This window comes from uncultured Aquimarina sp. (genome assembly GCF_947496855.1).
In the GTDB taxonomy this organism is placed as follows: Bacteria; Bacteroidota; Bacteroidia; order Flavobacteriales; family Flavobacteriaceae; genus Aquimarina.
Genome location: NZ_CANMED010000001.1, coordinates 1 through 115343, shown reverse-complemented (window position 1 = coordinate 115343; position 115343 = coordinate 1). Strand labels below are relative to the sequence as shown.

The following is a 115343-nucleotide window of genomic DNA, read 5'->3' as shown; positions in this document are numbered from 1 at the left end:
TAGAATGTGATAAAACTTTTCGAGTTTTGGTATTTCCTGAAAAAGTAAATCATAATTAGCCTTAGATATATATAATAATCCTGAATGCTTTGTAGCACTACTAAAATAACGTGTTGGTTCTTTGGTCATAAAACTAACTATATCACCAGTACAATAATTCTTTACTTTAAACATGGATATGTGAGGTACACCACCTTCATCCAATTTCTCTAATATTGCTAACGGTTCGGATATAAGTAGTTGTGTATTTTAGTACTTAACTTTACAAGAATACACCAATTTGAAAATTCCACAAGAATTTCCAAAGTAGGTTAGAACAAGTAATTATTTATAGCCATTGTGCCTGTTACATAAGTTAAGAAAAAATGTTAATTATCATAATAAACAAGGCAAGAAGTAATATCAAGAAAAGCTCTTCACTAGTTTTCGATTAAGTGATCGAGTTGCTCAACATAATTTTTATCGTCGTTCAAAAGAATGTTTGGAATTAGATTTTCTACGTTCTGTTACAAAATGTTATTATGGAGAAAGTGGTCATACGCAGGCTATCAATTCCGCTCCTGTGAAGGCCAATGCTTCGATGGATAGTCTAGAGTTAAAGGTTCCCGCAGAGGAACTCGAAGATCATTTACGCAAAATCCGTCATATCAGTGTTAGGGATAAAGAAGAACCACTACGAAAAGCCAAAGAGGACAAAGCAAGATCATTCCTTTTACCAAAGTTTTTATAGAGAAGAAAAGCAATACGGAAAAGAAAGAATAATAGGCTTCTAAGAAGATCTATATAGACTGTCCATTACGCAGTAGTTCTTTAGGTAAACCTGCTCAGGAAAAGAAGTTTAATGTTACGTATTATAGAAAGGAGTATTAGCGAAACATCGCTAGAGTAAACAGTAAACAAGGACGCTATATGAAAGACAAAGTACCGTAGAACCAGCATTCAGTACTTTAAAAAAATTTATGGCTTTACGAAAAGTCAATACATTAGGAATCCGAAATGCAAATAAGTGTATGCTTATGGCCGCTATTGCTTATAACCTGAAGAAATACTTGAAATCATAAAGAAAACTCCAGTAAGTCAAACTAAAGTATGTTTTACCTTTGTTTTTTGATTAAAACCCATTCTAAACCATCAAATAAGCTGTTTAGAGCATATGTATTTACTTAAGATATTACAATATTAGTACCAAAAAGAAGAGCTTAGAACATTGGTTTTTTAATCAATTTTCATTTTTTAGAGGCTTGTGCAAGGGTTACCGTTGTTATCTTTTATGGCGGCACACTCAGGTAAACAGGTATAACTAGTCTATTCTACATTCCAACCAAGCAAAAAGGCCTGTTTGCATTACTTTTTTAGAATACGTTTTTCGATATGTCCTAAATGTCCACCACTACTATTGAATTTATGAAAGTTTTTAAAAGTATATCGTAAAACTGTAACCTCTTCAGGTTTGTGATAGTCATATACCTATACTTTATAAAATATTTAATAATATGAAAAACAATTTGTTATGAAATATACAGAGCGAAATACTAAAATGAAAATTAGAACTAATTACTTTAAAATCATCCTTTTGGTAATGCTGACGATGTTACTACCATCAGTAAAGGGAACTGCCCAAATAACTGCAAAACAAATTGACAGTTTAGTTACTGTAGCAGTCAATACCGTGGATAATACTGTTGGTTTTGCAATAGGTGTCGTCAAAGACGGGAAAATTTTACACGTAAAAGGCTATGGTGTAAACTCCGTAGATTTAAATGAAAAGGTAACTGCCGACACCCCATTTGGCATTGCCTCTAATTCTAAAGCATTTACGTCTGCTGCACTAACGATATTGGTTGAGCAAGGAAAAATTAATTGGGAGGATAAAGTCATCCGTCACATACCCGAATTTAAAATGTACAATGATTATGTCACAAACAACTTTACCATTCAAGATCTTCTAACCCATCGCAGTGGTTTAGGCCTCGGCGCTGGCGACCTTATGATTTTTCCAGACGATTCAAATTTTACAATTAATGATGTACTTACCGCTTTTCAACACTTTGTACCATCTACTGCCTTTAGGACAAAGTTTGATTATGATAATTTGTTATACTTAATCGCAGGAGAAATTACTGCTCGAGTAAGCGGGAAATCTTGGGAAACATTTGTCGATGAAGAGATTCTTAAACCTTTAAAAATGAATCATTCTTATGCCAGTTATGAGGATGCCTTACAGAATGATACTGTTGCCGTGGCACATTACTTTGACGGTACCGCATTAAAAGCAATTGAGAAATCTAAAACAGATTTGAGTGGAAGCGTAAAGCAAAAAATGAACGGTGCAGCAGGTGGAATATGGTCTAGTGCTAATGATATGTGTAAATGGATGTTAGCACAATTAAATAAGGGGAGGTATGGTGCTAATATGGATAAAACTTTATTTTCAGAACAACAGCATCAGGAAATGTGGCGCGTACACACGCCCATAAATAAGCTGTCGGATCCGATGTTACCTTTTAAATCTCACTTTTCAGGATATGGATTAGGCTGGTTTTTATCAGATGTAAATGGATTTTTCAAAGTTGATCATTCCGGCTTAATCGCCGGAATGTCTTCAGAGGTTACTTTGATTCCAGAATTGAGTCTCGGCATAGTTGTCATGAATAATTCAGAAGGAGCTAGTCTCCTTGATGGTTTGATAGGCTTTACACTGCTAGAAGAATTTTTAAAATTAGAAACAGGCATCAATTGGCTAGAAATGACAAAGAGACTGCAGCAACAACGCGGAAAAATGGGCGATCCTGATTCAGAAAAAGTTTGGACTGAAGTTCAAGCGAATAAAAATGTAAAAATCAACAGAGATAATTACTTAGGAATATACCAAGATAATTGGTTTGGAAAAGTTGAAGTACTAGAGAAAAATGGAGATTTATGGTTTAAATCAGAAAAGTCACCAAGGTTAAATGGCAAAATGGCATTTTATAACGGCAATACTTTTGCGATAAAATGGGAATATCAAGATATGAAAGCGGATGCCTTTGCCATTTTTTCCCTAGATGAAAACGGCAAAGCTCAAAATATTAAAATGAAAGGGATTTCTCGTTTTATTGATTTCAGTTTTGATTTCCAAGATTTAGATTTAAAAAGAGTTTTGGAAAATACCTCAGTTTCTGATAGAAAAATGTAAACACTTTATTAGCAACAACTTAACTCTTTAACCTTTTTCTGTTTTTCCTTTTCCCAAGCCATTTATAAATGACCAATTTTCCTTGATTCCTATCATTCTATCTTTATATGAAACTCAGGTTAATATAAACATCCCCTAAATTAAAAAATAAAGAGGATGTTTATATTTTAAAGATTCAACTGCTGATATAAAAAAACAAGTTTAAGTTCTTAAAATGTTCATAGCCATTGCTTAATTTCTAATTAACCCCTGTCCTTCTATCCAAGGTGCTCCAGCACTTTTAAGCTCATTTTCCAGCGTTGGTAATGTAGAATCCACAATGGGCTGTAATTTAGCTTTCACTTTCTTTAGCTGGCTTTGCACCGTTTTCAAGAAAGTCTTATGCTCCTCTGTTGGACCATATGTATTACCTAAAAACCTTCCTAACGAACTGCCATTACTAGCTGTAGGATTAGATCTTTCCCCAATTTGATCCTTTACTTTATCTCCGTTAAGTTCTTTGTCAATGTCTAATAAAGCTATTTTAGTTTCATTAAGTCGCTTATACAAATCATCAGATGAAGCGGTTGATTTATTGAAAGCTCGTAACATCGCATCAACAGTTTGTTGACTCCTTGATAAAGAAATATTAGTAGCTGTTAAGTCTTGTTGGAACGCAAAGGTAGCTTCTCTAAATTTATCCATTTCTTCATATGGTTGTCTAGGTAAAGACCCTTCAAATAAAGGAGTTACATTAAACGATTCTGGGCCTTGCAATACTGTAGTAATACCATCAATTCGTTTTAATAATGTCACGGTATAATTTCCCGGTGTAACCATGATTCCTCCTCTACGAAATCCACCACGAGTATTTCGTGGAGCCCTTAAACGTTCTCCACTTTTACGTGGATAGGTTAAATTCCAGTTAACACGGTTAAAACCTTTTTTGTTCGTGCCTTTTACAGTATTTACTATCTTCCCATTTTCATCTTTGATAATTAATTGTAACAAAGGACCATCTTGCCTTTCTTCATCTTCAAGAGTTTTCCATCCAGGAAATTTAGCATCTCCCTTTTTTTCTTTTTCTTTTCTTATCTCTTTTTTAGATTTGATTTTGGCAGGCATATAATACGTGAAATTAGCACCAAACGCTGGATTTTTTGCAACCCATTCGGCATCACCTTGACTACCAACTCTATTTGCTTGTCGATACCAATCTACTTTTTTAACAGGAAATAAAGTAGCTTCTGTAGTATTCATATTTTTATTAAAATTACGTAAAGGTGTAATATCATCCAAAATGAATATTCCTCTACCAAAAGAACCTGCTACCAAATCGTTTTCACGTCTTTGGATCGTAATATCTCTAATTGGAATTGTTGGCATTCCTCCTTCTAATTTAGTCCAGTTTACACCGCCATTAGCAGTAAAGTATACTCCAAACTCAGTGGCAGCAAACAATAAGTCTTTCTTAACGTGATCCTGCACTAATCGCCAGATCAATAGTTTTTTTGGCAAGTCTCCATTAATTAATGTCCAAGTCTTTCCTTTATCACTACTTTTTATAATATAAGGTTTGTAGTCACCATACTTATGATTATCTAACGCAGCATAAACTACATTAGCATCAAAAAGATCTGCACGTACATCATTCACAAAAGGAGTAGTAGGTAATCCTTTAATTGTATTCAACGTAATTTTTCTCCAAGAATTACCTCCATCTTCGGTTACCTGAATTAAACCATCATCTGTACCTGCATACAACAACCCTTCTTGTTTTGGAGATTCTGCTAATGAAGTAATTGTATTATAATTAGACATTGCATAAACATCCCAGGCATTATCCCAACTCTGTGGTTTGTCATAATACGGGAAAGTTACGCGTTCTTGATTAAGTGTTAAATCTTTGGATATAGGTTCCCATCCATCTCCCCTATTTTCTGATTTCCAGACACGTTGAGAAGCAAAATAAAGTTTTTTCGGGTTATGTGTACTTACTACAATCGGAGCATCCCAATTAAAACGTTCAAATGAATCTCCTTCTCTTGCTTGAGGTTGAATAAAGACAGTCTCTCTTGTCTTACTATCTATTCTCCATAAAGCACCTTGTTGAAACTCTCCATATGTAATATTTGGATTTCCAGGTTCTGTAGCGGTTTGCGCTCCATCTGCACCTAATGTTTTCCACCAATCTGCACTTGCGATACCATTAGAAATAATCGTTCTAGAGGGACCTCCATGGGAGCCATTATCCTGAGTACCGCCATACACATTATAAAAAGGTAAGGCATCATCCACTGCTATTTTAAAATATTGAGTAATCGGTAAGTTTCTAACATATTTCCAACTTATGGTATTATCAAAACTTTCATATAAACCACCATCAGTTCCGATTAGTAAATAATTAGGATCAGATTTTTTAAAAACCAATGCATGGCTATCGCTATGCTGATTAGACCTAGGCATGTTTGTGAATGTTTTTCCGTGATCTGTTGAAATCAAAGCACTATTATTCATCATAAAAAGTGTTCCTTCCTGATGAGGAGATGCAATTAATTCTTGGTAATAATGGGGTCCAGTACCTCCCGAAACAGCATCTGATTGTTTAGTCCAATTAGCACCTCCATTTCTTGACATATACACCCCTCCTTTTCTTCTATCTAATTCGATAGCAGCATAAATAACTTCAGCATTAAATGGAGACATTGCTAATCCTATTTTACCAAGATTTGATTTAGGAATTCCATTCTTTAGTGGTTGCCAAGTTTCTCCTCCATCAGTACTTTTATGAAGTCCTGATCCAGGACCACCTCCTAAATAACCAGCAACTGTTCTATGTCTTTGCCAAGTTGCAGCATACAAAATATCTGGATTATTTGGATCCATGAGCATATCAGTAGCACCAACCCATTCTTGATCTCCAAGTGTACGCTTCCAAGTTTTTCCACCATCAATAGTTTTAAAAACACCTCGATCACCACCCTTACTCCAAAGAGGCCCCTGAGAAGCGACCCATATCACATCAGAATTTCCAGGATGAATAATAATTTTAGAAATATGCTCTGAGTTTTCTAACCCCACGTTTTTCCAAGTTTTACCATCATTATGACTTACATAAATCCCGTCACCAAAACCTACGTGACGTCCACCAACATTTTCTCCGGTACCAACCCAGATTGTATGAGGATTATTAGCATCAATAGTAACACAACCTATAGAGTATACCTTTTGTTTATCAAATAAGGGAGTCCAAGTTGTTCCTGAGTTAGAAGTCTTCCAGACACCTCCTGATCCTACAGCGACATACCATATGTTTTCATTTTCGGGATGAATAGCTATATCTGCTATTCTTCCTGAAGTCATTGCTGGGCCAATATTTCTAAATGCTAATCCACTAAATGGATTTTTGGATTTCTCTTTAGGTTTTTCTTGAGAATGTACATTGAAAGTTATGCTAAATGTCACTACAAAAAGCATAATGAATTTGAAAAAAAGATTCATTTGTGTGAGTTGTTTTTGGTTTTATTAGTTGAACAAAATACGCTACTGAAGAGAAGCGGTTCTGAAATTACAAAATAAGTATTAGGGATCTGTTCGATAGCTTAAAATTTAAGAATACTTTCACTACCTATCTTTATACCAAAATGTGCTCCTTCTCTATTTTTAACTACTTATGAAAAAACAGGGTAAAAGTACTCTGCTCGTAGGCTTGTTCTTTACTTAGTAAAGCTATTTTTATTCAACTACTAAAATTATATAATCAATGATCGAGTAATTTCGGTATTACTTTAGAAACAAGTATTACGATTTCATCCATACACAACCTACTGATTATAAAAAACTTGAAGTTTTAATTAAAATTATTGTATTTGATTTAAAAAATTAAACTAGATAATTGATGAGAATAAATTTCTTCAATTTTAGAATACATCTGTAAATATTCTTAGAAAAGAAAAATGCGTAGCTAAAAGCTACGCATTTACAATTAAATGTATCAAAATCGTTTATATTACAAATAATGGCTTATCCGCCATCATTGTGTTAACATCATTAGCGATATTATGTAATTCCTCTTCGTTTTCTATGTTATTGATTACTCTATCAATAAGCTCTACAATTTCGAGCATATCATTTTCTTTTAATCCACGTGTTGTTACAGCTGCAACACCAATACGGATACCAGAGGTTACAAATGGTGATTTATCATCAAAGGGCACCATATTTTTATTTACCGTAATTTCGGCAACGCCAAGTGCTTCTTCTGCTTGTTTACCAGTAACTTCTTTATTACGTAAATCAATCAGCATCATATGATTATCAGTACCTGCAGAAATAACTTCATACCTTTTTTGTACAAAAGCTTCCGCCATTGTTGCTGCATTTTTCTTTACTTGTATGATATAATGCAAAAACTCATCTGTCAACGCCTCACCAAAAGCAATTGCTTTTGCTGCAATGATATGTTCTAATGGACCTCCTTGGTTTCCAGGAAAAACAGCGCTGTCCATTAAAGAAGACATCATTCGCTTCTTTCCACTCTTTAGCGTAATACCAAAAGGATTTTCAAAATCTTTACCCATTAAGATGAGTCCTCCTCTTGGTCCTCTTAATGTTTTATGCGTCGTAGTCGTCACAACATGACAATGAGGAATAGGATCTGCAATAACTCCTTTTGCAATCATACCTGCTGGATGTGCAATATCTGCTAAAAGAATCGCCCCTACACTATCTGCAATCTCTCTAAATCTTTTGTAATCAATCTCTCTAGAATATGCAGAAGCTCCAGCAATAATTAAATGCGGTTTTTCTGCAGTAGCAATTTCCTGAATTTTATCATAATTCAATCTCCCAGTCTCCTTCTCTACCCCATAAAAAACGGGATTGTATAATTTACCTGAAAAGTTTACTGGAGAACCATGAGTAAGATGTCCTCCGTGAGAAAGGTCAAAACCTAATATTTTATCTCCTGGTTTCAAACACGCGTGATACACCGCAGTATTCGCTTGAGATCCAGAATGAGGTTGTACATTAGCATATGCTGCTCCGAACAATTCTTTAGCACGATCTATAGCAATTTGTTCTACCACATCTACTACAGAGCAACCTCCATAATAACGTTTTCCAGGATAACCCTCTGCATATTTATTTGTTAATACAGAGCCAGCTGCTTCCATTACTTGTTCACTTACAAAATTTTCTGAAGCGATCAATTCTAATCCATTAATCTGACGTTCTTTTTCGTCCTGAATTAAATCAAAAATCTGTTCGTCGCGTTGCATGTTTTTTTATTTATAAAATAGATGCCCAAAAATAGGAACATTCCTTAAAATAAGCTGATGGAATATTAATAAATATGAACATTTTCTTCACAATTAGAAATATCACATTTTTTAATTAACTTTCACATAAATAAAATATGTAAAACGTTCTAAAATTATATATTTGATGATGAGAAGTACCAACAACTTATTAAAAAAACGACGATGCCCATAACTGCAAATAATCCAAATAGAAAAACGTGGATCAAAACTCCTACCAATACTGATTTTCCAATTCAAAATATTCCTTTTGGGGTCTTTCTTACCAGAGATGATGTCATTACTATCGGAACTAGGATCGGAGATACTGCTATTGATCTAGGAGCACTTCATCAACTTGGTTACTTTGATGGAATTCCATTAACCGATGATATATTTTTACAAGATTCTCTTAACGACTTTATATCTGATGGAAAAAAAACATGGAGATTAGTACGTAATCGTATTGCTGATATTTTTGATGCGGAAAACGATGCTTTAAAAAGTAATAAAGAGCATTCCAAAATAGTCCTATTTACATTGGATGAAATAGAAATGCAATTACCCGTAACTGTGGGAGATTACACAGACTTTTATAGTAGTATTGAGCATGCAACAAATGTAGGTACCATGTTTAGAGATCCTGACAATGCTCTACTTCCTAATTGGTTACACATACCAGTTGGATATCACGGACGCAGTAGCTCTATAATTCCGTCAGGAATTCCAGTGCATCGTCCACAAGGTCAAAAATTAATCAATGGTACCGAAAAACCAATTTTCGGACCTTCTAGGTTAGTAGACTTCGAATTAGAGATGGCTTTTATTACTACAGATGCTAATCAACTTGGAGAACCTATTCCTATAGACGAAGCTGAGGATTATATCTTTGGGTTGGTATTATTTAATGACTGGAGTGCACGAGACATTCAGAAATGGGAATATGTCCCTTTAGGTCCTTTCCTTGCTAAAAACTTTGCTTCATCCATATCACCTTGGATAGTTACGCTCGATGCCTTAGAACCTTATCGGGTTACTGGACCAAAACCTTTAAAAGAACAACTTCCATATCTTCAATACAAAGGAGATAAAAGTTTTGATATCAATCTGGAGGTTGCCATACAACCAGAAAAAGCAAAAGAGACTATCGTTTCTAAAAGTAATTTTAAACATATGTATTGGAATATGTCGCAACAATTAACACATCATACAGTAAATGGATGTCCTGTTAACTCTGGAGACATGATGGGTAGTGGAACTATTTCGGGACCCACTCCTGATTCTTACGGTTCTATGTTAGAATTAAGCTGGAGAGGTGAGAAACCAGTCCAACTTAAAGAAGGTGGTAGTCGTAAATTTATAGAAGATAACGATACTGTGATTATAAGAGGACATTGCAAAAAAAATGGTGTTAGAATCGGTTTTGGTGAGGTATCTACTAAACTACTTCCTGTATTTAAAAAATAAAATCAATTATCATTCATAGGAAAACCTCAAAAAGATACTTTGAGGTTTTTTTGTTACCTTTTGGCATTAAAATTGAATAGATGTCCCCCAAACGTATTTCATTATGAAAAGAATGCTACTTTTATTTTTAATTACTACTCTTACATTCTCTTGTGGAGGAAAAAAAAAGACATTAACGGCTCTTAATACAGGAAACTATGATCAAGCGATTAATACTTCTGTTAATAAATTAAAGGCAAATAAAAACAAGAAAGGGAAACAAGATTATATTCTAATCTTAGAAGAAGCCTTTTTAAAAGCGGTTGATCGTGATATAAATGCTATTGCTTTTCTTGAAAAAGAAGGAAACCTAGCCAATTTAGAAAGAATTTATAACTCTTATAATACCTTAAAAAACAGACAAGAACGTATTCGCCCATTATTACCACTTTATCATGTGGAGCAAGGACGTAACGCTAATTTTTCTTTTAATAATTATGATCAAAGAATTCTAGATACTAAAGAACAATTATCTACTTATTTATATAACAACGCCAATAATTTACTCTCTAACGCAAAAAGAAAAACAGATTATCGTAGTGTTTATAATGATTTGGTATACCTAGAAAAAATTAGCCCTAACTATAAAAATACAAACGATCTTATTGAGGAGGCACATTTTAAGGGAACTGATTTTGTTAAAGTTACCATGAAAAATAATACGAACGTAATTATACCAAGAAGATTAGAAGACGATTTACTAAATTTTAGTACATATGGTTTGAATGATCTTTGGACAGTTTATCATAATGAATCTCAGCGTTCAGTAAAATATGATTACCTGATGGAAGTGTCTTTTAGAGAAATAAATATCTCTCCAGAACAAATAAGAGAAAGACAACTAGAAAGAGAAAAATTAGTTAAAGATGGTTGGGAATATTTATTAGATGAAAATGATGAATTTGTTCGTGATGAAGAAGGTGATAAAATCAAAGTTGATAAAATGGTAACTGTGCGATGTGAGTATTATGAATTCATACAATTTAAAGAGGCACAAGTTGTTGGCAATGTTCAGTATAAAAATCTCAACACCAAACAACTACTAGATGCTTTTCCTCTTTCAAGTATCAATGTATTCGAACACGTGTATGCAAATTACAATGGTGATAAACGTGCACTAGATGATGATTTAATTCGTTATTTGGGATTACAGGCAGTCCAATTTCCAACAAATGAGCAAATGGTTTATGATTCTGGAGAAGATTTAAAGAATAAGCTGAAAGGTATTATCACAAGATATCGTTTTAAATAACCCACACCCTAATTAAAAAAGGATCGCTAATGATTGATCAAAACATCTTAAAAGATGCTGGGGCAATCCTAAAAGAATACAAGCGTAATGAACAGCTTTTTGAAGAAGGTGATATTGCTCGCTATTACTATCAAATAGAAATCGGTGAGGTTAAAATGAATAATTTTAATGAAGATGGTAAAGAATATATTCAGGGTATTTTTGATGCTGGAAAAAGCTTTGGAGAACCTCCTCTTTTTGCTGATTTCAAATATCCTGCTAATGCAGAAGCCATTACTGATGTAAAAGTATGGCTACTTCCCAAAAACAAATTCCTAAAAGTATTAGAAGAAAACCCTTCAATCCATTATAAATTTACAAGCACACTTGCTTTACGGTTGTATTATAAAGCCATGATGGTTTCTGAAATATCTACTCAAGAACCAGAACATCGCATCCTTAGAATATTAGATTATTTTAAGAAAAGTAAACAAACGAATATTACCGATGTTATACCTTATAAAATAGAACTTACTCGTCAGCAATTAGCTGATTTGACTGGTCTACGAGTTGAAACTGTGATCAGAGCAGTAAAAAAATTAGAACAAAAAGGAGCCTTATCGATAAAAGACAGAAAAATATATCGGTAAACTTATTTTACCTTTATGATTAAGGTCATAAACTGAACACCACTTCCCGAAATATCTTTGAACATAACTTTAAAACAATATGTTATGTATTCAAAACTATTAAAAGATTTCAAAGAAATGTATATGGCTTATATCCCATTAATGATAATTCTTTCTAGTTGTTTAGGATCCGTAGCTGCCATGTATATCTTAATGCAAGAGCGATCTTCGATGCAAGTAATTCAACTAACTGTATGTGTTATTGTCTGTATGATATTTAACGGCTCAATTTTAGCACAAATGAAACCGAAATTTGTTTTTAATTTACTGATTGTTAGTCTTACGATTAACACACTCCTAGTACTATTGAACTTTGGATATTATTCTTAATAAAGAATTATGAAACAGCTAAATGAAAGAGACATTGAAACTAGGGAAGATATTTTCAATCTAGTATCTCGATTCTATACTAAAATAAAACAAGAAAAAGTACTTGGGCCAATTTTCAATCAAGTAATAAGCAATTGGGATGAACACCTTAACAGATTAACAGATTTCTGGGCGACCAACCTGTTATTTGTTGCCAGTTATAAAGGGAGTCCTATACAAATTCATCAAAAAGTAGATGCAACTTTTCAGGGTAATATCACCGAAAATCATTTTGGTATTTGGTTAAATCTATGGTTTTCAACGATCGATGAATTGCATACAGGAGAAAAAGCGAACACTGCTAAAAGAAGAGCCCGAAAAATGTCTACTCATTTATATATAAAAATGTATGAATCCAGAGTGCCACAAAAAACTACGTGTCCATTTCCTAATGAAAACAACAGTGATGTTTTTTAATCCTCTTTACGTAATAGAAAATCTATATTAAACAAACTGATGTAAAACTTGTGGTGTAATCGCGCTATGAGAAGCATGATGCACAGCTACGCCATTACGAATCACAATAAATTGTGGAGATTCATGATACACCTGAAACTTTGCAGATATTTCTGAGGATATATCTCTATAATTTAATAAATCTAGATAATAAAGATCTACCTGATTCTCAGAAAGATCAAAACTACTTTCAAAATTTTTGATCACCATTCTACTTATTCCACATCTCGTAGAATGTTTAAATATTGCCTGTGTTTTTGTTCCTGATGCTTCTGCAATTTGATTTAACTGTTCTAAAGATTTTAGCTCTTGCCATGGCAATGCTTGTTTTTCTTCTTTAGGCTCTTTGTCTTCTGATCCAAATATTTTTCCAAATAATCCCATGTTTTCTTCTTCTTAAAATCACTGCAAACTTAACTAAATGATTTTTATTAACTGATATATATCAGATTTAGTCGCAATAGAATCTGTAACTTTACAATAAGTCAAAAAGTCAGCTAAAACAAGCCTTTGTACGACATTTTGACATTAATATAGTATAGGAATACTATTTGTTATATAGTCTACGAATACAAAATAAAATGAAATATGAACTTTAATAATTTCACTATAAAATCGCAGGAGACCATCCAGCAAGCCCAGCAGCTAACTCAAGAGTATGGTCACCAGCAAATAGAAAATGAACATATTTTTAAAGCTATATTTAATGTAGATGAGAATGTGCTTCCTTTTCTATTAAAAAAGCTTAATGTAAATATTAACATCTTACAACAAGTACTTGATAGTACTTTAGAAAGTTTTCCTAAAGTAAGCGGTGGAGACATTCAATTATCTCGTGAAGCTGGAAAAGCATTAAATGAAGCGAGCATTATTGCAAAAAAAATGGATGACGAATATGTATCCATTGAACATCTTGTAATCGCTATTTTTAAATCTAAAAGTAAAATTGGTCAAATCCTAAAAGATCAAGGAGTTACTGAAAAACATCTTAAAGAGGTTATTAATGAAATACGCAAAGGAGAAAGAGTAACTTCTCAAAGTGCAGAAGAAACTTATCAATCTCTAAGTAAATATGCCAAAAATCTTAATGAACTTGCAGAAAATGGCAAACTGGATCCGGTAATTGGTCGTGACGAAGAGATTCGTAGAATTTTACAAATATTATCGCGTCGTACCAAAAATAACCCTATGCTAGTTGGGGAGCCAGGTACTGGTAAAACTGCCATTGCAGAAGGATTAGCTCACCGTATCATTGCAGGAGATATTCCAGATAATTTAAAAGACAAACAGATCTATTCTTTAGATATGGGTTCCTTAATTGCTGGTGCAAAGTTTAAAGGTGAATTCGAAGAGCGATTGAAGGCAGTCGTAAAAGAAGTAACTTCTAGTGATGGAAATATCATTTTATTTATAGACGAAATCCACACATTAGTCGGAGCAGGTGGTGGTCAAGGTGCTATGGATGCTGCGAACATACTAAAACCTGCATTGGCACGCGGAGAATTACGAGCAATTGGGGCAACTACTCTGGATGAGTATCAGAAATACTTTGAAAAAGATAAAGCATTAGAAAGAAGGTTTCAGAAAGTAATCGTAAATGAACCAGATACAGAAAGTGCCATTTCTATCCTTAGAGGAATTAAAGAGAAATATGAAGCACATCATAAAGTAAGAATCAAAGATGAAGCTATTATTGCTGCAGTGACACTTTCCCAACGATATATCACAAATAGGTTTTTGCCAGACAAAGCTATTGATTTAATGGATGAAGCCGCTTCTAAACTTAGAATGGAGATTAATTCTAAACCTGAAGAACTGGATGTGTTAGATCGTAAAGTGATGCAATTAGAAATCGAAATTGAAGCCATCAAACGTGAAAATGATGCCTCTAAATTGAAATCATTAAATGCAGATCTTGCAAATTTTAAAGAAGAACGAAAGGAAATATTTTCTAAATGGCAAAGTGAGAAAGAAGTTGTAGACGCTATCCAGAGTTCTAAAACGGATATTGAAGAATATAAACTAGATGCGGAACGTGCCGAGAGAAACGGTGATTACGGAAAAGTAGCCGAATTACGTTACGGAAAAATTAAAGATGCCCAAGAGAAATTAGAGGTATTACAAGAACAACTGAGCCAAAAACAAAGTAAGTCTTCATTAATTAAAGAAGAAGTTACTAATGAAGATATTGCTGAAGTTGTTGCTAAATGGACAGGCATTCCCCTAACTAAAATGTTACAAAGTGATCGCGAAAAACTTTTGGTTTTAGAAAAAGAACTACAAAAGCGTGTTGTAGGACAAACAGAAGCAATACAAGCCGTAAGTGACGCGGTTAGAAGAAGTCGTGCGGGATTACAGGATCAGAAAAAACCAATTGGATCTTTTCTTTTTCTGGGAACAACCGGCGTTGGTAAAACTGAATTAGCAAAAGCACTAGCAGAATATCTTTTTGATGATGAGAGTTCAATGACTAGAATTGATATGAGTGAATATCAAGAACGTCACGCAGTGAGCAGATTAATCGGTGCTCCTCCGGGATATGTCGGATATGATGAAGGTGGCCAACTAACAGAAGCGGTAAGAAGAAAACCATACTCTGTAGTATTGTTAGATGAAATTGAAAAAGCACACCCTGATACATTTAATATCTTATTACAAATATTAGATGAAGGTCGATTAACTGATAATAAAGGAAGAACTGCAGATTTCAGAAATACGATCATTATTATGACGAGTAATATGGGTGCTCATATTATTCAAGAAAAATTCGAAGCAGTAAAAGATATAGATACTGCTATGGAAAGCGCAAAAATTGAAGTGTTGGGATTATTAAAACAATCTGTTCGACCAGAATTTTTGAACCGAATTGATGATATCATTATGTTTACGCCGTTAACAAAATCAAATATTAATGAAATTGTAAAGCTACAATTGAAAAATGTTTCTCATATGTTAGCACAACAAAACATAACGCTTGATGCCACTGATGAAGCTATTAATTTTCTAGCGGAAAAAGGTTTTCAACCTGAATTTGGCGCAAGACCGGTAAAACGTACTATTCAAAAAGAGGTATTAAATTCTCTGTCAAAAGAGATTCTTGCTGGTAAGATATCTACAGAAAGTATCATTTTGTTAGATGAGTTTGATAGTAACTTAGTATTCAGAAATCAAGCCGATCTAGTCCTCTAATTGACAAAAACGTTAATTAAATCTTAAAGAAAAAGGGTGGTTTTCTACTGAAAACGAACCCTTTTTTACATTTATTAATAAAAAATTAACATTCAATAATCTTTCCTAGAATCATATTTTTTACGGTTTTACCGTAGTTATCAACAGATTTATTCTTACGTGGTTGATAAGTAATTCTTACAAGAGATAAAGTTTTAAGTAAATTGCTACTCAATGAAACCAACTTTAATATTATCTCTTTGTATACTTACATCGGTGATTTCCCTTGCACAAGAAAATAGGGAAATTTTGGCCGATATTAAAAGTAAATATTTACTTATCCGAGAGCTTGTAGACAACAATACACTTCGACAATATTATTCGGATTATACCTGCGAAGAATCTCTTGAAAAGGGTACGCTAACATTTTATTATAACAGCCGCGAACTAAAGCATATAATTCATCAATATACCCAAGGATATGTGTCTTACAAAGATGAATATTACATTTGGGATGATCAGTTATTCTTTGAATTCTCTACACATAAAGTAAAATATCAAGATTATGAAAAAAATAAGAAGAAAAGAATTCAAAAAGTAAACGTAACATTAACTTTAGAAGAACGATTCTATTTCCATGATTTCGAACCTATAAAATGTCAATTTAAAGATTTTGAAACCAGAAGCAACCGAGTTAAAAATCCAAAAACTAACTATGTAAAAAACCAGATTACTGATTGTAATCAAGCGAATAGAATTATAGAAAAATATAATGTTCTTTTGGGATATCAAAATATAACTATTGACGATTCCTGTATACTTCCCAGAAGCATAGCAAGAATCATATCAGATAATGTGATATACAGTAATCTTGGTAAGAACTAATAATATTTTACTTAATAATGATTGTTTTCATAACAGAAGTATCATCGTGAGATATTCGCATTAAATATAATCCTGCAGATAAATTAAGACTTATCCTTGTTATCTCATTAAAGGATTGAGTAATTACCCCATTTCCTAAGGCATCAAAAACTTCCACATCTCCTCGCTTTCCTTTTGCTAACAAAGTAATATAATCACTCGCAGGGTTTGGGTAAACAGAAAACTCTAGTCTCTCATTATCATCCACAGATAATGTATTAGACCATGGTTGCCCTACATTATTACCCCAAATGTATTCTACAAGGTCTGGTTGATCAATAAACGGATTACGATTAAATTGCCAATTATAAATAATATTATTTCGATTCATTTCGAAATCATCTGGAGGGTCATTTCTGTGCCAATCTAAAAGCGTCGCTAAATCTCCAAGTTCAGATATAGCACTATCTGTATCTTCTGGGAAACCATTTACAACTTGCAGCGCTTGATACCTTGTTACAAGAAAGAAAACACCACGAGCTACATCTCCTTTCCAACTACCTTGGCTCCCTGAAGGACCATTATATTCTCCATAATGCTGATTTCCTCTGGAGCTATTCTCATTAGAATCTGAAGCTCTTAAACCATGTGCATCGGAATTAGCGTGACGTAATGAATCCACATTTGTTGTAATAAAACCAGAAATACCATCTGCTATATCATCAAACTCTCTGAAATCTCCAAACTCTCCTCTGGATCTAGGATAAGTATGTTCTCTATTCCAAGTTTCATTTATATCAGTGAATCCCGCAAAGTCTAATTTAGGGCGCTGTTGTTCAGTATATAGCAACCAAACCTGATTACTATTTTCTGGACTTTGATCTGCCCTACTTAAAATCTCTACAATATCTGCATACGAATGTGTTCTTACTTTAGCAGGATCAGCTACTATATCCTGAATAGCTTTTGCCAAAGTAGCATCCGCCAATCCCTCTAAAGGAATGTAATAATCTACCGGTGCTGTACTAAGTACATTACCAAAGGTTGGCTTTAAAGGTGTTCCCCATGAAGCTACAGTGAAATCGTTGTCTACAATTCTTAACTCCTTGTTATCATTAAGACGTATAAATCCAGATGGAATTGATCCAAAAGTAATTTTCATCACCTCATCACCCTCATCATCCGAATCATCAACAACCTGAATCGTATTAGTAACAGTATTCATTCCTGTTGGAATAGTTACAGATGTACTACCAGAATAATCTGAGGTTACGAAGCTTTCATTAGTAATTGTAACATCAAAAGTAAGGTCACTTGTCACATTCATATCTGTGGTAAAAACAATATCAATACTGTCTCCTTCATTATATTCGTCTAATGTAGTAGTAATCAAAATTCCATTGAACTGAACACCGCTTCCATCATTAAGAGCTCCTGGCGTGGGAGTTTTCACCTCATACGTACGATCTTCCTTTCGTTGAATGGATTCTGTAGTTTTATTATTATTTTCATCTTCATTGATTTGCTCCATTAACCCTAATAAAGACATAAGACCTGTATCATCCGCATCATCAGTATCATGCATTAATGCATCTAATAAGTTAGTAGTCGTTGCTATTGTTCCCTCTGGAAAATCAACATCATTGCCCAAATAAATTGCTACTGCATCAGCTCCATTCTGTATCGTGTTTTCGAATAATAAAAAATCTGGTACTGGCGAAACCTCAGGGCCGCCGATTAAAAAAATTCCATTAGTATCCGTAGTATAACCGTCAAGATCGAGTGCGAAGTAACTGGAATCACCTCCACTATCAGAACCATTAAACAATACCAAAACTAACCCATCTAAGAGGAAATTAGGAATATCTGATTTTAATTCTATGAACTCTTGTGTATCCGTACTAGGTGTATCAGAATCTAATTCATTAATTACAACCTGGCCAAAAGAAAAGTGAGAAAATAATATAGTAAAAACTAAAAGGTAGATATTTTTCAAAACAATAAAATTAGCATCACAAGATAGTTATAATATGTAGTTTATGAAGTTATCTTAAAATTAAAATCTGGACTAATAAAAAGTACATATTCTCACTTAGTAATGTTAAAATTTAACTCATGAAATATACCGAATGGTATATTTTAATTATATTTGACTTATTAAGTTTAAATAAATGCATACGAAAGCCGAACAAACTGCTGAATTTATTATCACTACAGTTGCACCTATTTTTAATAAAAATGGATATGCTGCTACCAGCTTAAGTGATATAACCAAAGCTACTGGATTGACAAAGGGTGCTGTTTATGGAAATTTTAAAAACAAAGAAGAATTAGCCATTGCGGCTTTTACGATGACTGTAAAAAACATGTTAAGACGTATTACAGAACATCAAACTCTTAGTAATTCTTCAATCGAAAAATTATTTCTGGTTACCGATTTTTATCGTAATTATTATGATTATACTGAAGAACTTGGAGGTTGTCCTGTACTCAATATGGGAGTAGATGCTAAACACCAAAACATTGCCCTTTTTAAATATGTACAGTATACCATAAATAAAATACAGAATAACCTGGCACTACTTATAGATACTGGAAAAAAAAACGGTGAAATACAATATGAAATTGATTCTATTCTCTATTCAAAAAGATTATACACGATGATTGTTGGTGCAATTTTTATGACACATACCATGGAAGATACTAGTTATCTTCTGCAAACGATGGATCAAATAGATATCATTATTATAAACGAATTAAAGCTTTAAAACATTTTTTTAAACCAAAATATACCGATTGGTATAAAAATAACATAATACTTATGACAACATTACCGAAAACTCTAGAAAGCAAAGCCAAAATCAGATTCCAACATTGTGATCCTTTTAATCATCTCAACAATGCAGAATATATTAATTATATGATTAATGCCAGAGAAGATCAAATAATTGATTATTACAATCTAGACCTTTTTAAAATGGCACAAACACAAGGCATAAGTTGGGTTGTTGGCACTAATCAAATTGCTTACTTACGACCAGCATTCTTGATGGAAGATATCATTATTGATTCTCAACTTTTCTCCTACACAGAAAACGAACTACACGTAGAGATACGCATGTGGAATCACGATAAAACAGAGTTAAAAGCAGTAATGTGGAGTTCTTTTGTGCATTTTAATTTACTTAAACAAAAACGTTGGAATCATACTCCAGAACTGATGGAATTGTTTAATTCTGTATTAAATCCTTTAGAGGCAAATACGTTTAACGAAAGAATTTTACAATTAAAACCACAAAAGGTGTAACATTTACCTTTCTGCAGAGTCTTATAAATACATCAATCAACAAAACCTAACCAGTATGAAGTCTTCTGGAGATCTTGGCTCCTCTCAAAAGAAGAGAAGCTCATATTTTTTTATTGGATTTTTTATCATTGCTATCCTTTCTATGACCATAGTTGCCTGGCAATTGGGTGTATTAGGATAACATACTAAAACATTTACAAATTCCATTAAAATAACTGAACCTCAATACATTTTTTTAATAATGTATTGAGGCTATTGTTGTTTGTTATCTTTATTTGTTTCTTTATATAGTTGTTTAAAGAAAATTCTTTTTTAAATATTTCAGCAAATAATTAATAATCTCCATACTAAAAATAAAAAGAACTCGTTAACCAAAAATCTGATTACCCAATATATTTGATTAATTCAACTCTAAAAACTTAACAATGAAACCTAAATTTATTCTTTTAGAAAAAAACTTTTTTGAAAAACAGAATTTAAAATTAATAGCTATTCTTTTACTTACCCTAGTAACTAGTCAGGCAATTTACTCCCAAACAGTAGTAGAAAGATACGGAAGACTACAAGTCAACGGAAGTCATGTGACAGCAGAGAATGGAGAAAAAATAAGCCTTGCTGGAATGAGTCTTTTTTGGAGCAACGCAGGAGATGGAGGTGATTTTTATAACTCGCAAACCGTAAATCATTTAGCAGATGACTGGAATAACCATATAATCAGAGCGGCACTCGGAGTCAAAGAAACTTGGGATGGAGGAACTGGCTATATTGATAATACTGCAGTTCAAAAAGCAAAAATTAGAACAGTTATCGATGCTGCTATTGCTAAAGGTGTTTATGTAATTATAGATTGGCATACACATGCAGCAGAGGTACACAAAGATGAAGCTGTAGCATTCTTTACTGAAATGGCAGAACTATATGGTGATAAGGATAATGTTATTTATGAAATATATAATGAACCCATAAACCAATCTTGGAATGATGTTAAAAGTTATGCCACTGATGTAATTGCTGGTATACGATCTAAAGATTCGGATAATCTAATTATAGTAGGAAGTCCGACTTGGTCACAAGATGTTGATAAAGCAGCTGCGGACCCAATAATTGGTGATCCAAATCTTGCATATACCTTACATTTCTATGCAAATACTCATAAACAGTTTTTACGAGATCGCGCATTAGCTGCTATGAATAGTGGAATCGCATTATTTGTTACTGAATGGGGAACTACAGATGCAAGTGGTGATGGTGGATATAATCAACAAGAATCAGAAACATGGTTAAACTTCATGATTGATAATCATATTAGCTATGTAAACTGGACAGTTGCTCACAAAAATGAAGATTCATGTGTTGTGAGTCCAGGTATGGGGCTACAAGGACTTACAAACGGAAATCTTACAGCATCGGGTATTTTTATAAGAAACCATTTAATCAATCGTGCAGAAGCATTGGGTATAGATGATTTTACCATTGATAATGTAAAACTTTCATTAGTTCAAAATCCAGTAAAAGACATTCTTTCAGTAAATTCTACTATCGTAATTGATAATCTTACTGTTTTTGATATGAACGGGAGATCCGTTTTTCATAAAAACATAAATCAGAACAATCCACAGGTCAATATTGGAGGCTTACAATCAGGTAATTATATTTTAAAAGTAAGTTCTAACAATACATCAACTACTACAAAATTTGTAAAATTATAGATTCATAAAAATTGTATAACATAAAAGCCCTTCAAATATATTTGAAGGGCTTTTACTTATTATCTTTAACCTATAGAAAATAGGACTTAGAACCTAATTTCCAGCATCCGCACAATCTAACGGTAGTAATAATAACTCATCAGCATAGGCTAGTGCACTGGTACATTCCAGATCTCTATACTCTTCTACTGTATCTTTTATTGCTTGACACGTAGTTTCATTTTCATCCGCCTCATAAGCTTCTATGGCAGCTTCAACCGACAATTGAAGTGCATCTTCTGCTATATCGCAAGCTGCATCTTCGACATCATCTCCATCGCAAGAAACAAATAAAGCTCCTGCAGAAAATAGTAAGGTAAAAATTGTTCTTTTCATCATTATTGCTTTTAAATTATAATGCAAATTTGATATTATAATTTCCTTTCAGATATCTCAAAAACTATAATTTTTGACTCTATCCATATTGAAATATTAAAAGTAGCTCATTTGTTTACTGATAAAATATTACTTTTAGAGACTTTGATAATTTAACTATGTCCTCAACAATAGTACGTATTATATTATTTTCCTTTTTATGCGATTTTATGGTTTCTTGTGGAAGCACTATAAATCTTCCTAAAAAAAGTACCATCCAAATAAATTACCTAGATGAATATATAATCTATAATGATTCCATTTTCGAAGGCTCAAAAATTGGAGGGCTTTCCGGTATTGAATATCATAAAGAACAGGATGCATATTATGTTGTATGTGATGATGCTAAAAATCCAAGATTTTACAAAACATCAATTTCTTTAGAAAATGACAAATTCAGTGCAGTAACGGTTGATCAGCTTATAAAAATTAAAGATCAACATCATCAGTTTTTAAATAAAAACATAGCTGATCTAGAAGCTATAAGAACTTTTGGGATAAACAAATTCATATTTACAAGTGAAGGATCTATAAAACATAACTATAATCCTGCTATTTTTATTACAGATGCTACTGGAAATTATGAAACTAAATTTCAACTTCCCTCCTATTTCTTAACGGATAGCAATTCGGTAAACAAACCAAGGCATAATGGAGTATTCGAAGGATTAGTAAAGGACATAAGAAACAATGGTTACTGGGCTGCTATGGAACTGCCTTTAGAACTAGATGGACAGGAGCCAACGGTTGATAATTCCGGAGCTCCCGTAAGAATTACACATTTTAATATAAATACGAATCAAGCTGATTTTCAATTTACCTATCCCCTTGATAAACTTGCAAAAGATCCCAAAGAAAAATTTGGCGTAAATGGTATAACAGCACTACAACAACTTACAGAAAATCAATTCCTAATTGTGGAACGTGGATATGCTGCAGGTTATGGAACGCAAGGAAATACTGTGAGAATTTATTTAACTAATACGCAAGATGTAACAAATACGGTAGATTTTGAATCTTTAAAAAGTAAAGAGTATCAATCAGCTACCAAACAATTACTTTTTGATTTTGAATCTATTAGAAGTCAACTCACGAATCATATTGTTGATAATATTGAGGGAATCACTTTTGGTCCTATATTGGCCAATGGAAATCAATCATTACTTTTGATTTCTGACAACAATTTTAATCCCATTTCGGAACAAATCAATCAATTAATATTACTCGAACTCATTAAAAATCCATAATCATGAAAATTAAATATATCTCAACTACTTTTTTATTATTACTTCTGGTTTCATTTTCAAGTTGCGCTCAGGAAGCAGTAGAGAATAAAAATACTACTACTTATATTTTAGTTAGACATTCAGAAAAAGATCTTAGCGATAAAAGCAACAGAAATCCTAACTTAACTGAACAAGGTAAAGAACGTTCAGAAAATCTAGTAAAAATACTTGCCGATATAAAAATAGATCAAGTATATAGCACAAATTATACAAGAACTCTTCAAACTGCTGCACCTATAGCAAAAGATAGAAATATTGAGATATCTTTTTATGATCCCCGAAAATTATTCGATCAAGAATTTCAAAAAGAAACAACCGGAAAAACCTCTTTAATAGTTGGACATAGTAACTCCACACCGGCATTTGTAAATAAGATAATCGGTCAAAAAAAATATAATGATATTGACGAAAAAAACTACAGCAAACTGTTTATTATCAAAATCGTAGGAGATATAATTACGGATACTGTTCTTAATATTAATTAACAACAATCCTCCTCAACATAAACATGGATGTCTTCTAGTTCTATTTTGGATAGTAGTTTTAATTCTTCATTTTCGAACATTACATCTAACTTAAATAAAGATGTAGAAAGATTATCGGTTTTATAATTCTTATAGTCTACAAAACGAATGCCATTAATTACTCTTGGATTATAAGCTTCTCTAAAGCGAACACCGCCTCCATCCACAGCGTATTTATATGCTAGATAATCAATCGTAAAATCTTCCTTATGAATCCAATACATAAACTCATCTTCAAAATCTGTTCCACCTCCTTCTTGATCGAACGTTACCTTAATTTTATAATACGATATATTTTTAATTTTAGATTCACCTATTAATTCTTTACGCACAGCTGGTGCATTCAATCCATAAGGCAAATTCGCAAAATAATGAACCGAATTTACACCGTCACTAATTTTGGTTACCATAGAATCTAAAACTTTTACGCTACAGCTTTCAATAGATCTGGATAAACCACTATTATTTAAAATATCATGAATTATACCATCAGTACCTGATGTGAATCTTTCTAATTGATAATCTCCATTACTCCTTACACTTCTATATTCTTTTCCTCTAAATATAAAACGAATACTAGCTTTATCGAATTTTGATCCTCCAGCATTTTCAATAGTCTTCTTAATAATCTGTTCGGCTGTAAACTGAACAGTAACAGTTGTAAAAGATGCTAAAAATAATAGTACTACTAAAAATAAAAACTTTCTCATAAACTCATTATTAACTTGTGAACTAAAATAGTTGTTACTCTGTGAATAGTTGTAATAGTTTTGTTAAACTAAAATATCATACTCGCCAACCTAGGTTTTTCAAGGTTATCTGCATACTTAAGACACTTATTTAGGCAAAAACTTTCATAAGATTCATTAATTTTAAGTTTATTTTTTTTTGAAATCTGAAAAAGATAATTATTTTGCAATCCCTAAATCTTATTCATATTATGAAAAACATACTACTATTTTTAGTCTGCATAGCTGCACAATCATTGTTAGCACAAGACGCTGCTGTCTACGAAAAAACTACAAAAGCTTTTCAGGAAAACTTTAATACCCAAAACATTGATGCCGTTTTTGATTTATATGCTACTGAAATGCAAGAAGAAATGACAAAAGAAGGTGTTTCTCGCTTTATCAAAGGATGTCATTCACAATTCGGAAACTTAAAAACATTGACTTTTATAGAATCGGCAGAAGGAATTAATAGCTATACTGCTACTTTTGACAATATTAGTTTGGTAATGGAGCTAAAATTAAATACTGATGGTAAAATTGCTACTATACAATTTCAGGAACCTTAAAAAGTTTTATAACAATACTTATTACAAAGCTTTCTTTAGGGAAAGCTTTTTGTATTTTTGTACTCTCTGCAAACTTTTTGCATACACAAATTATGAGTCAGAATAGGATCAACATACTTAATAGAAAAGCCAAATTCGAATACGAATTTCTGGACAAATATACGGCAGGAATTCAACTCGCGGGAACCGAGATAAAAGCCATTAGAGAAGGAAAAGCAGGTATTGCAGAAAGTTTTTGTGAGTTTCATAATAATGGGGAACTCTTTGTGATTAACATGAATATTGAAGAGTATTCTCATGCCACCTATTTTAATCATAATCCTAAAAGTGAGCGAAAACTATTACTGAACAAACAAGAACTAAAGAAACTCGAAAAAGAAGTTAAAAATTCTGGACTCACAATTATACCAACTCGATTGTTTGTAAATGATCGTGGTTTAGCCAAATTAGATATCGCCCTTGCCAGAGGAAAGAAACTATATGACAAAAGGGAAGCAATAAAAGACAGAGATAACAAACGTACGCTAGATCGAATTAAAAAGGATTATAAATAGATTCATTTAATCGAGATTATTCTAGCATTATTTTCTTATACGCTTTCGGCTCTTCTTTTTTCAACTTGGGATTTTCCGGATCTTGATCTAATCTTTTGACTGCTTCAATACGGTCTAAACAGTGGCAAAACAATTAGTTCTGTCCCGTAAGCTAATGCGAAAAATATATTGCTATTCCTAATAAAAAATAACAGGAAATAAATAAAGCTCTAATTTTCTAATCATAAACCTATCTAATTTTTGTCTTCCAATAAAGGCACAAAACGAAATTCTCCGAACTCGTGTTTTTCGAATTTAGTTTCACTTTTGCGAATAAACAAAGTCATTACTTGCGGATCATTACCGACAGGAATCACTAATCTACCTCCTATTTCTAATTGAGCAAGTAATGGTTTTGGAACATATGGAGCTCCTGCGGTGACAATAATACCCTTGTATGGTGCATACTCAGGTAACCCTTTATAACCATCTCCGAAAGATAAATGTTTAGGGCGGTATCCTAATTTAGGTAAAAACAATTTTGTTTTTTTAAAAAGTTCCTGTTGTCTTTCTATACTATACACCTTACAGCCTAATTCACATAAAACAGCTGTTTGGTAACCAGAACCCGTTCCTATTTCTAATACGCTATCGCCGCGCTCTACTTCTAATAACTCTGACTGAAAAGCAACCGTATAAGGCTGTGAAATGGTTTGATCGGCACCAATAGGAAAAGCTTTATCCTGATATGCGTGATCACCGAAACCAGAATCCATAAATAAGTGTCTCGGAATTTTATTGATAGCAGTAAGAACAGAACTGTCCTTAATCCCCTTATCAACTAATACATTGACTAACTGTTTTCTTTTTCCGGCGTGTTTTAAAGTATCTTTAGAATTCATTAGGGTAGATTAACAGGCTAAAATTACATAAAGATTTTAAAGAATAAAGAACAATTTTAGCATTAAACTGATTATTTTACATTTTAGATAGAATTAAGATTTAGAATTTATAAATAATACTATTTTTGTGTAAAATCTTGAATTATGCTCAAAGCCGGAGTACTTGGCGCAGGACACCTTGGAAAAATTCACCTACGTCTCCTGGAACAATCCGAAAAATACGAACTCATTGGTTTCTATGATGCCAGTGATAAACAAGCAAAAGTTATTGCAGAAGAGTTTGGCTATCAATTATTTAATTCTGTTGAAGAGTTAATTAATGCGGTAGATGTTGTAGACATTGTAACACCTACTTTCGCACATTTCGAAGTTGCAAAACAAGCTATACAAGCTGGAAAACACGTTTTTATAGAAAAACCAATCACCAATACGGTTGAAGAAGCAGAAATGCTTATAGAATTGGCCAATGCTAATAACGTAAAAGGTCAGGTTGGTCATGTAGAACGTTTTAACCCTGCATATACTGCGGTTGCGAATAAAATCGATAATCCAATGTTTATCGAAGCACATAGACTTGCAGAATTTAATCCTCGTGGAACCGATGTTCCTGTGGTATTAGATCTAATGATTCATGATATAGATGCAATTCTTAGTGTTGTACATTCTGATGTAAAACATATTAGTGCCAGTGGGGTTTCTGTAATTAGTGAAACACCGGACATTGCAAATGCTAGAATTGAATTCGAAAATGGATGTGTCGCAAATCTTACCGCTAGTCGTATTTCATTAAAAAATATGCGAAAAGCACGGTTTTTTCAAAAAGACGCTTATATCTCTATAGATTTCTTTGAGAAAAAATGTGAGGTCGTAAAGATGAAAGATGCTCCAGAACAACCAGGTGATTTTGATATGATTTTGCAAAATGCAGAAGGTGTAAAAAAACAGATCTATTTTGATAACCCTGAAGTTCCATCTAATAATGCAATATTAGATGAATTAGACACCTTTGCGGATGCTATTAATAATAACACTACTCCTATCGTATCCCTGTCACAAGGTAAAAAAGCATTAGAAGTAGCATTACAGATTATAGCCTGTTTTCGTAAAGCATAATTAAATAGTGATCGTCTTCTCGAGCGGAATCGGGGGGAAACCCACACTATATGTCTAATTCATTTAGATTCCGCTGAATGTCACATTTTCACAATAATTTTTCAAAAAAAACACACATACACACATGAAAAACGTAGCAGTAATCGGAGCAGGAACTATGGGAAATGGTATTGCCCATACTTTTGCACAAAAAGGATTTAAAGTTCAACTAATTGATATCTCTCAGCAATCTCTGGACAAAGGATTAGCAACCATTACCAAGAACCTTGACAGGATGATTGCCAAAGAGAAAATTTCTGAGTCTGATAAAGAAACAACTCTTGGAAATATCTCAACTTATACTAACATCAAAGAAGGTGTTGAATATGCAGGTCTTGTCGTAGAAGCAGCTACTGAAAACATTGATTTAAAACTAAAAATATTTAAGGACTTAAGTGAAGCTTGTCCAGAAGATACAATTCTTGCCACTAATACATCTTCTATTTCCATTACTCAGATTGCTGCGGTTACCAAAAGACCAGATATGGTGATTGGTATGCATTTTATGAACCCCGTTCCAATTATGAAATTAGTAGAAATCATTAGAGGATACAACACCTCTGATGAAGTTACTAATACGATCATGGAAATGTCTAAAACTTTAGGAAAAGTTCCTGTGGAAGTAAATGACTATCCTGGATTTGTAGCTAACAGAATCCTAATGCCAATGATCAATGAATCTATTGAAACTTTATACAATGGAGTTGCTGGAGTTTCTGAGATTGATACTGTAATGAAATTGGGTATGGCTCATCCTATGGGACCATTACAATTAGCAGATTTTATTGGATTAGACGTATGTCTTTCGATACTGAATGTAATGTATGATGGTTTCAAAAATCCTAAGTACGCACCTTGCCCATTATTAGTCAATATGGTAATGGCTGGAAAGCTTGGCGTAAAAAGTGGTGAAGGTTTTTATGACTACTCAGAAAGCAGAAAAGCAGAAAAAGTGGCGAAACAGTTTGTGTAGAATGGTTCATTGTTAGAAAAGTAGTTTATTTATGAAAATACTTTGGGGTATCATAATTATTTTTTTGACTTCTTTTTCAAGCAGAAAACAACTTGTGCCAAATAACAAAACTAATTATCTACAGGAATCAATAGAAACTCAGGATAAGTACACAAAATATGATTCTCTCTTTAATAAATACAAAGAGTTTATTGTAACGGATTTTGGCTTTCCTGTAGGTAAACCAAATGCCAAAGGATATTACAATGCTCAAAAATTCAAAGAAAACAATCACTTAGGTGATGACTGGAATGGAGTTAGCGGTGGCAACTCTGATCTTGGAGATACTATTTATTCAATTGCTAATGGTTATGTGTCTTTTGCAGAAAATATTGGTGGCGGTTGGGGGAATGTGATACGTGTCATTCATAAATATGAAGGTAACTATTATGAATCTGTATATGCACATTGTCGGACTATAAAAGTAAAGGAAGGAGACCTTGTCAAAAAAGGAATTTCTATAGGAACTATAGGAACTGCTAACGGACAATATCTCGCGCATTTGCATCTGGAACTTAGAGATGATATCTTTATGGATATTGGTGGCGGATATTCCAAAAACACAAAAGGATATTTAGATCCTACTAAATTTATAAATGAGAATTAATGGCAAAAATAAATCCATTCAGAGCAGTTCGTCCTACAAGAGATAAAGTAAGTTTAATTGCTTCACGTTCTTACCAAAGTTATACTCCTGTAGAAAGAGATTCTAGAATGGATTATAACCCCTATTCTTTTTTACATATTGTCAATCCGGGGTATAAGTATCATAAAGAAATTTCGGGAGAAGATCGTTATAAATTGGTTCGTAATCGATATCTGGAGTTTAAAGAAGATGAGATTTTTATGCAAGATGAAACTCCTTGTTTCTATATATATAAAATCGTGAATCGTGAAAAAGAATCCTTCTCTGGTATTATTGCAGCGGCAAGTGCGGAGGACTATGAAAACGATATCATCAAAAAGCATGAAGACACTTTAGCAGATCGAGAGACCACTTTCAAACAATATCTAAAAACTGTAGGATTCAATGCAGAACCCGTACTTCTTACTTATCCAGATAATGACGTAATTGCTCAAATAATTGAAAAAGTTATTCAGGAAAGAGCGGAGTATGAATTTACGACCACCTATCGTGATACACATTATCTATGGAAAGTGGATGATAAAAAAAGTATTGAACAAATACAATCAGCTTTTGATGCAATGAAAACTATCTATATTGCAGATGGGCATCATAGATCTGCCTCGTCTTATTTATTGTCGAAGGATCTAGCATCAAATAACTCAGAACATAAAGGAACAGAACCGTACAACTTTTTTATGAGTTATCTGATCCCTGAATCAGACCTTAGGATATATGAATTTAATAGGCTAATTAAAGATCTAAATGGTTTATCAAAAGAAGAGTTCTTAATCCAATTAGATGAATGGTTTAGAATAGAAAATCGAGGGATCGAAGTATACAAACCCTCACAACCACATCATTTTAGTATGTATCTTGATGGTGAATTTTACTCTTTATACCTTAGAAAAACAATCTATGAATTTACGGATGCATTAGAAGAATTAGATGCTCAGATTTTATTTAAAACAGTATTAGACCCTATTTTGGGAATAAAAGATCTCAGAACCGACAATCGCATCGAGTATTCTCATGGTAAAAATGACATTGTATACGTAAAAAGCAGGATCGATCAAGAAGATTTTCAGGTTGGTTTTGGATTATTTCCCGCGGCTGTAGAGCAAATAAAAAAGATAGCAGACCAAGGATTGAAAATGCCACCTAAAAGTACATATATTGAACCAAAATTGAGAAGTGGTATCACCATTTATGAATTCTGAAATTAAAGCGGAAACGATATAAGTTTTAACCCTGAAGAATCGAATTAAAAAATTTCTGATATTATTTTAGATTCTAGCATACACTATAATACATTCTCACTACCCTTTTGAAGTTCCAATTTATAAGAATAAGTTATTTTAGGGAGCTAATTGTCTCGTTGATTTTTTTAAATACGATTCCCTTAATATAGAAGAATATTACAATTCAGTTTTTGTAAATTTCGGTATCTTTGCACCTTATGAATTCTATAGAGGAAAACCTAAAACACATACTCAAAACAGTTCCTAAAGAGGTAACTCTTGTAGCTGTATCCAAAACTAAACCTGTTTCGGATTTATTAGAAGCTTATCAAGCCGGACAAAGAATTTTTGGAGAAAATAAGATTCAGGAAATGACCCAAAAATGGGAAGAAATGCCTAAGGATATTTCTTGGCATATGATAGGTCATGTGCAGACAAACAAAGTTAAATTCATGGCGCCATATGTAGATACTATCCATGCTATTGACAGTTTTAAGCTTCTAAAAGAAGTCAATAAACAAGCTATCAAAAACGATAGAACAATCAATTGCCTATTACAGATCAAAATAGCTCAGGAAGAAAGCAAATTTGGTCTCAATAATGAAGAAGTCATTGATTTATTAAATTCCCAAGAGGTTAAATCACTTACCAATATTAACATTACAGGGTTAATGGGAATGGCTACCTTTACTGATAATAAAGAGCAAATTAAAAACGAATTTAACAACATAAAGTCACTGTTTGAAATACTTAAAACTGATCATCCTACGTTAAAAACACTATCAATTGGAATGAGCGGAGACTACCAATTTGCAATAGAATCTGGTAGCACTATGGTACGTATAGGAAGTTCTATTTTTGGTGAAAGAAATTATAGTCATTAAAAAATGTTACTTTAGGTCGAGAAATAAACTAATACATAAAGGCTACCCCACCAGAAAAGAATGATGTACGCAATTTTAGATATAGAAACTACAGGAGGAAAATATAATGAAGAAGGAATAACGGAAATTGCGATCTACAAATTTGACGGTCATAAAGTAGTTGATCAATTCATTAGTTTGGTTAATCCGGAAAAGCCTATACAACCCTTTGTTGTTAACTTAACAGGAATAAACAATAAAATGCTTCGTAATGCTCCTAAATTTTACGAAGTAGCTAAAAGAATTGTAGAAATCACTACAGATTGTATTATCGTGGCACATAATGCATCTTTCGATTATAGAATATTAAGAACTGAATTTAATAGACTTGGCTTTGATTTTGAACGTCAGTCACTCTGTACCGTAGAACTTTCTCAAAAACTAATTCCTGATCAAAAATCATATAGTCTCGGGAAATTAGTTCGTAGTTTAGGAATTGCTATTTCGGATAGACATAGAGCTACTGGGGATGCACAAGCTACCGTCAAACTTTTTAAATTATTATTATCTAAGGATGTAGAAAAAAATATCCTTAAAGAAACGGTTCGATTAGATATTAAGAAAAAAGTAGATGATAAACTACTTAAACTTATCGAGAATGTTCCATCAACAACAGGAGTCTATTATATGCATCGAGAAGATGGCACCATAATATATATTGGAAAAAGTAAAAACATTAAAAAACGAGTTACCCAACACTTCACTAATGATAATAGAAAATCAAAAAATATTCAGGAAGAAGTAGCAAACGTAACTTACGAAATTACTGGTAGTGAATTATTAGCGCTGCTAAAAGAGAATGAAGAGATAAAACTTAATAGACCTAAATATAATCGATCGCTTAAAAGAACAAAATTTGATCAGGCATTATATCAATTTATTGATGACAATGGTTATATGAATCTACAAGTTGACAAAGTTGATAAACTTAAATCTAGTATCACAACATTTACGAATAGACAGCAGGCTAAATCTTTTATGTATCGATGGACTGAAGAATATAATCTATGTCTAAAGTTAATGGGCTTAGATAAAGGAAAAGAAAATTGTTTTAATCACACTATTAAACAGTGTAATGGCGCCTGTATTCAAAATGAATCTATTGAGGATTACAATAAACGTGTGCAAGAATTTATTTCTGATCATTCCTTTGATAATAAAGACATGATGGTGATTGATCGTGGCCGTGATATCGATGAACAAAGTGTGATACTAATAGAAGATGGTGAGTTTAAAGGAATCGGATATTTTAATCTTAACCATCAGATTAATAATATTGATATATTAAGATCTATTATCACTCCTATGGGTCACAATCCCAATGCGCAACACATTATTCAAAGTTATGTACGACAGCACAAAAAGCTAAAATTAGTCACATTAGACAAAAATAAAATCGATTTAAAGGAGTAACATTCCTACTTTAAAAGCTACTAAACATTATATACTAAAAATACATTTAATGCATCGGTCCTTTTTTTCTGTTTTTTTTCTTTTACTTTACTTTTCTAGCATCTCTCAGGAAAACTATAACTACAAAAGCTTGGTCGTAAGTCAAACTGATTTAAAAGGAACTCGCTACGAAAAAGACACCACAGCTAATGCCTTTTATATATATGAAAAAGGGTTTAGTAGAATAGAAAATGGAGGGAACTATAACCTACTAACAGATTATAGTGGAAAAATTAAAATTCTAAATAAAGAAGGGTTTGAGAAGAGCACAATTGAAGTGCTTTTATACCGAAACAAGAATAGAAAAGAAATTTTCAGAAATCTTATAGCATATACTCACAACCTGGAAAATGGTAAAATCATAAAAACGAAACTTGGAGAAGACAATATATATAAAGAAAAATATGATGAGCATTATACATTAGTAAAATTCACTTTCCCTAATGTAAAGCCTGGTTCAGTTATTACGTATTCATATCAAACAGAATCTCCCTTTATATTTAATTTTAAAGGATGGGAATTTCAGGATGACATTCCCAAAATGTATAGTGAATGTATTGCAGATCTTCCGGGAAATTATGTCTACAACATTAGATTAGTTGGTTCACTAAAGCTTGATGTAGAAGAAAGTTCCATAAAAAAAGAATGTATAGAACTAAGCAATAGCGCTTCAGCAGATTGTTCTCATAATCAATATATTATGAAAGACATTCCCGCCTTTAAAAAAGAAAAGTTCATGACCGCCAAAAAAAACTACTTTTCTCGTGTAGAATATGAACTTAAAGAGTATAAAGGTTTTGATGGAGTTAATAAGAAATATACTGAAACTTGGAAAAACGTAGACAAAGAGCTTAGAACTGAAAAAACAATAGGAATACAACTTAAAAAAGTAAATGCCACTAAAAACATACTTCCTGAGACAATAAAAACAATGCCTATTAGCTTAGACAAAGCAAAAGCAATTTATAAACACGTTACCGATAATTATACCTGGAACGAAAAATATCATATTTTCAGAGATGTAGAAATAAAAGAAATAATAAAGTCTAAAGTCGGAAATGTAGCAGAAATGAATATTCTTCTGCATAACATATATAAGGAACAAGGGTTTGCTGTAAAACCTGTTTTATTATCAACTAGAAATAATGGATACGCCACTAAAATTCATCCTGTACTTACCGATTTTAATTATCTAATTATTCAATTAGCTATCGATAAAGAAACTTATTTGCTAGATGCTACAGAAAAAACCTTAGCGTTTGGTCAAATTCCTTTTAGATGTTTAAATCAATATGCTAGACTTTTAGATTTCAAAAATGGAAGTTCTTGGATTGATGTAAAACCCAAAAATCATTCATCCTATTATTACAGAGAAAAATTTACTTTAACTGATGAGTTGATACTTGAGGGTGTAGCAAAATATATGTATAATGGATATCATGCAAATTCTAAAAGAAAGGCATTTGATAAAGTATCAGAAGAAAAATTTTTAGACAGAATCCTAAGTCCAGATGAACATCTTGTTACATCGGGAGCAGGTGTACAAAATCAAAATAATGCAGAAAAACCATTTATAGAAGAAATTAGTTTCACGAAATCAACAGAAAAGATTGAAGATATCATTTACTTAAAACCGTTTACAAAACCGTTTTTCGAAGAAAACCCTTTTAAACTAAACGAAAGAACCTATCCTGTGGACTTCGGATACAAAGACTCTTATTCTTATATTGTTTTAATTGAAATTCCTGATAACTATCAGTTTCTAGATATTCCTAAAAATCAAAATTATACACTTCCTGGGAAATCAGGAAAACTAAGTTTAAACTTTCAAGTACAGGGCTACCAACTTCAGGTTTTTCATACTATTAAATTTTTATCGTCTTATTATCCTGTAGAATACTATAATTCTTTAAAAGAATTCTTCAATTTAATAGTCGATTTAGAAAACAACACAGTAATCACGATAAAAAAAGACTAGCTAATTTTTTAGTATTTTCGTTAAAATAATCAATTTTGAATCACAAACTACATACAAGAAACTGGAAAGAGAAATTACATGAGATTATTTATGAGGCGGATACTCCATTAGGTAAAATCTTTGATGTAATTCTTTTAATACTCATTCTTTTAAGTATCATTTTTGTCATGATAGAGAGTGTAAAAGGTCTTTCTGAAAGAACTTATAACTTGCTATATTATGCGGAATGGGTTATTACTATATTCTTCACATTTGAGTATATAGCAAGAATTATATCGATAAAAAAACCCTTTAAATATATATTTAGTTTTTATGGAATCATTGATTTCTTATCAACTATACCTCTTTACCTTTCATTTTTTATTGTAGGATCAAGTGCACTTTTAACAGTAAGGGCGTTAAGATTACTTCGAGTATTTAGAATATTAAAAATCTCGAGATATCTAGGTGCATCAAACAACTTAGCGAAAGCTATTAGAGACAGTAGAGCCAAGATATTCGTATTTTTATTCGCTGTAGTTGTTGTTTGTATCATTGCTGGTACATTAATGTATATTATAGAAGGAGAAGAAAGTGGTTTTAAAAGCATCCCTATAAGTGTTTACTGGTGTATTGTAACGTTAACTACTGTAGGTTATGGAGATATTGCACCTGTTACCCCCATCGGGCAATTACTTGCTGCTCTTATTATGATTATGGGATATGGGATTATTGCGGTACCCACAGGGATTGTAAGTGCAGAGTATGCTGCGGGACAAAAATCTGCAATTATCAATATAAATTCTCAAGTTTGCTCCAACTGTAACGCAAGTAAACATCAGGACAGAGCTAAATTCTGCCATAATTGCGGACATACTTTATTTAATGAATAATACGCTAATCGTAATTGTAGGTCCTACAGCAATAGGAAAAACTAGCTTAAGTATCCAACTAGCTAAGCATCTAAAATGTGAAATTGTTTCTGCAGATAGTAGACAATTTTATAAAGAAATGTCCATTGGCACCGCTGTTCCAAGCTCTAATGAACTAGAACAAGCCAAACATCATTTTATTCAGCATAAAAGTATAGAAGAATATTATTCTGTAGGTGATTTTGAAAAAGATGCTTTAGATACAATGAACAAGCTTTTTACGAAAAATGAATTTGTGATCTTAGTAGGTGGTTCTGGGTTATATGTAGATGCTATAACCAAAGGATTGGATAGTTTTCCTGAAATATCCGAAGATGTCAGAAATGCTCTAAAGAAACAATATGATACTGAGGGATTAGAAAGCTTACAACAGCAATTGAAAATAGCAGACCCTGTATATTTCGAAAAAGTAGACATCCAGAATACACATCGGGTTATGAGAGCTTTAGAAGTCTGTATCAGTAGTGGTAAACCTTATTCTTCATTTATTACTAAAACTCCAAAAAAGCGTCCGTTTCATATTATTAAAATAGGCATTACTGCAGAAAGGTCAATTATATATGACAGAATAAATGAAAGGGTCGACATAATGATTAAAGGAGGGCTACTGGATGAAGTAAAGGGTTTATACCCATATAAATCCTTAAACGCATTAAACACCGTAGGATATAAAGAAATATTCCATTTCATAGAAGATACTTGGGATCTAGACTTTGCTATTTCTGAAATCAAAAAAAACACCAGACGTTTTGCTAAGAGACAACTTACTTGGTTTAAAAAAGATTTGGAGATACAATGGTTTGATTATCAATACAGTATTAAATCAATACTATCATATATTACAAAAAAATCGCTATGAGCAACTCGTAGCGATTTTATATATAATTAGTTACCGTTTGTTACCTAAGATTCGTCATTTCTTACCACAAGTCTAAATCCTTCTCCGTGGATATTTAGAATTTCCACATTTTCATCTTTCTTTAAATACTTCCTAAGTTTAGCAATATACACATCCATACTTCGAGAAGTAAAATAATTATCATCTCTCCATATTTTGGTTAATGCTAGTTCTCTTGGCATAAGATCATTAAGATGTAATGCTAATAGACGCAATAATTCGTTCTCCTTAGGAGATAATTTTATAGGATCTTCTTCTCTAAATGTTAGAAATCTAAGTTTAGAATTAAGATGGAATCCTCCTATTTTAAATTCAAATTGTTTGCTATCTGCAACAGATTCTGTACTCTTACGTTGCATGATTGCCTGTATTTTCATCAATAAGACTTCGCTATCAAATGGCTTGTTAAGATAATCATCTGCTCCTACCTTATACCCTTTAAGCACATCTTCCTTCATAGCTTTTGCCGTTAAGAATATGATAGGAACTTCCTCATTCTTATCCCTAATTTCTTTTGCTAACGTAAATCCATCCTTGTAAGGCATCATTACATCTAGGATACACATATCGTAATCATCCTTTTTGAATTTTTCGAAGCCTTCCATCCCATTTTTAGCATGCACAACATCATAATCATTCATAATAAGATAATCCTTTAGTACTGTTCCAAAATTGGGATCATCTTCAACAAGCAAAATCTTTTTGTTCTCTGTTTCCATATTTTAAGATATTAACGGTAATTTAGTAATAAATGTGGAGCCTTTTCCCCGTTCGCTCTCCACCCATATTTGACCATGATGGTCGTCTATAATTCTTTTTACGTATGTTAACCCCAGTCCGTGACCTTTTACATTATGTAAATCTCCGGTATGTTCTCTAAAGAACTTCTCGAAAATCTTTTTCTGAGCTACTTTGCTCATTCCAACCCCTTGGTCACGTATTTTTAAAACAATACTATTTTTTACATTTTCTGTATATATATCAATTTTAGGTTCACCTTCCGAGTATTTTATTGCGTTGTCCAATACATTAACTATTACATTAGTCATATGACTATCATTGGCCAATACACTAGATTTAAGTGCTCCTAAATGCGTCTTTACATAACCTTTTCTATCTTCTACAATTAACGAAATATGTGTTATTGCATCTTCTACTATATCATGTAATTCTAAACGCTCTTTCTTGATATTTAACTCATTTTTTTCAAGTTGAGATATCCTCAAAACATTTTCTACCTGTATAAGCATTCTCTTATTCTCTTCCCGAATCATAGTCAAATAGCGATTCACTTTTTCTTGATCATCTGCTATTTTAGGATTTTTAACAGCATCTAACGCAAGATTAATTGTTGCAATTGGTGTTTTAAGCTCATGGGTCATATTATTGATGAAATCCGTCTTTATTTGCGATATCTGTCTTTGTTGTAATAATTGAGACAAAGCACTTGAATACGCCACCACAATAACCAACGTAAAAATTATCGACAAAATTGCCATTCCCTTTATAGTCGATAATATGTATCTATTCTTACCTGTAAAGTTCACATATAACTGATACAGACTCGATCCATCTTCGTTATTAACAAAAAGAGGTACAGCAAAAGTATTCCCATCACTTTCATTTGCACTAAAATCATCAGAACGTACTCGAGTAGACAAAGCATTACTGTATATTGCATACTCGAAATCAACCTTCATATCTCGCTCAGCTAATTCTTTTTTGAGTAATCTCTCAACTTCTTCTTTTTTCACCCTACGATGTATAGGGATAAAATTCGCAAGTTGATCAATAACAATTTCATAATCACGCCTATGCAAATCAGTAAGAGCACTCAATCTATCTAACTTTGACTTAGATCTTTGTCTTGTTTGATAACTTTCTTCCTTGTCTTCTACTAATTCTGCATTCCGATTTAGTATATCCTTTAACCTAACAGTATCAATATTAAAGTCTATAAAAGAAGAAAACAATTTAGAATCTTCTTCCAGAACACCATCTCCAAAAGCAAATGATCCTTTATCAAAACCTATATCTAAAAGCTGCTGTATTGTTTTATTATCAGGTTCTTTAATACTATCTAAAATCTCCTGTAATGGATAATACATTTCTTCAAACTCCCTATACTCAATCTTATTAGATACAGAAATCAATATTTGCTTTGCATTAAAAGAAAACTGTTCCCTGTTATTCTCTACTGTATTCTGAATCCAATATCCCTGAACAAAAATAATACCGATTAATGATAAACTCATCAGAAGGATCAGCAATGCGAATAACCTTTTATTCATAGGTCAAAAGTAAGACTTTAACATTTAGCTACTTTAGGGTTTAACCAAATGTTAACAAAATGAAAGATCGAAAAAATAATACAATTAAAGGGTGAGTTTATTATGGATTTTTTCAATTTGAAGCCAAGTTTCTTCTAAATTCGTATTAATAACAACATAATCTGCTAATGGAATCTTTTCGGAGTCCTTCCATTGGTTATTTAGTCTGGCAATAACTGCTGATTTTGTAGTATTATCCCTTTTTAAAACTCTATCAATTCTTGTTTTTTCAGGAGCAGTTACTAGAACCGTATAATCACATTGTTTGTAACCTCCATTTTCAAATAATATGGCTGCTTCTTTTATTACGTACACAGACTTTTGGTCATTCTTCCACTTAGTAAAATGAGCAGCCACTGCTGGATGTACTATAGCATTGAGTTTTTCTAGAAGTTCTTTATTATTAAAAACTTTATCTGCAATAAAGGAGCGATTTAATCCTTCTTCAGTATATGAATTCAAGCCTAACAGATCTATAATCTGCTTCTTCACACCAACATCTTCATTCATCAATTTTTTGGCTTCATCATCTGCAATATAAATAGGTGCTCCGAACTTCGCAAACATCTTTGCCACAGTCGATTTTCCGCTTCCTATTCCTCCTGTAAGTCCTATTACTTTCACCTTCAATTTAGAATTACAAATTGTACTTGCTTGTCTTGTAACCGCACATCATGAATTGATAGTGGCATATCCATTAATTCTAAAATTAGGAAGGAACTATCCTCTGCCAATTTATTATAATCTGCCATGACCTTAAAATCCCTCTGATTGATTTCATTATACTTATCTAGCCCAACTCTATAGACTACTCTTACTTCTTTAGGAAAGATCTTAACCTCCTTACCATCCGGAACATTCATTAATGTTATTGGGATTTCCTGACTTCCTTCTGTGAATTTACTAACTACAATATTTGCTTCTACTTCTTTTGGAATTACTTGAATTCTTGGAGGTAGACCATCAATTTTAATTGACAATATTTTCTTATAATCTGTATTTACCCCATCAAGCTTAAGGTTTTCGGTCGTGACTTGATATATTGTATCTATAATTCTTTTAGGACCACTAATCATAATTGAATCCGGAGAAAGAACAACTCCTTCATCACTACCATATCCAGGAGCGTATTCAATTTCTTTTGTTAATCGTATTGGAATTTTCTTCTTTAAATTAATATCCAATGTCACTTTTAAGGTATCCTTTTGAACAGAAAGCACTCTACCTTTAAAATTTAATTTATCTTTTAAAGATTGATTTGCTTCTCCTAAATAAAAATAATAATCGTTTTCTTCATTAGCCTCTATAGCATTTGTAATATCAAATTTTAATGAAGGCTTCCTCCAAGTATAGTTTATCAATCTAAAACCATTACCATTGAGTGTTAGTTTCAGATTTTGATCACTATTCTCATCTAAAATTCTATCATCTGGTAAATTGGTATACTGAACATCAAACGCTACTTCTTGGGTATAGTTTTTAGAAAATTGTATAAAAACCCATAAAACAGAGGTAAATGCCAAAAAAAACAGAAATGTTTTGACATTATTCCTTTTTAAAGAAAATCTACTCAATTTATTTTTAGACATAGGCATTACTTTGAAAAAAACAACTTCTTAAATTGTTGTTCTGGAACTTTTTTCAATAGATGAATATAATAATAAGATTTTAGGAATCCTTTCCCATATCCATAAAATTGAACAAATACAGCTATAACAGACTGAATACCAATATTTAAACTATTGTAATTTATTGAAGCACTTAGAAAAACAACAATAAAATACAACATACATAACGCTAGAAAATACCAATATCCAACAAAAGTAGCAACAATGGAAAACAATGTATATACCATAAACAAAGTAGGAAACCAATACGTAATTTTAGATGTCTCAGGATGCCATAAATTAAGAATCGGTCTTACTAATCCAAATTTGTTAACTTGTATATAAAATTTATTCCAAGAAATTCTTCGTTTATGAAAAACTTTAGCATTGGGTATCAATGCCGTTTTATAACCAAGTTTCCAAAGTCTAATAGTAAGATCAGGATCTTCACCAGGATGAATATTCCCAAAACCTTTAGATGTCTCAAAAGCTTCTTTAGATATCCCCATATTAAAACTTCGAGGTTGAAATTTACCTAACGTATTCTTTCTTCCTCTAATACCACCAGTGGTGAGATATGAAGTCATACTAAAACTTATAGCTTTCTGCAAATCAGAAAAATCCTTATGCGCATCATCTGGACCTCCAAAACAATGAACAAAGTTTATTGATAAGAAATCTTCTACCTTATTCAGATAATCTGGAGGCAATAACACATCACTATCCAAAATCAGAAAGTAATTTCCTTTTGCCTTACCCATACCGTAGTTACGAGAATCTCCAGGACCTGTATTAAGCTTTTTATAATAACTAATATTCAGTCTACTCCTATACTCTTTAATAACATCTTCCGATGTTTCAGATGAACCGTCTTCTATAATTACTATCTCATAAGTCTTATCATAATCCAGCGAGATCATACTATTTAATAACTCCTGTATTTCGTTAGGTCTATTAAATACGGGAATGATAAAAGAAAAATAAACATTCATAGAGCAAAGGTAAATAAACGAAAGAACCCTAACATCGATTGACGATAGGATTTTAATTCCTTCTAAAGAAATAGTCGCATTAAAATGATAAAAGCTCAACTCTGCGAGAATTGAGCTTTTATAAGATATATTTATGTTTAATATTATTGTTCGTCCACAAACTTTTCCATAACCATCTGACTAACTCCCATATTAGAGAATCCTCCATCGTGATATAAATTTTGTAGTGTTACTTTTTTGGTTAAATCCGAAAACAATGTGATGGTATAATCTGCACAATCGTCTGCCGAAGCATTACCCAATGGAGACATTTTATCCGCATATTCGATAAATCCATCAAATCCTTTTACTCCCTTTCCTGCAGTTGTAGCTGTCGGAGATTGAGAAATAGTATTCACTCTAACTTTCTTATCACGCCCAAAGAAATAGCCAAAACTACGAGCTATGGATTCGAGATATGCCTTATTATCCGCCATATCATTATAATCAGGAAATACTCGCTGAGCAGCCATATAAGTAAGAGCAACAATACTACCCCACTCATTCATTGCTTCTTTTTTAAATAAGGTCTGCATTGTTTTATGAAAAGAAAGTGCAGAAACATCCCACCCCTTTTCACTCCAATCATAATTTAAGTCCGTATAATGACGACCTTTTCTAACATTAACTGACATTCCTATAGAATGCAGAACAAAATCGAGCTTTCCACCTAATATCTCCACTGATTTCTCAACAAGATTTTCTAGATCTTCTAAAGAGGTTGCATCAGCTGGTATGATTTGAGAATTTGTTTTTTCTGCTAGCTCCTTAATAGTTCCCATACGCATTGCTACGGGAGCGTTAGTAAGCACAAAAGTACCTCCTTCTTCAAAAACACGTTCTGCTGTTTTCCAAGCTATTGAATTTTCATCAAGTGCACCGAAAATTATACCTCTTTTACCTTTTAATAAATTGTATGACATTTAATAGTAAATTATAAATGATTTAATGAATTGTAAAGATAACAAAACGACCTAAACCTATACCATAACAGCTTTAGTTTCGATCATATAATAAGGATTTTGCGTGAGTCAAAGCTGAATCAGAAATATTTTTACCTCCTATCATTTCTGCAATTTCTCGAATTCTATCCTCTTCACTTAACAACTTCAATCTTGTAACCGTAGTATTGTTTATGTCTTCTTTAAAAACTTTGTACTGACTCTGCCCGTTAGCAGCTATCTGTGGTAGATGGGTGATACTAAAAACCTGTAAGTTTTTACTCATAGTCATCATCAAATCTGCCATCTTATGCGCTACCTCACCAGAAACTCCGGTGTCTATTTCATCAAAAATAATTGTCGGTAATTGCGTATATCTTGAAAGTATAGCTTTTATACCTATCATGATTCTAGAAAGTTCTCCACCAGAAGCCACTTTCTTTAATTCTCCAAAAGATCCTCCTTTATTTGCCGAGAACAAAAACTCTAATACTTCTTTCCCATTAGAAAAATACTTTTCTTGCAATGTCAATGACGTTTTAAAACTGGCATTAACCATGCCTAATGCTTTTAGAATATCTTCTAATTCTGTTACTAATTTTGGTAACGCTTTCGTCCTTTTCTTATGAATTTTGATAGCAACCTCATCTAATTGTGCTTTTGTTGTCTCTATCTCTTTTCTTGCATTTTCAATATCTCCTGTAAGAGATTCTGTTTTTGATACTTTTTCCTGAAGCTCTTCTTTAATTTTTATAAGTTCCTCTACCGATGACACGGTATGTTTAGTCTGAAGGTTATGAATCATCTGTAATCTTTGACCAACTTCTTCTAATTGTTTAGGATCCGCTTCTAATCGCTCCAACTCATTCTGTAATGAATCATTAATATCTTCTAACTCGATGTATACACTCTGAATTCTATCTGATAGCTCTTTTAATGCTCCAGAATATGGAGCTACTTTAGAAATATTAGTTTTTATAGTATTCAGAAGATCGGAAACTCCAACCTCTTCGGAAGAAACTAAAGATACAGAACCGGATAATCGTTCCTGTATTTCTTCAATATTAATAAGTGTCTCATAACGTTCTTCTAGTTCCAATAACTCTCCAGGTTTAAGCTTTGCTTCTTCTAGCTCATTCAGTAGAAAAGAATTATAATCATGTTCTTTAGTCAATTCTTGTTGACTATCCAGTAGGACTTTTTCTTCTTTTTCTTTTTGCTTTAATAATGATAAACCACGCTTATAAGATTGTATCTCTCTATTAGATTCTGACAGCGCATCTAATACATTAAATTGAAAATCATTAGTAGTCACCTCTAATGTTTGATGTTGACTATGAATATCAATTAAATGAAGCCCTAATCTATTTAGAGAATGTAAGGTAACTGGTGTATCATTAATGAATGCTCTGGATTTTCCAGAAGGTAAGATTTCTCTTCTAATGATCGTCTCTGTTTCATAATCTAAATCCTCTTCTTCGAAAAGTGATTTTAGATCATATTTTTTTATATCAAAAACACCTTCAATACTACATTTTACAGAATTATCTTTTACACTACTAAGATCCGCTCTTTTACCTAGTAAAAGACCCAAAGCACCTAATAGCAAGGATTTACCCGCTCCTGTTTCTCCAGTAATTGTAATCAAACCGGCATCAAATGAAACCTGTAGCTGTTCAATTAAGGCGAAGTTTTTTATTGAAAGACTTCTAAGCAAAAGATAATGATATTTTATTGTTATTAAAGGAAGTAAATATACTACAGTTTTTAAAAATATCTAATAAAAGAAAACCTTAAAACTTTATCTCAGCCCAGTTAGTTGTATAGGTTGGAGCTATCCTTCCGAGTATCGCCATTGTCTCTGCAATATTAAGCGAAGGACCTCCAGAAAGAATTCTAGATACTTCGTCAGCTTTAGCATCAAAAAACACTCTCATCATGTAAGAATTAGGCCTAGTTCTATGCATACTTTCTAGTGTTTTCATTGATTCTAGAATAGACTCTTTTCCTTTTTTCAAGTCGTTATTCATAATATCAAGACCTTCTCTGTGATAAGTATACAATGCGGATCTATATCCATCAAAAGTACCTGATAATAGATCATCATTAAGTCTGAATCGTGTCTGCGCACCATCTTGCCCGTTCCATCCTAATGTATTACTTCCTTGTGCATTATTTACTATACCTTTAGCTTCTTGATAATAATCAGTTCCTGAATTCAATTCGAAAGTATCTGCGTCTACTCCTAAAATAGTATATAAATAAAAAGCGATTACAGAAATAAGATTAGATTCATAACTATTAGGGTTATAATTCAAAGGTTGAAATTCCAGATAATTAAAATTAAACTGTTTATCGTTAATATTTAAAATCGTTGTCTTATAATTGGCACCATAAACAGGTCTTGACGCTTGCACTTGGAAAGTAGCAGAGAAACTATCGTTGGTATTACCAAGAATATTAATAAAAAAACTGCAATCTATTCTTTCTTCTGTTCGGTATTCTAATTCGGTCCACTTAGTATTATTAATAAACTCTGTTACCGATCTCTCTAAAGTTTTAAAAACTTGTAAATTAGGGTTTCCCGTTTGCTCTGCATTTACCACTACAGTAGCATTAAATTCCTGGGCACTAAGTCCAATACCACATAAAATTGTAACAAAAAGAAAAAGTTTATGCATTACGTAGTTCATTAATTTCATTAAAAATATCCAGCGCAACCTCTGTTTTGGTTTTTAATTCAAACGCTTTAATTTCTAATTTATGATTAATCAGTGTTACTTTATTAGTTTGTCCTTTGAAACCTGCTCCTTTATCGTTGAGTGAATTAAGAACAATTAGATCTAAATTCTTCTTTTCTAGCTTGTTTTTTGCATTTTCTTCTTCATTTTCTGTTTCCAAAGCAAATCCAACTAAAAACTGATTTTTTTTCACAGATCCCATCCATTTAAGAATATCTGTGGTACGCTCTAATTCTATAGAAAAATTAGTGTCCGATTTTTTTATTTTCTGATTTGATATAACCTTAGGCCTATAATCTGCAACTGCTGCTGATCCTATTGCAATATCACAACTATCAAATTCTCTCATAACAGCTTCATACATGGATGCCGCACTTACAACAGGCACAACTGTAATAAAATCGTGTGTTACTTTTAGTGAAGATGGTCCTAAAACTAATGTTACTTGTGCTCCCAGATTAGCCGCAGATGTAGCCAACTCTATTCCCATTCTTCCGCTAGAATGATTTCCAATAAACCTTACAGGATCAATCGCTTCATATGTAGGACCTGCAGTTATTAATACCTTTTGGCCTTTTAAAGGAAGTTTTCCTAGAATATCTTTTTCTATAAAATTAACAATGGTAGAAGGTTCGGCCATTCTTCCCTGTCCCACTAACCCACTTGCCAGTTCACCAGATTCCGCAGGGATCATTATATTTCCGAACTCTTGAAGTTTACTAAAAGTTTCGTGAGTAGATGGATGATTATACATATCCAAATCCATTGCAGGCGCGAAATAAACTGGACATTTAGCCGACAAATACGTCGCCAACAACAAGTTATCACTATTACCCGTTGACATTTTGGATAACGTATTGGCTGTAGCTGGAGCTATTACCATTAAATCTGCCCAAAGTCCAAGTTCTACGTGATTATTCCATTCTGCATTCTCATCTTCTTCATTATAAAAAGAAGAATGAACTGGGTTCTTGGATAAAGTAGAAAGTGTAAGTGGCGTTACAAAATCTTTTGCCGTAGGAGTCATTACCACCTTTACTTCTGCACCAGTTTTAATAAAAAGGCGCACCAAGGGAGCTGTTTTATACGCAGCAATACCAGCGGTAACACCTATTAAAATCTTTTTACCGCCTAAGATCGATGACATACTTATAGAGATTCCGTATCTGTCTTAGTATTTCTGTAGTATATTTTACCATCTAACCACTCTTGTGCAGCTAGAGAATGAGGTTTAGGTAATCTTTCATAGAACTTAGAAACCTCAATTTGTTCTTTGTTTTCAAAGATTTCTTCTAGACTATCGTTATATGTTGCGAATTCATCTAGTTTCTCTAAAAGCTCTTTTTTGATATCAGTATTAATTTGATTAGCTCTCTTAGATATTACAGAAATAGCCTCATAAATATTATCTGTAGGTTGATCTACTAAATTCTTATCGATAGTAGTTGTATTTACTGGGGCATTACTTTTTTTCAAATCCATCTTCTCCTATATTTTCTATTTATATTTTTCTAATCTTGTTTTTATATCTTCTGATATTTCTTCAGCATCAGTAGTAAACTCACCTTCTTTAAAATATTTTTTATAATTATTATAATAACCATTAGCTACTTCTAACCTTGATTTTACAAAAACTTCATAACTACCAATAGCCAATAAGTATTGCGATTCTAGCTTGTAATATAATGCTTTTTCTCTAAAAGCAGATCCAGGATAATCGATTAAGTAATTATCAAAAGCGTTAATAGCTACTTTATAATCTTCTCTATGATGAAATTGCTTTGCAATCTCGAAAGCTTTCCTTTCTTTTTTATTTCTTAGTTCGGCAACTAATTTATTTGCTTCCTCAAGGTTTTCACTTTCTGGAAAGGCATTAATATATGTCTGAAGTTTCTCTAAAGCTTCATCTGTCTCTTTTTGATCTAAACTATATCTAGGTGACAAATAATAATAGCTTTTCGCTCCTTTATAGGATGCTTCTTCTCTTTTTTCACTATTAGGGTAAGATTTAGCAAATCTTTCAAACTGATATCCCGCTAGATAATAATCCTCTAAATTATAGTATGTATCAGAATAGTAATACATTACCCTTTCTGCCTGAGGCTTACCTCTGAACTGAGGAACAATCTGTTCAAAAAGACGCAATGCCTTTTTATATTTCCCCTCTTTATATAACTCTTCTGCTAACTTATATTTAGGGCCAACTTCTTCTTCTTTTAGCACTCTTTGGTATTCACTACAAGAACCAAGGGTTAACACAATAATCAGCAAAAACAATAATCTCTTCATATCTTAAAAAAACATCTGGCAAAAATAGATATTTCTACCGTATTACAAAAACTTTAATTCATCTATTAAATAACTAAATAAAAGTCCGCTTGTTGCAAAAGAAAAAAGAAAAACGAACAAAGCTTAACTATTTGATTTGTAATCTTTTGTTTCACCAATTCTATCATGATCCAAAATAGTGAACCCGTCTTCATCATAATGAAATGCCGGAACAAACACTTCATCTAATCTTAAATCACGCAATACATATGAATGGACCTGATGTAGTTCCTGTGCAAAAGACTCATCATAATACGTCACCAATATTAAAATCTCTCCATGTAACCTGCATAGATCTTCTCTACGAAACTCACTCAGAGGACTGGATTCATTAATTGGATGAACTACTGTCCATGTTGTTGGCAAATATGTAATTTCATTTCTTTCTAATTTTAGATTATAGAAGTTATTGACATACTTTTCGTCTTTAGACTTCCGAGATAATGATAATGTAACCTCAACTTTAGGGCGAATCATCACATTCGTGCTTCTACTCATTAATCTAAACATAACACAATCCACTCCTTTATGTTCTTTTACAACCATAACATCGCTAAATCTGATACTCGATTTAGGCTTAGAAAATCTTCCATACAATAGACCAGTGATAAAGGAAAAACTTAATAACCCGATTAAAGCTTCAAAAGAAGAAATTACACCAAAAATAACTCCTTTAGGTGCCATAGCTCCATACCCAACAGTAGTCACCGTTTGGGCCGAAAAAAAGAAAGCCTTTAAGAAATCTCTAAATAAGTTTTCTGTAGGCTCTGCGATCGCAGAGATACCTATTGTCGTGTATATTATTGCAAAAAAAGAATTTATCAATACATACCCTAATAGAACCCAACAAAAAAACTCTGTCCAAGTAATACTGATTAAATAATTATAACTTCTGGAAATAGAAGTACGTCTATTGACATGCTTAATATTAAAAGAGCCATCTGAATTAATAAACCGTTTGGCTTGTTTATCAGAAGATAAACCAATTCCAGGATCTTTAATTCTTTTAGCCATAAAAGCCTTTTAATTATTATTTACGAATTCTTCTATTTTTTTAGCTAGATTCTTAGAAACTGAAATTAAAGGCAATCGCAAATAATCTTGGCAAATTCCTTTTACCTTTAGAATATTCTTGATTCCAGCCGGATTACCTTCTTCAAAAGCATAGTCCAGAATTGGTAACATCTCATATAGTACATCAAATGCCTTTTTTGTTTCTCCAGAAAGCCCTAAACGAATCATTTCTGAAAATTCTTGAGGAAAGCCTTGACCGATAACGCTAATCACTCCATCTCCTCCAGCTGCAACAGCAGGTAATGCCAAGGCATCATCTCCAGAAATAACAAGAAAGTCTTTTGGTCGATCTCTAAGGATTTTAAGTACTTGGTTAAAATCTCCTGTTGCCTCTTTGATCCCTACAATTTTATCTAATTGAGCTAATCTAAGTGTAGTTTCGGCAGTCATATTGGTACCAGTCCTAGACGGAACATTATATAATAAAATTGGCAATGAAGCTTCATCATTAATAGTCTTGTAATGCTGATAAATACCTTCTTGACTTGGTCTATTGTACATAGGAACTACAGACAGTATAGCATCAAAATCAGACAAATCAGTATCCTTCATTTCTTGAAGAATAGCCGCCGTATTATTACCACCTATACCAATCATAAGTGGTAGCCTTTTGTTATTTATTTTTACAATATGTATTACTAAGTTCTTTTTTTCTTCTTTTGTAAGCGTTACAGACTCAGCAGTAGTTCCCAAGACTACTAGATACTCTACCCCACCATCAATACAAAATTCAACTAACGATTCAACTCCTTCAAAATCAATTGAACCATCACTATTAAAAGGCGTTGCCAATGCTACACCAGTTCCTCTCAGAAAAGCACTCATATTATATTATCTCTAAAATTTTTAAATATTTTTTTAATTCGGAAATAAAAAGATTTATGTTTTGATTAGTATCACCTATTACTAAATCATTGATGCGATTATCAATTTCGGCAAAGCCTACTTTAAACTTAGATTTTGATGCCGCAGCAACATAATCCAGCTCCAACTTGCTTTCTGAATAGAAGTTTATCAAAACATCATAATCATTATTTATAAAGTCATTTAGCGAATTACTCTTAACCGATCCATTTACACCAAAACTCTTATCATTATAATATGCAGCATCTTTATCATCAGAAATTTCTTTCTGATCTTCTTTATACCCCATTACTTTTAGCCGTTCTGATTTAACGCCTAACTCATTAGCAAGCTTAACTACTGATAGTACATTCACTGATTGTGAAGCATCTATCAGAACGGCTAAACTCTTTATACCAGAAACCTCTTTTGCCAGAGATTTTCTTTTTTTGATATGAGATTCAATGCTTTTTTTTAGCGCATTTTTTTTAAGACCCTTTAAAATCATTTATAAATAAAGATTAAGACACAAATGTAGCTATTTTACATTTTAAAAGTATGTTGTATGTGACAAGAAAAACAGAAAACAATAAAGTATTTAACTTTTAGTTATTTAAATAACAATACAAGCACAATGTGTTTTATTATGCGATAAACTTATAATCTAAGCTCTAAAAGTACTTGTCTTTTTCGTATTCCAAATTAATTGGTTTTGCCTCCATCAAAAATCTAAGAAAAAAGTATAACCCAGCAATTTCTGCAATATTAATGAGTATCGTAAACACTCTGGTATGAAAATAAAAATAATTGATTAATAATAACGCATTAACAAAAAGACAACAGCTTGCTGAAATAAAAAGTCGAAAATTACCTTCATACTTATCGGTAATATAAACAAAGAAACAAGCTGCTACAAAAAGTAGAAGTACAATTAGAATCATAAAAAATAAAAAAAAGGAATCCATTAGACTAGGAAGTACTAATTGAGATATTGAAAAAATCAAATACGATATAAGAGCTAAACTGATCACAATAGGAAAAGTTATAAATTTCTTTATTTGTAGATCCGCAAGAGCTATATATTTTTTCAGCAAAAAAATACATAGTAAATAAAATGTTACGATAATTATAGCAACTAGATCAAAATACGTAGCAAAATCTAGATAAATCAATGTATCATTAACCAAAATAACTAACATGCTCGCTACATAATATAGATTTATCGATTTAACATTAGAAATATGAACGAGTATCAAAGAGATCGGAACCAAAGGTTTTGTAAAAATCAAATACTCTTCGTCTAAAAATATAGCAACTAAGATAACAATCAAAAAAGAAAAATAAAACAGTATGTAGGCTCCCCCAATACTTCTTGATGTTAATAAAAGTTTTCTCATAAATCTTAATACCCGTTTAAGATATTAAAAATCAACAATTAAACTAAAAAAACTCTACATTATTAGGTTTCAAATCTTTTTGCTCAATAAAGAATTTAATTAAAAAGTAATGTCCAAAAACTTGTAGAACGTTGGTAATAACTACAAAAACATCCAAATAAACATACAATTTATTGAGTACAGTAAGAATATTTACGATAAGAAAACAAGATGCAGCAATCATCAAAGATGAACTAACCACAGTCTTACTATTAAGATAGATATAATAACAAAAACCAATAAAGAATATAAATAATACAATCAAAACATTTAAATACACCTGATCATTACTAATATTTAAAGAAATCATATCAGCCACAGAGTAAACAACATATACAATCAATCCCATTGTTATTGCCAATTGAAGCGTAAAAATTTTCTTAAGCTGTATTTTAACTTTCTGCATACTCTTCCATAATAAAATCATATTTAAAATATAGTATAATGATCCAAGAACATTTATTACCCTAAAATACTTTTTAAAACCTATAACAGATAGTATTTCTGCAGACAAAATTAGTAGCAATGCCACTAATACTAAATAATTTATTTTATCTACCCCAACAACATAAAAAAAGGAAACCGAACAAATAACCAAAGGCTTAGCATATATCAACCATTCTTCCTTAAAGATAGACGTTAACAACAGTAAAACTCCTGAAATAAACAATAATTGATATGCTAGTTTTGTCTTACTCAACAATATTTTAATTTATAATTTAAAATCCTTCAAACTCTTCAGATTTAAGGTATTTATATTTAGTAATCATATAGTTCACTAAAAAAATCAGCGCAATAGGTAAACAAATCAACCTAATCATCTTTAACTCATTTGACTCAAGATAAAAATTGTCTATCAATAAAATAAAATCACTAAAAGTAAAATTTAGCATTGCCAAAAAAAACCATAATGACTTTTCTGATCTAATATTTATGTAGTGCATTGCTCCGACAATTAGCAAAACATAAAGCAATGACAAATGAAGAAATCCTATTAGATTTAAATCCCCCATCGGCTCTCTTATAACCGAATATGTAATAAAAAATATAACTGTATACAAAGAACTTCCTAATACTAATGTAAAAACATCTCTTCGGTTATATCTAAAAGACTTATGATTATTATACAAAAAATAAAACAACAATGTATAACCAATTATACTAATCAACATCCTATGTTCTATGGTAATTACATCATCAATTAAATGAATCAATTCTGAAATAAAAAATACGCAAAGAATAATAATATGGAGTGTTTTTATTTTTTTACTACTCCACACATAACGTAATATGATTAATATAAACAATATTGGCTTACCATAAGTGCTTAAAAAAGGAATTCCAAATACAAATCCTAGCACCTGTAATACAATCAAAAAAGAAATTAAAAATTTTAGTAGCTTCCCCTCATTCATTAAATTTAAATTGCATAAAAAAAAGGAATATTCCTATCAAAATGCTGTATTAAACAATTTTTCCTTTTGTTAATATACTAAATTTCAGTCAAATAAACGAGAACACAATAGCCAACTACTTCTTACCTCCTTATTTTTAAAGGATCTGCACTTGAAATTTTAAACTTTACTAAGAAAAACACTGCTAATAATTGATATATAGAATTTATAATCTTTAACTCTAACGAAGGAACATAAAATCGATCTAATGCAAAACAGGCATCACTGATAACAAAATTTAAAATAGCAATAGCAAACCAGAGAGACCTAGGAGACCTTATGTTTATATATTGAAAAATGGCTCCAATTAACAAAGAATAAAGAATTACAAAATAAGCTATCCCGAAAGGCCTTATATCTCCCATATTTTGATTGGTAACTACAAATATTGCGTAAACGATACTAGTCCAAAACACAAAGAAAACCACCATATAAATAACATCTATATTACTATATTCTATAGGTTTTCGATTTTTATACAAAAAATAAAACAGAATAAAATAACACAAAGTATAACTAAGTAAAACATACCTAAAACCATTCTCAATTCCAGTTAACAGGAATATGTCCCCTAGAAAACAAAGTGATAAGACCACTATAAATAAAGAGTCGACTTTATCAACGTTAAACCAATACAACATGAAAAACAAAGGCACAGTCATTGGTTTCGCATACAATTCAATTATTGGATTTTGTAAAATTGTACTTAGAACACACAAGCCTCCAGTGATCAATAATAGTATTTTTATAAGCGTTCTTACTTTCATCAACCAATCAAGTTAAGAAAATCATCTTCACTTATAATTGTAATTCCTAATTTATTTGCTTTTTCTAATTTACTAGGCCCCATATTAGCTCCAGCTACAACGTATGTCGTTTTAGAAGAAATAGAACTAGACACTTTACCGGAATTATCTTCTATCAATTTCTTGAGCTCATTACGAGATACTTTTTCAAAAACACCAGAAACCACAAAGGTTTGACCTTTTAATGTGTCTGTTTGATCAGCAAGTTTATCTGCAGAAATTTGCAACTGAACACCATATTGCAAAAGCCTGTTTACTAACCTCCTATTATCTTCTGTATCAAAAAATTCTCGTACACTTTGCGCAATTTTAATCCCTATTTCGTCTACATTAACTAGTTCTTCTTCTGTAGCAGCAATAATCGATTCGATAGATTTATAATGTTTGACAAGTTTTTTTGCTACAGTTTCTCCCACATATCTTATTCCTAAACCAAACAAAACTCTTTCGAAAGGAATTTCCTTAGACTTAGCAATTCCTTCGATTAAATTATCCGCGCTTTTTTCTGCCATTCGTTCTAACGGAATTACTTGCTCTTTTTTTAGGTCATATAAATCTGCATAATTAGTAATTAACCCTTCTTTCACTAATAAAGCAACGGTTTCGCCCCCTAAACCTTCTATATCTAAAGCTTTACGAGAAATATAATGTTGTATTCTACCAATAATCTGAGGGGGACAACCATTAACATTAGGACAATAATGTTGCGCTTCACCTTCTTTTCTTACTAATTCGGTATTACATTCAGGGCAGGATGTTATATATTCAGTAGGAATAGAACTTTTATCTCTTTTAGTAAAGTCTACACTTACTATTTTCGGTATTATCTCACCACCTTTTTCAACAAAAACTGTATCCTCTTCCCTAATATCTAGTTTAGCAATCTGATCTGCATTATGCAGTGATGCTCTCTTTACGGTTGTTCCTGCTAATTGTACAGGTTCTAGATTCGCTACAGGTGTTATAGCTCCAGTTCTACCAACCTGATACGTAATTTCATTTAATGTAGTAATGGCTTGTTCCGCTTTAAATTTGTATGCCATTGCCCATCTTGGCGCTTTGGAAGTAAAGCCTAACTCTTCTTGTTGTTGCAGATCATTAACTTTAATAACTACTCCATCCGTTTCATAAGGTAACTCTCTTCTTTTCTCATCCCACATATTAATAAACTCTAGAACTCCATCTATAGAAGTAACTAATCGTGATTCTTTCGGAACTTTAAAACCCCATTCTCTGGCTTTCTCTAAACTATCATGTTGAGAAGAAATCCCTAACCGATCTCCTGCAAGATTATACAATAAACAATCCAAAGGGCGCTTAGCTGTCTCACTACTATCCTGAAGTTTTAGACTTCCGGAAGCTGTATTTCTAGGATTTGCATATGGCTCTTCTCCAGCTGCAATTCGTTCCTGATTCATCTTTGCAAAACCTTCATACGGTAATACAATCTCACCTCTTATATCAAACTTTGAAGGATAATCTCCTTTCAATTTTAACGGAACAGACTTAATAGTTTTTACGTTAGTAGTTACATCATCTCCCTGAATTCCATCCCCTCTTGTAACAGCACGAATTAACTCTCCATTTTCATAAGTAAGACTTATAGAAGCTCCATCATATTTAAGTTCACACGTATAGCTTACATCACCATCAACCAATTTTTTAATTCTGATTTCCCAGTCTAGTAAATCTTCTTTAGAATAGGAGTTATCTAATGAATACATACGTTGCTCATGAACCACAGTATTAAAATTCTTAGTAACCTCTCCTCCAACTCTTAGGGTAGGTGAATTTGCATCATAAAATTCAGGATGTTTCTCTTCTAATACCTGAAGGTCTTTGAGTTTCATATCAAACTCATAATCACTTATAGTAGCTGCATCAAGTACGTAGTAACTATAATTATGTTGTCTTAATTCCTCTCTTAATTGATTGATTTGTTGTTCTACACTCATTGTTCTGGTATCAGTTTTCCGGTATCAGTATTTTTATTTATGACTTATACCTATGTTCTATCGGTTTTTAACCATTTTGGCACTTGAGCAGGTTTAAATTCTCGCATTTTTTGTAATAAACGATCAATATCATCATCAACTAACAGTAATTCATAATTATCCATTTTTAAAAAACCATTGCGTACCATATTCTCCAACAACTGTAACAAATGGTCATAAAAACCATTAATATTTAGCAGACCTATAGGTTTTTGATGTAATCCTAATTGTGACCAAGTAATAATCTCGAACAACTCCTCTAGCGTTCCAAAACCTCCGGGCAATGTAATAAACCCATTACTAAGTTCTTGCATTTTCATTTTACGTTCATGCATATTATCCGTAGTGATTAATTCTGTCAGTCCTAAATGAACTACTTCTTTTAGTTTTAGAAAATCAGGGATCACTCCTATCACTTTCCCTTTTTGAGTAAGCGCCCCTTCTGCTACTTTACCCATGACTCCAATTTTTGCCGCTCCATACACAAGAGTTATATCTTGCTGAGCCATTTTTTCTCCCAATAGTAATGCTTCATCAATCACTTTGACATCATTACCTTCACTGCTTCCGCAAAAGACACAAATAGAAGTTAAGTTATTCATAAGCTATGCATATTTAAATTAAAACTGCTCGTATCATACGATCATTGTTATACAAATCTTTACATAAAGTTACATACTGGAACCCATATCTCTCAATCATATTTTTGGTTTCGATTCCAAGATATTGATTAATTTCAAAATATAACAAACCTCCTGCAACCAGATTCTTTTTTGCTAATGAAGTAATTGTTCTGTAAAAAATTAATGGATCTTGATCTGAAACAAAAAGTGCCAAATGGGGTTCATTTTCTAACACATTAGGCTTTATTTCTTGTTTTTCGAGCTCTCGAACATATGGCGGGTTAGAAACTATTATGTCAAAAACATCTTCTAGCGCATCCAATCTAAGTATATCTTCTCTTAGAAAATTTATTTCAACATTATTATGAACGGCATTTGCATTAGCAATTTTAAGCGCTTCTTCTGAAACATCAATTGCATATACTTCTGCTTCTGGTAAATTTTTAGCTAATGAAATTGCAATACATCCACTACCGGTTCCGATATCTAAAATCTTTATTTTCCTACTTCCCTCTTTACTTTTACAATCCTTTATAATCCAATCCACTAATTCTTCAGTTTCTGGCCTTGGAATTAATACGTTTTTATCAACTTTAAACAATAGTCCATAAAACTCTGTATCTCCTACAATGTATTGAATTGGATCCTGGTTTTCTAGTCGGTTTCTAGCATGAATAAAGTGTAATATTTCGTTTTCTTTAACCACTTTATCCAAAGCCATGGCTACACCAACACGTTTCAACCCTAAAATTTTTTCAGTAAGTATGTAAAAAAAAGATAATATTTCGTCAGCTTCATACAAACTGGACAAAGAATCTATAAAATCTTTTCTGAGATCTTTGATTTTCAAACTTATAATTCTTTTATCATCCAAGCTTGACAACTATAATGACCAGTATCACCCATTGGGGCATCGAGAGATGCAAATCCTACTTTACCATATAGTTTTCTGGCATCTTTCATATAAGGCATTGTTTCTAAGTAACATTTAGTAAACCCCTGTTCTTTAGCAAATTCCAAACACTTATTCATCATTTTAGAACCTATCCCTTTTCCTCTAGCTTCTGGAAGAAAATACATTTTCTGTAACTCACAGATTTCTGAACTTTCATTTTCTAATTGAGCAATCCCAGCTCCTCCAATAATCCTCCCGTTATCTTCTACTACATAATATATTTTTCTAGGAGTCGCATAAGTTTCATACATAATATCTAAAGCCTCATCTTCATATGCAGTCCCCACTTTAGGGACTCCCATCTCTATTAAAACATCCCTAATGACTTGAGCTAAAGCCTTATTATCTCCCGGAGCAACTGAACGAATTTTTATGGTACTCATTATAATATAAATACTACTTTTGTTAATCTAAAAACTAATGATCTTTTATCTTTTTAATCAGATGAAATATACATGAAATCTACATAGTAATCAATGAAGAAGCTTTTATTATTATCAACAATATTCGCAGTAATAATAGGCTGCTCTATATCTAAAAAACCTGAGTTTAAATATATAACGAATATTGATGTTAAAAATATCAGTATGCGCAATATAACTATCAAGGCTGATGCTGTTTTTAACAATCCAAATAACCTAAACGGAAAACTTTCTGTCGATGACATTCATGTTTTTGTTGATAACATAGATGTGGGTACTATATCTTCTCAAGAATTTGATATTCCTTTAAGAAAAGAATTTACAATTCCATTAGAAGGCACATTTTCTTTATCTAAAATTTATGAAGAAAACAAAAACAATCTTTTGAGCAGTGTAATTAAAATGGTACAAACCGATTCACTTCTAATTCAGTATAAAGGCAGTATCAGGTATCATTTTGGAAATTTTTCTTATCCATACAAAATTGATAAAGAACAAAAAATATCTCTAAATCAATAAGGTGAATATACACGAAAAATATATAAGTCGTTGCCTACAAATTGCAACAAATGCGTTGGGCAACGCAAGACCAAATCCAATGGTTGGTTGTGTTATTGTTCATAACCAAATTATTATTGGTGAAGGGTACACAAGTGCTTATGGTTATAATCACGCCGAAGTAAATGCCATAAACTCTGTAAAAGACAAGTCAATTTTAAAAGAAGCCACTATATATGTGACTTTAGAACCTTGTTCACATTTTGGAAAAACACCTCCCTGTAGCGACCTTATTATCCAACACAAAATACCCAATGTAGTAATCGGAACTATCGACACGCATAGTAAAGTTGCAGGAAGAGGTATCAAAAAACTAAAAAATGCTGGATGTGAAGTTATTGTTGGAATTTTAGAAAACGAATGTCAAGCACATCACAAACGCTTTTTTACTTTTCACAATAAAAAACGCCCTTATATTATCCTAAAATGGGCGCAAACATCTGATGGCTTTATTAGCCCAGAAAAGACTGCAAAAAGAGCACCCGTATGGATTACGAATCCCTATTCAAGACAGCTAGTTCATAAATGGCGAGCAGAAGAACACGCTATTTTAGCAGGAAATAAAACGGTTATAGAAGATAACCCAAAACTCACTACACGAGATTGGTCTGGAAAAGATCCTATTAGAATCCTGATCGACCTTTCTGGTAAAATCCCTGAAGACTCTGCTATTATTGACAAAACTGTAAAAACAATTGTAATTACCTCTGAAAATCACAAAAAACAGAGCAGTGACACCTTAGTATATGAAACTATTAATTCTAGAAGTGATGTAGTTCAGAAGATTTGTAATATTCTCCATAAAAAGGAAATTCAATCTGTAATTATTGAAGGTGGAAGTTACACTATTCAATCTTTTATCGATGCGAATCTCTGGGATGAAGCACGTGTATTTACTGGAATAAATACTTTTTCAAAAGGAACAAAAGCTCCAATACTTAAAGCCAAATCTATTTTTCAAAAAAAAATTATAACAGATACTTTAAAGATATATCAAAATGATTAAGACTATTATTTTTGATTTTGGAGATGTTTTTATCAATCTTGATAAACTAGCAACAGAAAAAGAACTCTCTAAATTAGGCTTAACTTCGATTACCAAAGAATTAGAATTCATTAATGAATCCTATGAGACTGGTAATATCACTACAACAGAATTTATAAATTATTACCGAAAACTATTACCAAACACTTCCGAAAAGCAATTAATAGATGTATGGAATGCTATTCTAAAAGATTTTCCTAAACATCGCTTAGAGTTCATTCAAAAACTAGCAATTGAAAAGAAGTACCAATTAATTTTACTAAGCAATACGAATGAATTACACATTGATTGGATTAAAGAAAATATATCATTTTATTACGATTTTAAATCTTGTTTTGACGCTTTTTATCTATCACATGAAATTAACCTAAGAAAGCCAAATCAAGATATTTTTAAGTTTGTATTAGACAATCATAGGATAACCCCTTCAGAAACTATTTTTATTGATGATACATTTGCAAATACAAACGCTGCAAAACAATTAGGTATCAACGTATGGAATAACAATCCAAAAATCGAGGATATCACAAAGCTGTTCTCCATAAAATCTAATTTATTTTGACATATCTTTTATTAAGCATATTAGCTTCAAGCTGCATTCTAATTACTTTCAAACTATTTGCAAAATATAATGTAGACACCTTACAAGCAATTATTGTTAATTATGTGGTTGCCTGCGTTTCTGGATTAATTGCTTATACTAAACCTATCAGGGTCGATATCATCATTCAATCTAACTGGTTTTACGGAACTATTATTTTAGGATTCATCTTTATTTTAGTGTTTAACTTCATGGCTATTACCACTCAAAAAAATGGCCTTTCTGTAGCAGCTGTAGCAAGTAAAATGAGTGTTGCGATACCTGTTATATTCGGAATCATTGCATATAACGAAAGTACCGGAATCATAAAACTTATCGGGATTGCAATAGCTTTGATTGCAGTTTATATGACTTCTATGAAAACCGTTGGAGGAATTTCAATAAAAAAAGAGAATCTAATTTATCCTTTATTAGTGTTCATTGGTGGTGGTATAATAGATACTAGTCTAAAGTTTATGGAAACTAATTATGTAGCAAAAATGGATATCCCAGTTTTTTCTGCCACTATTTTTGGTTTTGCTGCTATATTAGGAATCCTTATACTAATATATCAAGCAATAAAAGGGACTCTTAAGATAACAACTAAAAACATCATTGCAGGAATCTGTTTAGGCATCCCTAATTACTTTTCTATATACTTTCTAATTCAAGCATTACGAAATGAAAACATGGATAGCTCCACTGTATTCATTATTAATAACGTTGCTATACTATTAGTTTCTACATTTGTTGGAATTCTTTTTTTCAAAGAAAGGTTGATTCTAAAAAACTGGATTGGAATTATACTAGCAATATTCAGTATCTTGCTGGTTACTTTTTCTATTTAACTGTAAAAAAAATTGGATACTACAGATACTTATAAAACTATTGATATTCCGGGAGAAGAAGCACTGTTTAAAGATAAAAACAGTAAATTCTTTGGATACTCGTTTCCAATTACTTCAGAAGAAGAGGTGAAACCAATTATTGATTCACTGAAAAAACAACATCATGCTGCAAGGCATTGGTGTTATGCCTGGCAATTAGGAACAGAAAACATACGATATCGTAGTAATGATGATGGAGAACCATCTAATTCTGCAGGCCAACCAATTTATGGTCAGATTCAATCTTCTAAGACAACTAACATTCTAGTGATAGTGGTTCGCTATTTTGGAGGTGTTAAACTTGGTGTTGGCGGATTGATCAATGCCTACAGAACTGCAGCACAATTGGCACTAGAAGCATCTGAAATTAAAGAAAAGACCATTAATATTAATTTCTGTATCACTTTTGAATATAAAAACATGAATAAAGTGATGCGAATTATCAAAGAACGTCAGCTTATTATAACTAATCAAAAACTAGAATTAGATTGCCAATTATTTATTTCCGTAAGAAAAAACATTGCGAATGAAATAAATGATCTTTTCTCAACGTTGTACGAAGTAGAAATAAACAGATTAGGCGATTAATGCTTTTTCAATAATTTCTAGCAAATAAGTGGGGCATAAAATCGGTTTTCTTGTTTTAGTATTAACAAATACTAAGGTAGTAGAGGCAATTGTTAATAAATCTTGGTTTTGATTATAAATTTCGTAATCGAAAACGATTCGAGCTGTAGGAATTTTCTTCAGTAAAGTTTTAACAGTTAATTCATCGTCAAAGAAAGCAGATTTCTTAAATTTAAAATCTATTGTAAATACAGGAAGCATAATACCGCTTTCTTCCATAGATTTATAAGAAACACCTAATCTGGATAACCAGTCAATTCGGGCTAATTCTAAGTATTGCGCGTAATTACCGTGATGGACAACCCCCATTTGATCGGTTTCAGAATATCTAACTTTTAATAAAGTTTCAGAAATGATTGACATATTTTTAACAAAGAAAAGATGAATTATGCAAAATTGCAGATATTAAAGTATGCGAAAAAAATAATTAAAATTCAACCCCTAAATCGTTTTTTTTTTACATTTTTTGTTCACATATTTGTCAAGCAAAAAAAGAAGGAACTTTTTCAACAATTTTCCGTTAATAACCTAATAAAAGTAATCTAACCACTCTAATGAATATAACTGCGCAATCAGTTTGGGATAATTGCCTGTCTTTTATAGAGGACAACATTACTCCCCAAGCTTTTAAAACCTGGTTTGAACCTATTAAAGCTGTAAAGCTTACGGATAGCGCTTTAAGTATTCAAGTACCTAGTAAATTTTTCTATGAATGGCTAGAAGAACATTATGTAAATCTTCTTAAGGTATCTCTTACTAGAGAATTAGGAGAAACTGCTAAGTTGGTATATATTATTAAAATGGAAAACACTTATGGTAACAAAAAACCATTTACTGAGAAAATACCAAGTTCTAACAGAACAGCTGTAAGTTCTCAGGAAGTTGATGTACCTATTAAAAGTAAAAATCCTGAACTTAAAAATCCATTTGTAATTCCTGGAATCAGAAATGTAAAAATCGAGTCTCAGTTAAATCCAAGCTATAATTTTGATAACTTCTTAGAAGGAGATTCTAACAGACTGGCAAGATCAGCTGGAATGGCTGTAGCCAACAAACCTGGAGGAACTTCTTTTAACCCTTTATTAATATTTGGAGGTGTAGGATTAGGAAAAACACATCTTGCTCACGCAATTGGTGTGAACATAAAAGATAATTATCCAGAAAAAACAGTGCTATATATTTCAGCTGAGAAATTCACACAGCAATATATCGAATCTGTAAAAAAGAATAATAGAAATGATTTTATACATTTCTACCAGATTATTGATGTATTAATTGTTGACGATATTCAGTTGTTATCTGGAAAAGCAGGAACACAAGATGTATTCTTCCATATATTCAATCATTTACATCAAAACGGAAAACAAGTAATACTCACTAGTGATAAAGCTCCTGTAGATATGCAGGATATAGAACAACGATTGCTTTCTCGTTTTAAGTGGGGATTATCCGCCGAATTGCACCAACCAGATTTTGAAACTAGAATTTCTATCATAAAAAACAAGTTATATCGTGACGGTGTTGAGATGCCAGAAGATATTGTAGAGTTTTTAGCAAATAACATCAAAACTAATATTCGCGAATTAGAAGGAGCCATTATTTCGTTAATTGCCCATTCCTCTTTCAATAAAAAAGATATTACGATTGATCTTGCTAAGGCGATTGTAGATAATTATGTTAAAAACACCAAAAGAGAAGTATCGATTGATTACATACAAAAAGTAGTTAGTGATTATTTCCAGATGGATGTAGAAACTTTACAGTCCAAAACACGTAAACGTCATATCGTGCAAGCTCGTCAGTTAGCTATGTTTTTTGCTAAAAAACTAACCAAAGCTTCATTAGCGAGTATTGGTACACAAATTGGAAAAAGAGATCATGCAACAGTACTTCATGCTTGTAAAACTGTAGACAACTTATCCTCTACGGACAAACAATTTCGCAAGTACGTGGAAGATCTAGGTAAAAAACTTACTCTTTAATTTTTAATTTACATGAAGATTAAAATTTTAATGGTGTGCCTTGGAAATATCTGTAGGTCACCATTAGCAGAAGGAATTTTAGCTTCCAAACTTGATCCTAGAAAATTCCAAGTAGACTCCTGCGGCACTAGTAACTATCATATCGGAGGCAAACCTGATATAAGATCTATAGAAACTGCTCGAAAACATGGAATTGATATTACCAATCAAAGAGCTGCGCAGTTTAAAGTAAGTGATTTTGATACTTATGATTTCATATATCCAATGGATCATTCTAATTATAGTGATATTATAAAACTTGCTCGCAATAATAATGATAAAGAAAAGGTAACACTTATTCTAAAGGAATTAGAACCTAACGAAAATTTAGACGTTCCAGATCCATATTACGGAGGAGAGCAAGGTTTTGAAGACGTATTCGATATGTTAAACGAAGCCTGTGACCACATAATTAAAAAGCTATAAGAGAAATTAAGCATAAAAAAACAAAGTTTTTGTATATTTAATAACAGTTAATCTAGCTTAAATATATTATTAATTGAAAAAGACTTTAACTTTTTATCCAAATTTGACTCTTCTTAAAAACAAATCTAAATCAATTTGGACCAAGCTATTTGAAATCACAATTAGCAATATTAGAATAGGCGCAAAACAAAGTTCATCTAATCAAAACTAGTTATTTTATAAACTATGGAATCAAAACCCCTAGATCCAAAAGGAAAATTATATTTAATACCAACAAGACTAGGTGATGATGTACCTCTTGAAGTATTACCTATTTCTATAAAGAAAGTTTTAGAACAGGTTAATCACTATATAGTTGAAAACGAAAAACCAGCAAGACGTTTTATAAAAAAAGTTAGCCCAAGTAAATCCCAACGCTCTCTTATTATTCATTCAGTAAACAAATATACGGATACCTCAGAAATACCCAATTATCTAGCGCCTTGCCTTAACGGGGAGTCCATAGGACTGCTATCTGATGCTGGATGTCCTGGAATTGCCGACCCAGGTGCAGAAGTAGTAAGACTAGCCCACGAAAAAGGAATTCAGGTAACTCCACTAGTAGGACCATCTTCCATATTTCTGGCAATGATGAGTAGCGGTATGAATGGACAGAATTTCTGTTTTAACGGATATCTTCCTATCGACAAAAGCGAAAGAAAAACTACGATAAAATCTCTTGAAAAAAATTCTTTAGAAAAAGATCAAGCACAAATTTTTATTGAAACTCCTTACAGAAATGACAAAATGCTTGCAGATCTTGTTTCCTTTCTTAATCCCAATACCAGATTATGTATTGCTAGTGACATCACACTAACTACAGAATACATTGTTACCAAAACTGTTGGAGAATGGAAAAATGAAGATATAGAGCTACATAAAAAACCAACTATCTTTATTATTCAAAGAGATCTTTAGGATAAAGAACAAAATTAAGCTTTTGCTTTTCTATTAGGAATAACAAAAGATGTATCAAATCCAGAAAAACGCTTCATATAATAACGAATTGTTGTACCAAATGCATCTGCAAAGCCATCTACCCCACCGCTACGTAAATATTTTTTTACAGCACCTGGCCCTGAAAGATGTGCAGCAGCTAATACTCCTGACTCAGTAACAAGTACACCATTCATTCGTTTACCCACAAACCATTTTAAATCTCTGCGTAAAATCCATTTGTTCCTAGAAAGATTCGCGTAGAACGCTCTTTCTTGAAGTTCAGGATTATTAAGAAAAGTGTTTTTGTTTTTTATTCCGATCATCGCAAGGGTCCCAATACCAAATTGATATTTCCCCATATACCCAAATTGATTTACAACTCCATAATCTCCACGTGATTCTTTAAAAGCTAAAGCTTCCTTAAAACCAACATAAGACTTACCTAATTCTGGGTAAATAAAATTGTCTAACAAATCATCCTCTATCTCGTTAAAGTTAGGAGCGATATAATAAAGATCTAAACCAGCAGTGCTGTATGAGCTTAAATCTGTGCGATTTTTTGGTGTAAAACTTACTAAAACGATTCCCCCGATTGTAAGAATTACAAAAAGTCCAATTATCCTTTTTATCATATAAAAATTTTCTAAGTAGACATCAAAAAGACGTTCCCCTCTACTTAAATTTTTGCGGTGCAAATATACGGCTTTATTTTAAAGAACACATAATCACATGTTAAATTTATTATAACACTGAAAAACAGTATTTTACACTAAAAAAAACGTTAAAAAATGACAGATAACAACACAAAAAGCATTAAAACTTGTATTTAAACGTCAAATAGTTAATTTTAATCGATAAAAAATAAAAGACAAGAATACTGAGTAATCCACAGTGTTTCAAACGATATTGTTAATAAATTAATGGAAATTACTTCTTAAATGAGAAAAAACTTATTTTTTTCCTACAAAAATACAAGGCAAATCCTAGCGTTTTACACCTTGTTTATTGATCCAATTTACATACTGTTTTTTATTCCTAGCATGCTGCGCTAAGGTCTTAGCAAATTTGTGATAGCCGAAATTTTCTACATTAGCCACAAAGAAGTAATAGTCGTGTTTTTCATGATTTAAAACAGCATCAATAGAAGAAATATCTGGCATAGCAATTGGCCCAGGAGGCAAAGCTTTGTACTTATAGGTATTATAAGGGCTATCCAACTCCAAGTCTTTATATAACACCCTTTTTATTACAATATCCCAATTGTTTTTATGTTTTTTAAGTGCATAAATAACGGTAGGATCTGCATCCAACTTCCATCCATTTTTATAGCGGTTCATATATACCCCTGCTACTCTTGGACGTTCATCCACCTTAGCCGTTTCTTTTTGAACAATCGAAGCGACCGTAGTCACTTCATTATAAGTTAAACCAATATTCTTTGCTTTTTCTTTTCTTTTGTCATTCCAAAAAAGTGCATACTCCTTTAACATACGATTTCTAAACTGTTCTGCCGATGTGTTCCAAAAAAACTCATATTTATTAGGAATATACATTGCTAAAGCATTATCAATCGTAAAACCTTTCTCTTTAATAAAAGCTTCATCCTTAAAAGCATTCATAAGTGATATACTATCCGCTTCTATTTGTTGCGCAACTCTACCAGCTAGGTTCTCTAACCTTTCTTGATTATTAAAACTCAATTGGATAGGTGTATTTTTGCTTCTCAAAAGATCAACAAGCTCGTTATTATTTAAACCTTTTTTCAAAATATATCTTCCTGCTTTCACTTTACTAGTGTATCCTTTTTTATTAGCGATTTTATCAAAGCTCGAAGTATTCTTAAGTAAAGGATATATAATTTTTCTAAATTCGGGATAAGTTGTTCCTGAAGGGATATATACTGTAGTTGTTTCTGTTTCAAAACTTGTATTAGGAGAAAAAACTGCTTGATATACATAATACGCAAACAATCCACCTACAATTAAACCTATTACGGCTATTAACAATAATAATTTCTTAATGTACATATATGAGTTGATATAAAAGTTCATCCTTATAGACACCATCAACAAGGTTCCATTCTTTTTTTATTCCTATTTTTTCAAAACCCTCTTCTTCAAACAATTTGATACTTGCTACATTATCATCCGCAATATTAGCATATAATTGATGCAGGCGAAGATGGGTTTTACCATAATTTTTAATAAGATTCAAAGCTTCTTTTCCATAACCTTTACCTCGATATTCCTTTTCTGCAATAAGAATACCAACACCTGCCCTATTATGAGTTGGATTAAAATCAAATAAATCAATAAGCCCTAACGCAGCTTCATCGTAAGAACATATTACAAGTCGTAACTGTTTAACATCATAAATATCTTGATGCGCATTCTCTAAATATTGCTTTATCAAAAATCTAGAATAGGGTGTCTGCGTAGTACTCATCTCCCATATTCGTTCATCATTTTCTATCAGATAAACAAAATCAAGATCTTCTGGCTCTAATGCCCTTAAATAAATATGCTCACCCTTAAGTGTTAACATGTAATCTCTCCTTTAAAAACTTGTTCTGCTGGACCAATAAGAAATATATCTTCGTATCCATTAGCAGTTTCCCTAAAAGTAACTTTTAATTTTCCTCCAGGAGTTTTAATATTAACCTCTTCTTTATCTGTCATCTTTGTTGTATACATAGATAATGCTACCGCAGTAACTCCAGTTCCACAAGATAAAGTTTCATCTTCTACTCCCCTTTCATAAGTTCTTACTGTAAATAAATTCTCTCCTGCTTTCTCCACAAAATTAACATTACTCCCCGTATCGAAATAAGGTGCTCCATTTCTAATTTCACGCCCAATATTTGCAACATCATAGTCTATTAAATTATCCACCATAGTAACGTGATGAGGAGAACCGGTATCCAAGAAAAGATGTGATTCATACTGCTTTATCTCTAAAACATCTTGCATTTGTAAATAAACCAATCCATCTTTAATTTCTGCTTTATGTTTTCCATCTATAGCGGTAAATGTAGCTTTATCATCTATAACACCCAGAAACGCTGCAAATGCCACAAGACATCTTCCGCCATTACCACACATAGAACTCTGATTACCATCTGCATTAAAATACACCATCGTAAAATCGTCTTCATCATTTTCAGGAAGTTCCAATAACATTAATCCATCTGCTCCTATCCCAAATTTTCTGTCACAAAGTCTTGCGAAAATTTTGGTATTATTTTTGGTTAAAATTGATTGTCTATTATCGATGATTACAAAATCATTACCAGTTCCTTGGTATTTATAAAAAGTAAGATTCATTATTCTTGTTCAATTATAAAGGACAAAGGTACAAAGAAAGTAACCATATTATCGTTGTTAATAGAGCGTTAAATATCAAAAAAAAATATACGATAGTTGTAATTTTAATAGTTATTAAGAGTCTATACTATAGTACTAGTCAAATTAAATAAAAAAAGAAAAGAAGATGAAAAGATTTTTGAACTTATTGGTTGTCGCTATTTTAGCAGGTGTAATCACATTAGGAGCCTACAAAACTTTTTTAGAACCTGAAGCTGTTGTTTCTACTAAAAATGAAACTGCACCAAGCACATCATTAATTCCGGCATCATATACCACTACCAATTTAAATGCAGCAAACACAAATACTGATTTTACAATAGCTGCAGAAAAAACAGTAAATGCAGTGGTTCACGTCAAACAATATGGAACTACTAAGAACCCCAGAAATCTTATGGAGTATTTTAGGAATGGAGGAACTAAAGAAAGAAGAATTCAGGGAGCAGGCTCTGGCGTAATTATCACCGAAGATGGATATATAGTAACTAATAATCACGTTATAGATGGCGCTACTGATCTAGAGGTAACCTTAAACAATAACAAATCTTACAAAGCAGAAATAATAGGTACTGCTCCACAATCAGACATTGCTTTAATTAAAATTAATACTAACGAAAAGTTAACCTATATACCTTTTGGGGATTCTAATAATGCTAAAATAGGTGAATGGGTATTAGCTGTAGGTAATCCCTTTAACTTAACCTCTACAGTGACAGCTGGTATTATAAGTGCAAAATCCAGGGATCTAAATGAATATGACACTAACTTTCAATCATTTATACAAACAGATGCGGCTATAAACCCTGGTAATAGTGGTGGTGCATTAGTAAACATTAATGGAGAACTAATTGGAATTAATACCGCTATCACCTCTCAAACCGGTAGTTACGTAGGCTATGCTTTTGCCGTACCTTCCAACAACACTCGTAAAATCGTAGAAGATATTTTAGAATTCGGAGATGTACAAAAAGGAATACTTGGAATAAATGGAGATAATCTAACTTCGGAAATTAAAGCAAAATACAATTTAAAAGAAACTCAAGGTGTGTTTATCACGAATGTAGGAGAAGATAGTGGTGCAAAAAAAGCTGGACTTAAAGTTGGAGATATCATTAAAGAAATAGATGGTATAAGAATTAAAAAATTCTCTGATTTAACCGGTTATGTAAACACAAAAAATCCCGATGATGTAATTAATGTAAAAATTAAACGCGAAAACGATGAACTAAATTTGCCTGTAACATTATCCAAATATGTAATCCAAAGATATAATATTGAAGATGTTGGTGTAGAAGTAGCTAATCCAAACCCAGAATATCTGAAAAAATTCAACTTGGATCATGGTGTGATAATAAGTAAAGCTTTGAGCCAAAAAATGCAACGTTACAATCTAGAGGGATTGATTATTAGTGAAATTGACGGAAAAAAAGTTAAAAATGTTTTACAAGTAAAACAGATTCTAGAAAGTAAATACCCTGAAGAAGACATCACTATTAGCTTAATAGATCGAGATGGAGAAAAACGTGAATTTGTTTTTCAAAATTAAACATAATACCTTATAAAATCAACAATCCCGTTGCTCGCAAAAAGTAATGGGATTTTTTTATTTAAAAAGCTTTACGAAAACGTTTGAAATTTATACTTTTGCGCGAAATTTTAAGATTGTAAAACACAACACATTATGAGTTCTAACGAAGTTTATGAGAAAGAACTTGCCTTTCAGGCAGACAGACGCCGCGCTACAGTGGCTTTTATTAAAACCGTAAGCGATTTATGGTACGACAATTCTATCGAATTAGTACTGTTTCGTAACCAGTTAATTGATAAAAATGTAAGTGAAATTCTTAATTTACACGAATACGCCGGTGAGTTTGTACAAAAACCAATTTCGATTTTTGACTCTGTAGAAATTGCCCAAGCTATTAAATTAATGGATTTACCTCCTGCCAAATTAGATATTGGCAAACTTACATACGAGTATCATCTTGCTAGTAATGAATTTGATTCTGCAACTAGTTTTGTTATGAACAAACTAAAAGACGCTAAAGAATTTAAAAACATTTCTCCTAAAGATGTAGTTCTTTATGGTTTTGGACGTATTGGCCGTTTAGTTGCAAGAGAACTTATGACTATTACCGGAAAAGGAAGTCAATTAAGATTAAGAGCTATTGTAACCAGAGGATCTATTACAGAAGAAATTTTAGAAAAAAGAGCTTCTCTATTAAGAAATGACTCTGTTCATGGGGAATTTGCTGGGTTAGTAGAACCGGATATAGCAAATAGTTCTTTAATCATAAACGGAACTACTGTAAAAATTATAAGTGCCAATAACCCTGAAGATATAGATTACACTTCTTTTGGAATTGATAACGCACTATTAATAGATAATACTGGAGCCTTTAGAGACAAAGAGGCTTTAAGCCGACATTTGATAGCCAAAGGAATTGATAAAGTTTTACTTACTGCTCCAGGAAAAGGAATTCCTAACATTGTACATGGTGTAAACCATAAAGAGCATAGTCCAGATAAAGTAGATATCTTTTCCGCAGCATCTTGCACTACCAATGCAATTACTCCTATTTTACAAGCTATAGATGAAAGTTTTGGAGTCGTAAATGGACACCTAGAAACCATACATGCATATACCAATGATCAAAATTTAGTTGATAATATGCATAGTAAATACCGAAGAGGCCGCGCCGCTGCTTTAAATATGGTAATCACTGAAACAGGTGCCGGAAAAGCTGTTTCTAAAGCATTACCAAGTTTTGAAGGAAAACTAACCTCTAATGCCATAAGGGTACCTGTACCTAACGGATCTCTAGCAATTCTTAATCTTAATTTAGATAAAAAAACCTCTAAAGAGAGTATAAATGCTATCATCAAAAAATATGCTTTAGAAGGTAATCTGGTAGAACAAATCAAATATTCTTTGGATAATGAATTAGTTTCAAGTGATATTGTAGGTTCATCTGCACCATCCATATATGACAGCAATGCAACCATCGTAGATGCTAAGGGTAAAAATGCAATACTATATGTATGGTACGATAATGAATATGGATATAGCCATCAGGTCATTAGATTATCAAAATATATTGCCAAAGTAAGACGTTATACGTATTATTAAAAAATATAATTATTTACAAAAAATTAAAGAGGGTGCCTGAAAAGACACCCTCTTTAATTTTAATCCAACAAACTTGCTAATCAATTTCCAATGTTAGATCTTTAGAAAACTAGGATATCACTCATCAAATTATTTATATCAAAAATGACGTGTAGAATTATTAATCGACCACCCTATCATTCATAAAAAGTATATCATCTTTTTATTTAAATCTGAAACCTGGAGAACGCAACCATAATTTATACATATTAAATCTTTTAAATTATTCACAATATCGTATCTTTATTAACGTTAAAATTAATTAAAGACTAACTCAAAAGAGAATAAGACTTTTAGAACAATGGACAACTTTATCAAGCAAGTAAAATGAAGTTTATTTCATCAAACCTAAGGTTTTAATCAACCATTAAAAACAATTAAAATTCACACATGAAATTATCAAAGTACCTATTAGTTTTAATAACTCTATTCCCCATTTTTGAAACCATTCAGGCACAAGAAGAGAACCTAACAGCAGAACAAGCGTTACAACAAGAAAACATTCAGACGCAATTTGATGTTGTAATCAAAAAATCCGGAAGGTATCAAGAATACAAAGTAGTTAAACGTGTTTGGATAGATAAGCTAAAAGATAATACCATTGATTCTCTTAAGACATTAGAAGCTAAATTAAATAGCTCTAATCAAAAAATCACCGAACAACAAACCTCTATATCTAATCTGGAAAGCTCTCTAGCAAAAACAAATGGAGACCTCTCTTCTGTTACTGAAGAAAAAGACAGTATGACTTTTCTTGGAATCTCATTTACTAAGGGTAGCTATAAAACGATGATGTGGACTATTGTTGGGGGACTTTTAGCACTACTAGCCTTCTTTGTTTTTAAATTTAAAAATAGTAACTCCGTTACAATTCAAGCCAAAAAAGCTTTAGCAGAAACAGAAGCAGAATTCGAAGATCACAGACGTAGAGCCTTAGAAAGAGAGCAAAAAGTAATGCGTAAACTTCAGGATGAAATCAATAAGCAACGTAAAACCGGGGCTAAGTAATACTAATTTTCTGGATTATTAATGTATTGTTTTGCATCTTTGCAAATCTTAATCAAAAAAGATGCGAATAGACATAGTTACGGTAGTTCCTGATATTTTAAAAAGTCCTTTTGAAGCTTCTATAATGAAGCGTTCTATAGAAAAAGGACTAGTAGAAGTTCATTTTCATAATCTTAGAGATTACACCACTGACAACTACAAACAAGTAGATGACTATCAATTTGGTGGTGGTGCGGGCATGGTAATGATGGTGGAACCAATTGATAAATGCATCTCAGGTTTAAAGGCTGCAAGGACATACGACGAGATAATTTATATGACACCAGATGGAGAAACCTTAAATCAAGGGATCGCAAATCAACTATCATTAAAAGGGAATTTAATTATTCTATGTGGTCACTATAAAGGTGTAGATCAACGAGTTCGGGATCACTTTATCACAAAAGAAATATCGGTTGGAGATTACGTTCTTTCTGGAGGAGAATTAGGCGCTCTTATTCTGTGTGATGCAATTATCAGGCTAATTCCAGGTGTCCTAGGTAATGAAACTTCTGCTTTAACGGACTCTTTTCAAGATGATCTGTTAGCGCCTCCAATATATACAAGACCAGCTGATTACAAAGGATGGAAAGTTCCGGAAGTACTAACATCTGGGAATTTTCCAAAAATTGAAGCTTGGAGAGAGGAACAAGCGTATCAAAGAACCGAAGAACGTAGACCCGATTTATTGGATGATTAAAATTATACTTTTTACTTGATTACATTTTGATGTTATTGAGCTTAAAATAAATTATATTTAACTGAAATTCAAAAATGTAGATCACTCCATTTATTAAAAGTAATAATCTCAAAAAACACTTGCTAATTATCAAAAAATACTTATTTTTGCACCCTGATTAGAACAACCTCTGGCGAGAATCGTGAATGTTGCTTTAATAAAACATAAGTAAACTATCTCAAAAATGGAAGATTTAGTAAAATTCGTACAAGACGAATTTGTTACAAGAAAGGAATTACCTGAATTTTCAGCAGGTGACACAATCACAGTATATTACGAAATTAAAGAAGGAAACAAGACACGTACACAGTTCTTCAGAGGAGTTGTAATCCAAAGAAGAGGTTCTAGTTCTACTGAAACTTTTACAATTAGAAAAATGTCTGGAACTGTAGGTGTAGAGCGTATTTTTCCGGTTAATCTACCTGCACTTCAGAAAATTGAAGTTAATAAAAGAGGTAAAGTTCGTAGAGCACGTATATTCTACTTTAGAGAACTTACTGGTAAAAAAGCACGTATCAGAGAAAAAAGAAGCTAAATATTACTTCTTATACAATAAAAAAGGTTGCCAAAAAGCAACCTTTTTTTTATGAACAAAAGTTAACAACTTACGTTCATAACCAGTTGATAACTAAAGTTATACAAAAAATAGATCCATTAATTGATTTTACCTACTTTTATAAAAGAAATGATATCATAATATCAAGATGACACAAGGATTCCTGATATATATTCTTTCTAAACACGTTCTTTGAACATTTACATAAACCATCTTAAGATTAGGATAAATATAAAATGAAAGTTATTTTTTTGAATACATCGTTGAAATAAATTTAAGGGTTCTCTTTAAAATCATTTCAGAATGAAATTCAAAAGAAAAAATTAAGTTTTGACACCTTTTTAATTTTAAGTGGCATTGGGCTATTCGGATAAAAAAACAAAAAATTACATTAGTAATTTAGACACATAAGTGTTCGCAATAGTCTCTTGAGTAGTATTTAGGTTAACATCGTATTTTCTTTTACAAATTTAAATCTACTCAAAAACAGGAATGAAAATATTGGTATAAACTAACGAAAGTTATTATTTCATAGCGGGTAAAACAGCTAACAATCTTATTATTTCTGGACAAAAGCCATATCAAGGTATTCGTATTATGATATGGCTTTTTATTTTTTACAACTATTCCTAAATTAATGCCCTTTTTTTAAGACTACCTTTTTTTTATCCTCTCTTTTTTAAAGATTTATAATTCAATTCCTTTAACGCAAAACTAACAATATACAGGTTGCATTTGCTCCCCTATATTTGTATCTTCGCGCTCGGAAAATCTTACAGCAAATAATATTAGATAACACAATGTGTTCCACTAGTATAAAAAAAGAAGGGTTAATATTGTTTGTCCAAGAAAAGTTAAACGACTAACTATTTCCTTAACAGATAGTATAATACATAAGATATTAATCTTTTCAGTCTAAAAAATATCTTATAAAAAATCAAAAAATATGGGAATTGAATCCTCAAAAATTGTTTACACAAAAACTGATGAAGCACCTGCATTAGCTACCTATTCTTTTTTACCAATTGTAAAAAAATTTACTAAAGCTGCCAATATAGAAATAGAGACCAAGGACATATCTCTAGCATCAAGAATTCTAGCAGTTTTCCCAGAGAATCTTTCGGATAAACAAAATCAGGCTAATGCTTTAGCTGAACTTGGTGAACTTGCACTGAAACCAGAAGCTAATATTATCAAACTCCCTAATATTAGTGCTTCAGTTCCTCAATTAAAAGCCGCAATAGCGGAGTTACAATTACAAGGTTTTGATATTCCTCATTACCCAGAAGAACCTGAGAATGATTATGAAAAGGAAATCAAAGTTAGATATGATAAAATAAAAGGTAGTGCAGTAAACCCTGTTTTAAGAGAAGGTAACTCTGATCGTAGAGCTCCTAAGCCTGTAAAACAATATGCAAGAAAGAATCCACACTCTATGGGTGCTTGGAGTAGTGATTCTAAAACACATGTCTCTACCATGGCAAGTGGTGATTTTCGTTCTAACGAAAAGTCTGTTACTGTCACTGAAACTGGTAATGTAAAAATAGAATTTATTGATAATAATGGAAACACTACAGTTTTAAAAGAAGAGACTTCATTACTTGATAGTGAGATCATTGATGCTTCTGTAATGAGTAAAAAAGCATTAATCTCCTTTCTGGAAGAGCAAATTGCAGATGCTAAGGAGAAAAACGTACTGTTTTCATTACACATGAAAGCAACCATGATGAAAGTGTCTGACCCTATTATCTTTGGTCACGCTGTAGAAGTGTTTTTTAAGGATGTTTTCAAAAAACATAATGAAACACTTGAAGAAATTGGTGTAGAGGTAAATAATGGTTTTGGAGACCTTATAAACAAACTAAAGAAAATACCGAACCCTGCTAAAAGAGCTGAAATTGAAGCTGATATAAAAGCTTGCTATGAGAACGGTCCTGAATTGGCTATGGTAAATTCTGATCAAGGAATTACCAATCTCCATGTTCCTAGTGATGTGATTATCGATGCTTCTATGCCAGCTATGATTCGTACTTCTGGTCAGATGTGGGATGCTAATGGTAATACACAAGATACTAAAGCTGTTATTCCAGATAGCAGTTATGCTGGTATATATCAAGAAACTATAGATTTTTGTAAAAAACACGGTGCTTTTGATCCAACTACTATGGGAACTGTTCCTAATGTAGGCTTAATGGCTAAAAAGGCTGAAGAATATGGATCTCACGATAAAACTTTTGAGATCAAAGGAAACGGATCAGTACGTGTGGTAGATGCAACAGGTACTGTTTTAATTGAACATGCTGTAGAAGAAGGTGATATCTGGAGAATGTGTCAAACCAAAGATGCTCCAGTAAAAGACTGGGTAAAACTTGCTGTAAGTAGAGCTAGAGCCACTGGTACTCCAGCAATATTCTGGTTAGATAAAAACAGAGCGCACGATGCTAGTTTAATTGAAAAAGTAAACAAATATTTGCCTGAACACGACACTACAGGACTTGATATTAGAATCATGTCTCCTGTAGAAGCCACTAGGTTCTCTTTAGAAAGAATAAAAGATGGAGAAGATACAATTTCAGTAACAGGAAATGTATTGCGTGATTATAACACGGATCTATTCCCTATTCTAGAACTCGGAACTAGTGCAAAAATGCTTTCTATTGTTCCGTTAATGAATGGTGGAGGTTTATTCGAAACTGGTGCTGGTGGATCTGCTCCTAAGCACGTGCAGCAATTTAATAAAGAAGGACATTTACGTTGGGATTCTTTAGGAGAGTTTCTAGCGCTAGCTGTTTCTTTAGAACATTTAGGAGAAACTAACGATAATAAGAAAGCTTTAATCATAGCAGAAGCATTAGACCAAGCTACAGAAGAGTTTTTAGAGAATAAAAAATCTCCTTCCAGAAAAGTGAATGAACTGGATAATAGAGGTAGTCACTTCTATCTGGCTTTGTATTGGGCTCAAGCACTTGCAGAACAAAATAAAGATGGAGATCTTCAAGCAGAATTTAGTTCAATCGCAAAGCAATTAGCTGATAATGAAACTACAATAATCCAGGAGTTAAACGATGCTCAAGGAACTGCTGTGGATATGGGTGGTTATTACTGGCCAGATGTTACTAAAGTAGCTAATGCAATGCGTCCTAGTGAAACATTGAATAAGATTATAGAATAAACGAATCCTTTTACATAAAAAAAGCGCCATATAAAAATTTTTTATATGGCGCTTTTTCTATAAGATTCTATGTTAAAAACATTAAAAAACATTCTCTTTAGGAAACAAAATATTTAAATTGTTCAAATAAAAATTGTTTAGTTTTACCAAAGAAAGTAATACCAGTCTTTAACACAGACCTAAACTTTTATAGACCAGAAAACCCATGTTACGATTTGTTAAACCATTCAGCCTTTTTAGTTTCATCTTTTTAGTAATCTTAGCGTCCTGTAATGAAAAGAAAACAGACGCAATTGACAAGACTAACACAGTAGCAGAAATAAAACAAGAAAAAGCATTATTCACATTAACAGATCCTAAAGAAACTGGTTTACATTTCACCAACAAGCTTAAAGAAAATGAAACATTTAATATTATAACTTACGAATATATCTATGGCGGTGGTGGTGTCGCCGTTGGTGATATTAATAATGATGGATTACCAGATATTTTTCTTTCAGGAAATCTATCTCATGGAGGGCTGTTCTTAAATAAAGGGGATCTAAAATTTCAACAAATTACTAAAACTGCAGGGGTATTACACTCTGGTTTTGGCACCGGTACTTCTATGATTGATATCAATAATGATGGTTATCAAGATATATACATCTGTCGTTCCTTAGCTGGAGAACCTGAATTACGAGAAAACATTTTACTAATTAATAACCAAGACCTCACTTTCACAAATAAAGCAGCAGAATATGGCCTAAATGATCAAAGTTTTTCTAACCAAGCTTCTTTTTTTGATTATGATAACGATGGAGATCTAGACATGTACTTGCTTAACCATCGTGTAGATTTTATCGATGCACAAAATATAAAAACTACAAAAGATAAAAAAGGTAATACGATATCGTATAAAAATACTAACTATGAAGATGTTAGTGATCGGTTATATAGAAATAATGGAAATGGTACATTTTCGGATGTTACTAAAAAAGCAAACTTACTTAATAGAGCATTTGGCTTAAGTGTTACCCCCACTGATATCAATAAAGATGGATGGATAGATCTGTATATAGCAAATGATTATTTAGACAAAGATCATTTTTATATCAATAATGGAGATGGAACATTTACAGATGCTATAGATAATATGTTTTTTCATATGAGTAGGAATTCTATGGGATCGGATATCGCAGATTTTAATAATGACGGACATTTAGATGTAATCAATTTAGATATGATGGCTGAAGATAACTATCGCCAAAAACAACTAAAAGGACAAAGTCCTTACGATCTATATCATATTGCTGTAAAGTTCGGTCTAGGCCATCAAGTGATGCGCAATACATTACAACTAAACAATGGTAATGGTACCTTTAGCGAGATTGGTCAGTTATCAGGGATATCACATACGGATTGGAGCTGGACACCTTTACTAGCTGATTACGATAATGATGGGTATAAAGATCTCTTTATCTCAAATGGATTTTATAGGAATATAACTGATATGGATTTTTTAAAATATGATTCTAATACAGCTATTGCATCTGGAGGGGGGGCTAAAAAAATCAACTATATGGAGTTATTAAACCTAATATCTTCAACTCCGGTTACAAATTATATTTATAAAAATAACGGCGATCTTTCATTTTCAAAAAAAACTGTTTCTTGGGGATTTGACAAACCTTCGTTTTCTAATGGTGCTGTATACGCAGATTTAGATCATGACGGTGACTTAGATCTGATTACTAACAATTTAAATCAAGAGGCTTTTTTATACAGAAACAATAGTAGAGAGCTAAAATCTAATCATAATTATTTATCTATTCAGCTAAAGGGTAAAAAAAATAATGCTTCAGGTATAGGGTCTAAAGTAACAGTTACTACTAGTGGTGGCATACAATATCAAGAATGTTCCCCTTATCGAGGATACCTTAGCTCGGGAGAATCTATTTTACATTTTGGAGTAGGATTAAGTAAAAATATTACTACAGTATCGGTAGTATGGCCAAATGGTAAATATCAACAACTGAATAACGTTACCCCAAATCAACGCATACAAGTAAATATTGAAGATGCAATTGATAAACCTCCTTTAGAGAAGATTGAAAAAACTTTACTAACCGAAGTCAAAAACATTTTTTCTCCTGAATTCCAACATCGGGAAAATGATTATATAGATTTTAAGCAAGAACCTTTGCTAGAACACAAATTATCTAATAAAGGACCGTTTATGTCCAAAGGAGATATCAATAATGATGGATTAGAAGATATATACATAGGCGGTGCGAATGGATACTCCGGAACATTATATCTTCAAAACAATCTTGGGAAGTTCACACAAAAGAAGATTGCTGTATTTGAAGCAGATAAAATCTATGAAGACGCAGAAGCCCTCTTTTTTGATGCCGATGGCGATCAAGATCTTGATTTGTTTGTAGTAAGTGGTGGCTATGCCTCAAAATCAGGTTCTTCTTTATATCAAGACCGATTATATTTAAATGACGGAAAAGGTAATTTCAGTAAAGCTGAAAAAGCAATACCAAAAAAATTCCAAAACGGAACCTGTCTTGCAGCACACGATATTGATGGCGATGGCGATCTAGATCTTTTTATAGGTGGCGGAACCAAACCCCTATCCTACCCGCTTGGAGAGCAAAGTCAATTACTTATCAATAATAAAGGTCATTTTACCAATGCGACAGATCTTCTGCCTAATAACGGGAATTTAGGGATGATAAATGATGCACTTTGGATGGATTATGATAATGATGGAAATAAAGATTTAATTCTGGCAGGAGAATGGATGCCAATCACTGTTTTAAAGAATAATAATTCTAAATTCACGGAGGTTACAAATCAAACTGGCCTTTTCAAAACAGCTGGATGGTGGAATACAATTACCACAGCAGATATAGATAAGGATGGTGATCTTGATTTGATAGCTGGAAACCGCGGTGAAAACTCATTTTATAAAGCTTCAGAAGATCAACCAGCTATTATTTATGCCAAAGATTTTGACCGTAATGGTCGAATCGATGCATTTCCTTTTTATTATTTCAGTGATGGAAAAAGCTATCCTAAACATGTACTAGATGCAATAGCCACGCAGTATCCGGATATTAAAAAGAAATTTAGAAGATATCAACAATATTCACAAGCAACACTGGATTCAATATTTTCAAAAAAAGAAATGGAAGGTGCTCTAAAACTATCAGCACACACATTTAGTAGTGCTTATTTTGAAAATAAAGGTGACGGAACATTTGTAGCTCACAACTTGCCTAAATCAACACAATTCTCTGAAGTTCACGGAATTTTACCTATAGATATTAATAAAGATGGAAATCTAGACCTCATTTTAACCGGAAACAATTACCATACTGATGTGGAAATGGGGCGCAGTGATGCAAGTATCGGTACCGTATTATTAGGTGATGGAACAGGCAATTTTGAAACTATTTCAGCAGATAAAAGTGGTTTTTCGATAATTGGAGATGCTCGTGGCATATATATGTTACAGAAAAAACATGAGACTATGGTATTGACTGTATGCAACGAAGGAAACCTACAATATTTTACTCTTCAGTAAATCATAAAGTATATCTTCAAAATAAATACAAGCCTATAAAACATCATATTTATAGGCTTTTTTTTATTATCCAAAAAAAAATACAACTATGATGCAACCCTTTACTTTTTGTTTTGTCAATAGTAATAACTAGAAAAGAAAAGTAACTTTAAAGAAACTTACAATCAATCATAAATAATTGAAAACTAACATTCTTTATACACATAAGGATCTTATAGAGAAAAGCAAATCTGGTGACCGGAATTCGCAATATAAGCTATATGAACTTTATATAGATGCCATGTATAATGTAAGCATGAGGATATTAGGTGTCAGAGAAGATGCGGAGGATATTATTCAAGATAGTTTTGTAGATGCTTTTAAAAACTTAACCTCTTTTAGATATGAAAGTACGTTTGGTTCCTGGTTAAAAAGGATAGTAATTAATAAAAGTATCAATTTTTTAAAATTAAAAAAAATACCAGTAACCCCACTAGAGCAACATGAATATTATATAAGTGAAGAGATTGATGAACCTGTTAAAACAATGGATATACCTAAAATAAAAAAAGGTATCGCACAATTACCAGATGGATACAAACAGATTATTAACCTATACTTAATTGAAGGATACGATCATATTGAGATTTCGGAGATACTAGAGATTTCTAGTTCTACATCCAAATCACAATATCATAGAGCAAAGAAAAAACTAATTCAGATTATAAACACATTAGAATAAGATGGATAATTTTGAAAAATATATCAAAGAAAACAAACTTCTTTTTGATGAGCATAAGCCAGATAAAGCAAAGCTTTGGCAACATATCGACATAGAACTTAATGCTACTTCTAAAGAAAAAATCGTACCGTTTTGGAGATCTCCAATGATTAAAATAGCTGCAACTATAATTATTTTAATAGGAGTATTTTCTTTGACTACTATTTTTACAGCTTCAAATGAGTCAAGTAATTTCGCAAATCAAGAATTAAGTGATATTGATACCTATTACAAAGGTCTTGTTTCTTTTCAGGTAGAATTAGTAAAAAACAATGCTAAACTTTCTTTAGAAGATAAAGAAGAGTTTCTCTCTTTTATGAAAGAATTAGATAAAGAACATCTTTTGTTAAAAGAAGAAATGACAGCTAATCTAAATAATGAGTACATACTAGAAGCCATAGTTCAGAACTACAAAAAAAGAATTGAATTAATAGAGAATCTTTTAGAGCAAATTAAAGATTCGAAAAAATCCGATGATAATGAAGGATATATTTTATAAGAAATTAATACTCTCCCTTTTGATAATCTTTACTGGACATTATATAAATGGTCAGGAAGAGCAATCTAAATCAATTGAAAAGATTTATGATTTTACCAATGCCGGAGAACTACAATTAGAAAATAAATATGGTAACATTATTGTTAGCGGATGGAGTCAGAACAAAATAAAGATTACCATGGACATTGTTGTAAACAAAAAAGACAAAGATGATGCTAAAGATCTTTTGGCAAGAATAAAACCATCTATAACAACTACTGATGATTTTATTACCATATTTTCTAACATTGAAGAAAAAAATGACAGCTTTTTCTCTAAAGTATTCAATCGTGTAAATCCTTTTGATTTTGACAAAGGAAGTATACAAATAGATTATCAAATCAGTCTACCCATTAACGCAGAAATTCAAGTAACGAACAAATTTGGAGATATTGTTATCAATGGTTGGAATGGAAAGCTAAAAGCAAATTTACAACACGGCGACATGTGGGTTAACAATGACATCATTAATGCTAATATCGAAATGAAATTTGGAAAACTTCAAACCAAGTCTATAACATATGGAAAGATAACATTAAAAAATAGTGAATTTGATCATCAAACTTCTAAAAATCTCCGAATCAAAAGTAGTGGATCTACAATTATGATTGACCAAGTTACTAATCTTGAAATTTATTCTAGTAAAGATAAAATATCCATAGAAAATATCGAAGAGATAAAAGGAGAACTTAAGTTTTCAAATATTGTACTAGAAAACCTAAGAAATGAAATAGATCTCATAATGGATGTAGCAGATTTTAAGATTAAAAACATTCTAAAACCGAATGCGAATATTAATATCAACCAAAAATCTTCTGAGCTAAGCATCAACATATCTGATCTTAATTTTGATTTCAGTGCCTCGTTAGAACAAGGACTATTGAGAATCCCTAAGGCATTCAAAAATATTGAAAACAATGTAATAGATAGTAATAAAAGATTAAGAGAGATCAAAGCAAATTACGGAATAGACGCTAATAAAGGAACTTTTCATATTACTGGTATCAAAGGAGTTATTATCCTGAAAGAAGAATAAACAACAATTATAACTAAAACCATTTATCAATTCAATAATCAAAACAAATCAATACTCATGAAAAAATCAATCAAATTATTAATTACTTTTCTATTAATTAGTATAAATCAAATAAATGCTCAAGAATCAAAAGATGAAGATTATATAGAATTTAATGACCGTAAAAACATTGTGCACGGAGTCTATATGGGATTTAGTGCTAGTTATGGAGAAATTGAAGGAGAAGACACAGCATTAATCGGCTTTAAACTAGCATATGTGGCCAACAGACAATTCGAAGTAGGTTTTGGCATGAAAGGTTTTTACTCTCAGCAAAATCTACCAGGAATATCTATTTCAAATGATGAAGATTTAATTGGAGGATACGCAGGAATACACTTAGAACCGATACTATTCAGTAAATCAAGAGTAAATCTATCATTTCCTTTACTAATTGGATTTGGAGGAGTTGGTTACATAGATGGCCAGTTCGATGATGACGATGAATTTAACGAGAATGATTATGACTGGGATGCAGTGTTTGTTGCTGAACCTGGAATAAACCTACTATTTAATGTGTCTAGATTTCTACAACTAGAAGCAGGTGTAAAGTATAGATTCTCGAGTAAATTTAATATCCATCCTAGTGGTATAGATCGAATCAATGGATTCTCCGCAGGAATAGGAGTAAAAGTTGGAGTCTTTAATCTCGGAAAAAATCGATATAAGAAAAAAGCTCCGAAAAAATAATAAAACAAAAACCACAAACCCTTTAATCATTTATTTTCAGAAGATTACATCATGAAATAATCATTTTTGAGTATCGGAAAATCAAATTAAATATAATTAGGCATAAAAATTGATACCATGAATTTGTATAAAAAAGAAATGTTACCAAAGCCCCAAATGAAAAATAAAGTTATTGTAAAAACCGAAAAAATCGATACTAACTATGTATTTTCAGAAAACAGCCAAGTATATCTTAAACGCAAATCAAGTATTAAATCCGCAAATAGTATTCCTTTATACTCCGAAGAATGGTATCCCATTAATTTTTGCTGGAAATCTTAATTAATAAACACAGCGCACTCTTTGGTTTTCAAAATATTTATTTTTAATAATTAAATAACATTTGTATACCCAAATTGTCTGTAGATTTATAAAATAAAAAATGCTGTAACAAGTCGCGTACATTACAGTCTCCTTTATACACCTATCTGAAAAACATATCTTTTGAAAAAACATATCTTTATTAATATACTGCTAGTAATGCTATGCACTCTAGTTCATTATTCCGCTATAAGCCAAGAAAAATTCACGATCAACGGGACTATTTCCGAACAATCCAGTAATGAGACCTTGATTGGTGTGAATGTACTTTTTCCTGAAATTGGTAAAGGAGTCGTCACCAACGAATATGGGTTTTACTCTATTACCCTTCCTGAAGGGACTTATAAACTACAAATTAGTTATTTAGGATTTAAAGACATTATTCAAGAAATTACACTTAATGAAGATAAAAAACTGAATTTTCAATTATCGGAAGCTTCAGAAATGTTAGACGAAATTGTAATTACCGAGAATGTAGAAAAAGTGAATATTAAGAATCCACAAATGAGTCTTAATAAGCTTACCTCAGGAACTATTAAACAAATCCCGGTTGTACTCGGTGAAGCAGATGTTATTAAATCCATCATATTACTACCAGGAGTAACAAGTGGTGGCGAAGGTGCTTCAGGGTTTAATGTTCGTGGTGGTGCAGCGGATCAAAACTTAATTCTATTAGATGAAGCGACCATATTTAATTCTTCGCACCTTTTTGGATTCTTTTCGGTTTTTAATCCGGACGCTATCAAAGATATCAAACTTTATAAAGGAGGCATCCCCGCAAAATATGGAGGCCGTGTATCCTCTGTACTCGATATTTACCAAAAGGAAGGAAACAGTAAAGAGTATCATCTTAGCGGAGGACTTGGACTCGTATCCAGTAGACTACTTGCAGAAGGCCCAATTGTAAAAAATAAAGGAGCATTTCTGGTTGGAGGTCGTGCATCTTATGCACATCTTTTCTTACCATTATTAGATGATGGTAATGACAACGTAGCATATTTTTATGATCTTAACGCAAAATTGAACTATAAGATTAATGAGAATAACAACATTTTTGTGTCCGGATATTTTGGGCGTGATGTATTCTCCATTAGCGAAAGTTTTAGGAACACGTATGGCAATACGGTCTTAAACCTGAGATGGAATCACCTGTTCTCAGACAAACTATTCTCTAACTTATCCCTGATATATTCAGATTATTTTTATGGATTAGAACTAGACTTTGTCGGTTTCGAATGGGACTCTGGTATTAGGAATTTTAATGTAAAATATGACTTAAAGCATTACTTAAGTGATAATTTTCAGCTTAATTATGGTGTTAATAATATATACTATCGTTTCAATCCAGGTGAGATCAAACCAAATAGTGAGGATTCTGGAATTATAAGAGATAAACTTATTGATAAATATGCCAATGAATTAGGGGTTTATATAGATGCTGAGCATAAAATTTCAAATAATTTATCCTTACAATACGGAGTGAGGCTTAGTAACTTTACCAGATTAGGGCAAGATGAATTGAATATCTACGAAAATGACAATCCACTATTATTTAATGAGGAATTACAGATTTATGAAGCCGCGGATCCAATCGGAACCGAGAGAATAAGCAGAAGTGATCAGATAGAAAACTTCACAAATCTCGAGCCTAGAGTAGCATTAGCTTATGCTTTTAATGATAACACTTCTATAAAAGCAAGTTATAACAGAATGGCTCAATACCTCCATCTATTATCAAACACCAATTCTCCTACTCCATTAGATGTTTGGACACCAAGTGGAAAATATGTAAAGCCTCAATTATTAAACCAGTATGCGTTAGGATACTTCAAAAGTATTAAAGATGATGCCTATTCTTTAGAAGCAGAAGTGTTTTTTAAAGATATAGAGAACAGGATTGATTATATTGATGGAGCAGAACTTATTGCTAATAATGCTATTGAACGAGAGATACTCAATGGCGAAGCCAGAGCGTATGGCTTAGAGTTATTAATTCGTAAAAACAAAGGAAAATTTAAAGGATGGTTAGCCTACACCTTATCTAAATCAGAACAAAGAACACCAGGAAGAACGGCTACAGAAATCGGCATTAACAATGGAGAGTGGTATAATACTCCTTATGACAAAACCCATGATATCTCTTTTACTGGAAGTTATGAATTGAATGAAAAATGGAAATTTAATACTAATTTCCTTTTTCAAACAGGACAGCCAACTAATTACCCATCAGGACAGTTTGAATATCAGGGGCTAATAGTACCGGTTTTTGATGGTTTGCGTAATGATCAACGTTTACCAGCTTATCACCGTATGGATATTTCTGCAACATTAACGCCAAGAAAAAATAAAAACAGAAAATGGCAAGGAGAATGGGTTTTTAGCATTTATAATTTATATAACCGTAGAAATGCAGCCTCAATAACCTTTAGTCAAAATACAGAAACTCGAGTTAACGAAGCCGTAAGAACTTCTATTTTCGGCATAGTACCTGCAGTAACTTATAATTTTAAATTTTAAAAAGATGAAAAAACTACTATATATCATAATCGGACTTACCATTTTTACGAGTTGTGAAGATGTTATTGATGTGGATGTTCCTAATGGAGAACCAAGATTAGTTATTGATGCTTCTTTTGAAATTTATTTAGACGAAGATCCAGTTGATGCTTTGGGTGGTGTGCGACTTACATTATCCGCTCCTTTTTTCGATGATAATGTCCCTACGGTAAGCGATGCTACTGTATTTGTGACTAACCTTTCTGATAACACTATCTTGAATTTTGTAGAATCGTTAACAGAGTCTGGATTTTTTATTCCAGAAGATGCTTCTGTTATTCCAGAATTTAATACAGATTATGAACTTACAGTAATCTATAATGAAGAAACATATAAAGCTACGACCCACCTTATTCCTACTACTACTATAGATAATATAGAACAAGGAGACGGAACTTTATTTGAGGGTGATGAAACTGAAATTATAGTTTTCTTTACAGATGACGGTACCCAAGAAAACTTTTACTTATTTGATTTTGATTTTAATTTATACCTCCCTAGTGAAGATAGATTCTACCAAGGTGAGGCTTTTAACTTCTCCTATTTTTATGAAGATATGATAGGAGGTGAAGAAGTGACTATTAAAATTCTAGGGATAGACGAACGATACTATAATTATTCTAATATACTAATAGAACAAAGCGAACAAGAAGGTGGGAATCCTTTTCAAACACCTCCAGTACAAATACGAGGAAATATTATTAATACTACGAATCCTGATAATTTTGCTTTAGGATACTTTAATCTATCCGAAGCAAATCGTTTTCAATTTACTATTGAAGAGTGATCAGGAAAATCAGTATTTTTGAAGCATGACGTTTACCAAAATAACAGAACAAACTTCAAAATATGATCATCTAGAAAAGATGAACATTTCTGAATTATTATCTAATATCAACAGGGAAGATAAAACAGTTCCAGAAGCTGTAGAAAAATCAATTCCCCAAATCGAAACATTAATTTCTCAAATTGTTGAAAAATTAAAAGATGGAGGCAGACTTTTCTATATGGGAGCGGGAACTAGTGGCCGATTAGGAGTAGTCGATGCCAGTGAATGCCCTCCTACCTTTGGAGTTCCTCATGAGTTAGTTATTGGTTTAATTGCTGGTGGTGATCCTGCCATTAGGAAAGCAGTAGAGTTCGCAGAAGATAGCACAGAACAAGGATGGAAAGACTTGGAAACTTATAAGGTTTCTGAAAACGATGTTGTTATCGGTATTGCTGCTTCTGGGACAACACCTTACGTTATTGAAGCTTTAAAAAAGTGTAATGAATCTAACATAATTACTGGTTGTATTACTTGTAACGAAGGAAGTCCATTAGCAACAACCGCACAATATCCAATTGTAGTGACAGTCGGACCTGAATTTGTTACTGGGAGTTCACGCATGAAAGCAGGTACTGCTCAAAAACTAGTGCTAAATATGATATCAACTACTACTATGATCCAGTTAGGAAAGGTAAAAGGCAATAAAATGGTAGATATGCAACTCAGCAATAGTAAACTAGTTGATCGTGGTACACGGATGATTATGGAAGAATTGAAAATTGAAAGAGCATTAGCTGCTGAGTTATTAGAAAAATACGGTAGTGTTCGTAACGCAATAAACAATTATGGAACCTAAAAGAACGGATAAAGAGTTGCTGGGTAAAGGAGTGCAACGCATGGCAATTGCGCTGATATTTATGTTTATTAGCCCTGTTGTTATACACTCGGCGTTTAAGAATCAAGATCATTCTTACTATATTCCAATTTTGATTTTGGGATTGATAGGGGCTGCTTTTGCCATATTCATGGCTTTTAGAGGAATTAAAACAATTATGGATTCAATATTTGGCAAGAAATAGATTTTACTTTTAATATAATATTAATTAAAAACAGAAAAAGAGTGATTTTATCCAAACCACTCTTTTTCCTTGAAATATTTAAAACAAAAGTACTTTCATATTCCTATATATATAATAAGCACTTTTAGATATTATAAACTTATCTATTAATTACCTGCATCTGCACAATCAGTTGGCAAAGCATCGTACTCAGTAGAAAATACATCGTCAGCAATACACTCAAAACCTCTATAAGTTTCAATAGCTTCTCTTAGTATTACACAAGTAGTCTGATTTTCAGTAGCATTGTAAGATGTTATTGCCGTTTCAACAGCTAATTTAGACGCTAAAGTCTGATTTTCGCAAGCTACATCATTTACTAGATCTTGAGCATCATCACTACCACAAGAGGTTACAAATAGAACAGATGCTACTAATGCAACCTTTCCTAAATTTCTCAAAAAATTGTTTTGGTTTTTCATTACTTTTTTTGTTTAAAATGAATTGTTAAATTATTCATAAGCTAAACGTTACAGTTAATATTTATTGTGCAACACCGAATTTTTATCTGGTTTTTTTGCTAGCCATAAATTTTAAGACATCTAATATTCTTATATAAAAAATTATATTAAACCACTTACCTCCTCTGAATATTTAATTTTCAGCTTTGTTGAAAATTATTCTAATACTACAAATTTAATTTTCATTAACTATATTTTGATTCTCTATCCTTTCCTTTAAGTCGTCAATATACCGTAAGGCATTTTTATTTTCATAATCTGTATATGCTTTTGTTGCCCATTCTATAGCTTTGGTATAATCACCTTTAATTTCATTATAAAAAGCCATATTAAAACAAGCTTGACCAGCAATCTCAGGATCTGCATTGGATGTTTCTCTCTCCCATAATGCGGCGGCTCCCTCCCATTGACCCGTTTCTACTTTTCGTTTAGCAATTTTAAAATTAGGTGTAGCTTTCACATAATAATCTCTATACACATTAGCTTTATAAGGCAATAACCTCAATGCATAATCGCTACCAATTTTTTGACTAATCTGTAAGACTGACTGTTTTCTGTTTGTAGCAGCTTCAATTGCTTTTATTGGATTAATACCCTTACCATTGGATCTTGTTTTCTCATTAACAGATAGTTGATCACATACTTTTTTATGAATTGGATCATAAATTCGCCATCCAGTCTTAATTCTTGTATCTATATTCACTATATGCTCAATAGCCGGAATTTCTATCCCTAGTGGACCTTTTATCTTAGTGTTTTCGACATTGTATGTCGCTTTAGCATTTGTATCATATATAGCTAAACTAAAAATAGCATCTACATTATTCTTCTTACATAACTCTTCTATTTGATCCCAACTTAAAGATGAAGGAAAAACACCTCCGCCGGGATTTTGGTCTAAGTTTACAGGTAATATGACAACTTGAGTGAATCTAGGATTTTGTTCCAATGCATTTTTCAAAGCGATTATGGCCTGCTCTGCTCCTTCTCTATCTAATTTCTCACCTTCCATAGATAATATTTTATCTACCTGATCTAGTCCTATATTTTCTTTGGATGGTATGCTTCTATTAATGATTCCAACTCTTTTTATGTCTGTATCCAGAGTAACTATGGGAGGTTTAATGACTTCAGTTTTTAGTGATTTCTTACTACCACATCCGATCATTATGATACAGAACAATGGCAAGACGAATATTTTATATGTGAGTAGATGTTTCATGTTTTTTTGAATTATGGCATTTTAAAAAGATAAAATACTTCTATTAATAAGTAGAAAGGGTGGTTTTCCCCAAAACCACCCTTCCTTAAATATACTATAATAAAAATATTAATTAGGTACAAACCCCCAAGAATCACTTCCTACTCTTGCACCAATTCTTAATTCATCACTCTCAATAGAAATCCCTGCAGAAGATCCATCGGTAGCTACCGATGCATATGATCCATTTCCATTTCCTATAAAACGCAATCCAGTTAAAGATGGTACTCCATCACTAAAACTAATAGTATAAGTGCTTCCAGAACCAGAAATTGTAGCTGTCCCGTCTACTCCTGCTACGATCCCCATACCATCTCCAGGAGTATAGGTTAATTCTCCATTATAGGTCGTAAGTAAATCAGTTGGAAGAGTAACAAAAGCATCAGCCACCACTCCATCATCATCACTACCACAAGATGTTATAAATAAAACGGATAATACTAATACTACTTTACTTAAGTTTTTTAAAAAATTGTTTCGAGTTTTCATTGCTTTTTAATTTTAAAATAAATTATTAAATCGACTGTAAACTTAAAAGACATATTATCAAACAGAGTTTAACTGAGGACATTCGAAGCAATTTTGTTGACCAATAGCTAATTTGAAAGGAGTAATGAAATTCTCTTATGTTTTTTTAGACTGTAATTGAACAACTATCCCATAAGAAATCACTTATATTATTGCAAATTATCCCTTTAAGTATTTATTTTATTTAAGACCACAAAATCTACTACAAACATCCTTCGATAACTACCATTCGTCCTCACCCCTTACTTTATAATACTATTTAATGTTAATTTAAATCAGCAAATAGAATATTCTCTATGTCAATACAAAATTAATATGGCAACAGATACACAAGTACAAATATTTATAGACGGAGAACGAATTCCGGCATTTCAAAATTTATCGCTTCATCAAGAAATAGATTCTCATCACAGTTTTGAGTTAACATGTAGAAAAGATGTACTAGAAGAAGTTACGGATGATATTACCGGAGAAAGTGCTAATTTTTTAGGAGCTGTTTTTCTATTGAAAATTCAATCTGTTAATAGTTTTACTAATGAAGAAATACTAGAATTTAAAGGTATTGTAACTACCATCAATACCGTTAAAGGTTTCTATCAAAAAACAGGAGACCTTGTTCATATCTTAGGTAAAAGCTGTAGCATTATTGCTGATGATGGACCACATTACACTTCTCATCAAGATATTGGAATATCAGAGATTTTGGAAAAAACATTCTCTGGATATGATAAAGGAATTTTACAATGTAATATTTCTCCAAAAAAAGCAACTCCTATTCATTATAGTGTACAACAAGAAGAAAGTGCGTTTCAATACGCTAGTAGACTTGCAGCACAATATGGAGAATGGTTTTATTACAATGGCACTAAACTAGTGTTTGGTAAACCGGAGAGTAAAGATCCTGTAAAATTACGATATGGTTATGACCTGCTTGAATTATCTATGAAAATGGAAGCGATTCCTAATAATTTCAAATATTTCACCAATGATTATCTAACAGATGGTTTTCATCAAGTTAAGACCAAAGAATTAAATTCTAACACAAAAGGATTTATATCAACCATTAGTCAAAAAAGTGATAAACTGTTTCAAAAAGAAACCCAAGTTTTTGTAAGTGCTCATGATGATCCACAGATGAAATCCAGAATTGATGATCAGATATTACATCAAAAACAAGCTAATGAAATTAATCAGGTAAAGGTAACAGGAAAGAGCAGCAATCCAAGTATTACAGTAGGCAGTACTATATTAATAGATGGAGAAACCTCATCATACGGTGGTTACAGAATTATAAAAATAAAGCATAGTTGTAGTGAAAATGGCAGGTATGAGAACACTTTTGAGGCCGTTACCGCAGAAACTGATGCCTATCCTAAAACTTCTATTAAAGCATTTCCAAAAGGAAAATCTCAAACTGCAGTGGTTGTAGATAATGCAGACCCAGAAGGCATGGGACGTGTAAAAATACAATATGCTTGGCAAAAAGAAACAGGAGAAACATCTCCGTGGATCAGACAAGCAAGTCTGGCAGGTGGACCGGGGCAAGGAATGTATTTTGTACCTGAAAAAGGAGATGAAGTTATTGTTGATCATGAAGGAGGCAATGCAGAATCACCTATTGTAAAAGGCAGTGTGACCAATGCTTCATCAGTACCCGGAAGTTTTAAGAGTGGTAACAATCACCTTAAAGCTATCAAAACAAGAAGTGGTAATCAGGTAACCCTTAATGATGCAGATGGTAGTGTTACCATTGCTGATCCTAGTGGTAATACGATTGTGATGGGTGGTAACGGTGAGATTACTATCAATGCACCTAATAAAATCACCTTCTCCTCTACTGATATTGCGATAGAAGCAAGTAACAATCTAACAATGAATGCAGCTAGTAATATTGCTGCTAGTGCTGGTAGTAATTTTAGTGCAAGTGCGTCTAGTAATATGAGCTTGGATGGTGGTAGTAATTTTAGTGCCAGTGGAGGTTCCAAAGCTTCTCTAAAAGGAAAAACTACCTCTGTAAGCGGGAAGCGAGTATCTATCACAGCTTCAGTAATGGCAAATATCCAGGCTGGGGCGGCTTTAACATTAGCTTCATTAACAGTAGGAATTGCAGCCGCAGCGGCAGCTAAGATTTTAGGAGGCAAAATATTTATGAACGGAGATCGGGTAGAAATTAACAAATAATAAGTTTTTAGTCATGAAAACTTCTCAGAAGATATTAATGAATCAAAATAAGGAAACTATATTTTATGATGTAGAAACTTATACGTCAGTTCAAACTCTTGAAGAAACAAGAGAAAATACTGTAGAATCAACAATATCAAAACGATTTATTGAAAAAAACAAATTCGGGAACCTTTATGTGGTAAATTTCCTTCAAAGAAATCAATCGTATAATGAAGGAATTAGTAAAGTTGAGGATTATCTTATGAGGTTTCAAAAAAAGCTTTTGATTTATACGAATGATATAGGATCGATTATTTCTATTCCCAATATTAGGGAAATAAGAGAACTTTGGGATGATTCTAAAATAGAATTTAGAAAAAGATTTAAAAACATACACGGTCTTCAAAATATCATAGAAAGAATAGATTATCTATTTATCTCTGAAAAAGGTTTTTTACAAGTTTTCGCTCAATCTGAGATAGGGACCCTTTTGTTTCCAGGAATTTATTCCGATAAGCTTCAAGAAGATAAAGCACTAATTCAACATAAGTTTTTTCAAAATTTTTTAGGACCATATCCTTTACCAATTTTGCTTGAAACCAAAATCATTGACTCAAGTGATAATAAAAATAAGATTGCTAGGACAGGGTCGATACAGTGGCAATTTTTTGAAGAAGATAAAATAAAATCCTTTTTTAGAGAAATTCTTAAGGATTATCCTTACATCAATGAATTTGATGCTTTCTATTCAGAATTGTATGATTTAGATTCAGAATATTGTATGACAAACGCACTTCAACTTTTATATGTAAAAGTAGGTAATGTTTATTCCGTCGATTCGAAGACGACAATTGCAATCCAAAAAAAATAGACATGGGAGTAAAGAATACTGTTCCAAAAAATATTAGTCTTAAATGTCCATATGGTAAAATCAAAGGATCATTAATAGTTAATAATCTAAAAACAACTATAAAAGGTCTTGATCTTGGCACTGAAGCAGATATGGATGTAACTAGTTTTGGTACCTGTAGTCGTCCTGGTATGATTCCTTGTCCTTGTGTACCAGAACCAAAAGCTTGGGTTAATTTATCTGACCCTAGTATCATTTGTTCAGGTAAACGATTGTTGACTCATGAAAGTGAACTTTTTTGTGCCAAAGGGCCAATTTTTATAAGTATTGATCTTGATCCTCCCGATGAATCTTATGATAAACCGAATGTAGCAGATAATTTAAAAAGTAAATGGAATAATTTCACCAGTAAACTTACTGCTCCTATAGAAAATGCAGGTAAAGCGGTATCTGATAAGATGTCAGGGGCATTAGAAACGGTTACCAAAAAAGGTGGAGAATTACTCGATTCCGCTCGTGCAGCAACTACTGATCTAATAGAAGATACTGCAGAACTTGCCGATATCGTTTCTGATGCATATGTGGAAAACGTACATATTCCTCTGGGAGATCACATGGGTAAAATGGGTGAAGGTGGAAAAGCAATGGCTCAGGATTTTGTAAATTTTGCAGATAGTAATGACTGGGGAAATGGAGCTCAAGCAATAGTAGATATTGGAGCCAATGCAAGAACGGTAGGGTACTATTTCGCTGAAAGTGCAGCGGATACTGTAATAGGAGTTAAAGATTTAGCAGTAGGAGCTGTAAAAACAACCGTACATTATGGGCTTAATCCAGGTGATATCATAACCGATGCAAAATCAGGGGCACAGTTTGTAATGCATAATGGCAAGAAGGTAATGGTGGAAACCTATAGAAGATCTGCCATGAATGCAGTCATAAACAATGAAGATTTTATGGCAGCAATGAACCATGATGCTGAGCTTTTAGGATTGGCAAAGGATGGTGTTGTTAATTGGTTTAAAAATGCTACCGCAGAGGATTATCAGAAATTAGCAGGTAAAGGTGCATTTACCTTATTAACAATGTTTGGAGGAGCTGGTGGCGCCAAAATAGCACAAACCAAACAAAAATATGATGCAGCAAAAGGAACAATGGCTAGTGTTGATCAAACTGCGGATATTGGATCTAATGCGCTAAATGCAGCAAAAAATGTTGGACAAAAAAATGGTAAGGGAGATACGGTATTAAAGGGAAGTGGAAAAACTCCAGAACAAATTAAAGCTGAAAAACAGGACATACAGGATAAATATAAAAAGGAACAAAAAGAAAAAGCTACGGCTGTAAAACGGATTAAAGAAATAAAATCTAAACCTTTCATACGCAATCCTGAACATGATAAAGCAGAATTTGACAAACAGCTTAAGGGTCAAGAAGAAGGTATTAATGAGCTAACCGTTGATGATTTTATTAAGAACAGGGATGAGTACCTCAAGAATAAAAGATCAAAAGAAGGTAGTAAAGCTCAAAAAGAATATCGAGAACAATTTAGAGAAGATATGGTAGAAGATCTAATGGAAAATCAAGGTAGATCATATAATGAAGCTGAAAAATTAGCAGATGATTTCATGAGTAATAAAGCCGCTTTACATGATCCTGATCAAGTTGCGGGTGGTTTTGCAGACAATATTACAGGGCTAGGAGATTCAGGTGTGAATTCAAGTTTAGGTTCTCAATGGAGAACTAGGATAGGAGATGTAGATAAACAAGTTCGAGAGGCTGCTAAAAATATGACCCAAGCCGAAAAAGAATCTACTTTATTAAATATAAATTTAACCGGAGAATGATAAAAATAATTTTATCTTTATTCTTTACTTTAATTAAAATATGTTAGAAAAATTTATAGATTTTAGTCGGCCTAGACCTATTGAAACTGATATAGTATTCGATTCAAAAATCGATTTTCCTGATGAAATTACATTTCTATTAAAAGAATATTCGGGAGATACTTTCATAGATGGTTTTTTTTCGTTAGTTGATCCCATTGAATATGAGGGAATCTTAAAAGATATATATGTTCCTTTTAAAAAGCCATCTAACTGTTTTGCGAAAGATGCATTTGGTAGTTTATACTTATGGGAGAATAATTCAATAAAACTGATAAATATAAGACATGGTATTTCTGAAATTATCGGAAGAAACCCATCGGTTTTTTTTAATTTAAAAATGACTGATAAAGGGTTTCTGGCAAAAAGATTAGGAATTGATTCTTTTTATAATGCTAAAGAAAGATTAGGAGCACTTGCTTATGATGAATGTTATGGTTATGTTCCGATACTTGCGGCAGGTGGTGCTGAAAAAATTGAAAATATGCAAAAAGTAAAACTAAAAGAGCACATTGCCATTATTAGTCAATTAGCTGGCAAAATATAATGGTCAATTCCGGCTCCGCAAAAATCTACTGACTTCGTTGGACAATCAAAAACAAAATGATTAATACAAAAAAAGTACAGTCACAAAAAAACTAATAATATAAGATAAGTTCATCAACAGAATTACTCAAAGTCAGGAGATTTTGCTTAATGACTAACAACAGCAACCATAAGAAAAAAGGATCCTTATGAAAACCTATTACAACGATACACCAAGAAAAGTAGCTTTCGAGAATAAATCAATAGGTAAACAAGATGCCAAAGACTATTTCCTGGCTTTATCTGATCACCAAGCATCTTATATAGGTTTTCTAGATGTCTATGATGACGTACTTATTTTCAAATGGTTATCTGAAAATAAATGGATCATAGACCACCCCGTTGTACCTGACACATTACACAGACAACGCTATGCAACTCAGGAGGAGTGCCTAATTTTTATAGAAAAAGTATATCAAGAATATGACATTTCTAGTTTTCAGGGATTTGAGGATGTACCCATTGGAGAATTCACACTTGATGAGATGATAGCTTTTAAAGAAGAGGATGAATATCTACTAAGAGAAGAAGAACCTCCCGCCAAAAAGGTAATTGCTCCTAAAAGTACAAGTACGGTATCAAAACCTAAAAAAGCCTCTAAACCTTCGATAATTCTGGGAGATATAACTATTCCTAAAGAAAAACCTAGAACTAAATACATTTCTAGAGTTACTGATAAAAAAAAGCAAAAAACATCCCCTCTTAAACAGTTTAAAGAATCTACGAAGGAATTAAAAAAAGAAAAACAACAGCCAAGTGTAGCCAAAGTTACTGTACAACCAGTAACTAAAAAAACCACTAAACTTAAATCAACTAAGGATAAAACTCATCATACCAGTCTTCTACATCTAGAAAAAACTATAAAACCTAAAAAAGAAAACTCACCTTCTTTAGTAATAGGAGAACAACTTGGTGTAAATTCAAAATCAAAGACTACTCCTACTCCATCCAAAGTAAAAACAAATCCGAATACAGTTAAAAAAAATAAACCAACTAATAATGACAATAGTCTATTTAGTATTTAGATAGTTTTACATATTAAAAAATTCATTTATTTTTCTTAGTAAGATTTAAGAAACTCTTACTTACTTCTTTTTAGAACTCAATTACAATACTTCATTTCATATAAAAGTACTGTCACTTATCTATAAACTCCACATCAAATGGTAGTTCGTCCACAAGTATAAACTAAAAATCCACTATTCAGATATTATCATTTTTCTAAACAATATCTTAAGTACACTTATTACATCGTGTAATAAACTAATTTAAATTTTTCACATCATGATAAACAACTTATCAAACTTAGGGACAGCCTTAACTAAGGAACAGCAAAAAACAATTAACGGAGGTTTATTTTTACCATGCCATAATGATAGAGATTGTATAGACTTAACTGCAAGTTATAATTATCAATGTGTTGCTTTTCCTAGTTCTCCATTTGGTAAACTATGTACTTTAAGATAAATCTAAACCTTTATAATAATTTAAATTTTATATAATGAAAAAAAGCATTTTAAACGTAGAAGGAGTTAAAGTACTCGGAAAAAAAGCTCAGAAAACTGTAAATGGTGGTTATGATGGATGTGATTGCGGAGTAGTTACCAATATGCCATTCTTTTGTCCACATAGAAACTGCAATTAAAGAAAATCCATCCTGTTATTTTTCTAAAATAACAAATTAAAATCCTCATCTATCTTTAATGATATGATGAGGATTTTTTATAATTGACTGATGATATTAAATGACACTACTACTAATAAGTAAAATATTAATTCCAAACATATTTTATGTATCAGATATTATTCTTATTATTCTAATACCATAAGTTCATACGCTGGTAAATACGTTTTCACATTACCTAATTCTGTATTAAATAATCTAACACGATATGTTCTTCCTTCTGGTAAGTCTGTATTTGGTACTGATGGTGATATAAGTTCATATAACAAATTATTAGTTCCGTTAATAAACTGTTGCGTATCGCTTTGAAAAACAAGAATCTGACTCTGAACATCTTCCGTTTTCAAAACATCAACTACATTCACTTCATGAACCTGAAAACCTATCTCCCCATAATCTATATCAAATGGACCATCCCCTTCTATAAAAATGGGATCAATAACAGCATCCAAAACAACATCTATGAAGAATAAAGAACTAACTCCTACTTCCGATTCAATAAAATTATATTCAGAACTTACTCTTAAATCACTACACTCACCTTCACTAATAATCATAGCACCAAGATCTTCTAGAAGACATACTTCTTCTGGGATTTCATTTAGCTGTAGGTTACCAGATACGTCCAAAACATCCAGAATCGTAAGTGCACCTAACGTTGACGGCACATCCTCAATTATATTATTACTTAAGTTAATTGTTTTAAGGTTTATTAACTCTCCTATCTTAGGACTAATTGTATTAATGTGGTTGTTTTGTAAATTTAATTCTGTTAATTGAATTAACATGCCGATTTCCTCTGGTATAATACCTTCTTCCCTCGTTAAAAATCCTATTTTATTATCCGATAAATCTAATTTCTTCAGTGTACTAACCTCAAAAATACTGCTGTTAAACGTCTGTATACCTTGGCTTCCTGTAATTGTCAATGAAATGAGTTTCTCTAGTGAATTAAAGCCTTCAGGTATAGTAGTAAGGTTTTCATTATCTCTTAGCGTAATCGATTCTATACTATTTAATGCAAAAAAACTCTCAGGAATTTCAAAAAAATTACCGTTGATTACGCTTAATTCTACTAATGAAGAAAGCTGACCTATATCACTAGGAATATTATCTAATGTCGTATTTTCTATGAGCAACTTTTCCAAATTGGTCAAGGATCCAATTCCTTCTAATTCCCCAATCTCAAAATGATCTAAAACAAGTTCTTTTAAATTAGATAAAGAAAATAAAGCTGGTAAAAAGTTATCCGATTCGATGATAGCATTATTACCAGATAATGATAATTGCTCTATTTTTTTTAAATCAAACAACTCATTAGGAATATTTGTTAGTCCATTATCTTTTAGTTTTAATATTGTTAAATCATCTAATAAGTTGATTGTTGGAGTAAGTACTGTAATACCTTTATTCTCAATATTTAATCCAATTATCTTATTGTTTTCTATAACAAGTCCATCCCAATTGTTTATATTATCTAGATTACCATCCCAATTCAGAGTATTGTTAGGGTTATCTTCTAGTATTTTAAGAAGCACATTATTTACTTCCTCAAAATCATCCTCAATTACAATTGTAATAAGGTCTTCATCTATTTCTTTAGTACAGGAAACCAAAAAACAAGTACACAATACAAAAACTTTCAAATATAAACTCTTCATAAATCCCATATTTAATTATATACTACTACTCTTCTATTACAAATATGTCCGAAAAAATCATCTTATAACTTCACGAGTGGTCTAATGACTATATTTTGTGGATGAATGCATATATATCTACTATCTAGTAACTAACATCCGCGTTTTGGCATATCTTTTTGGAAACGAATTCACAATTACATTTCAGCTTCATACGATCATAATTCCAAACAAAAAACCCAAAAAACAATACATTGATCCATAAAATGCTTACCAAAATCCTCAAACAACTATTTTACTTTAAAATAAGTACTTAATTCGTCTTTTGAATATTCCATTAATTTTTGAAGACAAAAATTTAACTCAAAAGCATTACGAATGAATAGTCTAATACAGAAGAAAAAAACAGTTCACTACACCTTGGTAATAGTAGTGCTTTTATTTTTTTGCTCTAATACATTGTTTGCTCAAAGTCATAAAATAGCTCTCTCTCTGACTGGAGGTCTGGTTCAGGATGGTTTTAGTGGAATAATTACTGGAGATTATAAGGTAAATGAGTTTGATTATCTTCAGTTTAATGTACAAGCTAGTTTTGCTACTTTCGAACAAAATAATATAGATATCCCTGTAGATACCTATTCTTTTAATGCTGGTTTCTTTTTTGATATTTTAAGAAATAATTCCAGAACCTTCGCGCTATCATTGGGTGCCGGCGGTACTGTAGGATATGAAACCATCAACAATGACGATCCTAATATAGATATCAATCAAATTCTTAATATCGAAACAAATACGATAGTTTATGGAGCATATGCAGGTCTCGATGCTGATCTTTTTATTTCTCCAGTAGTAGCCATAACTATTAAATTAAATGAAACCTATCACATTAACAGTGAAATTGGAGAATTCACACCTTATGCAGGTTTAGGAATCAAATTAATTATAAAATAAGGAATATCCCTCCTGTTTATTATTAATCAAAAAAAATCAGTTAGTGTTAGCATTTCAATTTTCATAAAAATTTAAACAATAAATAATGGAAACATTACACCGTATCAATTCACTTAAAAAAACTATTTTGATTATAGTATTCCTTTTATTCGGAAGTCTAACGATATCATTATACGCGCAGTCAAATACAAAATTACCTGATTACTTGATAACCAAATACACAGGTGTCCTAACTAGTACAAATATTAAAACTAAGGTAAACACTAATGTTAGCTGTACAATCAAAACCAGAGGATATAAGACGTATGCCTTTCATTTTAGTGACGGTATCTCTCCTATTACAAGTGTAAAATTTATGAAGAACGGAGACACTTATACTTCTACTATTATTTACAAAGGAAAAACATCTGTTGTTAGTCTGAATGAAGAAGGAAATTTATCTATTGGAGCTACATCTAAAGGAGCACTTGCTTTCTCGGGTAGTATCGAAAATGATGGATGGGATGAAGACGATGACTTTTCAGAAAACATTATCACAGAAACGGGTAATAACAGCATTCATTTGAGCACAGGAAGTACTGGAATTTATATGAATGGAAATCAAACACATATTGGAACGGAAAATGCGAGTATTCATACCAGTAATGGCAGTGTTTCGGTTGGTACTGGAGACAATGGTATTCTAATAGAAAATGGAAATATCTCTTTAGGAACTGGAAACACAGAAATTGCTATAAATTCTAATAATGAAAATCATAACGGAAATTGTATTATTAATCACGATCATAACTATGGGAACTTGATAAGTTGCGGTTCTACGGAAATTAGTACACTACCAAAAAATATAGTAGGAATTTATAGAGGAAAACTCAAAACTTATGGTACCGAAACCAGAAAAGGAATATGTACTGTTGTAAAAACTGGATGCAAAACATATCGTTTAGATTTTAGCGATAGTGTTCTTTCTATCCACGACGTACAATTCGGAAGAAAAAATGATTTTGATGAATATACCTCTGTAATTGTAGAAGGTGAATATTCATCAGCTATTGAAATTGACATGACATTCGATGATTTGGAAATAGATGGTAAAATTCTTCGTGTATCATTTGATGGGAAAAGAAACTAATGTATCTAAATCGAGAGATTTGTGTTTTGTGTGTTAAGAGGATTCATCAAACTTCTATGTAAGTTTGATGAATCTTTAACAAATTTATATCACTCGTATTCTTTTATATAATTCTTCCTTATATGTTCTACCCACAGGAATATTATATTTCTGAATCTCTATAGTTTGATCCTGCTCATAAAACGAATCTACCTTATGCCAATTAATAATATAAGATCGATGTGTCTGAATAAAAAAATCACGGTTTAATGCTTTAAGTAAACTAGTTATGGAATGACGAACAGAAAGTTTTTTTCCATCAGAAGTAATAATCGAACAATAATTTTTTGAATCTGTATGTGCAAAAATTATAGTATCCACAGCTACTTTAATCAACTTATTTCCGCATTTAACAAATAAATAGGAAGGCTGTTTATTTTCTTTTTTTTCTATAGCAACTTCTTCCTGAAATGAAGGAAACTGCATTGGATTTTTATAAAGTGAATTAACCTTTTTGGTTAACCCTAAACTAGCATGTTTTGATCGAATATAAAATCCGATAATTATACCATCTGGAGTATGTTTAATTACTTGCTTTTGTACTGTAAGAGAAGTACCCAAATTACTCAAGGATGCATTCTTGAGATCATTAATATCAATATCTAACTCCTCTAAGTATGAATCATTTGCATCTACATTATAAGTATCCATGTTATCTGCTTTTTATTGTTCATTTTATCAAATCTAACTCAGTTCTATTGTACAATGCAAAGCATTATTAATGATATTTATAAATCTAGAGTTGAAATTTATAAATATCAACTCTTATAAATTCTAATGATTATTTATATTGATAGCCATTAAATCTTTACATTCGTGTTATGTTATACGTTAAAAAGTACAACGGTTAAAAAGTTCTCTACTGATGAAGATGAAGTGTTTATCTATAATATTTGTAATTATCTTATCATTCTCGAAACACTCGATGGTTGCTCAGGATAATTATCTAGAATTAAGAGAACTAATACAAAAAGAAAAAATAGATTCGCTAAAGATAAAAATTGGACAAACCTATCTTGATGACGCTATTCATAAATCTGACACTATAAATATTTCTAATGCATATTTCCAATTATTTCGCACTAGACCTAAAGATAACGTCGCTTATATAGATAGCATTATTGCTATTACAAAAAGTAAAAATTATTTTAGATATCCAGCACTGGGATATTTATATAAAGGTAATATAAAATTTGAATTAGGATCTTATATAGAAGCCTTGGAGTTTTATGTAAAAGCATCAGAGGCAGCTAAAAAAAGTGGAAATGATAGATTATATCTTTCGGCAAAATTCAATATTGGGCTACTAAAAAACACGTCTGGTGATCGAGAAGAAGCACAAACTATTTTTGCTGAGTATATAGAATTTCTGGAACAAAATCCTAAGTATATAAATAAACTCAATTACAACCGAGGATTATTTGCGCTTGCAGATTCTTACATACATACCAAAAAACTCGAACTTGCCGAAATAACCATCAATAAAGGAATTCAAAAAACCATAAAGACAGGTGATTCAGTAGTCTACTCTTATATCTTGGTAACTTCAGGAATACATCAATACTTACTAAATAATTATCACAAAGCAATTGATAGTTTACAAAAAGGAAAAAAAATCATACAGAAATTTGATCCTTTAGAAACAAGAATAGCAACCTGTGATTATTACATTGGCCGAAGTTATAAAGATCTTGGTGAGGAAGAAAAAAGTATATCTTACTTTAAAAAAACAGACACTATCCTAAGAAAAACAAAAGATGTAATTCCCGATATTATTGATGTTTATGACTATTTAAGAGCATATTCAAAATTAAAAAACGATTACGAATTACAGATAGAATATATTAATACGCAACTGGAGCTAGATAGTATTAAACATGCAAATCAAGTATACTTAACAAGAAATATCACTAGAAAATATGACGCTGCTGAACTTATTTCCGAAAAAGAAAGGCTTATAAAACAATTTGAAAAGGATACTTTTTTAAAAGATAATACCATTATTTTTCTCTTAGTATTATCAATTATATTGATTTTAGTAGCGGTATACGGCCTAAGAAAAAGTTATTTAAATAAAATACGATTCCAAAAGCTACTAGAGCAACAAAAGAACTCTAAAGTAAATCAATCAGAACTTATCAAAGACATTAGTAATGATCTTGTAAAAAAAGAAGATATTGATATACCTGAAGATGTAATAAAAACTATATTAAAAAAACTTCACGATTTTGAAGACAAAAATCAATTTGTAAAAAAACATTACACGCTTAATTCTTTAGCAAAAGAACTAAGTACAAATAGTGCTTATTTATCAAAAATTATAAATGTTTATAAAAACGTAAACTTCGCAAATTACCTTAATAATTTAAGAATTGACTTTGCCATTGACCAATTAAGCGTCAATAAATCTTTAAGGTCGTATACAATACAAGCCATTGCAGAAGAAGTAGGTTTTAAAAATGCCCAATCATTTTCTTCAGCTTTTCATAAAAAAACAGGTATCTATCCTTCTTATTTCATAAAACATATAAAATCCTGATAAACAAAAGAAAACAGCCTTATTAGTTCTTTAAATTTATAAATTTAAACTACCTTTTCGTGCGTATTCGCTACTAAAATTGTAGATTAGACACATACACAGGAATAAAAAAAGTCATGAAAAAGAAAGGGGTGAAAAAACTAAGTCTAGATAAAATTAAGATTGCACAATTAAATAACCCTCAAGCCATCATTGGTGGTTCTATTATTCCGACACAGGAAAACATACCAAGTATTACTTGCACTAAATACACGGAGGATAGAAAAACGAGTAATTCTACAAAAACACTCCCAGCGAGTGATTCTGCAAATTGTATGTAATACTTAGGAAATGAAAAATAAAAAGAAATTAAGTCTGGACAAAATCCAAATTGCGAAATTAAATAATACGGGTACAATCAAAGGAGGATCTATTGTAATTATAGGAAACAATTCGGAAATTATAACAATTATAAATTGTGAAAGTATAATTGATGAATGTGAGACTTCGACAAAAACGCTTCCAGCGAGTGATTCTGCAAATTGCATGCAACACTAAAAAATTTGAAAAATGAAAAAAAGTTATAAAGGAAAATTAAGTCTCGATAAAAATAAAATTGCCAGATTGAATAATATGAGAGTTATTATAGGAGGCTCTCTTTCTGGTATAGAACTAGATGCAAATGTTCCATCTATTAATGTTTTGACTCTTACTGATCAACATACTACTTCTACAAAAACGCTCCCAGTAGGTAGTGGTATCGTGGACCCCAACGATGTGTAATTGATATACTAATTTTTCTATTCTTAATAAGAAAAGATATCATTTATTACAGTATTGAATTAAAAATCAAAAATATCATATAAAACTAAGTGAAGATTAGTTTGAATAACGTAAAGATTCCAGCATAACATAATCTTCTAATACATTGGTCAACTATAAATTGATGAAATGAAAAATAAGAAAAGAAAAAAATTAAGCCTAGATAAAATCAAAATTGCGAAATTGGATAATCTTCACAAATTTAAGGGAGGATTAGGAAGAGTACCAAACCCTACTGATTCAGAAATATGTAATACTCATCCACTAGTATGCTGGGTAAGTGTTTCAACAAAAACGTTACCAGTGGGATCCGATGGTACACCTTAATAGCTATTAATTCACTGATTATTAAAAGTGATATTATATTATTAATGTGTTTTTATGTAGTTAGCTATATAGTTAGTTTTATTAAGTTATTTTCTTATCATTATTATATAACTTTAAGACGTTTATATACGTAATTTTTAAAAGTCCTACCAATAGGAATGTGATGACCTTGTATCTCTATAGTTTGATCATATTCGTGTAATGAATCTATTTTGTTCCAATTAATGATGTAAGAACGATGAGTCTGTACAAACTCTAAACCGTGAAGTTTCTTGCAAAGTTTTAAAATAGAATACCGCACAGAAAGTTTTTTATTATCCGCAGTAACTATTGAGCAATAATTTTTTGAATCAGTATGTGCAAAAAGAATGGTATCTAGATTTACTTTGACTAACTTGTTACCACTTTTCACGAATATATCTCCGGATTCATTGGTAGCGGCTGCTACAGAGGTGATTTCTTGTTTACGAGCAAGAATCAATGCTGCTTGCAAATCATCTCTATTGATTGGTTTTGTTAGATAAGCAGCTGGATTAATATCTGCTGCCTTGCTAATTATATCTTTATTATTATCAGAGGTAGCAAAAAACACAGGAATTTCATATAATTCTTTAATCTTAGTTCCTAGTGCAATACCTGATTCTTTACCATGAAGATGAATGTCTAATATAACAGCATCTGGTCTTAGTTCTCCTATTTGTTCTTGTGCTTCAAAAGGGTCGTCGGAATTACCTATGCATGAATACCCTAATTCTTCTATAGTGATTTTAATATCTTCTAGATGAAACATGTCATCTTCTACTACATAAATATTCATGATTTATATGCTTTATGTTACGCTGATAAAGGTTTAGAAATTGCCCCTTCTTCTTTAGTCAGCGATATGGTTATGGGCATACTTAAGTCAAAACGTGTGCCAATTCTTTTTTCGGAAGAAACCTCGATCGTTCCTTTATGCATTTTTATGAATCTATATACTAGGTTAAGTCCTAGCCCTGTTCCTTTTTCACCTTGTGTACCTATGGTTGATTTTTTTTCTTCCAGAGTGAAAAGATTCTCCAGCTGATCCTGAGACATTCCCACTCCAGTATCTATTACTGAACATAAAAACACGTCATCTTGATTTGTAAATTCTATTCGAATACTCCCCTCTTCAGTATACTTTAGTGCATTGCCTATTAGATTTCTAAAAATGACATGAAAAGCTCCTTTATCAAAGTCAATCCATAAATCTTCTTGATATTTTAAATTAATCTCAGTTTTCTTATAAACAGCTTGCTGGTTATATCCTGATATAATTTCGTTTAATTGTTTACTTACTAATATTTTTTCAGGGTTCATTTTATAACCATTCATTTGTTCTAGTGACCAATTCAATAAATTATCTAACATATTAGAGAGACTTTCAGAATTTTGCTCTAAAGCTTGAGAAAGTTCTATTGTTTTTTCGTGATTTCCTTTATCTATATGGTACTTCAATATTTTTCCTGATCGTTGGAAAGGAATGATCATCCCTCTTAAATCATGAGCAATAATAGAAAAGAGACGGTTTTTAACTTGATTTGTAGAAACTAGTTCCTTTTGTTGTTTCCTTAACTTTCTGAAAGCCCACGCACCAATTCCTAGTATTAATAATAAAAAGCCGGCTGCTAATAAATATAAATTCTGTTGATTTTTAGCCTCTTGAACCACTAACTGTTGCTCTTCTTTTTCCTTATTAAGAGTGACTATTGCTAATTCTTTCTTTTTAGTATCATATTTTTTTTCTAAATCCGCAACTTTTGTTTTCACCTCTTCATTTGCTATAGAATCATTTATTAAATGAAATTTTTTAAGATGTACTAAGGCTTTTTCAGATTCTCCTAAATTCTCATAATAATCACTTTTATAGTAGTGAAGTGTTTTCTTAAATATTAATATTTTAGACTTATCTGTTTCTTTCTCTAAGAGATCTATATATATTTTTGCTTTGTTATATTCCTTTTTTTTAAGACTAATCTTTGCCATTCCATCAATTGCAGAAATTAGCATCATATCATCCATTTTTTTTACTGAATTTGCCTTTAATACACTTTGATAAGCTTCTTCAAAATAAATTTCGGCTTGATCATAATTTTCAATATTTTCGAAATAGATTGTTGCTTTTGTATGAAGTGCATCTGCTATGAATCCTTTATCATTTAGTTTTCTAGCAATTACTAGAGTAGAATCTACTGAATTAAGAGCTTCCCTTGCCAAATCCAATTTTCTCTGTGCATCTGCCATCCTGGAATAGGTAATCATGCGAACATAACTATTTTGGGTCTTATCAGATTCTTTAATAGCTTTTTTGAAATATTTTATTGCAGTATCATATTGATCTAATCTTTTATATGAAGTAGCTAACATACAGTAATACATATCCAAACCAGAAGGTTTACTATCTCTTTCTAGAACCTCTATAGCTTTTAAAAAGCTATCCACCGCTTTTTCATACTTAGATAATCTGATAAAGTAAGTTCCTCTATTTCCATAACAAGATGGTAAATAATCTATTAAGTTATTACGTTCTGATAAAATAACTGTGCTGTCTGTATGTTGTAAAGCCTTTTCGTAATCTGTTTCAATATCTGCCAGATATGCGTGTGTCTGGTGATATAAAATCCAATGTTTGCTTTCGGGGTATTTGACAAGAATTTTTCTTGTCTTTTTTAAGAGTACTTCTGCTTTTTCTTTATTGTTTTGTAATGCAAAGTTATATGCTTTCTTACCATAAGCAGAAGATAATAATTCTTGATTGTCAATTTTCTTAGCGAGTTCTATTCCCTTATCTAAATAATAAACTGAAGAATCAATATTTCTTTGGTTTAGAAACATATAACCTCGAGATATCTGTATTTCCGTTTTACAAGTTTCATCCACTTTATCAATCATATAATTACATAACTTAAATGCAACTTCATAATTCTGAATAGTATCCATCGCCTTATGCCATTGCTGGCAATATTCTTCTTTAGTTTGTGAACGAATAGTCAGTGTAGCCAAAAAAACAAAAAGTAGTAATAATAGTTTGCGTGGGGTCATAGACAATTGTTTTACATTAAATTATTCCTTTGCTTTTACGCCGAAACAGACTTTTGCTCTATTCTTTCATTGAATTTAGATTTCATAATTGGAAAATTTATATCAAAGCGAGTACCAATTACTTTTTCTGAGGAAATCTGAATCATTCCTTTATGCGTTTTTATGAATCGATATATATAAGATTAATCCTAACTTGCGACCACTATAAATAGCATCAGCATCAATTGTAAATACAGTTTCTCCAAGATTATCTAATCTATTTTTACTTCTTCAATCAGAAATCCACCTTTAGATCCTTATTACAGAATCTGATACGTAATTTTTATTAGTTTTTGAAATATTTTGGTAGTAAAAGCTTCTGGAGAATTAATCTCATCAACTATAGCTTTTAAATTGGTACACTTATTATTTTTTTAATGATTATTGCGCTACATAAATAGAAGCCTTTATACCATATTTACTGGCTTTAGAAAACATGTCTTTTTAATTTAAATATACTCAAATATATACATTAAAATTAAATCAGGTAAATTTGTCCTAAATAGAATATACATACTATACTTTAAGTTATGTACAAATGATAATATGCTATACAAAAAGTAGAATTGATTGGGTTACTATCCAAAGTATAATAAGCACTTGATTTAGTTAATCTCCTTATTTATCAAAATAAATTAGATAGATAATGTTTCGTATTAAATCCCTTCCCTTTTATTAACAGGAGTAGTAGGATTATAACCAAATCCAGGAATTTTTAATCCTACTCCTAATTGATCAAGTACGTATCCTATTGTTGCATAATGATGTATGGCGTGGCTATTAGCATGTGCAAGAATGCTTTCTAAAGTATAATTTACAGTAACTTTTCCTTGCCCCATATTATCTGTCACATGGATCAAATAATCAGTATTTACATCTACATAAGAAACTAAAGTCTCCTGAAGCATATAAATATGATCTTTTGCTGCTTCTATATCAGTAGATAAAATTTCATCTCTTTTACGTGCTGTAAGATCAATATCATTAGTATCTAACCCATTGATAATACAATCAAAAAAATCTAAAGTATGTCGAATATGAGAACCTATACTGGAATAGTACGGACCAACAGAAGTGTCACAGTAAGTTTCTGAATCTAGCGCGTCTAATAAAGCAATAGCGTTATTAAGGTTATGATTAATTGAGGATATAATGAGTTCTTTCATAAATAATATGGACGTAATATACATAATAAACTTACATAACAACTTTGACAAAACGTTAAATTTATTGTTTAGGTATACAAGAATACAATACCATGGATTAAACCTCGTTATCAAGAATTCATTATGATGAATGACCTCATGAGACAGTAGGATATCTATCACTTTATTTATGGCTTAGCCATAATAATTAAGATAAACTGCGTATTTCATCGATTAATGACGTTTATTTTTGGAGGTTACTCGAAAAATATTGTATACTTGTACTGTTCATTAAAAAGCCCCCTTAAAATGAAAAGAATTTCACCAATATTATTTTTACTTTGTCTTGTTTCTCAGGCTAATGCTCAGGATCTTTATGAAGATGCTCTAACAGCTGCAAGCTATGCATATTCACATTCTAAGAAAGCACATGGAGCAAATAATGTATTCCACACTCAGGAATATGCAGATAAAGCTATAGAATCTTTTGAAAAAGTAGAAAGTCTTGCAGACAAGTGTGGTTGCGCAGAAGCTAATGAAACAGCGTACGAAGCTAAAACAAATATGGTGAGTTCTTTAGATCAAGATACTTATGAACGTAGTAGGTATTATGCTAAGCAAGCTAAAGATCTTGGACCTAAATTATTAGAACAGTTAACAGATTGTCAAGCTAATAGTGGTAACAGTAATGATTCTTATATTGGAGATGTTGCAAGTGCAGAAGAAGAAGAAATTGCAATTGCGTCTGAAGAAGTAGCCCAAAAGAAAAAAGAATTAGAAGCACAAAGACGTCAATTAGAAATCGAACAACAAAAACTACAACAGCAAATCGCAGAGCAACAAAAGGCTCAAGCAAAATTTGAGACACAACGTGCAGAAGAGCTAAAAGAACAAACAGTAGTAAAAGTAAAAGCAGAACAAGCTTTACAGAAATTAGAAAGTGCTCTTCATGAATTAAGTATAGCTTTTGATGATGAATCAATATTTGAATCTCAAAATGATTACTTAAGAAGTGAAAATGATCTGAAAAATGAGACATTAAACGATACAAAAAACTTCTATGTAGATAGAGCTAAAGAGCTTACTAAAAATGCTATGAAGCAATTCGCTGGATATACAGAAAATTAATATAATTGAATTTTATTTTGTAGCCCCAAAATAAAATTTTTCAGAAGCGGTATCTTATTTAAGATACCGTTTTTTTTTATCCATTGTGAATAAAATTTAAGGTTTTACAATTAACTATATGGAATTATTCCATAAATTTGGAAATATTCCAAAAAGTAAAAATTGAGAACTATACTACATCTTGATCTTGATACATTTTATGTATCAGTAGAACGTCTTATTGATAGTTCTTTACAATGTAAACCTTTACTAGTAGGTGGCACCAGTGATCGTGGTGTTGTAGCAGCTTGCAGTTACGAAACTAGAACATTCGGTGTACATTCAGGGATGTCTATGAAAATAGCAAAAGAGCTATGTCCCGAAGCTACTATTATAAAAGGGAATGCTGGTACTTATAGTAAATATTCGGATCTAGTAACAGAAATCATTAAAGAAAAAGTTCCTGTTTTCGAAAAATCTAGCATTGATGAGTTCTATGCTGATTTATCAGGAATGGATAAATTTTTTGGAGCATATAAATATGCCTCAGAACTTAGACAAAAAATCATTTCAGAAACCGGCCTACCAATATCTTTAGGATTCGCTCAAAATAAAGTAGTTTCTAAAGTAGCGACAAATGAGGCTAAACCTAACAATCAATTGAAGATTGATACTGGTACAGAAAAACCTTTTCTAGCACCATTATCAATCAAGAAAATACCTATGGTTGGTGATAAAACTTTTCAAACACTACGTAGCTTAGGTGTACAACAGGTAAGAACTATACAAGAAATGCCTGTCGATGTTATGAAAAGAGTTTTAGGAGTAAACGGATTAACAATTTGGAAAAGAGCTAATGGAATAGATAACACACCAGTAATTGCATTTTCTGAACGTAAATCTATTTCCACAGAAAGAACATTTGATAGAGATACCATAGATATAAACAAACTGCGCAATATCCTTGTGGCAATGACCGAAAATTTATCGTATCAACTACGTAGAGGAAATAAACTCTCTGCTTGTATTACTGTTAAAATTAGATACTCAGACTTTAACACATATTCTAAACAACTTAAAATCCCCTATACCAGTGCTGATCATATTTTAATTCCTAAAATTCTGGAACTATTCGAAAAACTATATCAAAAAAGGTTGTTAGTTCGATTAATAGGCATCAGGTTCAGCCATTTGGTAACCGGAAATTATCAGATCAATCTATTTGAAGACAATGAAAAACAACTCAATCTCTATAAAGCTTTAGATCATATTCGGAATCGATATGGAGACAGAAGTGTTATAAGAGCTGTAGCAATGGGATCCAAAACTATTGGAAGAATGCAAAATCCTTTCAATGGCCAACCTCCTATTGTGTTAGCTCATCGTAAACAATAATATGCATAAGAATTATGGTATCCGCGCGGGCTATACACTATATCTTTTCATATCATTTAAGCTACACTCAGGATACAAAAAAAGGATGCCGTTTCTATCCCTGATACGCCTAAAATTAAAAAAACTAAATAACTAAAATAGTCCATATAATTCTACACTTCTTAAAATGTACCTTAATTGTCATTCATACTATAGCTTAAGATTCGGAACTTTTTCCGAAATAGACCTATTAGAACTAGCTAAAGAAAATCAAATTAATTGTCTTACACTAACTGATATTAATAGTACAACGGCGTGTCTCAATTTTATCCGAAAAGCAAAAGATTATCAGATAAAACCGATCGTAGGTATTGATTTTAGAAACAATAATCAACAACTATTTGTAGGTATAGCTAAAAACAATGAAGGATACAAAGAGTTAAATAATTTTTTATCCTATCACTCTCACAATAAGCTTGATTTCCCTATAAAGGCTCCACAATTAAAAAACGTATTTATTATATACCCTTTCAAACAAATTATAAAAGTTAAAAAAACTGAATTTTCATCAAATGAATTTATTGGTATCTCCATAAAAGAAATTTCAAAACTTAAGCTCTCACCATATAGAAAATTAAAAGACAAACTGGTTATATTCCAGCCTGTAACATTTAGAACCAAAAAAGATTTTAATGCACATCGTTTACTACGTGCTATCGATAATAATATTTTACTTAGTCGATTATCTGAGGATCAACAAGCTTGCTTTTCAGAACAAATGATATCAAATAACGAAATTAAAAACAAATTTGCGGAGTTTGATTTCATGATTCAAAATACCCAAAACATACTTAACAAATGTTCTATCAGTTTTAATTTCTCTAAAAACAAACCTTCTCTAAATAAAAAAAACTCTACAGGCAGTATTGAAGAAGATAATAAATTATTAAGAAAATTGTGTGAAATAGGACTTCCCTATCGATATAGAAATCCAGAAAAAAAAGTACACGACAGATTAGAAAAAGAGCTTTCCTTAATAATTAAAATGAATTTTGTATCCTACTTTCTAATTAACTGGAGAATAATTTCATATGCCCAGAAAAAAGGCTATTATTATGTGGGAAGAGGTAGTGGGGCTAATAGTATTGTAGCATATTTACTAAAAATTACAGATGTAGATCCAATAGAATTAGACTTATATTTTGAAAGATTTATAAATTCGCATCGTACCAGTCCTCCAGATTTTGATATTGATTTCTCTTGGAGAGATCGAAAAGATATTACACGATTTATTTTTGATGAATTTGATAACGTAGCTCTTTTAGGAACGTATGTAACTTTTCATTATAAAGGAGCAGTTAGAGAATTAGGTAAAGTCTTTGGATTACCTAAAGTTGAAATTGACAAACTAAGTGAAGGTAGGTATGATTACAACTCTTTGGATCATATTCATAAATTAGTAATTATCTATAGTAAACTTATACAAGGAATCCCCAATTACATAAGTATTCACTCCAGTGGAATATTGATTAGTGAAAAACCACTTCACTCATATATTGCCACTAATATACCACCCAAAGGTTTTCCTACTGCACAATTTGATATGATTATAGCAGAAGATCTAGGTTTATATAAGTTTGATATTTTAGGACAACGTGGTTTAGCAAAAATCAAAGAAGCAATTAGCATTATCCAATATAATCAACCCGAAAAAGCCAATTTTGACATTCATGATATAGAGAAATTAAAAAAGGATCCCAATATCAATGCGCTTATCAGAAAAGCTAAATGTCTAGCCTGTTTTTACGTAGAATCACCAGCTATGCGCATGCTACTAAGTAAACTTAAAACAGATAATTATCTTGGATTAGTTGCCGCAAGTTCCATTATAAGGCCTGGAGTTGCTAAAAGTGGAATGATGCGTGAATATATCTTAAGAGAACATGATCCACAAAGGCGAAAACAATCACACCCAATCATGCTCGATTTAATGAATGAAACCTATGGGATTATGGTTTATCAAGAAGATGTCATCAAAGTAGCCCATGTTTTCGCTAAACTTACTCTTGATGAAGCAGATGTGCTGCGTAGAGGAATGAGTGGTAAATTTAGATCTCGAAAAGAATTTAAAGACGTACAAAAAAAATTTATTCAAAATTGTCTAGCTGAGGGATATGATACAACATTAATTCATGAAATATGGAATCAGGTAGCAAGTTTTGCCGGATACGCTTTCCCAAAAGGGCATTCTGCTTCTTACGCAGTAGAGAGTTATCAAAGTTTATTTCTCAAAGCTTATTTCCCATTAGAATATTTAATGGCTACATTAAATAATGGTGGAGGATTTTATCGCCCAGAAGTATATTTGCACGAAGCTAAATTACTTGGTGCTAAAATTTTAACCCCTTGTATAAACACTAGTAGGTATGAACATATTTTACAGAAGAAAACTGTATATCTTGGATTTAGCATATTACGAAACTTAGATCATAAAACATCAGAGTTTATACTATTAGAAAGACAGCAACATGGTATTTACTCTTCTCTTAATAATTTTATTGATAGGGTGCCTATAGGTATAGAACAAATAAGTATACTTATTAAGATAGGCGCCTTTGCCTTTACTCAAAAAAATAAACATGAATTATTATGGGAAGCACATTTTAAAATCAATGGTACTCCTCCTAGCTATAACCAACCTCTTTTATTTAAAGAAAAACATACTGAATATCAATTACCTAAGTTTAAAATATCTAGATTAGAAAATGCTTTTGAACAAATCGAATCCTTTGGATTTCCTTTATGTGGGTACTATGAAATAATGACTTCTAAACCTGTAAATCAAAATAGAGCTAATCAATTAAAAAAGTATTTAAATAAAAAAATTGATATTTATGGATACTTAATTGCCATGAAAAGTACTAGTACTTCAAAAGGAAAGCGTATGGCTTTTGGTACTTTTTTAGATCAATTTGGTGATGTATTTGATACTGTATTGTTTCCTCCAGTACAAGAAAAGTATAAACTTAGGTACAAAGGTGTTTACCGTATGTATGGTAAAGTAGTAGAAGAATTTGGGTTTTTAAGCATTGAAATAATAAAAATCATTAAACAAGATTATATTCAGGATCCTAGATATACATAATAATTATAAGTAAGACATATTTTAATTAGTTACTAAAACAAAAAACAATCAATAATTAGTTGTTATTGACTGTTTTTATAGAAAACATATATCATAAGAATTCTCATACTATGTTATTTTTAATAGCATGCCCAACAAACGTCGTTTGCATAAACAGTTCCATATCCGCCTGAAGCACAATGATGACTAGCAACTATAATACCTCCCGTTTCTCCGCAAGGGCCGAAAGGCTTTAGAGTTGGCATACCTCCAATAACTTTTTCTTGTTCTTCTTTACTTAATTTTTGTCCTAGTTTTAAAAGTTGATCTTTAATAATAAAAATTAAAAACGATTTTACATACTGAACATTTAACGACACTCAGAGTTTCTGTCAATTATAAAACGTAAAATTCCCTAAATTTATTATTTTACATAAAAAACTCATAGAACAAAAAATATCAAGAAAATTGTAGTTATTTTTTTAATTTTATAGGGTATAAAAAAAACCCTTCATTATATAATGAAGGGTTTTCAAGGAAGGCGGCGACCTACT

Annotated in this window: 109 protein-coding genes; 66 read left to right on the top strand and 43 right to left on the bottom strand. The window is 31.9% G+C overall.

Annotated elements, in window-relative coordinates:
* The first annotated feature begins 562 nt into the window (after positions 1-562).
* From Q0921_RS00545 to Q0921_RS00535, 3 genes are all read left to right on the top strand, one after another.
* Entirely contained in the window at positions 563-730 is a 168-nt protein-coding gene (locus tag Q0921_RS00545) for a hypothetical protein (RefSeq protein ID WP_299251684.1), read from the top strand.
* A 229-nt stretch (positions 731-959) separates the two neighbouring features.
* The gene (locus Q0921_RS00540; protein ID WP_299251681.1) at positions 960-1061 is read left to right on the top strand and encodes a hypothetical protein; all 102 of its coding nucleotides are present in this window, start codon (positions 960-962) and stop codon (positions 1059-1061) included.
* Positions 1062-1510: 449 nt separating this feature from the next.
* Entirely contained in the window at positions 1511-3175 is a 1665-nt protein-coding gene (locus tag Q0921_RS00535) for a serine hydrolase (RefSeq protein ID WP_299251678.1), read from the top strand.
* 231 nt (positions 3176-3406) lie between these two features.
* Here Q0921_RS00535 and Q0921_RS00530 read toward each other — a convergent pair whose 3' ends face one another.
* Positions 3407-6655 carry a glycosyl hydrolase gene (locus tag Q0921_RS00530; RefSeq protein ID WP_299251675.1) on the bottom strand — a complete coding sequence of 1083 codons (3249 nt, stop codon included), beginning with the start codon at positions 6653-6655 and terminating at the stop codon, positions 3407-3409.
* 503 nt (positions 6656-7158) lie between these two features.
* Positions 7159-8433: a serine hydroxymethyltransferase gene (glyA, locus tag Q0921_RS00525; RefSeq protein ID WP_299251673.1), complete on the bottom strand. Its 1275-nt coding sequence runs from the start codon at positions 8431-8433 to the stop codon at positions 7159-7161.
* 204 nt (positions 8434-8637) lie between these two features.
* Here glyA and fahA point away from each other — a divergent pair, with 204 nt between their 5' ends.
* From fahA to Q0921_RS00500, 5 genes are all read left to right on the top strand, one after another.
* Positions 8638-9918, top strand: coding sequence for a fumarylacetoacetase (gene fahA, locus Q0921_RS00520; protein WP_299251670.1), 1281 nt, complete (start codon positions 8638-8640; stop codon positions 9916-9918).
* Positions 9919-10021: 103 nt separating this feature from the next.
* A complete protein-coding gene (locus Q0921_RS00515; RefSeq protein WP_299251667.1) occupies positions 10022-11209 on the top strand; it encodes a hypothetical protein in 1188 nt (395 codons plus the stop codon).
* Between the two features lie 29 nt (positions 11210-11238).
* On the top strand, positions 11239-11838 hold the full coding sequence (locus Q0921_RS00510) for a Crp/Fnr family transcriptional regulator (protein WP_299251664.1): 600 nt from the start codon (positions 11239-11241) through the stop codon (positions 11836-11838).
* Between the two features lie 84 nt (positions 11839-11922).
* The gene (locus Q0921_RS00505; RefSeq protein WP_299251661.1) at positions 11923-12207 is read left to right on the top strand and encodes a hypothetical protein; all 285 of its coding nucleotides are present in this window, start codon (positions 11923-11925) and stop codon (positions 12205-12207) included.
* 9 nt (positions 12208-12216) lie between these two features.
* On the top strand, positions 12217-12663 hold the full coding sequence (locus Q0921_RS00500) for a group III truncated hemoglobin (protein WP_299251658.1): 447 nt from the start codon (positions 12217-12219) through the stop codon (positions 12661-12663).
* A gap of 27 nt (positions 12664-12690) precedes the next feature.
* Here Q0921_RS00500 and ytxJ read toward each other — a convergent pair whose 3' ends face one another.
* Positions 12691-13086 (bottom strand): bacillithiol system redox-active protein YtxJ, encoded by a 396-nt coding sequence (gene ytxJ, locus Q0921_RS00495; protein WP_299251654.1) that lies wholly within the window; start codon positions 13084-13086, stop codon positions 12691-12693.
* Positions 13087-13290: 204 nt separating this feature from the next.
* Between ytxJ and clpB the strand changes: the two genes are divergently transcribed.
* Both clpB and Q0921_RS00485 read left to right on the top strand, forming a co-directional pair.
* Positions 13291-15891 carry an ATP-dependent chaperone ClpB gene (gene clpB / locus Q0921_RS00490; RefSeq protein WP_299251650.1) on the top strand — a complete coding sequence of 867 codons (2601 nt, stop codon included), beginning with the start codon at positions 13291-13293 and terminating at the stop codon, positions 15889-15891.
* A gap of 213 nt (positions 15892-16104) precedes the next feature.
* Positions 16105-16755 (top strand): hypothetical protein, encoded by a 651-nt coding sequence (locus tag Q0921_RS00485; protein ID WP_299251647.1) that lies wholly within the window; start codon positions 16105-16107, stop codon positions 16753-16755.
* 7 nt (positions 16756-16762) lie between these two features.
* On the opposite strand, the gene Q0921_RS00480 is transcribed toward Q0921_RS00485, so the two are convergent.
* Positions 16763-18730, bottom strand: coding sequence for an endonuclease (locus Q0921_RS00480; protein WP_299251644.1), 1968 nt, complete (start codon positions 18728-18730; stop codon positions 16763-16765).
* A 175-nt stretch (positions 18731-18905) separates the two neighbouring features.
* Here Q0921_RS00480 and Q0921_RS00475 point away from each other — a divergent pair, with 175 nt between their 5' ends.
* The 4 genes from Q0921_RS00475 (at position 18906) to Q0921_RS00460 (ending at position 21750) form a co-directional block, all read left to right on the top strand.
* Positions 18906-19502 carry a TetR/AcrR family transcriptional regulator gene (locus Q0921_RS00475; protein WP_299251642.1) on the top strand — a complete coding sequence of 199 codons (597 nt, stop codon included), beginning with the start codon at positions 18906-18908 and terminating at the stop codon, positions 19500-19502.
* 53 nt (positions 19503-19555) lie between these two features.
* The gene (locus Q0921_RS00470; RefSeq protein ID WP_299251640.1) at positions 19556-20041 is read left to right on the top strand and encodes a thioesterase family protein; all 486 of its coding nucleotides are present in this window, start codon (positions 19556-19558) and stop codon (positions 20039-20041) included.
* A gap of 55 nt (positions 20042-20096) precedes the next feature.
* Entirely contained in the window at positions 20097-20222 is a 126-nt protein-coding gene (locus Q0921_RS00465; RefSeq protein ID WP_255424795.1) for a hypothetical protein, read from the top strand.
* A gap of 244 nt (positions 20223-20466) precedes the next feature.
* Positions 20467-21750 carry a cellulase family glycosylhydrolase gene (locus tag Q0921_RS00460; protein WP_299251638.1) on the top strand — a complete coding sequence of 428 codons (1284 nt, stop codon included), beginning with the start codon at positions 20467-20469 and terminating at the stop codon, positions 21748-21750.
* 93 nt (positions 21751-21843) lie between these two features.
* Here the strand turns inward: Q0921_RS00460 and Q0921_RS00455 are convergent, their stop codons facing one another.
* On the bottom strand, positions 21844-22125 hold the full coding sequence (locus Q0921_RS00455; protein ID WP_299251636.1) for a hypothetical protein: 282 nt from the start codon (positions 22123-22125) through the stop codon (positions 21844-21846).
* A gap of 158 nt (positions 22126-22283) precedes the next feature.
* Here Q0921_RS00455 and Q0921_RS00450 point away from each other — a divergent pair, with 158 nt between their 5' ends.
* The gene (locus tag Q0921_RS00450; RefSeq protein WP_299251633.1) at positions 22284-23411 is read left to right on the top strand and encodes an esterase-like activity of phytase family protein; all 1128 of its coding nucleotides are present in this window, start codon (positions 22284-22286) and stop codon (positions 23409-23411) included.
* 2 nt (positions 23412-23413) lie between these two features.
* Positions 23414-23935 (top strand): histidine phosphatase family protein, encoded by a 522-nt coding sequence (locus Q0921_RS00445; protein WP_299251630.1) that lies wholly within the window; start codon positions 23414-23416, stop codon positions 23933-23935.
* Here the strand turns inward: Q0921_RS00445 and Q0921_RS00440 are convergent.
* Complete coding sequence (locus tag Q0921_RS00440; protein WP_299251627.1) at positions 23932-24684, bottom strand: DUF6503 family protein; 753 nt, start codon at positions 24682-24684, stop codon at positions 23932-23934. The two genes, Q0921_RS00445 and Q0921_RS00440, sit on opposite strands and share 4 nt — an antisense overlap.
* Before the next feature lie 230 nt (positions 24685-24914).
* Between Q0921_RS00440 and Q0921_RS00435 the strand changes: the two genes are divergently transcribed.
* Entirely contained in the window at positions 24915-25271 is a 357-nt protein-coding gene (locus tag Q0921_RS00435; RefSeq protein ID WP_299251624.1) for a DUF3887 domain-containing protein, read from the top strand.
* Positions 25272-25363: 92 nt separating this feature from the next.
* Positions 25364-25825, top strand: a complete 462-nt coding sequence (smpB, locus tag Q0921_RS00430; RefSeq protein ID WP_299251620.1) for an SsrA-binding protein SmpB — start codon at positions 25364-25366, stop codon at positions 25823-25825.
* A 233-nt stretch (positions 25826-26058) separates the two neighbouring features.
* Here smpB and Q0921_RS00425 read toward each other — a convergent pair whose 3' ends face one another.
* Positions 26059-26706: a protein-L-isoaspartate(D-aspartate) O-methyltransferase gene (locus tag Q0921_RS00425; protein ID WP_299251617.1), complete on the bottom strand. Its 648-nt coding sequence runs from the start codon at positions 26704-26706 to the stop codon at positions 26059-26061.
* A gap of 144 nt (positions 26707-26850) precedes the next feature.
* On the opposite strand from Q0921_RS00425, the gene Q0921_RS00420 reads away from it, so the two are divergent.
* From Q0921_RS00420 to miaA, 9 genes are all read left to right on the top strand, one after another.
* The gene (locus tag Q0921_RS00420; protein ID WP_299251614.1) at positions 26851-27819 is read left to right on the top strand and encodes a Gfo/Idh/MocA family oxidoreductase; all 969 of its coding nucleotides are present in this window, start codon (positions 26851-26853) and stop codon (positions 27817-27819) included.
* 124 nt (positions 27820-27943) lie between these two features.
* Entirely contained in the window at positions 27944-28831 is an 888-nt protein-coding gene (locus Q0921_RS00415; RefSeq protein WP_299251611.1) for a 3-hydroxyacyl-CoA dehydrogenase family protein, read from the top strand.
* A gap of 31 nt (positions 28832-28862) precedes the next feature.
* Positions 28863-29477 (top strand): M23 family metallopeptidase, encoded by a 615-nt coding sequence (locus tag Q0921_RS00410; RefSeq protein ID WP_299251608.1) that lies wholly within the window; start codon positions 28863-28865, stop codon positions 29475-29477.
* Positions 29477-30715 carry a DUF1015 domain-containing protein gene (locus Q0921_RS00405; RefSeq protein WP_299251605.1) on the top strand — a complete coding sequence of 413 codons (1239 nt, stop codon included), beginning with the start codon at positions 29477-29479 and terminating at the stop codon, positions 30713-30715. The genes Q0921_RS00410 and Q0921_RS00405 overlap by 1 nt, the downstream gene beginning before the upstream one ends.
* Positions 30716-30954: 239 nt before the next feature.
* Complete coding sequence (locus Q0921_RS00400; RefSeq protein ID WP_299251603.1) at positions 30955-31620, top strand: YggS family pyridoxal phosphate-dependent enzyme; 666 nt, start codon at positions 30955-30957, stop codon at positions 31618-31620.
* A 63-nt stretch (positions 31621-31683) separates the two neighbouring features.
* Positions 31684-33072, top strand: coding sequence for an exonuclease domain-containing protein (locus Q0921_RS00395; protein ID WP_299254666.1), 1389 nt, complete (start codon positions 31684-31686; stop codon positions 33070-33072).
* Between the two features lie 49 nt (positions 33073-33121).
* Positions 33122-35089: a DUF3857 domain-containing protein gene (locus Q0921_RS00390; RefSeq protein WP_299251600.1), complete on the top strand. Its 1968-nt coding sequence runs from the start codon at positions 33122-33124 to the stop codon at positions 35087-35089.
* A 35-nt stretch (positions 35090-35124) separates the two neighbouring features.
* On the top strand, positions 35125-35961 hold the full coding sequence (locus Q0921_RS00385) for an ion transporter (protein WP_299251597.1): 837 nt from the start codon (positions 35125-35127) through the stop codon (positions 35959-35961).
* Positions 35954-36859 (top strand): tRNA (adenosine(37)-N6)-dimethylallyltransferase MiaA, encoded by a 906-nt coding sequence (gene miaA / locus Q0921_RS00380; protein WP_299251594.1) that lies wholly within the window; start codon positions 35954-35956, stop codon positions 36857-36859. Before Q0921_RS00385 ends, miaA begins: the two co-directional genes overlap by 8 nt.
* 44 nt (positions 36860-36903) lie before the next feature.
* Here miaA and Q0921_RS00375 read toward each other — a convergent pair whose 3' ends face one another.
* The 22 genes from Q0921_RS00375 to Q0921_RS00270 all read right to left on the bottom strand — a co-directional run bounded on the left by Q0921_RS00375 (position 36904) and on the right by Q0921_RS00270 (position 57444).
* A complete protein-coding gene (locus Q0921_RS00375; RefSeq protein ID WP_299251591.1) occupies positions 36904-37617 on the bottom strand; it encodes a response regulator transcription factor in 714 nt (237 codons plus the stop codon).
* Between the two features lie 3 nt (positions 37618-37620).
* Positions 37621-39189, bottom strand: a complete 1569-nt coding sequence (locus Q0921_RS00370; RefSeq protein ID WP_299251588.1) for a HAMP domain-containing sensor histidine kinase — start codon at positions 39187-39189, stop codon at positions 37621-37623.
* Positions 39190-39273: 84 nt separating this feature from the next.
* On the bottom strand, positions 39274-39852 hold the full coding sequence (gene coaE, locus Q0921_RS00365) for a dephospho-CoA kinase (protein ID WP_299251584.1): 579 nt from the start codon (positions 39850-39852) through the stop codon (positions 39274-39276).
* A gap of 2 nt (positions 39853-39854) precedes the next feature.
* The gene (locus Q0921_RS00360) at positions 39855-40817 is read right to left on the bottom strand and encodes a CdaR family protein (protein ID WP_299251579.1); all 963 of its coding nucleotides are present in this window, start codon (positions 40815-40817) and stop codon (positions 39855-39857) included.
* 5 nt (positions 40818-40822) lie between these two features.
* Positions 40823-41827 carry a glycosyltransferase gene (locus tag Q0921_RS00355; protein WP_299251576.1) on the bottom strand — a complete coding sequence of 335 codons (1005 nt, stop codon included), beginning with the start codon at positions 41825-41827 and terminating at the stop codon, positions 40823-40825.
* Positions 41828-41970: 143 nt separating this feature from the next.
* Positions 41971-42789: an SDR family oxidoreductase gene (locus tag Q0921_RS00350; protein ID WP_299251574.1), complete on the bottom strand. Its 819-nt coding sequence runs from the start codon at positions 42787-42789 to the stop codon at positions 41971-41973.
* Between the two features lie 73 nt (positions 42790-42862).
* Complete coding sequence (recN, locus tag Q0921_RS00345) at positions 42863-44524, bottom strand: DNA repair protein RecN (RefSeq protein WP_299251572.1); 1662 nt, start codon at positions 44522-44524, stop codon at positions 42863-42865.
* 76 nt (positions 44525-44600) lie between these two features.
* Complete coding sequence (locus tag Q0921_RS00340) at positions 44601-45488, bottom strand: DUF4835 family protein (protein WP_299251569.1); 888 nt, start codon at positions 45486-45488, stop codon at positions 44601-44603.
* On the bottom strand, positions 45481-46695 hold the full coding sequence (coaBC, locus tag Q0921_RS00335; RefSeq protein WP_299251566.1) for a bifunctional phosphopantothenoylcysteine decarboxylase/phosphopantothenate--cysteine ligase CoaBC: 1215 nt from the start codon (positions 46693-46695) through the stop codon (positions 45481-45483). The genes Q0921_RS00340 and coaBC overlap by 8 nt, the downstream gene beginning before the upstream one ends.
* Before the next feature lie 2 nt (positions 46696-46697).
* Positions 46698-47030: a DNA-directed RNA polymerase subunit omega gene (locus Q0921_RS00330; RefSeq protein WP_299251563.1), complete on the bottom strand. Its 333-nt coding sequence runs from the start codon at positions 47028-47030 to the stop codon at positions 46698-46700.
* 15 nt (positions 47031-47045) lie between these two features.
* Positions 47046-47837 (bottom strand): outer membrane protein assembly factor BamD, encoded by a 792-nt coding sequence (locus tag Q0921_RS00325; protein ID WP_299251560.1) that lies wholly within the window; start codon positions 47835-47837, stop codon positions 47046-47048.
* A 123-nt stretch (positions 47838-47960) separates the two neighbouring features.
* Positions 47961-48890 carry an ion channel gene (locus Q0921_RS00320; protein ID WP_299251557.1) on the bottom strand — a complete coding sequence of 310 codons (930 nt, stop codon included), beginning with the start codon at positions 48888-48890 and terminating at the stop codon, positions 47961-47963.
* Positions 48891-48899: 9 nt separating this feature from the next.
* Positions 48900-49775 carry a 4-hydroxy-tetrahydrodipicolinate synthase gene (gene dapA / locus Q0921_RS00315; RefSeq protein WP_299251554.1) on the bottom strand — a complete coding sequence of 292 codons (876 nt, stop codon included), beginning with the start codon at positions 49773-49775 and terminating at the stop codon, positions 48900-48902.
* Position 49776: 1 nt separating this feature from the next.
* Entirely contained in the window at positions 49777-50301 is a 525-nt protein-coding gene (locus Q0921_RS00310; RefSeq protein WP_299251551.1) for a hypothetical protein, read from the bottom strand.
* Positions 50302-50464: 163 nt separating this feature from the next.
* Positions 50465-51190, bottom strand: a complete 726-nt coding sequence (locus tag Q0921_RS00305) for a hypothetical protein (RefSeq protein ID WP_299251548.1) — start codon at positions 51188-51190, stop codon at positions 50465-50467.
* A gap of 43 nt (positions 51191-51233) precedes the next feature.
* Positions 51234-51929, bottom strand: coding sequence for a hypothetical protein (locus Q0921_RS00300; RefSeq protein WP_299251545.1), 696 nt, complete (start codon positions 51927-51929; stop codon positions 51234-51236).
* Positions 51930-51948: 19 nt separating this feature from the next.
* The gene (locus Q0921_RS00295) at positions 51949-52605 is read right to left on the bottom strand and encodes a hypothetical protein (RefSeq protein WP_299251542.1); all 657 of its coding nucleotides are present in this window, start codon (positions 52603-52605) and stop codon (positions 51949-51951) included.
* A 161-nt stretch (positions 52606-52766) separates the two neighbouring features.
* Complete coding sequence (locus Q0921_RS00290; RefSeq protein ID WP_299251539.1) at positions 52767-53450, bottom strand: lysoplasmalogenase family protein; 684 nt, start codon at positions 53448-53450, stop codon at positions 52767-52769.
* Positions 53450-55444 (bottom strand): NAD-dependent DNA ligase LigA, encoded by a 1995-nt coding sequence (gene ligA / locus Q0921_RS00285; protein WP_299251536.1) that lies wholly within the window; start codon positions 55442-55444, stop codon positions 53450-53452. The genes Q0921_RS00290 and ligA overlap by 1 nt, the downstream gene beginning before the upstream one ends.
* 50 nt (positions 55445-55494) lie before the next feature.
* Positions 55495-56085 (bottom strand): TIGR00730 family Rossman fold protein, encoded by a 591-nt coding sequence (locus tag Q0921_RS00280; protein ID WP_299251533.1) that lies wholly within the window; start codon positions 56083-56085, stop codon positions 55495-55497.
* 13 nt (positions 56086-56098) lie between these two features.
* Positions 56099-56956 (bottom strand): peptide chain release factor N(5)-glutamine methyltransferase, encoded by an 858-nt coding sequence (prmC, locus tag Q0921_RS00275; protein WP_299251531.1) that lies wholly within the window; start codon positions 56954-56956, stop codon positions 56099-56101.
* Positions 56957-56958: 2 nt separating this feature from the next.
* Complete coding sequence (locus Q0921_RS00270; RefSeq protein WP_299251528.1) at positions 56959-57444, bottom strand: GNAT family N-acetyltransferase; 486 nt, start codon at positions 57442-57444, stop codon at positions 56959-56961.
* Positions 57445-57537: 93 nt separating this feature from the next.
* Between Q0921_RS00270 and Q0921_RS00265 the strand changes: the two genes are divergently transcribed.
* From Q0921_RS00265 to Q0921_RS00245, 5 genes are read left to right on the top strand one after another with little or no spacing between them, the layout of a single operon-like run.
* A complete protein-coding gene (locus Q0921_RS00265; RefSeq protein WP_299251525.1) occupies positions 57538-58002 on the top strand; it encodes a hypothetical protein in 465 nt (154 codons plus the stop codon).
* Position 58003: 1 nt separating this feature from the next.
* A complete protein-coding gene (ribD, locus tag Q0921_RS00260) occupies positions 58004-59047 on the top strand; it encodes a bifunctional diaminohydroxyphosphoribosylaminopyrimidine deaminase/5-amino-6-(5-phosphoribosylamino)uracil reductase RibD (RefSeq protein WP_299251522.1) in 1044 nt (347 codons plus the stop codon).
* A complete protein-coding gene (locus tag Q0921_RS00255; RefSeq protein WP_299251520.1) occupies positions 59040-59648 on the top strand; it encodes an HAD family phosphatase in 609 nt (202 codons plus the stop codon). The genes ribD and Q0921_RS00255 overlap by 8 nt, the downstream gene beginning before the upstream one ends.
* Positions 59645-60514 carry an EamA family transporter gene (locus tag Q0921_RS00250; protein ID WP_299251517.1) on the top strand — a complete coding sequence of 290 codons (870 nt, stop codon included), beginning with the start codon at positions 59645-59647 and terminating at the stop codon, positions 60512-60514. The genes Q0921_RS00255 and Q0921_RS00250 overlap by 4 nt, the downstream gene beginning before the upstream one ends.
* 12 nt (positions 60515-60526) lie before the next feature.
* Positions 60527-61141: a YigZ family protein gene (locus tag Q0921_RS00245; protein ID WP_299251514.1), complete on the top strand. Its 615-nt coding sequence runs from the start codon at positions 60527-60529 to the stop codon at positions 61139-61141.
* Here Q0921_RS00245 and Q0921_RS00240 read toward each other — a convergent pair.
* Positions 61130-61543: a thioesterase family protein gene (locus Q0921_RS00240; RefSeq protein ID WP_299251511.1), complete on the bottom strand. Its 414-nt coding sequence runs from the start codon at positions 61541-61543 to the stop codon at positions 61130-61132. The genes Q0921_RS00245 and Q0921_RS00240 overlap by 12 nt on opposite strands.
* Before the next feature lie 191 nt (positions 61544-61734).
* Between Q0921_RS00240 and dnaA the strand changes: the two genes are divergently transcribed.
* The 3 genes from dnaA to Q0921_RS00225 all read left to right on the top strand — a co-directional run bounded on the left by dnaA (position 61735) and on the right by Q0921_RS00225 (position 64584).
* Positions 61735-63162, top strand: a complete 1428-nt coding sequence (gene dnaA / locus Q0921_RS00235) for a chromosomal replication initiator protein DnaA (protein ID WP_118456613.1) — start codon at positions 61735-61737, stop codon at positions 63160-63162.
* A 12-nt stretch (positions 63163-63174) separates the two neighbouring features.
* The gene (locus tag Q0921_RS00230) at positions 63175-63627 is read left to right on the top strand and encodes a low molecular weight protein-tyrosine-phosphatase (RefSeq protein ID WP_299251508.1); all 453 of its coding nucleotides are present in this window, start codon (positions 63175-63177) and stop codon (positions 63625-63627) included.
* A gap of 225 nt (positions 63628-63852) precedes the next feature.
* Entirely contained in the window at positions 63853-64584 is a 732-nt protein-coding gene (locus tag Q0921_RS00225; RefSeq protein ID WP_299251505.1) for an SAM-dependent methyltransferase, read from the top strand.
* A gap of 14 nt (positions 64585-64598) precedes the next feature.
* Here Q0921_RS00225 and Q0921_RS00220 read toward each other — a convergent pair whose 3' ends face one another.
* The 4 genes from Q0921_RS00220 to dapF form a co-directional block, all read right to left on the bottom strand.
* Positions 64599-65237 (bottom strand): peptidoglycan-binding protein LysM, encoded by a 639-nt coding sequence (locus Q0921_RS00220; RefSeq protein ID WP_299251502.1) that lies wholly within the window; start codon positions 65235-65237, stop codon positions 64599-64601.
* A gap of 351 nt (positions 65238-65588) precedes the next feature.
* On the bottom strand, positions 65589-66632 hold the full coding sequence (gene mltG, locus Q0921_RS00215) for an endolytic transglycosylase MltG (RefSeq protein WP_299251499.1): 1044 nt from the start codon (positions 66630-66632) through the stop codon (positions 65589-65591).
* The gene (locus Q0921_RS00210) at positions 66622-67149 is read right to left on the bottom strand and encodes a GNAT family N-acetyltransferase (RefSeq protein ID WP_299251496.1); all 528 of its coding nucleotides are present in this window, start codon (positions 67147-67149) and stop codon (positions 66622-66624) included. Before Q0921_RS00210 ends, mltG begins: the two co-directional genes overlap by 11 nt.
* Complete coding sequence (dapF, locus tag Q0921_RS00205; protein WP_299251493.1) at positions 67143-67928, bottom strand: diaminopimelate epimerase; 786 nt, start codon at positions 67926-67928, stop codon at positions 67143-67145. The genes Q0921_RS00210 and dapF overlap by 7 nt, the downstream gene beginning before the upstream one ends.
* A gap of 166 nt (positions 67929-68094) precedes the next feature.
* Here dapF and Q0921_RS00200 point away from each other — a divergent pair, with 166 nt between their 5' ends.
* From Q0921_RS00200 to Q0921_RS00125, 16 genes are all read left to right on the top strand, one after another.
* Complete coding sequence (locus Q0921_RS00200; RefSeq protein WP_299251490.1) at positions 68095-69513, top strand: trypsin-like peptidase domain-containing protein; 1419 nt, start codon at positions 68095-68097, stop codon at positions 69511-69513.
* Positions 69514-69648: 135 nt separating this feature from the next.
* Positions 69649-71097, top strand: coding sequence for a glyceraldehyde-3-phosphate dehydrogenase (locus Q0921_RS00195; RefSeq protein WP_299251487.1), 1449 nt, complete (start codon positions 69649-69651; stop codon positions 71095-71097).
* A gap of 429 nt (positions 71098-71526) precedes the next feature.
* A complete protein-coding gene (locus Q0921_RS00190) occupies positions 71527-72144 on the top strand; it encodes a tRNA (guanine-N1)-methyltransferase (protein ID WP_299251484.1) in 618 nt (205 codons plus the stop codon).
* 61 nt (positions 72145-72205) lie between these two features.
* Positions 72206-72883, top strand: a complete 678-nt coding sequence (gene trmD, locus Q0921_RS00185) for a tRNA (guanosine(37)-N1)-methyltransferase TrmD (RefSeq protein WP_299251481.1) — start codon at positions 72206-72208, stop codon at positions 72881-72883.
* A 223-nt stretch (positions 72884-73106) separates the two neighbouring features.
* The gene (rplS, locus tag Q0921_RS00180) at positions 73107-73457 is read left to right on the top strand and encodes a 50S ribosomal protein L19 (RefSeq protein WP_299251478.1); all 351 of its coding nucleotides are present in this window, start codon (positions 73107-73109) and stop codon (positions 73455-73457) included.
* Between the two features lie 967 nt (positions 73458-74424).
* Positions 74425-76650: an NADP-dependent isocitrate dehydrogenase gene (locus Q0921_RS00175; protein WP_299251475.1), complete on the top strand. Its 2226-nt coding sequence runs from the start codon at positions 74425-74427 to the stop codon at positions 76648-76650.
* A 205-nt stretch (positions 76651-76855) separates the two neighbouring features.
* Positions 76856-80227, top strand: a complete 3372-nt coding sequence (locus Q0921_RS00170; protein ID WP_299251472.1) for a VCBS repeat-containing protein — start codon at positions 76856-76858, stop codon at positions 80225-80227.
* A gap of 178 nt (positions 80228-80405) precedes the next feature.
* Entirely contained in the window at positions 80406-80948 is a 543-nt protein-coding gene (locus Q0921_RS00165; RefSeq protein WP_299251469.1) for an RNA polymerase sigma factor, read from the top strand.
* Position 80949: 1 nt separating this feature from the next.
* Complete coding sequence (locus Q0921_RS00160) at positions 80950-81486, top strand: hypothetical protein (RefSeq protein ID WP_299251466.1); 537 nt, start codon at positions 80950-80952, stop codon at positions 81484-81486.
* Positions 81467-82561, top strand: a complete 1095-nt coding sequence (locus Q0921_RS00155) for a hypothetical protein (RefSeq protein ID WP_299251464.1) — start codon at positions 81467-81469, stop codon at positions 82559-82561. Before Q0921_RS00160 ends, Q0921_RS00155 begins: the two co-directional genes overlap by 20 nt.
* A 57-nt stretch (positions 82562-82618) precedes the next feature.
* Positions 82619-83290 (top strand): hypothetical protein, encoded by a 672-nt coding sequence (locus tag Q0921_RS00150; protein WP_299251461.1) that lies wholly within the window; start codon positions 82619-82621, stop codon positions 83288-83290.
* 117 nt (positions 83291-83407) lie between these two features.
* The gene (locus tag Q0921_RS00145) at positions 83408-83611 is read left to right on the top strand and encodes a hypothetical protein (RefSeq protein ID WP_299251458.1); all 204 of its coding nucleotides are present in this window, start codon (positions 83408-83410) and stop codon (positions 83609-83611) included.
* 198 nt (positions 83612-83809) lie between these two features.
* On the top strand, positions 83810-86167 hold the full coding sequence (locus Q0921_RS00140) for a TonB-dependent receptor (RefSeq protein ID WP_299254664.1): 2358 nt from the start codon (positions 83810-83812) through the stop codon (positions 86165-86167).
* 4 nt (positions 86168-86171) lie between these two features.
* A complete protein-coding gene (locus Q0921_RS00135; RefSeq protein ID WP_299251455.1) occupies positions 86172-86993 on the top strand; it encodes a DUF4249 family protein in 822 nt (273 codons plus the stop codon).
* A 25-nt stretch (positions 86994-87018) separates the two neighbouring features.
* Complete coding sequence (murQ, locus tag Q0921_RS00130; protein ID WP_299251452.1) at positions 87019-87831, top strand: N-acetylmuramic acid 6-phosphate etherase; 813 nt, start codon at positions 87019-87021, stop codon at positions 87829-87831.
* On the top strand, positions 87821-88054 hold the full coding sequence (locus tag Q0921_RS00125) for a DUF6095 family protein (RefSeq protein WP_299251449.1): 234 nt from the start codon (positions 87821-87823) through the stop codon (positions 88052-88054). The genes murQ and Q0921_RS00125 overlap by 11 nt, the downstream gene beginning before the upstream one ends.
* Before the next feature lie 146 nt (positions 88055-88200).
* Here Q0921_RS00125 and Q0921_RS00120 read toward each other — a convergent pair whose 3' ends face one another.
* From Q0921_RS00120 to Q0921_RS00110, 3 genes are all read right to left on the bottom strand, one after another.
* Positions 88201-88515, bottom strand: a complete 315-nt coding sequence (locus tag Q0921_RS00120; RefSeq protein WP_299251444.1) for a hypothetical protein — start codon at positions 88513-88515, stop codon at positions 88201-88203.
* Positions 88516-88729: 214 nt separating this feature from the next.
* Entirely contained in the window at positions 88730-89776 is a 1047-nt protein-coding gene (locus Q0921_RS00115) for a DUF6340 family protein (RefSeq protein ID WP_299251389.1), read from the bottom strand.
* A gap of 108 nt (positions 89777-89884) precedes the next feature.
* Positions 89885-90304, bottom strand: a complete 420-nt coding sequence (locus Q0921_RS00110) for a hypothetical protein (protein ID WP_299251386.1) — start codon at positions 90302-90304, stop codon at positions 89885-89887.
* A gap of 354 nt (positions 90305-90658) precedes the next feature.
* Between Q0921_RS00110 and Q0921_RS00105 the strand changes: the two genes are divergently transcribed.
* From Q0921_RS00105 to Q0921_RS00080, 6 genes are all read left to right on the top strand, one after another.
* Complete coding sequence (locus tag Q0921_RS00105; RefSeq protein WP_299251383.1) at positions 90659-92524, top strand: phage baseplate assembly protein V; 1866 nt, start codon at positions 90659-90661, stop codon at positions 92522-92524.
* A 13-nt stretch (positions 92525-92537) separates the two neighbouring features.
* Positions 92538-93377, top strand: a complete 840-nt coding sequence (locus tag Q0921_RS00100; RefSeq protein ID WP_299251380.1) for a hypothetical protein — start codon at positions 92538-92540, stop codon at positions 93375-93377.
* Between the two features lie 2 nt (positions 93378-93379).
* A complete protein-coding gene (locus tag Q0921_RS00095) occupies positions 93380-95203 on the top strand; it encodes a polymorphic toxin type 15 domain-containing protein (RefSeq protein WP_299251377.1) in 1824 nt (607 codons plus the stop codon).
* 40 nt (positions 95204-95243) lie between these two features.
* Positions 95244-95789 (top strand): T6SS immunity protein Tdi1 domain-containing protein, encoded by a 546-nt coding sequence (locus Q0921_RS00090; RefSeq protein WP_299251374.1) that lies wholly within the window; start codon positions 95244-95246, stop codon positions 95787-95789.
* A 187-nt stretch (positions 95790-95976) separates the two neighbouring features.
* Positions 95977-96852 (top strand): hypothetical protein, encoded by an 876-nt coding sequence (locus Q0921_RS00085; protein ID WP_299251371.1) that lies wholly within the window; start codon positions 95977-95979, stop codon positions 96850-96852.
* A gap of 476 nt (positions 96853-97328) precedes the next feature.
* The gene (locus Q0921_RS00080) at positions 97329-97472 is read left to right on the top strand and encodes a hypothetical protein (RefSeq protein WP_299251368.1); all 144 of its coding nucleotides are present in this window, start codon (positions 97329-97331) and stop codon (positions 97470-97472) included.
* A gap of 167 nt (positions 97473-97639) precedes the next feature.
* Here the strand turns inward: Q0921_RS00080 and Q0921_RS00075 are convergent, their stop codons facing one another.
* The gene (locus tag Q0921_RS00075; protein WP_299251365.1) at positions 97640-99172 is read right to left on the bottom strand and encodes a leucine-rich repeat domain-containing protein; all 1533 of its coding nucleotides are present in this window, start codon (positions 99170-99172) and stop codon (positions 97640-97642) included.
* Positions 99173-99529: 357 nt separating this feature from the next.
* Between Q0921_RS00075 and Q0921_RS00070 the strand changes: the two genes are divergently transcribed.
* Both Q0921_RS00070 and Q0921_RS00065 read left to right on the top strand, forming a co-directional pair.
* Positions 99530-100102: a conjugal transfer protein TraO gene (locus tag Q0921_RS00070; protein ID WP_299251362.1), complete on the top strand. Its 573-nt coding sequence runs from the start codon at positions 99530-99532 to the stop codon at positions 100100-100102.
* Positions 100103-100187: 85 nt separating this feature from the next.
* Positions 100188-101231, top strand: a complete 1044-nt coding sequence (locus Q0921_RS00065) for a hypothetical protein (RefSeq protein WP_299251359.1) — start codon at positions 100188-100190, stop codon at positions 101229-101231.
* 84 nt (positions 101232-101315) lie between these two features.
* Here Q0921_RS00065 and Q0921_RS00060 read toward each other — a convergent pair whose 3' ends face one another.
* Positions 101316-101921: a LytTR family DNA-binding domain-containing protein gene (locus Q0921_RS00060; protein WP_299251356.1), complete on the bottom strand. Its 606-nt coding sequence runs from the start codon at positions 101919-101921 to the stop codon at positions 101316-101318.
* A 214-nt stretch (positions 101922-102135) separates the two neighbouring features.
* Here Q0921_RS00060 and Q0921_RS00055 point away from each other — a divergent pair, with 214 nt between their 5' ends.
* From Q0921_RS00055 to Q0921_RS00040, 4 genes are all read left to right on the top strand, one after another.
* On the top strand, positions 102136-103809 hold the full coding sequence (locus tag Q0921_RS00055; RefSeq protein WP_299251353.1) for a tetratricopeptide repeat protein: 1674 nt from the start codon (positions 102136-102138) through the stop codon (positions 103807-103809).
* Positions 103810-103925: 116 nt separating this feature from the next.
* The gene (locus Q0921_RS00050; protein ID WP_299251350.1) at positions 103926-104129 is read left to right on the top strand and encodes a class I lanthipeptide; all 204 of its coding nucleotides are present in this window, start codon (positions 103926-103928) and stop codon (positions 104127-104129) included.
* Positions 104130-104358: 229 nt separating this feature from the next.
* On the top strand, positions 104359-104571 hold the full coding sequence (locus tag Q0921_RS00045) for a hypothetical protein (protein ID WP_299251347.1): 213 nt from the start codon (positions 104359-104361) through the stop codon (positions 104569-104571).
* A 168-nt stretch (positions 104572-104739) separates the two neighbouring features.
* On the top strand, positions 104740-104937 hold the full coding sequence (locus Q0921_RS00040; RefSeq protein ID WP_299251345.1) for a hypothetical protein: 198 nt from the start codon (positions 104740-104742) through the stop codon (positions 104935-104937).
* Between the two features lie 103 nt (positions 104938-105040).
* Here the strand turns inward: Q0921_RS00040 and Q0921_RS00035 are convergent, their stop codons facing one another.
* The 3 genes from Q0921_RS00035 to Q0921_RS00025 form a co-directional block, all read right to left on the bottom strand.
* Positions 105041-105754 (bottom strand): LytTR family DNA-binding domain-containing protein, encoded by a 714-nt coding sequence (locus Q0921_RS00035; protein WP_299251342.1) that lies wholly within the window; start codon positions 105752-105754, stop codon positions 105041-105043.
* Between the two features lie 17 nt (positions 105755-105771).
* Entirely contained in the window at positions 105772-108000 is a 2229-nt protein-coding gene (locus tag Q0921_RS00030) for a tetratricopeptide repeat-containing sensor histidine kinase (RefSeq protein ID WP_299251340.1), read from the bottom strand.
* 695 nt (positions 108001-108695) lie between these two features.
* The gene (locus tag Q0921_RS00025) at positions 108696-109205 is read right to left on the bottom strand and encodes a DinB family protein (protein ID WP_299251337.1); all 510 of its coding nucleotides are present in this window, start codon (positions 109203-109205) and stop codon (positions 108696-108698) included.
* Between the two features lie 288 nt (positions 109206-109493).
* On the opposite strand from Q0921_RS00025, the gene Q0921_RS00020 reads away from it, so the two are divergent.
* From Q0921_RS00020 to Q0921_RS00010, 3 genes are all read left to right on the top strand, one after another.
* Positions 109494-110312, top strand: coding sequence for a hypothetical protein (locus Q0921_RS00020; RefSeq protein WP_299251334.1), 819 nt, complete (start codon positions 109494-109496; stop codon positions 110310-110312).
* Between the two features lie 162 nt (positions 110313-110474).
* The gene (gene dinB / locus Q0921_RS00015; RefSeq protein ID WP_299251331.1) at positions 110475-111686 is read left to right on the top strand and encodes a DNA polymerase IV; all 1212 of its coding nucleotides are present in this window, start codon (positions 110475-110477) and stop codon (positions 111684-111686) included.
* A gap of 166 nt (positions 111687-111852) precedes the next feature.
* Complete coding sequence (locus tag Q0921_RS00010; RefSeq protein WP_299251329.1) at positions 111853-114810, top strand: DNA polymerase III subunit alpha; 2958 nt, start codon at positions 111853-111855, stop codon at positions 114808-114810.
* 119 nt (positions 114811-114929) lie between these two features.
* On the opposite strand, the gene Q0921_RS00005 is transcribed toward Q0921_RS00010, so the two are convergent.
* A complete protein-coding gene (locus Q0921_RS00005) occupies positions 114930-115169 on the bottom strand; it encodes a hypothetical protein (RefSeq protein ID WP_299251328.1) in 240 nt (79 codons plus the stop codon).
* Positions 115170-115343 lie beyond the last annotated feature (174 nt).

Excerpts from the sequence above, each read along its gene's own strand:
- Q0921_RS00540 (WP_299251681.1), top strand. The coding sequence starts at position 960 with ATGGCTTTACGAAAAGTCAATACATTAGGAATCCGAAATGCAAATAAG.
- Q0921_RS00535 (WP_299251678.1), top strand. The coding sequence starts at position 1,511 with ATGAAATATACAGAGCGAAATACTAAAATGAAAATTAGAACTAATTAC.
- Q0921_RS00530 (WP_299251675.1), bottom strand. The coding sequence starts at position 6,655 with ATGAATCTTTTTTTCAAATTCATTATGCTTTTTGTAGTGACATTTAGC.
- glyA (WP_299251673.1), bottom strand. The coding sequence starts at position 8,433 with ATGCAACGCGACGAACAGATTTTTGATTTAATTCAGGACGAAAAAGAA.
- fahA (WP_299251670.1), top strand. The coding sequence starts at position 8,638 with ATGCCCATAACTGCAAATAATCCAAATAGAAAAACGTGGATCAAAACT.
- Q0921_RS00515 (WP_299251667.1), top strand. The coding sequence starts at position 10,022 with ATGAAAAGAATGCTACTTTTATTTTTAATTACTACTCTTACATTCTCT.
- Q0921_RS00510 (WP_299251664.1), top strand. The coding sequence starts at position 11,239 with ATGATTGATCAAAACATCTTAAAAGATGCTGGGGCAATCCTAAAAGAA.
- Q0921_RS00505 (WP_299251661.1), top strand. The coding sequence starts at position 11,923 with ATGTATTCAAAACTATTAAAAGATTTCAAAGAAATGTATATGGCTTAT.
- Q0921_RS00500 (WP_299251658.1), top strand. The coding sequence starts at position 12,217 with ATGAAACAGCTAAATGAAAGAGACATTGAAACTAGGGAAGATATTTTC.
- ytxJ (WP_299251654.1), bottom strand. The coding sequence starts at position 13,086 with ATGGGATTATTTGGAAAAATATTTGGATCAGAAGACAAAGAGCCTAAA.
- clpB (WP_299251650.1), top strand. The coding sequence starts at position 13,291 with ATGAACTTTAATAATTTCACTATAAAATCGCAGGAGACCATCCAGCAA.
- Q0921_RS00485 (WP_299251647.1), top strand. The coding sequence starts at position 16,105 with ATGAAACCAACTTTAATATTATCTCTTTGTATACTTACATCGGTGATT.
- Q0921_RS00475 (WP_299251642.1), top strand. The coding sequence starts at position 18,906 with ATGCATACGAAAGCCGAACAAACTGCTGAATTTATTATCACTACAGTT.
- Q0921_RS00470 (WP_299251640.1), top strand. The coding sequence starts at position 19,556 with ATGACAACATTACCGAAAACTCTAGAAAGCAAAGCCAAAATCAGATTC.
- Q0921_RS00465 (WP_255424795.1), top strand. The coding sequence starts at position 20,097 with ATGAAGTCTTCTGGAGATCTTGGCTCCTCTCAAAAGAAGAGAAGCTCA.
- Q0921_RS00460 (WP_299251638.1), top strand. The coding sequence starts at position 20,467 with ATGAAACCTAAATTTATTCTTTTAGAAAAAAACTTTTTTGAAAAACAG.
- Q0921_RS00455 (WP_299251636.1), bottom strand. The coding sequence starts at position 22,125 with ATGAAAAGAACAATTTTTACCTTACTATTTTCTGCAGGAGCTTTATTT.
- Q0921_RS00450 (WP_299251633.1), top strand. The coding sequence starts at position 22,284 with ATGTCCTCAACAATAGTACGTATTATATTATTTTCCTTTTTATGCGAT.
- Q0921_RS00445 (WP_299251630.1), top strand. The coding sequence starts at position 23,414 with ATGAAAATTAAATATATCTCAACTACTTTTTTATTATTACTTCTGGTT.
- Q0921_RS00440 (WP_299251627.1), bottom strand. The coding sequence starts at position 24,684 with ATGAGAAAGTTTTTATTTTTAGTAGTACTATTATTTTTAGCATCTTTT.
- Q0921_RS00435 (WP_299251624.1), top strand. The coding sequence starts at position 24,915 with ATGAAAAACATACTACTATTTTTAGTCTGCATAGCTGCACAATCATTG.
- smpB (WP_299251620.1), top strand. The coding sequence starts at position 25,364 with ATGAGTCAGAATAGGATCAACATACTTAATAGAAAAGCCAAATTCGAA.
- Q0921_RS00425 (WP_299251617.1), bottom strand. The coding sequence starts at position 26,706 with ATGAATTCTAAAGATACTTTAAAACACGCCGGAAAAAGAAAACAGTTA.
- Q0921_RS00420 (WP_299251614.1), top strand. The coding sequence starts at position 26,851 with ATGCTCAAAGCCGGAGTACTTGGCGCAGGACACCTTGGAAAAATTCAC.
- Q0921_RS00415 (WP_299251611.1), top strand. The coding sequence starts at position 27,944 with ATGAAAAACGTAGCAGTAATCGGAGCAGGAACTATGGGAAATGGTATT.
- Q0921_RS00410 (WP_299251608.1), top strand. The coding sequence starts at position 28,863 with ATGAAAATACTTTGGGGTATCATAATTATTTTTTTGACTTCTTTTTCA.
- Q0921_RS00405 (WP_299251605.1), top strand. The coding sequence starts at position 29,477 with ATGGCAAAAATAAATCCATTCAGAGCAGTTCGTCCTACAAGAGATAAA.
- Q0921_RS00400 (WP_299251603.1), top strand. The coding sequence starts at position 30,955 with ATGAATTCTATAGAGGAAAACCTAAAACACATACTCAAAACAGTTCCT.
- Q0921_RS00395 (WP_299254666.1), top strand. The coding sequence starts at position 31,684 with ATGTACGCAATTTTAGATATAGAAACTACAGGAGGAAAATATAATGAA.
- Q0921_RS00390 (WP_299251600.1), top strand. The coding sequence starts at position 33,122 with ATGCATCGGTCCTTTTTTTCTGTTTTTTTTCTTTTACTTTACTTTTCT.
- miaA (WP_299251594.1), top strand. The coding sequence starts at position 35,954 with ATGAATAATACGCTAATCGTAATTGTAGGTCCTACAGCAATAGGAAAA.
- Q0921_RS00375 (WP_299251591.1), bottom strand. The coding sequence starts at position 37,617 with ATGGAAACAGAGAACAAAAAGATTTTGCTTGTTGAAGATGATCCCAAT.
- Q0921_RS00370 (WP_299251588.1), bottom strand. The coding sequence starts at position 39,189 with ATGAATAAAAGGTTATTCGCATTGCTGATCCTTCTGATGAGTTTATCA.
- Q0921_RS00360 (WP_299251579.1), bottom strand. The coding sequence starts at position 40,817 with ATGTCTAAAAATAAATTGAGTAGATTTTCTTTAAAAAGGAATAATGTC.
- Q0921_RS00355 (WP_299251576.1), bottom strand. The coding sequence starts at position 41,827 with ATGAATGTTTATTTTTCTTTTATCATTCCCGTATTTAATAGACCTAAC.
- Q0921_RS00350 (WP_299251574.1), bottom strand. The coding sequence starts at position 42,789 with ATGTCATACAATTTATTAAAAGGTAAAAGAGGTATAATTTTCGGTGCA.
- Q0921_RS00340 (WP_299251569.1), bottom strand. The coding sequence starts at position 45,488 with ATGCATAAACTTTTTCTTTTTGTTACAATTTTATGTGGTATTGGACTT.
- coaBC (WP_299251566.1), bottom strand. The coding sequence starts at position 46,695 with ATGTCATCGATCTTAGGCGGTAAAAAGATTTTAATAGGTGTTACCGCT.
- Q0921_RS00330 (WP_299251563.1), bottom strand. The coding sequence starts at position 47,030 with ATGGATTTGAAAAAAAGTAATGCCCCAGTAAATACAACTACTATCGAT.
- Q0921_RS00325 (WP_299251560.1), bottom strand. The coding sequence starts at position 47,837 with ATGAAGAGATTATTGTTTTTGCTGATTATTGTGTTAACCCTTGGTTCT.
- Q0921_RS00320 (WP_299251557.1), bottom strand. The coding sequence starts at position 48,890 with ATGGCTAAAAGAATTAAAGATCCTGGAATTGGTTTATCTTCTGATAAA.
- dapA (WP_299251554.1), bottom strand. The coding sequence starts at position 49,775 with ATGAGTGCTTTTCTGAGAGGAACTGGTGTAGCATTGGCAACGCCTTTT.
- Q0921_RS00310 (WP_299251551.1), bottom strand. The coding sequence starts at position 50,301 with ATGATTTTAAAGGGTCTTAAAAAAAATGCGCTAAAAAAAAGCATTGAA.
- Q0921_RS00305 (WP_299251548.1), bottom strand. The coding sequence starts at position 51,190 with ATGAGAAAACTTTTATTAACATCAAGAAGTATTGGGGGAGCCTACATA.
- Q0921_RS00290 (WP_299251539.1), bottom strand. The coding sequence starts at position 53,450 with ATGAAAGTAAGAACGCTTATAAAAATACTATTATTGATCACTGGAGGC.
- ligA (WP_299251536.1), bottom strand. The coding sequence starts at position 55,444 with ATGAGTGTAGAACAACAAATCAATCAATTAAGAGAGGAATTAAGACAA.
- Q0921_RS00280 (WP_299251533.1), bottom strand. The coding sequence starts at position 56,085 with ATGAATAACTTAACTTCTATTTGTGTCTTTTGCGGAAGCAGTGAAGGT.
- Q0921_RS00270 (WP_299251528.1), bottom strand. The coding sequence starts at position 57,444 with ATGAGTACCATAAAAATTCGTTCAGTTGCTCCGGGAGATAATAAGGCT.
- Q0921_RS00265 (WP_299251525.1), top strand. The coding sequence starts at position 57,538 with ATGAAGAAGCTTTTATTATTATCAACAATATTCGCAGTAATAATAGGC.
- Q0921_RS00255 (WP_299251520.1), top strand. The coding sequence starts at position 59,040 with ATGATTAAGACTATTATTTTTGATTTTGGAGATGTTTTTATCAATCTT.
- Q0921_RS00240 (WP_299251511.1), bottom strand. The coding sequence starts at position 61,543 with ATGTCAATCATTTCTGAAACTTTATTAAAAGTTAGATATTCTGAAACC.
- dnaA (WP_118456613.1), top strand. The coding sequence starts at position 61,735 with ATGAATATAACTGCGCAATCAGTTTGGGATAATTGCCTGTCTTTTATA.
- Q0921_RS00230 (WP_299251508.1), top strand. The coding sequence starts at position 63,175 with ATGAAGATTAAAATTTTAATGGTGTGCCTTGGAAATATCTGTAGGTCA.
- Q0921_RS00225 (WP_299251505.1), top strand. The coding sequence starts at position 63,853 with ATGGAATCAAAACCCCTAGATCCAAAAGGAAAATTATATTTAATACCA.
- Q0921_RS00220 (WP_299251502.1), bottom strand. The coding sequence starts at position 65,237 with ATGATAAAAAGGATAATTGGACTTTTTGTAATTCTTACAATCGGGGGA.
- mltG (WP_299251499.1), bottom strand. The coding sequence starts at position 66,632 with ATGTACATTAAGAAATTATTATTGTTAATAGCCGTAATAGGTTTAATT.
- Q0921_RS00210 (WP_299251496.1), bottom strand. The coding sequence starts at position 67,149 with ATGTTAACACTTAAGGGTGAGCATATTTATTTAAGGGCATTAGAGCCA.
- dapF (WP_299251493.1), bottom strand. The coding sequence starts at position 67,928 with ATGAATCTTACTTTTTATAAATACCAAGGAACTGGTAATGATTTTGTA.
- Q0921_RS00200 (WP_299251490.1), top strand. The coding sequence starts at position 68,095 with ATGAAAAGATTTTTGAACTTATTGGTTGTCGCTATTTTAGCAGGTGTA.
- Q0921_RS00195 (WP_299251487.1), top strand. The coding sequence starts at position 69,649 with ATGAGTTCTAACGAAGTTTATGAGAAAGAACTTGCCTTTCAGGCAGAC.
- Q0921_RS00190 (WP_299251484.1), top strand. The coding sequence starts at position 71,527 with ATGAAATTATCAAAGTACCTATTAGTTTTAATAACTCTATTCCCCATT.
- trmD (WP_299251481.1), top strand. The coding sequence starts at position 72,206 with ATGCGAATAGACATAGTTACGGTAGTTCCTGATATTTTAAAAAGTCCT.
- rplS (WP_299251478.1), top strand. The coding sequence starts at position 73,107 with ATGGAAGATTTAGTAAAATTCGTACAAGACGAATTTGTTACAAGAAAG.
- Q0921_RS00175 (WP_299251475.1), top strand. The coding sequence starts at position 74,425 with ATGGGAATTGAATCCTCAAAAATTGTTTACACAAAAACTGATGAAGCA.
- Q0921_RS00170 (WP_299251472.1), top strand. The coding sequence starts at position 76,856 with ATGTTACGATTTGTTAAACCATTCAGCCTTTTTAGTTTCATCTTTTTA.
- Q0921_RS00160 (WP_299251466.1), top strand. The coding sequence starts at position 80,950 with ATGGATAATTTTGAAAAATATATCAAAGAAAACAAACTTCTTTTTGAT.
- Q0921_RS00155 (WP_299251464.1), top strand. The coding sequence starts at position 81,467 with ATGAAGGATATATTTTATAAGAAATTAATACTCTCCCTTTTGATAATC.
- Q0921_RS00150 (WP_299251461.1), top strand. The coding sequence starts at position 82,619 with ATGAAAAAATCAATCAAATTATTAATTACTTTTCTATTAATTAGTATA.
- Q0921_RS00145 (WP_299251458.1), top strand. The coding sequence starts at position 83,408 with ATGAATTTGTATAAAAAAGAAATGTTACCAAAGCCCCAAATGAAAAAT.
- Q0921_RS00140 (WP_299254664.1), top strand. The coding sequence starts at position 83,810 with ATGCTATGCACTCTAGTTCATTATTCCGCTATAAGCCAAGAAAAATTC.
- Q0921_RS00135 (WP_299251455.1), top strand. The coding sequence starts at position 86,172 with ATGAAAAAACTACTATATATCATAATCGGACTTACCATTTTTACGAGT.
- murQ (WP_299251452.1), top strand. The coding sequence starts at position 87,019 with ATGACGTTTACCAAAATAACAGAACAAACTTCAAAATATGATCATCTA.
- Q0921_RS00125 (WP_299251449.1), top strand. The coding sequence starts at position 87,821 with ATGGAACCTAAAAGAACGGATAAAGAGTTGCTGGGTAAAGGAGTGCAA.
- Q0921_RS00120 (WP_299251444.1), bottom strand. The coding sequence starts at position 88,515 with ATGAAAAACCAAAACAATTTTTTGAGAAATTTAGGAAAGGTTGCATTA.
- Q0921_RS00115 (WP_299251389.1), bottom strand. The coding sequence starts at position 89,776 with ATGAAACATCTACTCACATATAAAATATTCGTCTTGCCATTGTTCTGT.
- Q0921_RS00110 (WP_299251386.1), bottom strand. The coding sequence starts at position 90,304 with ATGAAAACTCGAAACAATTTTTTAAAAAACTTAAGTAAAGTAGTATTA.
- Q0921_RS00105 (WP_299251383.1), top strand. The coding sequence starts at position 90,659 with ATGGCAACAGATACACAAGTACAAATATTTATAGACGGAGAACGAATT.
- Q0921_RS00100 (WP_299251380.1), top strand. The coding sequence starts at position 92,538 with ATGAAAACTTCTCAGAAGATATTAATGAATCAAAATAAGGAAACTATA.
- Q0921_RS00095 (WP_299251377.1), top strand. The coding sequence starts at position 93,380 with ATGGGAGTAAAGAATACTGTTCCAAAAAATATTAGTCTTAAATGTCCA.
- Q0921_RS00090 (WP_299251374.1), top strand. The coding sequence starts at position 95,244 with ATGTTAGAAAAATTTATAGATTTTAGTCGGCCTAGACCTATTGAAACT.
- Q0921_RS00085 (WP_299251371.1), top strand. The coding sequence starts at position 95,977 with ATGAAAACCTATTACAACGATACACCAAGAAAAGTAGCTTTCGAGAAT.
- Q0921_RS00080 (WP_299251368.1), top strand. The coding sequence starts at position 97,329 with ATGAAAAAAAGCATTTTAAACGTAGAAGGAGTTAAAGTACTCGGAAAA.
- Q0921_RS00075 (WP_299251365.1), bottom strand. The coding sequence starts at position 99,172 with ATGAAGAGTTTATATTTGAAAGTTTTTGTATTGTGTACTTGTTTTTTG.
- Q0921_RS00070 (WP_299251362.1), top strand. The coding sequence starts at position 99,530 with ATGAATAGTCTAATACAGAAGAAAAAAACAGTTCACTACACCTTGGTA.
- Q0921_RS00065 (WP_299251359.1), top strand. The coding sequence starts at position 100,188 with ATGGAAACATTACACCGTATCAATTCACTTAAAAAAACTATTTTGATT.
- Q0921_RS00060 (WP_299251356.1), bottom strand. The coding sequence starts at position 101,921 with ATGGATACTTATAATGTAGATGCAAATGATTCATACTTAGAGGAGTTA.
- Q0921_RS00055 (WP_299251353.1), top strand. The coding sequence starts at position 102,136 with ATGAAGATGAAGTGTTTATCTATAATATTTGTAATTATCTTATCATTC.
- Q0921_RS00050 (WP_299251350.1), top strand. The coding sequence starts at position 103,926 with ATGAAAAAGAAAGGGGTGAAAAAACTAAGTCTAGATAAAATTAAGATT.
- Q0921_RS00045 (WP_299251347.1), top strand. The coding sequence starts at position 104,359 with ATGAAAAAAAGTTATAAAGGAAAATTAAGTCTCGATAAAAATAAAATT.
- Q0921_RS00040 (WP_299251345.1), top strand. The coding sequence starts at position 104,740 with ATGAAAAATAAGAAAAGAAAAAAATTAAGCCTAGATAAAATCAAAATT.
- Q0921_RS00035 (WP_299251342.1), bottom strand. The coding sequence starts at position 105,754 with ATGAATATTTATGTAGTAGAAGATGACATGTTTCATCTAGAAGATATT.
- Q0921_RS00030 (WP_299251340.1), bottom strand. The coding sequence starts at position 108,000 with ATGACCCCACGCAAACTATTATTACTACTTTTTGTTTTTTTGGCTACA.
- Q0921_RS00025 (WP_299251337.1), bottom strand. The coding sequence starts at position 109,205 with ATGAAAGAACTCATTATATCCTCAATTAATCATAACCTTAATAACGCT.
- Q0921_RS00020 (WP_299251334.1), top strand. The coding sequence starts at position 109,494 with ATGAAAAGAATTTCACCAATATTATTTTTACTTTGTCTTGTTTCTCAG.
- Q0921_RS00010 (WP_299251329.1), top strand. The coding sequence starts at position 111,853 with ATGTACCTTAATTGTCATTCATACTATAGCTTAAGATTCGGAACTTTT.